Consider the following 90425-nt stretch of genomic DNA (forward strand, 5'->3'; position numbering starts at 1 on the left):
GCCGCGGCAAGATCGTGGGTGGGCTTCGCTTCGCCAACGACGTGGCGCAGTATCTCGCGCACCTCCTCTTCCATCGATCGGCCATGCTCGGCCGCACGGATACGAAGGCGTCGTTTCACGTCGTCGTCAAGGTTCCGGATGGTAATGCTTGCCATGGTATCCTCCTCAGAGGAGTGTAATCATCGCAATCAATGCGAGCAAGGCAAGACGCTGGAATGTGTGGGGCATTGATGATGTGACCGCCCTCCTTTGTGGATCTTCGCAGACCCACCTTGGCACATCGATGCCGTCGGGGGGCGGTCACATCATCAATGCCATCCGGCGGGCGTGAATTCGATGGTGTCTGGCACCGGATCGGTGAAGACGGCGGCAAGGGTCTTTCGGGGCATCATGGTAATGATTGGGATATGCTAGCGCGAAATGCAAGCATGGTCTGCGCTGTGCTCGGCAATACTCAGCTCTGAACTTGCCTGAAAGACACCGATCTGGGGCGTTGCCCTGTGTTGGTCGTCTGAGCCCGTCCGTCCCCCGGGTGGTCAAGCGGCCGGTTCCGGTGCTAGGATGTCGGCCATGAACGGAAACCGAGCGCAGGGAACCCATCCCGGCCCGCTTGCGGTCCCCGGACAGGCAGGGCGTCCGACAGCGACCGAGCCGGTCGCATGCCCCGCCGTCCTTGCCGCTCCCATGTCCGAAGGACGGGAGGAAGTCATGTTCTCCAGATTACTGGTCCCGGTGGATCTGAGCCATCTCGACAGGCTTGAAAAGGTGCTGCATGTCGCGGCCGATCTTGCGCGCCATTACCACTTGCCGGTGGTTTATGCCGGCGTGTCCGGCACCGTGCCGGACGCGGTCGCACGAAGCCCCAGGGAATTCGCCGACAAGCTGACGGGCTTTGCCAAGGCCCAGGCCGAGACACATGGCATCGAGGCGACCGCGCATGCGCTGTCCAGCCCCGATCCGCAGGCCGAACTGGACAAGCTGCTGCGCAAGGCCGTCGAGACGCTGGGCGCCGATCTGGTGGTGATGGCCTCGCATGCGCCAGGCTGGCTTGACTGGCTGCTGCCCTCGCATGGCGGCAGCCTGGCCGAGCATTCCGAAGCGTCGGTCTTCGTCGTCCGCTGACGCGCCGGACGCCAGACACAAAGAGCCCGGACAACAAGACCAGAGGGGACAGAGTTCATGAGCGACACCCGAAACGGCGGATCAGGGGACGATGCCATTCGCCCCGAGACCGAGGCCGACATGGCGCGGACATCCGCCGAGGACATCCCCGATATCGAGCCGATCCCCGAACCCGAGGGACCGACCGAGGTCATCGAGACCGATTACGAGATCGGACAGGACAACATCGAGAGAAGCTGGACGCTGAGCTTCGACATCCATCAGGTCGTGTTCACCTGGTCGGCGCTGGCGATCATGGCCTTCATCGTGCTGACGCTGGCCTTGCAGGACGAGGTGGAACCCGTCTTCACGGGCCTGCGCAACTGGCTGACCGGCAATCTGGACTGGTTCTTCCTGCTGTCGGGCAACATCTTCGTGCTTGTCTGCCTTGCGCTGATCGTCTCGCCGCTGGGCCGCATCCGGCTGGGCGGGCCAGAGGCGACGCCGGATTACGGGCTGGTCGGGTGGTTCTCGATGCTGTTCGCCGCCGGGATGGGCATCGGGCTGATGTTCTTCGGCGTGTCCGAGCCGCTGAGCCACTATTCCAGCGCCTTCGGCGGGATCAGTATCGGCGAGGACGGCCTGCGCACCGACTGGGCGCCGCTGGGCGGTGCCGAGGGCGACGTGACGGCGGCCACGCGGCTGGGTATGGCCGCCACGATCTTTCACTGGGGCCTGCACCCATGGGCGATCTATGCCGTGGTCGCGCTGGCGTTGGCCTTGTTCAGCTACAACAAGGGCCTGCCGCTGACGCTGCGCTCGGCCTTCTATCCGATCTTCGGTGAACGCGTCTGGGGCTGGCCCGGCCATGTCATCGACATCCTTGCCGTCTTTGCCACGATCTTCGGGCTGGCGACCTCGCTGGGGATCGGGGCGCAGCAGGCTTCGGCGGGGCTCGACTACCTGTTCGGGATCGGCACCAGCAATGCGGTCCTGATCTTCCTCATCATCTTCATCACCGCCATCGCCATCGCCTCGATCGTGCGGGGGCTCGACTCGGGGGTGAAGGTGCTGTCGGAAATCAACATGGGCCTTGCCGCGGCCCTGTTGCTGTTCATCATCCTGGCCGGGCCGACCATGGACATCCTGACCGGGTTCCTGGCCAATCTCGGTGCCTATGGACAGCATCTTCCGGCGCTGTCGATGCCCTTCGGGCGTGAGGACGCGAATTTCGCGCAGGGCTGGACAGCCTTCTACTGGGCGTGGTGGATCAGTTGGTCGCCCTTCGTCGGCATGTTCATCGCCCGTGTCAGCCGCGGCCGCACGGTGCGCGAATTCCTGGTCGCGGTGCTGATCGTGCCCACGCTGCTGTCGGTGCTGTGGATGACCGCTCTGGGAGGCACGGCGATTTCGCAGGTTGTCAATGACGGCGTGAGCGCCGTTCAGGATGCCGCGCTGGAGCTGAAGCTTTTCGAGATGCTGGCCCGGCTGCCGCTGACGGCGATCACTTCCTTCGTGGGGATCGTGCTGGTGCTGGTCTTCTTCATCACCTCGTCGGATTCAGGAAGCCTTGTGATCGACACCATTGCGGCGGGCGGCAAGATCAACGCGCCCGTCGTGCAGCGGGTGTTCTGGGCCATTGTCGAGGGTCTGGTGGCGATCGCGCTTCTGCTGGGCGGCGGGCTGATCGCACTTCAGGCCATGGCGGTCTCTACCGGCCTGCCCTTCATGCTGGTGCTGCTGGCGGCCTGCTACGCGATCATCCGCGGCCTGCTGAACGAGCCGCGCTGAGCCATCGTCCCGCCGCCGCCCGGTGATCGGCTGCGTAACTAACCGAGATCAGCCTCCGGCAAACCCTGCGCGGTTCATACTGGAATTCGGCGGGTAATCGCGCGGGTTCCGAAACGGGACGTGACGTTCGCGAACTCAGGCCACCATGGACGTCACCGCTTGCCATGCGTCGAAATTGCGTAACCCATTGATCGGCTCCGTCGTGAGAAAGTTGGTGATGAAGGGCACCAGCTGTTCGTCTAGTCCACCATGGGAGCGGAGCGGAGCGTCGAGGCCCGAAAGGTCGTGATCTTCCACGCGCGAGCCCAGTGCCCAGTCGGCGGCGCAGGTCACCACGAGATCGCCGATGCGATCAGGCGGCAGGTCGAAACGCGCACAGGCATCGGTGCGCGGCAGGACCGTGTCGATACCGGGGATGGATGCCAGGGTGGCGCCCGCCGTGTCCACATCGGCCCCCTCGGCAAGATAGACCGTGGCAAAGGACCCGAGCGCGCCGTGGTGAACCACATAGGGGTCGGTAATCGGCAGGATCACGCGCGCCTGCCCCGCGCCCAGAGCGGCATCCAGCAAGGGCGAAAGGTAGATAACGTTCGGGCAGCCATCCACGCGGTGCTTGGGCTTCATGCCATGGTCGGCCGTCAGCACCAGCCGTATACCCTGCGCCAGAAGCCCGGCCAATGCCGCATCGACCCCGGTCATGAATTCGTTGGCCTCGTCCGAACCTGGCGCGTGCTTGTGCTGGATGTAGTCCGAGGTGGACAGATACAGGATGTCGGGACGAATTTCGGACAGCAGTTTCACCCCCGCTTGTAAAACGAACAGCGACAGATCGCCGGAATAGACCGCCGGAACCGGACGACCCAGCCAGTTGGCCGCATCATCGATACCGTTGACGGCCATCGTCGACTGATCGGCCCGTTCGGCGGAAAAGCAGATGGCCTGCCCACCCGAACAGTCCAGACCCGCACCCAGCAAGGCGCGCAGCTTGTCCTTGGCAGTGACCACCGCGACGCGGGCACCTGCCTGCTGGAACCCGGCAAAGACGGTCGGGGCGCGCAGGTACTCCACGCCGTTCATCATCACGGCCTCGCCCGTCTCTGGGTTCAGGAAGAAGTTGCCGCAAATGCCATGCACCGAGGGCGGTACGCCGCAGGCGATCGAGAGGTTGTTGGGGTTGGTGAAGCTGGGCATTGCCGATCGCGCAAGATGCCGCGCGCCGCCGTTCGCCAGCATGTCGGCCAGCGCTGGCATCGCTCCTGCGGCAAAGGCCTCGTCGATGTAAGCGGGTTCGCAGCCGTCCAGGCAGATCACAACGGCAGGGCGGTCGGGCATCCGATAATCTCGGCCGTTGATCCGGAATTCAGTCTGCATCGGAATGTCCTGTCTGGGATGGGTCAAGGGGTGTCAGCACCAGTTCCACCGCCGTCAGCGGCCAGGTGCCAAGGTTGTATTCGATGATCCGGCCATCGGGTGCGGCATTCAGCGCCACCGTGCGCAGCACCGGCATTCGCGGGCTCAGCCGCAGGGCCGCAGCCTCGGCATCACTGGCGAAGCCGCCCGAGACACGGGTCTGCACCCGCTGGTAGCTAGCGATGCCGTGGGCCTGAAACACATCGCGGACCGAGGAACGGGCGGCATAGGCAGCTTCGAACTCTGGCAGGGTGGCAACGGGAAAGGTCTTGCGCGACAGATACACGGGCGCATCGTCCACGGCCCGCAAGCGGGTCAGCCGGACCACCGCATCGCCGGGGGCAATATGCAGCGCCTCGGCCTCCTCCGCCTCGGCCTGAGCGCGCTCCAGCGTCAGGGTCGTGGCGCCGATCTTGGCGCCAGGCAGGTTCAGGCCGTCGGCAAAGCGGTTGCCATGGTCCAGCCGATACCGCAGCGGCATCGGGCGGACAAAGATTCCCACGCCCTTGCGCGCCTGAAGGACGCCTTCCTGCTGCAACCGCGCCAGAGCGCGCCGCATCGTGACCCTGGTGACGCCAAAGATTTCCGCCATGCGGTTCTCCCCCGGCAGTCGCGCATCGCCCAGCAACCGTCCATCGACGCAAGCGGCATGCAGCCGGTCGGCAATCTGCTTCCAGATCGGGCGCAGGCTGCGCGCGTCAAAGGCCGGGGCGGCCAGCGTCAGCAGCAGGGGTTCGGTGTCAGTCACGGATCAGCATCCTTTTCCCGGCCACCCAGACCGCCTTGACGCTGCGGCTGCGGGGGCAAAGGGCAACGATATCCGCGCGCAATCCGGCGTCCAACCGCCCCCGGTCGGAAAGCCCGGCAGCAGCGGCGGCATTGGCCGAAACACAGTCCCAAGCGTTGGCAAAGGACATGCCATGCGTGTCCGCCAGAACGAATGCCGCCTGCAAGGGCGCAGGATACCAGTAGTCCGATGCCAGCACCGTCCCTAGCCCCTCGGCCATGGCCGGTGCCGCATCCACAGCGTTGTTCTGGCTGCCTCCGCGCAGCACGTTGGGGGCGCCGAACACGACGGCCTCGCCCGCCGCACGGGCCGCATCGGCCGTGTCGCGGGTCATCGGGAATTCGCTGACTGCCACGCCAAGCGCGCGATGGGCGGCCCGGTCTTCCGGCGACATCTCGTCATGCGCAAGGCAGGTCAGGCCCGCGGCCCGCGCCGCTGTCACCATCCGGGCAACGGAGGCAGGCACATCGGGCGCACGCTGCGCCACGTGGGCCAGGGCCGCGACGCAACCCTCGGGCGTCAGGCCCGAACGATCCGCCATGCGGCGGATCTTCCTCGCCTCGGGCGGCAGGCCCACGTTCACGGTCGTATGGTCGTTCAGCGACAGGATCGCGCCGGGAGAATCCGCGAACCAGGCGATCAGCTCGTCCATCTGGTCAATCGCGAAAACCTCCCAGCGGAAGTTGATGCGGGTATCGCAGGCCAGCTTTGCCCGAAGCCCTGCCAGTGAGGCAACGAATGCGCGCGCAGTTGCGATGTTGCGCAGACCCGGTTCCCACCCGACAGTGAGCCCATGAAACGCCGTGGTGATGCCGTTGGCCAGCATCTGCCGATCTGCCTCGGCCAGCGACAGGTCCAGGGGAAAGGTCACACCCGGACGCGGCATGACGATGCGTTCTATGGCGTCGCCATGAATATCGACGATTCCCGGCAGCAGCCACAGGCCCGGCAGGTCCATTCGGACCGCACCTGATGATGCCGTTTCCGAGATCCGCCCGTCCCGGATGGCCAGATCGCCGCGGCGCAAGGCGCCACCCGTCAGGATTTCGGCCCCTGTCAGCACCCAGTCCATCCGACGCCCGTCCTTTCACAACAGTGTCACGAGAATCGTCTATCCCACGATTGTGACAACGCTGTGTATACAGCAGAAGCCCCGGAGAGACAGATGTTCCGCACCCTGATCGGCGCCACCGCCCTTGCCACCGCCCTTGCCATGCCGGCGATGGCCGAAGCATTGCGCTTCGGCGTGACCGACATCGAAGGCATGGAGGCGATGCAGCAGGAATTCGGCGCCTTCGAAAAGGCGCTGGAAGCCGCCACCGGCCATGACATCGAGCTTTATGCCATGTCCTCGCGCACCTCGGCCGTCGAGGCGATCAACCAGGGCCAGGTCGACCTGATCCTGACAGGACCGGCGGAGTATGTGGTCATCAAGGAACTGGCCGATCCGGTCATCGTCGCGGGCTGGCAGCGCCCGAACTACTATGCGCAAGTTGTCGTGCTGGCCAACGGCCCGGTGAAATCGGTGCAGGACCTGCGCGGCAAGCGCGTCACCTTCGGGTCCATCGGCTCGACCTCGCAGCACCTTGGCCCGGCGCAGGTGCTGGCCGATCTCGGCCTGAAGCTGGATACGGATTACCGGGGCGAGATCATCGGCCGCAACGTGGCCGTCGAAGCGCTGATCCGTGGCGACGTGCAGGCCGTGGGCATGAGCGAAGGGCACCTGAAGTCTATCCGCGAGGCGTTCCCCGAAACCGGCTTCACCGTGATCGCCCGGGGCCGTGACCTGCCGAACGACATTCTGGTCGCGCGCAAGGATCTGGCACCCGAACTGATCGAAACGGTTCGCAAGGCCTTTGCCGAACAGGGCGATGCGCTGATGGCGGCCGTGCTGCAAGGCGACGACAACCAGAAGTACAATGGCGGCTTCTTCCTCACCGAGATCAAGGACAGCGACTACGACTATGTCCGGTCGATGTATGCCACCATCGGGGTCGATACCAAGTCCTTCGTCGGCGATTGACCATAGCGGCGGGGCCCCGTCCGGGCCCCGCCCCCAACCGGAGGCACCGTCATGCTCGACCTTTCACCTGCCCGGCCGTCCACGGCGCGCGGTGCCCTTTCGGACCCTATCGTGACGACCGGCGGCCTGCGCAAAAGCTATGACCGCAAGACCGAGATCCTGAAGGGCATCGACCTGACGATCCGGGCGGGCGAACGGGTCGCGCTGATCGGGTCCAACGGATGCGGCAAATCCACACTTCTGCGCTGCCTCATAGGTCTGCACGAGGTCTCGGCCGGCGAGGTGACCGCGCTTGGCGAAACATTCACCGGCCTGCCCGCAGGCGCGCAGAAGGCCCGGCTGCGGCGGAAAACCGGCTTCGTGTTCCAGAAGCATTGCCTGGTGCGGCGGCGGTCGGTGCTGTCCAATGTCATCCACGGCATGATGTCGGAACCCGGCAGCTGGCGAGCCTTCTCCCAGATGACTGCGCCCGAAACCTGGCGCCGCGCCGCACTGGAGGCGCTGGCCTGGGTCAACCTGGCCGACAAGGCTGCGGCGCGGGCCGATGCACTGTCGGGTGGCCAGCAGCAGCGGGTGGCGATTGCGCGGGCGCTGGTGCGACAACCCGCCCTGCTGATCGCCGACGAACCGGCGGCCAGCCTTGACCCGGTGTCAGGGCAGGATGTCATGGCACTGTTCACCCGGCTCTGTGCCGAGCATGGCATCACGCTCCTGTTCACCTCGCACGACATGTCGCATGCGCGCAGCTTTGCCGACCGGATCGTGGCGTTGAAGGCTGGCCGCGTGCTGTTCGACAAGCCAGCCGACACCACCACCGATGCCGACATCGAGGAGGTGTTCCGTGTCGAAGCCCGCTGACCCCCTGCCCTCGCGCTGGCCCCGCCTGTCGCCGCTGGCCTTTGCCCTGACCATGGCGGCGCTGGCGCTGGTAATCGCCTCGGTCGGTCAGGTGGCACCCACGCCCGGACAACTGGTCGACGGCGGGCCAAGCCTGGTGCGGCTGGTGAATCGGATGTCGCCACCCAACCTGGACCCGGCCTTCTTGACGCGTATCTTCTGGCGCATCGTCGAGACCTTCCAGATCGCCATTGCCGGGGCGGCCATCGGCATCGCCCTGTCTCTGCCGATCGCCTGGTTCGCCGCGCGCGGGGTCGGTCCCCTGGGCAACGTCGGTGCGTTCCTCTCCAAGGCCTTCATCAGCTTCCTGCGCACGGTGCCCGATCTGGTCTGGGCGCTTCTGTTCGTCGCAACTGTGGGCCTGGGCGCGGTGGCAGGCACGATGACCATCGTGGTCGATACCATCGGATTTTGCGGCCGGTTCTTTGCCGAAGCCATCGAGGATAGCGAGAAGGAACCGCAGGAGGCCATCTCGGCCATCGGCGGCAACCGGCTGTCGATCCTGTTCGGCGCGATCCTGCCTGAGGTGATGCCATCCTTCGTCAACACGTCGCTCTTTGCGCTGGAAAAGGCGGTGCGGTCGTCTGTGGTGCTCGGGCTGGTTGGTGCGGGCGGTATCGGGCAGGAACTGAAGGCCGCCTTCGATCTGTTCCAATACCGAAACGCGTCGACAATCATCCTCGTGATCTTCCTGATTGTGCTGGGCATGGAGTGGGCAACAGACCGTCTGCGCCGCAAGGTGCAGTGACGAATGTCACGAAACCAGCCGTCCGCCTTTTCCGTCGAGGCGGTGCGGGAGCAAGGTCCACGCGCGACGCCTATGGACCTAACATATCGATGGCGCCATCACCCCATTAAGGTACTGATTCTGTTGAATAAATCCGCTACGAGAGGCGAGTTGCCCCGCCTGCGGACGCGGATAGCGCTTTTTGGCTTCGGGCAATCGCCCGCCGAGCCGCACAGGGCGGCAATCTGGTCGCTCAGCTCATGTGCTGGCCTCGGGGCGGGCGCAATGGGTCCGTTGTTTCGCGAGATTTCGGAGGTTCCGGCCAGATCCAGATGCATAAGGTCGACGGCTGGGAAACCCTGTCCCAGCCCCTCGAGCCGATGTCCCTTGACCTCGCCGCCTGAGAAAACGAACCGTCACATGCCGTCAGGGAATCTCCACAGCATTCGCGACACGACCCAACGACCAGCCGTCGCCCGACTGTCCGGGGTCTACCGAAACGGCTGTCCGGGACTTAGTGAAATCGCTGTCCCGTTTTTCCGAAATCCGCAGTGAGGCTTCGCTCTCACCTCACGAGGGCCGGCTACGGCGAGGGCGCGCCTCCGGGCCTGTCTCCGACGAAGGCATCTGGCCCGCTTGCTGTGAAGCTGGGCCGCTCATCGCGGCCGGGCTGCGCGCGGCGAGCCACGCCAGAACCGGCCCCGAGACGAAAAGCGATGAGCCCGTCGCGATCACCACACCCGCGATCATCGGCCAGGCGAACCCGGCGACGGCCGGTCCACCCCAGATCGCCATCGGCAGCAGTGCCGCCAGCGTCGTTCCGGAGGTGAAGATGCAGCGCGCGAGAACCAGGTTGAGGCTGCGGTCGATCACATCCGCCAGCGGCGCGTCGCCGCCGCCGCGCAGGTGCTCGCGGATGCGGTCGTAGACCACGACCTTGTCGTTCACCGAGTAGCCGATCAGCGTCAGCAGGGCGACGATGGTGGTCAGGTTCACCTCCCACCCGGTCACGGCGATGACACCGAAGGTCTTGGTGACGTCAAGGAACAGCACCACGATGGCCCCGGCCGCGAAGTGCCACTCGAACCGGACCCAGATGTAGGCCAGCATGGCCAGCACCGCGAGCGACAAGGCGATCAGGCCCGTGGTGGCAAGCTCGCCGCTGATGGTGGGACCGACGAGGTCGATCTGGTCGAAGACCGCGCCCGAAACGGCCTGCGCGGCGGCGGCTTCCACCGCAGCAACCGTGGCCTGGCCTGCCTCGCCCTGCACGCGGATCAGCGCCTCGGTCGGGTCGCCGAAAGCCTGCAGGCTGGCATCCCCCGGCACGCCCGCCGCGAGGGCCGCGCGCAGGTCTGCCAGCGGCACCGGCGCGTCGGACCGCAGTACCATCTGAACACCGCCGGTGAAGTCGATGCCGAGATTCGGCCCCGGCCATACCAGCGCGCCCACGGCCCCCACCGACAGCGCGGCCGAGACTGCCAGCGCCAGCCGCCCCCGACGCATGAAGGAGAACGCGCCGGGCGCGGGCACCCCGCCGATCAGTGGGGCGATGGCCAGCCGCGCGGGTTTGCGGCGGCGCACCAGCGCCTCCATCATCATCCGCATAAGCACCACGGCGGTGAACATCGAGATCAGGATGCCGAGGCTCATGGTAACGGCGAAGCCCCGGATCGCACCGGCACCGAACATGAACAGCAGCACCATCGCCAGAAGCGTGGTGATGTTGGCGTCGAGGATCGTGGACCAGGCGCGCGCGTAGCCTTGCGTCAGCGCCTTGATGGCGATGGCACCCTTCGCCGTTTCCTCGCGGATCCGGCTGAAGATCAGGATGTTGCTGTCCACCGCGATCCCGAGGCACAGGATGATGCCCGCGATCCCTGGCAGCGTCAGCGTAGCGCCCAGCAGCCCGAGCGCGGTCAGCGTCAGCATGACGTTCAATCCGAGGACCGCGCTGGCCAGGAGCCCCCAGCCCCCGTAGAGCCCCACCATCATCGCCACGACCAGCGTCAGGCCCACGGCCCCGGTGACCAGCCCCGCCCTGATGGAATCCGCGCCAAGCGCCGCACCGACGCTGCGTTCCTCGATCACCTCGAGCGAGGCGGGCAGCGCGCCCGATGTCAGCAGCACCGCCAGCGTTTGCGCCTCCTCGAGCGTGAACTCACCCGTGATCTGGCCTTGCCCGCCGGGAATGGCGGTCTGGATCACCGGCGCGGTCAGCACCGAACCATCGAGGACGACGGCAAAGCGCTGACCGATATTGGCCGCGGTGATCTCGGCAAACGCAATTCCGCCCTGCCGGTCGAAGGCGAAGGTGACCATCGGACGCCCGGTTTCGGGGTCGAAGGCCGAGGCCGCCCGGTCAAGCCGGTCGCCCGACAGCGCCACGCGATCCTCGACCGGGATTGCACCGGAACCGTCCCGCATTTCCAGCATCGACACGCCGGGTCCGGGGCCAGGGGCGACCATCTGAAAGCTCATCTTCGCGGTGGAGCCCAGCAGTTCGCGCAGTTGCGCAGGGTTCTCCACGCCCGGCATCTGCACGAGGATACGGTCGTCGCCCACCCGGCTGATGACGGGTTCCGATACGCCCACCTGGTCGACCCGGTGGCGGATCACCTCGAGGCTGCTGTCGGCAGCAATGGCGGCGGCGCGGTCCAGCCCGGCTTCGGTCAACTCGAGTTGCAAGGTTCCATCGGACAGGTCCACGGTGAAGTCGGCTGGGCTGCCGTGCTGCGCAGTCACAGCGGCGACGCTCTGCAGGGCCGAAAACAGTGCCTCGTCAGCGGGGACCGACAGGGCCAGCCCTTCGGTGCGGATCGCTCCCGGGTTCAGGTTCCGGACACGCATCTCTGCGCTGAGGGTTTCACGCAGTTCTTGCAGTCGCGCCTCGGCGAGATCTTCGCGGTCCACGGCAAGCAGCAAATGCGCACCCCCCTGAAGGTCAAGACCCAGCGGGACGGTCTGGCGTGTTGCCCAGTCCGGCAGCGTGCTACGGACGGTTGAGGGGAGAAAGTTCGGGAGAGCCGTCGCCACCGCCAGAAGCAGCAGGACGGCATAGGTCGTCACGACCCATGCTGGTCGGCGCATGTTGAGTATCCATTTCTACCTGTGAGGTTCAGCCTGACGGGAACGGGTCAGGCTGCAGGCGGCCCCCGGACGGGGGGCAGGATACGGATCGCGGCGGGCACGAAGGAGGTGCGGGGCGCAGGAGCCAACGCTGCAGCCGAGGGTGGCACCGCGGGCGTGGCCACGCCGGGCAGCATCGCGTCGGGCGATGTGTCGGGGGCCGGTTGCGCGCGCAGCAGGTGCCGCTGCACCGAGATGATGCCCGGGGCCTGCGCGACCTCGCTCTGGGCCGCGGGGCCGGCAAGGGGCGCCGCCCGCTCCACCTGGGCCTGCGGCGCACCGAAAAGCACGAATGCCAGAACGAAGAGAAGCCGCGACAGGATCGCGCCAGGTCTTGCCCGATCGTCCGGCGGCGCCTGCGTCATCCCTGGGCGGCCCAGACATACGCGACATAGCCCGCCAGCATCGCCACGCCGATCCCGCGCCCGATCACCGGACGGGTCAGCAGGAGCGCGGTCAGGACCAGCGAGACGGCGATCATGATGGGCAGGTCGAAGGTCAGGAACCGCGGTGCGACCGGGATCGGGGTGATCATCGCGGTCACGCCGAGGATGGCCAGCACGTTGAAGATGTTCGAGCCAACGATGTTGCCAATGGCGATTTCGGACTGGCGGCGGAACGCAGCTATGAGCGAAGTCGCAAGCTCCGGAAGAGATGTGCCGACGGCAACGATGGTCAGGCCGATGAAGGCCTCGGAAATACCGTAAGCGCGCGCGACGCTGACCGCGCCATCAACCAGGAGCCGCGCGCCGACCATGAGAGCGACAAGGCCGCCGATCACCCACAGGGTCGACATGAGCGCCGACGTCGGAGTGGGCACGCTTGCATCCTCGGCCGACATGTCGCCAGGCTGTCGGTAAGCCCAGACAAGGTAGGCCACGAGACCGGCGAACAGCACCAAGCCGGCGGGCCGCCCCATCTGCGCCATGGCAAAGATGGGCACAAGGACCAGCGCGGCCGCCATCATCACGGCCGTATCACGCCGAAGCGTCGCCCCCATCACCTTGATCGGCCAGACCAGCGCCGACAGGCCGATGATCAGCAGGATGTTGGCGATGTTCGAGCCCACGATATTGCCGAGCGCGATGTCGGGCACGCCGCGCCAGGCGGCATCGACCGAGACGAGAAGCTCGGGCGTCGAGGTGCCGAAGCCGACCACGCTGAGGCCGATCAGCAGAGGCGGGATAGCCATGCGGCGGGCGATGCCGACGCTGCCGCGCACCAGCGCCTCGCCGCCGAGGAACAGCCCCACCAACCCGGCGATCAGATAGAGATAGTCCACGGCAACCGCCCCTCTCAGGCAGTTGATCCGCCTTCCGCGCTGAATTGCGTATCAAAGCGGTCGGCTACAAGATGCCGTTGAAATTAAAGCTGCTTGCTACGTCCTGGGCAAAGAGAATCCTCGCCAGGGCCGATGCAGTCGCGCTGCCCCGACCCGAGCTCTGCATTCTCGGCACCCAAACGGCATTGATGATGTGAGCGCACCCCGACGGCGTCGACGTGCCAAGGTGGGTCAGCGAGGATCCTGCTGCTGGGCATGTGGATCATGCCGATGCTGACCCCGCGATGGCGGCCGATTTATCGTCGCTGGCGGCATCATCATGCTGGCCACCGGGCTGCGCATCTGCGCCATCGTCCCCTTTCCGTCGCCGACATGCCGCTGTCGGTGCTGAAGCGCTGACGGCAAGTTTCCCAAGGGGCGGCCGAACCGATATCGGCACAGGGGAACCCGTTACGTCCGCGATCGTGTCCCGGCCGCGGGGGCCAGCACGCGGCACAGCGACCCGATCCTTGTATGCTGGGCGAGCACCAGATCGGTCACGAAGGCGATGAAGGCCTGTACATCGTCGGCGCCCAGCCCGTCGCGGCGGGTGGCAAGCGACAGCCGGGCCGTCACGGGACTATCGGCGATTTCGCGCACCGTGATCTCGCCGCGTTCATGTTCGTCGACAACCGCGCCGAAGGGCGTGACCGCCGTGCCAAGACCACGGCAGAGAAATGCGCGCCAGACATTGATCGAGGCAACCTCGCGCTTGTTCTCCAGCACCAGACCGGCCCGGTCCACCTCGGCGCGCAGGGCCCGCAGGCCGACGCTTTTCTCGCCATAGAAGATCAGGTCCGACGCCAGCACCTCTGACAGCCCGACCGGCCCCTCTCCGCCCGCGATCGCAGGCGAGGCGGCGAAGACGAAATCCTCTTCCAGAAGGTCGATCACCGCAATCTCGTCACAGGGCACCAGGCCATAGCCGAGGATGAAGTCGATGTCCTTTTCCGCGAGCCGTTTCACGAGATCGGTTGACCAGGCTTCGGTGATGAGCAGCATGGTCCCGTCCAGCGCGGTCGCGGCGCCCAGAACGGCCTCGACCCCCAGAAGTCGCGCGACCGCTGGCGGCACCCCCAGCCGGACCGGCCGTTTCGTCCGCCGGGCACGCGCAGCCATCAGCGCGCGGGTGTCGGCCACGAGATCAAGGATTTGCCGGGCCCGGACCAGGAATTCCTGTCCCGCCTCGGTCGGCCGGACGCCGCGGGAATGGCGTTCCAGCAGGGGCACGCCCAGGGTTTCTTCCAGCGCTTTCATCTGAAGGCTCAGCGCGGTGGGCGCCACGTTCAGGTGGCTCGCCGCAACGCTCATGCTTCCGGCGTCGGCGATCGACACGAAATAGGTGAACTGGCGAAGCGTGACGCGCATCGGCATGGGCGGCCTCGGTCGTCGCGAGAAGCTCTCGCCTTAAGTTTTTCATAAGGCAAGCCTCAGGATAATGCAATGGACAGCAAGGCGAGTACCGTCCTAGCGTTTCCCGGGAGCAGGGTGCCCGGGACCCGTCCTTCCGACCGTAACGACATGAAAGAAAGGGAAAACTCTCTCCCTTGGCGTGAGGGCGCCTTGGGGTGGCGCGGGATATGTGCCGGCTGAAACCGGCCCCTGCACAGATGCGAAGCGAAAGGATCACGCCCGGCGGACCACGCAAGTTCCGCGCGTCCGGACGGGCTGGCAAGCCAGACGAGGGAGGAACGATCATGGCGCGACAAGGCGATGGCGACGATATCGTGAAGACGGTCCAGAGTGTGGAGCCGAACGGGCTGAACCGGCGCGATTTCTTCAAGGCGGGCGCGGCGGCGGGGGTCACCGCGACCGCCTTCTCGACCGGCAGCGGGGCCGAGGCGGCGGCGGCCGCGGGCGAAACGGTTTGGGACTACGAGGCCGACGTGGTGATCGCAGGCGGCGGATGCGCCGGGCTGACCGCCGCGATCCGGGCGCGCGACCACGGCGTTTCGGTTCTGGTCGTTGACCAGAATTTCGACCTTGGCGGCCGGATGCTGCATTCGGGATCCTACCTGTCGCTCGGTGGCGGCGACGTGATCCAGAAGCGCGATGCCGCAGGCGAGGCAGATGCCGAGGGCTTCATCACCGTACCCCCGGTCGAAGACCCCGAGGAGCTAGACGATACAATCGACCTTCTGTTCACGGATGTTACCGACTGGTCGGTGGTCGACCCCAAGGCGCAGGCACCCTATCGCTACAACGAACGCGAAATGATGCGCGCCTGGGCCGAGAACTGCCCGCCGACGCGCGAATTCCTGATGCAGAACTACGTGCGGTTCACACGGATCAGCGGCACCCATGGCGGCGGCGGGCTCAGCCGGGCAAGGGCGCCCTACTGCTTCCTGATGCTGGGCGATGTCACCGATATCCGCGCCGGCACGATCACCGCCGAGGATGCCGGCCGCGCCCATCCCGAGCGCACCAGCCCCATGGCCCCGGTGCAGATGGAGGACGCCTCGACCTTCGTCGGCCCCGGTGCAGTGCGCAACGGCGTGGCGCTGGCGCGTCCGCTGGAATTCTCGGCCCGCGAGAAGGGGGTTCAGTTCATGCTGAACCGCCGCTTCGTGGACCTGATCCGCGAACACCCGTTCTCGGGCCGCGTGCTGGGCATCCGGGCGAGCTATTCGCCACGCGTTCACCCCGTGACCGGCCAGCGTCTGGAAAGCTTCTGGCAGAACGGCAATATCGACGAGCGCCGCGAAAGCATCACGATCCGCGCGCGCAAGGCGGTGATCCTGGCCTCGGGCGGGCATGCGGGCAATCCCGAGGTGCGCTCGATGTTCTACCCTGCGATGCGCGAACCGGCCTTCCCGACCTCGGGCGCGGCGCTTCAGGGCGAGGGCGGCCAGGACGCCAGCGCGCTCAAGGCCGCGCTCAGGATCGGGGCGAATCTTGCGGGGATGCAGCAGAACCTGAGCTATCCCACGACCTTCCATATCTCGCCCCGGCTGGGCACCCGCGACGCCTATACCGACATGATGCCCGGCCACCCGGCCTTTGTCTTCCGGGGAGCCGCGGGGCTTGCCGTCGGCAATGCCGGGTTCGAGGAGTTCATCGCGGTCAACCAGGTGGGCAAGCGCTTCTTCAACGAGGTGCGCCTGCCCAAGCGCCCCGGGGCCAACCGCTATCCGGGTGATGGCGGGGCGCCGGGGCGGGGGCTCGATCACAAGCCGCTCGACTGGCGCAACTGCCGCCATGAATGGGTGCGCGAGATGTACAGCTACGATCACGGGCTGGATGCTGCATTGGCCATGAACGAGGGATCGAAGCCGCCGCATTACCATTCGGGTCCGCTCTGGGCGATCATGGACGAGGACGCGATCGAGCGCACCGGCTGGGAGCTTCGGTTCCCCTATGTCAGCGAGACCAACGGCTATTTCTTCAAGGCCGACACGATCGAGGACCTGGCCCGCCGGATATTCGCGGGCCACCCCTACCAGCGGGTGCCGCTCAGCCATCTGGCCCAGACCGTCGAGACCTGGAACGGCTATGTCGCCGCCGGTGCCGATCCCGATTTCGAACGCGAGGCGGATGCGCCGATGTATGCCATCGCCCGGCCGCCCTTCTATGCGCTGTCGATCATGGTGGTCTGGCATGACAGCTATGGCGGGCTGCGCGTCAACGGCCGCAACCAGGTCATCGACATGGAGGGTCAGCCGATCCCCGGGCTCTATGCGGGCGGCGAGGCGGTCGGCGGGTTCAACAAGCATGGGCTGGGCAAGGGCCATGTCCATGGCTTCATCGCCGGAACCCACGCCGCGCAGGAGCTTGGCTGAACACCCGGTGCGCCGGGGCTGGCGGTGCCCCCGCAGGCCCCGGCTATCATCCGCGACAGACCCAAAGAGAGACGACAGATGACACAGCACACCGCGCTTTCCGGGCAGGCCCAGGGCTTGTCCGTCGAACTGACCCCCGAGACGGCCGATCCGAACGGCGAGCTGCGCCTTGTCGCCCTGGTGCCCGATTGCGGGCGTGACATACGCGGCCGGCGCGTGGCGTTCCGCGATGCCGACGGCGCCGAGATCGGTCGCGCCGTCATCTCGGTCAGCGAGCTTGGCAGCTGGCGGACCGATCCTCTGGCGATCGTCGCCCCCGCGCTGTCAGGCACCCACAGGATGAAGGCGGTATTGCTGGCGGCCGCGCCCGGTGCCGATGGCGACCCCGCCGAGGCGGCGGTTCTGGACTTCGAACTGCCGGTCGCGGCCCACCGGGTCGGCGCCGTCATCTGGGACGTGCCCGGCGCGGTCGAACAGGGCGGCGAAATCCGCGCCCGGATCGGGTTGCACTGCGCGGCGGGATGCTGCGCGGCGGGATGGCACTTTCGTGTCGACGACGCGGAGGGGTGCCTTGTCGCACAGGGCCGGACCGGCCCGACGCCCTGGCCCGGAACCGACGGGCTGTTCCATGCCGACCTGACCTTGCCCGTCCCCGATGCCGAGGGTGCGGCCCATTGGACCGTGGTCGCGACGGCCGCCGCCGGCGCGGCCCAGCCCCATGCCGAGGGGCGCGCCACGATCCGCACCCGGATCACCGCGCCAGCCGGCTGCAAGGTCCGCGTGATCGCGACCGATGCGCGGACCGGTGCCCCGCTTGCCCGCGCCAGGGTGGTCGCCCACCCGTACCGCACCCTTGCCGGTGCCGATGGACAGGCCGAACTGGCGCTGCCGCCGGGTGATTACACGCTGTTCGTCTCGGGCGGACGGCATTTCCCGTTCAAGACGCCCCTCAGCCTGCGGGCCGGGGCAGAGATCACCGTAGAGGCGGCCTTGCAGGAGGATCGCGAACTGACCCAGGCGGATATCTGGGCCTGAAGCAGAGCAACTCGCGTGACGACAAGGGGGGGGCGGCATGACCCGTTTCAAGGCTAGGACCGCGGCGATGGCCGTGGCTGCAACGCTCGGGGCCGCGACGGCTCCGGCGGCAGAAACGCCGGTCGATCCGGCACAGATCGCCCTCGGCAAGCAGGTCTTCGAGCGCAATTGCGTGCTCTGCCACCGCGAGACGGGCACCGGCCGTCCGCCCAACTTTCCGGCCCTGGCCGGGAACGACCGGCTTCAGGATCTGTTTCTCGTGGTGGCCAATGTACACGAGGGGCAGGGCTTCATGCCCCCCTTCCCGTCGCTTCGGATCGAGGACATCGCAGCCGTGGCAAACTATGTCCGCAATGCCTGGGGCAATGCCCATGGCGGGGCATCGCCGCTCGAGGTCGCGACGATCATGGACAATCTGGACGGCGGTGGGGGAACCGCCTCGATCTGGGACGCGGTCTATACCGAGGCGCAGGCCGCCCGCGGCAGGGAGGTGTTCGCAGCGCCCTGCGGGCTGTGCCATGGCAGCAGACTCGACGGTGTGCCCGACGACAACGACATGGTGCCCGGACCGCCGCTGGCGCGGCACAAGTTCCTGCGCCAATGGGACGGCCGGTCTCTGGGCGCGCTCTATTCCTATGCCAGCCTGACCATGCCGCAAAGCAATCCCGGCTCGTTGGCACGCGAGGATTACGTCGCGATCATCGCCCTGATGCTGCAATCCTCTGGCGCACCGGCCGGAAACGAGGCCCTGCCAGACGATATCCGCGACCTCGCGCGTATCGTGATCGGCCCGAAACCCTGAGCCGCGACAATGCTCGGGATGCTGCGTCACCTCCTACTGCTGATCGGTCTGCTGTCCATCGCTCCAATCCTGGCGCAGGCGGAAACCGGCGGCTTGAACTGCCGGGCCGAAGGCTATGACGTCATCCTGCACAACGCAGGGGAACGCGCGCTTCCGGCAGGAACGGCGCTGGACTGGTCGCTGCCCCTGGCGCGGATCGGGGGACGCCACGTGCTGGACCGCGACCTGCCGCCCGACCGGGTCACGGTGCTGTCGGGCGCAACCCGGGCAACCTATCTGACAAAGCCCACGCCCTGCACCGTGACGCTGCACGACTAACCTGGGCGGCTGAACTGGCCCCGTTTCGACCGGACGCTGAGGCTTAACCAAGCAGGTTTGTCTCAGCAGCCTGCCCCTGCATCTGATCTGTCCCCCATTTCTGGAGACTCGGCACCCACCAACGGGGCACGCCCTCACGCCCGTTCGCAACGTCTGCCGGCGCGCGGGAACCTTCGACTCGCTGCTGCGCGTGCTTGTCCCGGACATGGCGGCATTCGACAGCTTCCATGACGAATTGACCGCGACGGTCAGGTTGCGCAACGTGAATTCCATCCTTGCGCTTGAAGCTTGCGAACCATCACCTCCCTGCCTCTGAGCGCGCCCGTGGCTGGTTGAGGACTGGCCCGCGAAGATCTGGTGCATCGCCGCGTAGCGCCGGTCAGGCCTCGGAGGTCGGCGCAGGCAGATGGAACTGCGCTTCAAATCCGTCCACCGCGCCCGGCCTCGGCGACGCCAGCGTCAGCCTGCTTCCCGTGCGTTTCGCGATCGAGGCGACGATGTAAAGCCCGAGCCCGCTGCCGTTCGCCTGTTGCGCGCCACACTGGAAACGTTCTGTCAGGCGGGCCAGGCGATCCGGGTCCACGACCGGTCCATCGTTCGCCACGATCAAGTCGCCCCCCGGCGTCAGGAGAACCCCGACCTCTCCATGGGCTGCGCCATGTCGAAGCGCGTTCTCCACAAGGTTCCGGCAGACGATGCCCAAGGCGTCGGGGTCGATGGTCGACAGGACAGGGCTGTCGGGAAGGTCGAGCGCAAGGTCGGGCGCCTCGGGACTTCGCGCCATGTCCTCGATGACGATGCGCAGGGTCGCCCGGGTATCGTAGGCCGTTTCAGACTGAAGGCGTCCGCCCTCGGCGCGCGCCAGTTGCATGATCCGCTCGGTCCGGCGCGTCAGCCGTTTCAGCGCCTCCTCGATATCGGCCGCGCGTTGTGCGGCCGCCCTGTCCCCGGTTTCCGACCGCAGCCTCTGCGCCTGCGCGATGGCGCCTGCCAGTGGCGTCCGAAGCTCATGGGCGGCGTTCGCCGCAAAGCTGCGCTCGGCCTCGAACGCCTCGCGCAACCGGGCCAGAAGGCTGTTCAGGGTTGCAGCCAGCGGGCCGATCTCCGTCGGCAGGTCGCCCGCGGGCACCTCCGAGAGGTCGCGGGCCCCGCGCGCCTCGAGACTTGCGCGAAACCGGCGCAGGGGGTCGAGGCTGAAGCGGACGGCCAGGATGATGGCTGCCAGAGCGACGGGCAGCACGATCAGCAGCGGCAGGCCGAGTCCCATCTGGATGTCCCGCAAGACCGATGCGCGATGCGCCAGCGGTTCGGCCACGGTGATGCGGATCGTCCCCTGGAGCGCCGCGTCGTTATAAGTCCGATGGGTCGCGGTCTGTCGAAACCCCGGCCCGTCCCAGGGCGGGAACACGGCCGGATCAGCGGCATGGGATTGCAGGAGGATGCGCCCCTCGGCATCGCGGACGAGATAGGTGAAGAACTCGTCATGCTCGCGGATCGGCGCGAGGCGCTGGGTTACCCCCTGATCTTCCCGCCCGACGATGTCGGTCACCGCCAGCGGCAGGATGCGCTCTGCGGTTTCGCGAAGCGCGCTGTCGAAGACCTCGTCCATCTCGCCCCGGACGATCACCGCTGTGACCGTCGCGGCGGCGAGCCAGAGGACCGTCAGCACGAGGCCGAGCGACAGGCCGAGCCGCGCCTGAAGGCTGGCGGGCCACCTCATGGCTTGCCCAGCCGGTAGCCCATGCCACGCTCGGTCTCGATGATCGCGCTTCCAAGCTTCTTGCGCAGGCGGCTGACATGGACCTCGATGGTGTTGCTCTCGACCTCGGCATCGAAGGCGTAGAGCTTTTCTTCCAGCTGAACCTTGGACAGGAGCTGACCGGGGCGCGCGAGGAAGGCCTCGAAAAGCGCCCATTCCCGCGCCGTCAGCGGCACGGGCTTGCCCTCCCGGTGCACGCTGCGCGCGGCGAGGTCGATATCCAGCGACCCATGGGTGACGATGGGGTTCGGATTGCCGCTGTAGCGCCGGGCGACCGAGCCGATCCGGGCCGACAGTTCGGACAGGTCGAACGGCTTCACCAGGTAATCGTCCGCGCCCGCGTTCAGCCCCTCGATCCTGTCCGACACCTGGTCGAGCGCGGTCAGGATGATCACGGGCGTCACGTCGCCCCGCGCACGCATGGTCTTCAGAAAGCCGATGCCGCGGCCGTCGGGCAGCATCAGGTCCAGCAACACCAGGTCATAGGCGGCTCCCGCGATCGCATCCGCCGCCGCATCCAGCCGCGTGACCCAGTCCACCGACTGGCCGTCGCCGACGATCTGGTCCCGCACGGCGGCGCCCAGAACCGTGTCGTCCTCGATGAGCAGGATGCGCATGGCCGGTTCGTTCCTTTCCCGATGACTCTGTATAATCCGCAAGGCTGACGCAAAGCTGACACCGCCGGGAACGGCGCTTCAGGCTGCCGTCAGGTTCACCGCGCACAAGCAGCACCAAGATGGCCGCAACGAGGAGTTTGGCCCATGAGGAAGACACTGACAATTCTGGGCATTCTCGTGCTGATGCCGGCAGGGATGGCGCTGGCCGACGATGATTGCTTCGTGCCGATGGCGGATTGGCAGCCCAGGGATGCGGTTGCGCGGCTGGCCGAAGAGAACGGCTGGACGGTGCGCCGCATCAAGATCGACGACGGCTGCTACGAGATCGACGGCACCGATGCCGAGGGGCGCCGGATCGAGGTGACGGTCGATCCGGCAACGCTTGAGGTGATCGAGTTCGAATACGAGGACGACGATGATCGACGGCACCGGGATCGGGAGGGACGAAGCCGTGACTGATGTATCGGGCCGCACAAGAATGGTCTCCCTGACGCCGGGGCGCCGATCCATGCCCGACACATCTGCCACGGGTGGCGTCATGACCCTGGGCCCCTTGCTGGTCGCGCTGCCGTGTATCCTGGCGGCTGCCATGGGATTCGTCACCTACGCGCCCTATGGCGCCGAGGCGGCCATTGGCATCGCCGTCGGGGCCGCGGCCGTCGTCGCGATGGGCGAGGCCCTGATCCTCGCGGCTCGCCCGCGCCTGCTGGAACCCGTGTTCGGCGGGTTAGACCGCATGTACGGTGTTCACAAGTGGCTGGGCATATCGGCGTTGATCCTGATGATCCTGCACGACCTCGTCGAACCCGAGTTCGGCCGCCGGGTCCGCGAGACCGGGATGGGAGAGATCGCCGGCGACGCCGGAGAGCTCGTCTTCCACGCCCTGATCGCGCTGGTCGCGATCAGCTGGTTCCGGAGGCTGCCGTTCACCGGGCTGGAGATTCCCTATCAACTCTGGCGGTTCAGCCATCGCTTCATGGGCGTCCTGTTCGCCGTCGTCGTGTTCCACCAGTTTTTCATCGACGTGCCGGCCGGGGTGGACCCGTCGCTCTCGGTGCTCCTGAACGTATTTGGCCTCGCCGGGCTTTTCGCCTGGGTCCATACCCAGTTCCTCGCGCCGCGTCTGCGGCGAAGGGACTTCACGGTCAGCGCGATCGGCCGCCACGGGGACACCACAGCGGTGACGCTGCGCCCCAAGGGGCGGGCCATGCGCTGGAGGCCGGGGCAGTTCGTCTTTTTCAGCGCGCCCGAGGCGGGGCTGTCCGAGCCGCACCCCTTCACGATTTCCAACGCCCCGCACCGCGACGGCACGCTGACCCTTTCCATAAAGGGACTCGGCGGCTGGACCCGGCGTCTGCCCGGCGCGCTGCGCGAGGGAATGAGCGTGCAGGTCGAAGGCCCCTATGGACGGTTCGATTTCCGCAGGGGCGGCACGCGGCAGATTTGGCTGGCGGGCGGCATCGGCATCACGCCGTTCCTCGCCTGGGCCGAGAGCCTGGCAGAGAGCGAACGGCGCGACATCCATTTGGTCTATTGCGTCCGCACGCCTGAAGAGGCGATCGGATTGGAGACCTTGCAGGTGGCGGCGCGCAACCCTGGATTCAGCTTCGAGGTGGTCGCGACCGCAGGTGATGGACGACTGACGGCCGACCGGCTGATCGCATCGGCCCCGTTCCCGGTCGGCGAGGCCGATCTCTGGTTCTGCGGCCCGACGGGTCTGAAAGACGGAATCCTCAAGGGCCTGGCGGCTCTGGGGCAGGCGCCGCGACGGGTACGCTTCGAGCATTTCGAGTTCGCTTGAGGTGCAGCCCGTCCGGTCGACGGGCTGCAGCGCTGTGCGTGCCACGCCCCGCCATCCCGGCGGGGCGTTCTCGTTCCTGACGGCAAGCTGAAGCGGGAATCGCCGTGCCGTCAGGAAGCCCTCAGGTCGGATCTCCAGATTGTCTCCAGCAGACAAAAGGAGACCCTGCCATGAAGAAGACCCTGACACTTCTGGTCGCGTCCACGGCGCTGACCGCCGCGATCGGCGTCCCCGCCTGGAGCGCGATGCAAGCCCCGTCCGACTTCCTTCGGCCCGTCGCTGCGCTCTTCGACGACGCCCCGGAAACCATGCCGCTCGTTCTCGCAAGCGACGATGACGACGACGATGACGACCGCTGGCGGGGCGGTTCGCGTCGCGGCCACGACGACGACGATGACGATGACTGCGACGACGATGATGACGACGACGATTGTCAGGGCGGCGCCCGCAATCCCGCGCCCGCAGGCACGGTCGCCCCTCCGCAGAACGGCCTCTTCGGTAACGGCGCCCCTCCGCAGGTTCAGGTGAACTGAACCGCTCCGAAGCCCCCTCCGAACAAGGATCATCACGATGAAATCGCTTCTCGCAACTCTTGCGCTGACTACGGCGCTGACACTTCCCGGTTTCGCCATGGCCCGGCCGGTCACGCTGACCACGATTCTCAACAACTACGGCGGCGACGGGGCCTATCTCGCGCTCTACGTTACCGACACCTCGGGCGCCTATGTCGGCAGCCTGTGGATGGCCGGCGGCAAGTCCAAGTACTACGAGCATCTGAGCGACTGGTACCGCGCCACCGGCGGCGATACCACTCAGGTGAACGGCATCACCGGCGCCAGCGTCGGCGCGGGCCGCACGCTCGAGATCACGCTCGACCTCGCCGACGCGCTCTTCGACGCGGGCTACACGCTCCACATCGACGCGGCCGTCGAGGACATGCGCGACAGCCCGAACGAGGTGGCCGTCCCGCTCACGACCGATGGCGCCGGCACGCCCGTGACCGGGCGCCGCTACATCGCCAGCTTCGCCTACGACATGTGAGGGGTGAGGGCCATGATCCGTTCATTCCATCGCTGGCCGGGTCTTCTGGCCCTCGCGCTCGTCACGCTTCTCGCGCTCAGCGGCGCGGCGCTGTCGGTCTTCCCGGCGGGCGAGCGGATCGCCGCGCCGCAGGCCGAGGCCGGACTGACGGTTGCCGCGCTTGCGGAGCGCATCCAGGAGGTCCATCCCGGCGTCGAGCAGATCCGCCGGTCGCCCTCGGGCCGGATCACCGCCTACTGGTTCGATCAGGGCGCGCCCGGTGCCGCCGTGATCGAACCCGCGACCGGGCAGGACGTGGCTTCGGCCGACCCGAACCAACTCGAACGCTGGCTCACCAAACTTCATCGCTCGCTGTTCCTCGGTGACGGCGGGCGCATCGCCATGGCGGCGGGTGCGGCGGCGATGCTGGTCCTCTCGCTTTCCGGCGCGGCGCTGGTCGCGCGGCGTATGGGCGGTTGGCGGCACTGGTTCGCGCCTCTGCGGGGTTCCCTCCCGGGCAGGCTGCACGTCGAGATCGCCCGGATCGCCGTTTTCGGCCTCATTCTGTCCTCCACCACAGCCCTCTGGATGACGGCGTCCACCTTCGGCCTTCTACCCGACGGAGGCGCCATGCCAGCCGTCCCCGCCGAGGTCAGCGGTGAGACGGGGATCGCTCTGGACCACATGGCCACGCTGCGGCAGACGCCCGTCGCCGAGCTGCGCGAACTGAGCTTTCCCTATCCCGGCGACGCGACGGACGTCTTCACGCTCAAGACCGACCGTGGCACCGGCTATCTCGACCAGGGCACCGGTGCGTTGCTGGCTTGGGCCGACCTGAGGGGATGGGAGCGCGTCTCGGAGACCATCTACATGCTGCACACCGGACAGGGCGCGGCGACGCTGGGCCTCGTCCTCGGGGCGATGGCGCTCGGCCTGCCCGCGATGGGCGCGACCGGCGTCCTGGTCTGGCTTGCCGGGCGGCGGGGGCGCCCGCGCATCCGGGGCAATCAGCCCGCCGGGCGCGCCGAGACGATCCTGCTCGTCGGCAGCGAGGGCGGCAGCTCCTGGGGCTTCGCCGCCACCCTGCACGCCGCGCTAACCCAGGCCGGACAGAGTGTCCATGTCGGCCCGATGTCGGGCTTCGCGCCAGACCGTTACGCACGGGCCGAGCGCATCATCGTGCTGGCCGCGACCTATGGCGACGGGGCGGCACCGACCTCTGCCAAGGGGTTCCTCGACCGGCTGAGCGCGCTCGATGACGCGCCGGACATTCCTCTCGCAGTGCTCGGCTTTGGCGACCGCAGCTTTCCGGCCTATTGCGCCTTCGCCAAGGCCGTTGCGGCGGCGGCGCAGGCAAAGGGCTGGCCCGAACTCATGCCGCTCGACACGATCGACCGCCAGTCGCCGCAGGATTTCGCGCGCTGGGGCAGCATGCTTGGCGAGGCGCTCGGGATCCCGCTGGAATTGTCGCACCAGCCCGTCCTTCCGACAACCGAGACGCTGACCCTCGTCTCGCGCCGCGACTACGGCGCCGACGTGCAGGCCCCGACCGCGATCCTCCGCTTTGCCCTGCCGCGCGTCTCGCTCTGGCAGCGGCTCACCGGGGCGGGTTTCGCACGGTTCGACGCCGGCGACCTGATCGGCATCCTGCCCGAGGGCAGCGCCCTGCCGCGGCTCTACTCGCTCGCCTCGGGCCGCCGCGACGGGTTCGTCGAGATCGTGGTGAAGAAACACCCCGGCGGCCTCTGTTCGGGCCAGCTCACGGCGCTGGAACCGGGCGATACGGCGACCGCCTTCCTGCGCCGCAACCCCGGTTTCCGCCCCGGCCGCGGCCGGGCGCCGTTGATCCTGATCGGCGCCGGAACCGGAATCGGGCCGCTTGCCGGATTCGTGCGCGACAATGCGCGCCATCGGCCGATCCACCTTTTCTTCGGGATGCGCCACCCCGACAGCGACTTCTTCTACGGCGAGGAGATGCCCGCCTGGCAGGAAGAGCGTCGCCTGACCCGCCTCGTCACGGCCGTCTCGCGCGGGGCGCGCCCCCATTACGTGCAGGACGCGCTGCGCGGCGATGCCACCGAGGTGGCCCGGCTGATCCGCGGCGGGGCCCGCGTCATGGTCTGCGGCGGACGCGACATGGCGGCGGGCGTGGCCGATGCGCTGGCCGAGGTTCTGGCGCCGGTTGGGCTCACGCCCGCGGTCCTGAAGGCGGAGGGACGGTATGTCGAAGATATCTACTGAGTTGGTGCGACTTGCACTGAACGGCCCGACCATGGGCACGCGCTGGTCGGCGCTGTTCTTTGCGGAGCACGGTTTAGATCCGGACCCGATCCGCGCGGCGCTGCAGGATGCCGTCGACGAGGTGGACGCGCAGATGTCCACCTGGAAGCCAGACAGCGACCTGATGCGCCTCAACGCGGCCTCGGTGGGCGTCTGGGTGACGGTGCCCGCACGATTGACGGAGGTCCTGCGTCTCGGCCTGGAAATCGGGCGCGCCTCGGGCGGGGCGTTCGACATCGGCATGGGCGATGCGGTGACCGCCTGGGGCTTCGGGCAGGAGGCCGCCGCGCCTGCGGGCATCCGTGCGGCGATGACCGCCCCACGCCGGCCGGCGCATGAGGTCCTGGAGATCGGCGAGAGCGAAGTACGCAAGTCGGCGCCCATCGCCCTCGACCTGAACGGAATCGCCAAGGGCTATGGGGTCGATCGGCTGGCCGAGACGCTGCGCGACCACGGGATTGCGGCCGCCCTCGTCGGGATCGACGGCGAGATGCGCGCGACGGGCCTGCGGCCGGACGGCGAAGCCTGGACCATCGCGGTCGAGGCGCCGGACATCGCCCGTCGGACCTCCCATTCGATCCTTTCGCTCCAGGACGCCGCCGTGGCGACCTCGGGCGACTACCGCCACTGGGTCGAGGTGCAGGGACGACGCCTGTCGCATACGATGGATCCGAGGCGCGGCGCTCCGCTGATCGCATCGCCGGCCTCTGTCACCGTCGTGGCCCGCAGTTGTGCCGAGGCCGATGCCTGGGCGACGGCGCTGATGGTGCTCGGCCCGGATGCGGGCGCGGCAATCGCCAGACGACGCGGGCTCGACGCCCTTTTTCTCCTGCGCGATGATGAAGGGCACGCAAGGGGCGTGGGAGTCGGACAACTGTTTTCGGAAGAACCAGCGGCAATCGCCTCAGCCGGGGGAAGATGAGCCGCATGGAACAGACCCGTGACGATCCCTTCAAGACCGCAATCCTGCTGCCGGCCGCGACCGGTCCGATCGCCGGACTTGCATTCTGGTCCGCAGGCCAACCCGATATCGCGAACCTTGTCTGAATCGCCGGTGTCGCTCCCGCACTCGCCACGCCCTGTCCGTTGAGCCTGGCCGTGCCGGTCGCGCTGGTGGCCGGCCTCTCTCGCGCGGCGCATTAAGGCGTGCTGATCAAGGGCGCGGGACAGCTCGGGACGATGTTGCGCAGCCGCACGCTGATCCTCGACAAGACCGGCACCCTGACGGACGGCCGACCACAGATCATCTCGGTCGATAGCGCTGGCGGCATGGCCAATGCCATCCCCTGCCCGTCCGCAATCCCGGCGGCTATCTTCGCGGCATGATCGCGGCCCACCGTGAGGGCCAGCTCGATCTCGTCGGGGAGGGGTGAGCGGGCTGGCCAAGCGCCGCCGTCGGGAGAGGCGGGTCGACAGAATCCGGCCAGCCATCTCCCTGGAGCGTTGTCCCAGAAAACTTAATCGTTGGGGATTCCCATGAGGGGCAGTTCTGATTCAACCTACCCGCCGGGGAGGAGGCCGGCGATGAAGGTGAAAGCGCTGTCCCTCGATCTTCGCGTCCGTCTCCCGAAGGCGGTAGCCGAGGGCGCGAACGACTTCAGCGCCTGCGGATACGATCCAGACCGGTAGGATTTCGCTCTAGCCAGAAAGGGAGGCGCAGATGTGGACACTTCAGGACGCCAAGAACCGGTTCAGCGAGTTGGTGAATGCCGCCCTCACCGGAACGCCCCAGCAGATCACCCGGCGCGTTTTCCCGGCCTCGAGGACGAGGAACTCGGGCGCCTCGAGGCGCAGCCGCGCGATCTTTCCCTCTGATGATCACCCTCGACACCAATGTGCTTTCGGCCCTGCGGCGGCCCGATCGCACCCGGCAGGCGGTCGACTGGCTAAAGGCCCAGCCCGAGGAAGCCCTGTTCATCAGCGTCGTGACCATCGGCGAGATCGAGCGGGGCATAGCCCTGCAGCACGGGAAGAACCCGGGTTTTGCCCGCGACCTTGCCGCGTGGCTCGCCACCACGCTGGAGGTCTACGCCGATCGCCTGCTGCCCTTCAGTGCCGAGGATGCCCTGATCTGGGGACGCCTCTCCGCCGAGATCGGTTCCGCCGGCGCCGATCTGATGATTGCCGCCACCGCGCTTGCCCATGCGCCGCAGTTGCAACCGGAAACGTGGCTGATTTCCGGCCCACCGGCATCGAGGTCATCAATCCCTTCGATCCCCGATCCTGCTTTCGTCGGCGCTCATGGCGGGCGAGCGACGCTCGTTCAGGGCCGGGGCGTCGCGGGGTTTCCATCTTGGGCGATGTGATTCCGTACTGGCGGCAAAGCGCATAGACGCGGACGGGTGTGGCATGCAAGGTCGGCGAGGCGGCACGGATTTGGTCGGTTTGGCCATCATCACGGGAGACGCGTCGCGAACCGGCGGGTTTGTGCAATTGTCGCGAAGCGGGCAGGGACGTCGACTGTCGGGCAAGGTACGGCCCCCCACGGCCCGTCGGGCATCCCGCTGTCAGGTGCCCTTGCGGCCTTCCAGAGCCGCCTTGGTCACCAGTGCCACGACAGCGATCAGCGTCAGGGTCGAGGCGGCGGCGAAGGCGCCGACCGCGTTCAGATCGTTGAACAGCAGTTCCACATGCAGCGGCAGGGTGTTGGTCTGGCCGCGGATGTTGCCCGACACGACCGAGACGCCGCCGAACTCGCCCACCGCGCGGGCGGTGCAAAGGACGGCTCCGTAAAGCAGCGCCCATTTGATGTTGGGCAGCGTCACGCGGGTGAAGATCTGCCAGCCGTTGGCGCCCAGTGTGACCGCAGCCTGTTCCTGTTCGGAGCCCTGGGCCTGCATCAGCGGCAGCACCTCGCGCGCCACAAACGGTGCGGTCACGAACATCGTCACCAGCACGATGCCGGGCAGCGCGAACATCACCTGCAGGTCGTTGGCCTGTAGCCAGGGACCCAGCAACCCCTGGCGGCCATAGAGCAGCAGGTAGCAGATGCCCGCGATGATCGGTGAGATCGAGAAGGGGATCTCGATGATGGTGACGAGGATACCGCGCCCCGGAAAGCGGTGCTTGGCCACGGCCCAGGCGGCGGCGATGCCGAAGGCAACGTTCAGCGGCACGACGATCAGCGCGGTAATCGTGGTCAGCCAGATCGCATGCAGCGTCATCGGGTGCAGGATGTTCGCGGCGTAGACCTCCCAGCCGCGCGAGAAGGCGCGAGCGAAGATGAAGGCGAGGGGGGCGGCGATGAACAGCAGCGTCAGGCCCACGGCGAGGCCGATGAGGATGCTCTCGCCCCGTCGGGACTGGCCGGGCAAGGGGGACGCAGCACTCATCGGCTGGCCTCACGGTAGCGGGAGGCCCAGAACTGCAGCAGGTTCGAGACGAGCAGCAGCACCAGCGCGAAGGCAAGCAGCACCAGCGCGATGGCGGCGGCGCCGTTGTAGTCGAATTCCTCCAACCGGATGAAGGCCAGCAGCGCCGCGATCTCGGTGCGGAAGGGCAGGTTTCCGGCGATGAAGACGATGGCGCCAAACTCGCCCAGACTGCGTGCGAAAGCAGTGGTGCAGCCTGCGAGCCATGCAGGCAGGATCGCGGGGAACACCACGCGGGTGAAGATTGTCCACGGGCGCGCCCCCAGCGTGACGGCGGCCTGTTCGAGCGCGGGGTCCATATCCTCCAGCACTGGCTGGACGGTGCGGACGACGAAGGGGACCGAGGTGAAGGCCATCGCCAGCGCAATGCCCCAGATCGTGTAGACGACCGGAATGCCGGCCGGGTGCAGGATCGCGCCGAACCAGCCGTTCGCGGAAAACAGCGCCGTCAGTGACAGGCCCGCCACGGCCGTGGGCAGCGCGAAAGGCACATCCATCAGAGCGTCCAGAATGCGCTTGCCCGGAAACTCGTAGCGGACCAGCACCCAAGCCATCAGCAGGCCGTAAAGCGCGTTGAAGATCGTGGCGATGACCGCTGCGGTCAGGGTGATCTGGAACGCCGCCACCGCGCGCGCCGACGTGACGATGCGCCAGAACCGCTCCGGTCCCATCTCGGCCCCCTTCAGGATCAGCGCGATCACCGGGATCAAAACGATCAGCGTCAGATACAGCAGCGTAGTGCCAAGGCTCAATGTGAACCCCGGCAGGACGCGCTTGGCGCGGATGGGGGCGCCATGCGGCGCCCCCGGGCTGGCGTCGATTGCGGTCATCGCGTCACTGGTTCACGAAGACCTGATCGAGGATCGCGCCATCCGCCAGATGCTCTGCCCGGATCGCATCCCAACCGCCGAAGACCTCATCGACCGTGACCAGATCCACGGCGGGCAGGCTGTCCGCGAACTCGGCGGCAACGGTCTCGTCGGTCACACGATAGAAATGCTCGGCGAGGATGCGCTGCGCCTCAGGCGAATACAGCCATTCGAGATAGGCCGTCGCCACCTCGGTCGAGCCGTTCCGCTCGGCGTTCTGCGCGACCACGGCCACCGGGAAGGCCGCGAACAGGCTCTGCGAGGGCGTGACCCGCTCGAAGCCCTGCGCGGCGTATTCGGCGGCGATCCCGCCGGTCTCGGCCTCGAAGGTCACCAGCACGTCGCCGATGCCCCGCTCGGCGAAGGTCTGCGTCGCGGCGCGGCCGCCGGTATCGAACACCGGCACCGAGGCGAAGATCGCGCGAGTGAATTCCTGCGCCGCCGCGTGGTCGCCATCGGTCCGCGCCAGTTCGAAGGCATAGGCCGCCAGATAGGTGTAGCGCGCATTGCCGCTGGTCTTGGGGTTCGGGAACACCGGAGCCACGTCGTCGCGGGCCAGATCGTCCCAGTCCTGAATGCCCTTCGGGTTGCCGGAGCGCACCAGGAAGGCTGGCAGCGAGTAGTAGGGCGAGGCGCCGTTGGGCAGCAGCTCGCGCCAGTTCGCGGGTACGAGCCCGCTTTCGGCCAGCACGTCGATATCGGTTTCCTGGTTGAAGGTCACGACATCGGCGTTCAGCCCCTCGAGGATCGCGCGGGCCTGCCGCGACGAGCCGCCATGGCTCTGGTCGATGGTCACCGTCCGGCCGGTGGTTTCCTGCCAATGCGCGGCGAAGGCGGGGTTCAGCGCCTCGAACAACTCGCGCGCGATGTCGTAGCTGACATTCAGCAGGCGGTCCTGCGCGGCGGCAGGGGCAGCCAGGGACACCGCCAGGGCGGCGGCCAGCAGAGAGCGTTTCATCGGGAAGACTCCAGTTTCAGGGAAATGGGGGTGACGACTGGCAGTGCCGCGCGCCGCTCGGCGGGAAAAATCGTTCCGGCCTCGATCCTCAGCCGCACCGGGGCGCCGGGATCCAAGGCCTCGGCGTTGACGGCACGGCGCGGCAGATCGGCCTCAGCCTCAGCGCCATCGGGGGCGCGCACCACAAGTCGCAGATGCGCGCCGGTCGAGCTTCGGCTGGCGATCCTCCAGGGCGCCGCGGCGTCGGGGATTGGCGTGATGTCCTGAGGTCGCACGAACAGGTTGGCCGCGCCATCGGGCAGCGCCCGGCGCGGCAGGGCGCTCAGGTCAAGCCCCGCACCCTCGGCCCGGCCCGCATGCAGGGTCACTGGCAGCTCCACCGTGGCGCCCATGAAGCGCGCAACGAAGGGGCTTGCAGGGTGGTCGTGGATCGCGTCGGCATGGCCGATCTGCTCGATCCGCCCCGCGCCCATCACCACCACGCGGTCGGCCAGTTCAAAGGCTTCCTCCTGGTCGTGGGTCACGAAGATCGTAGTCGAACCGGTCGCGTCATGCACACCGCGCAGCCAGCGCCGCAGATCGCGCCGGATCGCAGCATCCAGCGCGCCGAAGGGTTCGTCGAGCAGCAGAACCCGGGGCTCGATCGCCAGCGCGCGCCCCAGCGCGACGCGCTGGCGCTGTCCGCCCGAAAGCTGAGTCGGATAGCGGTTGGCGAGATGGGCGATCTGAAGGAAATGCAGCAATTCGTCGACCTTGGCGGCAATTGCCGCCTTGCCCGGCCGCGCGGCGCGTGGGCGCACGCTCAGCCCGAAGCCGATATTGTCGCGCACGCGCATGTGCGGAAACAGCGCGTAATGCTGAAACACGAAGCCGATGCGCCGGTCCTGCGCGGCCAGTTGCAGCCAGTCCTCGCCCTCAACGGACAGACGCCCGGCGTCGGGCCATTCCAGCCCCGCGATGATCTTCAGAAGCGTCGTCTTGCCCGATCCCGACGGCCCCAGCAGCGCAACCAGTTCGCCCCGGTCCACGCCAAGCTCGATCCCGCGCAGGACCTCTGTCTGCCCGAACCGTTTGGTCAGCCCCGAGATGGTGATCGACATGGCTGTGCCTCTCTCAACGAATTTCCGAGTTAGTCAGGGTGATCGCGGGCGGCAAGCGGATCACGGCGGGCCTGACCCCGCCGGGCGGGACGGAAGTTCCAGCACTGCCGGACGCAGCGTGACGTTCGCCGGAACCCCTCGATCCGGGGGAAAGTCCGGTCCTGAATATCCCCTCGGAAACGAAGGAATTCCTTTTTCTCATTCCTGCAACGATATCATACGGAAAACTCTTCCGATTTGGCCAGCCCTGCGACCTGCACGCGAATATCCGGAATCGCTGTGATCTCCCAGAAGGCAGAGCGGCTGACGGGGCCGATGGCAAACACCCCTGACAGCGCCGTGCCGTCCGGGCGCAGAACCCGTGCGCGCGCGTCCACAACGATCCCCAGTCGCAGCGGGTCCAGGCTGGCCAGCCCTTCGGCGATCAGGTTGCGGATCACCGGGACCGAATGTCGGTCGGGGTCGCGCCGGACGCCGCGGCAATCGAAGACGTGATGAAACAGGCGATACTCCTCTGCGCCAGCGCCTGCTCCGGTCGGCCGCAGGCGGGCCAATACGGCATTGCGGGACGTCCGCTCGGCCCCGAGGAAGCTGGCACGCCGAAGCGACAGTCGTCCTTCGCCGATGGCCGATTTCAGCCGTTCGGCCGAGGGTGGCGGCAGGCGGTGGCGATGCACCTCCCACCACGCGCAGGCATGGCGCAGAAACCGGGCGCGCGCGGCTTCGTCCATGGACTGCCAGAGACTCTGCACATGCGGACGCAGGCCATCGACAACCGACTGCCAGTCGCCGCCTTGGGCCTGGGTCAGGGCCACACGGTACCGCAGCCAGTGCATCAGCACGCTGACCGGCTGGCCGAGCGGCAATTCGTCCGCGCCGATCGCCTCGGGCGCGGCATCGACATGGGGTTGGGGTAGCAGTCCGCGGCGCGAGATCGCTTCGATCCTGCCCCGATGGTTTGAGTCCAGAAGGGTCATCACCTGATCCACCATGGTCAGCCCGGTGCCGACGATCAGGACATCGGCATCCCGGTCCGGCAGCGGATCACTGCCCCAGGGCAGTGTCAGCGCGCCGCCCGGATCAGCGTCGGGCAGGGAATGGCCGGTGGCAAGAACGGCAAGGTCGGCCGACAGGACGCTGCCATCCGCCAAGTGCACGGACACCCCCTGCGCCTGCGGGATCACCCGGAGGGCCTCTGCCGTCAGACAGCTCAGCCGGTCGCCGCCCTGCGCTCCTGCCATCTTCTCGGTCAAGTAACGGCCATAGAACCCCCTTGAAACAAAGGAAAAGGGGCAAGCCGAAGGGTCGACCCTCGCACGCAGCCAGTCCAGGAAATCCGCCGGATCATCCGCGAAGGCCGACATGTTCGACACACGCGTGTTGAGCAGATGCGCGGGGTCATCCGTGCCGTAGGCTACTCCGCAGCCAGGGACACCGGATTTCTCGATCAGCACCACCCGCGCGCTCGGGCTGTGTCGCAGCAGGTGCAGCGCCATCAGAACGCCGCTGGCACCGCCGCCAAGGACGGCGACATTCGGGCCGCTGGGTCGCGCCCGCGAAATATCTGGGATGCTCCGTGTCAGAGCCAAGCCGCTAATCTCGCCCAGAGAACCAGTGCAGGACCGAGCCCCGGAACAATGAGACCGGCCCGGCTGTCTGTCGCGCAGCCCTCGGGGCGAGGCACCATATGCGGCTCGGCGTCCGGGCCGGCCAGGAGCCGCCAGAGATCGTGATCGAGAAAGACGGGCACGCGATCCTCCCTATCGGCGGGTTTGCACCACCCGAGGGGACGTGGCGACGGCTTTCCCGGGCAAGCAGAGCGCGACATGGCCGATCACACGCAAAGCCCGCGCTGCGGAGCCGACGCTTCGATCTGTCCGGTCGCCGGACCGAAACGACCGTCGCGTTACGCATCAGAACGCCCAACGCTGTGCAGGCACCGCTGTTCGTCGCGGCGCAGGCCGGAGAGGGGCCCCCGCGCGCCGCGCGAGCGAATCCCGCAGTTCGAGCCCCAAGGGCCACGGACCGAAGCCGCTGGCGACATTGATGTGGCCCGCATCGCCCAGATCGACGAAGGCCGCGCCCCAGTCATCGGCCAGATCGAAGGCTACGGAGAACGGCATCCACGGATCGTTGCGGCTTGCGACGACGGTGGTGGGCATCGGGAACGCAGAGCGGGGCAGATCCACGAAACCGGCGAGCCTGGTGCTGCGATGCGGGATGGCGGGCGCCACCAGCAGCGCACCGGCGATTTCCAGCTGCGGCCATTTCGCAAGCAGTCGCGCGACCACGAGGCAGCTCAGGGAATGCGCCACCACGATCGACCCGGGATTGTGCAGCACAGCGCCCGCCACCGTGGACTCCCATGCTTCGGGCGTCGCAACCGCCCAATCTTCCTGGTTTATGATCAGCGCCGTCGGATCGTTCGCCTGCCACCAGGCTTGCCAATGCGGATCAGGCGAGCCGTCAAGGCCGGGAATCAGCAGGGTACGGGGCATGTCTGGCTCTCCTCTATCTCGAATAACTCTAGCATGGTGGTCGTGAAATAGGATTCGTTATTCGCACGTCCAGGAGATCCTCGTTCTCCGCACCAGGGGAAATGTGGACGACCGGTGGGCAATGCCTGCCGTAAATCGGCGTCAGCGGACGGACCACGCATGTGGCGACCGTAGTTGAGAGTGAACCCGGTTTGCCCGCGCAGCACGGTGCGGGCAATCTGGGCGGCTGACAGGATCAGCACCGCGAACGGCCAGACATTGCGCCATGCCTGAGGATCGTCGCCTCGATGCGGCGGCGTTCCAGATGGGCAGATCCGTCATCGGGGCTCTCCTCGGGGTTTGGGGTTGATCTTGTCCTCGCGGCGCAGCCATGGCGCCGCCGTGCCTCGACCCGCGACTGGCTCGGGCGGATGCGGCCCGGTGAACGGGCACGCTTTCTTCTGGTCGAGGACCGCGACCTACCGGGGGCTGGGTTTTACCCTGTCGCCCCGACGGCTGCACACCGCCGCGAAAGGCACCATCCTGTTTCCGAAGGTTTACATGGAACTGCTGGGCACCGTGATCCCGACCGAGGGCACTGCTGCCTGCCCTGTGCGCCGGGGCCGCGCTGGATTTCCTGCCGCAATAGCGGCAAGACTGCGGTGGACTCAGGTCGGGGCAGAGGTGGGGGAAGGCGCGCGCCGCGCCTTGCGGTCCTCGATCACCATTTGCGCAAGCTTCGCGCCGATCATCATGGCCGCCGCGTTCGTGTTGCCCGACACGATCTCGGGCATGATCGAGCAATCGGCCACCCGCAACCCGTCGATGCCCCCGACCCGCAGGCGGGGATCGACGACCGCGGAGTCGTCCGGCCCCATCCTGCAGGTGCCCGCCGGATGATAGATCGTGGTCGAGTGCATCCGCACCCAGTCCAGCACCTCGTCATGGCCCTGCGGCGCGGCGGGGGGCCGGAACTCGCCCAGGATGGCCGAATTCAGCGGCTCGGTCCGTGCGATGGCGCGAGCGATGGCGACGCCGGCCATGATCGTGTCCCGGTCGGCCTGTTCGGACAGGTAGTTGGGCGCGATCGTCGGCGCGGCCATCGGATCGGGCGAGCGCAGCGTGATGCGGCCCCGGCTCTGCGGCCGCAACTGGCAGACCGACTGGGTGAACGCAGCAAAGGGGTGCACACCTTCACCGGGACTGTCCGCAGACCAGGGCTGGATGTGGAACTGGATGTCGGGACGGGTCAGGCCGGACCGGCTGCGCAGGAAGCCGAAGGCGAGGCTGGCCGCCATCGTCATCGGCCCGCGGCGGAACAGGGCATAGTCCAGCAGCGCCCTTGCCCGGCCCTTGAGGCTGCGCACCTCGTCGTTCATCGTCGGATGGCGGCACTTGAAGACAAGCCGCGCCTGAAGATGGTCCTGAAGGTTTCGCCCGACCTGGGGGGCGTGATGCGCCACGTCGATGCCGTGGCCGCGCAGATGCGCCGCATCGCCCACCCCCGACAACATAAGGATCTGTGGCGATCCGATCGCCCCGGCACACAGGATCACCTCGGCCGCGGCGCGAAGGATGCGGCGTTCGCCGTTGCGCAGACGGATTTCCACGCCCACGGCACGGCGCTTCTCGATCACCACGCGCAGCACATGCGCCCCGGTCACGACCGACAGGTTGGGCCGTCTGCGTGCCGGGTGCAGGAAGGCCGTCGCCGCCGAACAGCGCCGGCCCCGGTTTGCCGTCAACTGGAAATGGCCGACGCCTTCCTGCACCGGGCCATTGTAATCGGCGTTCAGGGGGTATCCCCTGGCCTTTGCCGCTGCGATCCACAATTCGCAGATCTCGCGCCTGAGCCGCGGAGCCGAAACCTGCAACGGGCCGGTGGCACCGCGCCCCGGCAGGGGTCCGGGCTGGAAGGTCTCCAACTGCTCGAATATCGGCCCGACATCTGCCCATGACCAGCCGGGGTTGCCGATCTCGGCCCATCGGTCGTAATCCTCGCGCTGGCCGAGTACATGGAGCAGCCCGTTCAGCGAGGACGAGCCGCCCAGCACCTTGCCGCGCGGCCATTTCAGCGAACGCCCGTTCAGCCCCGGATCGGGGTCGGTCTCAAAGCACCAGTCGAACCGGGGATCGTGCATCGTGCGAAAATAGCCGACCGGGATGTGGATCCAGGGATTGCTGTCGCGGCCGCCCGCCTCGATCAGGACGACACGAAATGCCGAATCGGCGCTGAGCCGGTTGGCGACGACACATCCTGCCGAACCGGCACCCACCACGATGACATCCGCAACCGAATCGGGAATCGGCATGTCAGACCGCGCGCCGAACTGACACGCCGTTGCCGCCGGGCGTGTCCTCGCCTGCCGCCGCGATCACTGCTTGCCGATCCAGGGCAGAAAGCGGCGCTCGATCCAGCGCAGGAAGAATTCCGAGACCGTCGCCAGCGCCGAGATCATCAGGATGCCCGCGATCACCATGTCAGTAACAAGGAACTGCGCCGCCGACTGGATCATGTAGCCAAGCCCCCGTGTCGCGGCGACCAGCTCGGCCGCCACCAACGTGGTCCAGCCCGCCCCCAGCGCGATGCGCAACCCTGTGAAGATCGATGGCAGCGCGGCGGGCAGCATCACCTCGCGCAGCAATTGGCCACGGGTCGCGCCAAAGGACCGGGCCGCCCGGATCTGGCTTTCGCCGGCCGCGCGAACGCCCGAAACGGTGGAAATGACGATCGGCGCCAACATGGCAATCGAGATCACCAGCACCTTCGACGGCTCGCCGATGCCGCACCAGATGATGATCAGCGGCAGATAGGCGAGCGGCGGCAGCGGGCGGATGAACTCGACCAGCGGATCAAGGATGCCGCGGCCGATCCGGGACGTGGCGATCAGCAGGCCCACCGGGACCCCGACCGCCAGCGTGCAGCCCAGCGCCGCGCCCACCCTCCAGAGGCTTGCGGCCATGTGCTCGACCAGCGTCGCATTTGCATATCCGATGGTTGCCGCGCGGACCAGCGCATCCCAGACCCTGGCGGGCGATGGCAGGAACACCGGCGATGTCCAGGCCAAGGCCGAGGCCAGCGCCCATAGCAGTAGCAGCCCCAGAATGGTGGCGACCCCAATGAACCGACCCCAGGACAAGCCCGGCGCGACGACGGCATCTGCGGGACGCCGCGCCTCGAGTTGAAGGGTTGTGTCGGCCATCACACGGTCTCCTCGTCATGGATTGCGGTCACCAGCCGTTCGCGCGCCGCGATGAAGGCGGGATCGGATTTCAGCACGCGCGGGTTTTCCCCCGAAAGGAAGCGGCGCCCGAAGTCAAAGGGTTCGTTCAGCACGATGCGGCCGGGAAACGGCGCCAGAACGACCACGCGGGTCGACAGGAACAGCGCCTCCTCGACACTGTGGGTGATCAGAAGCGTTCCGGCCCGGCTGTCGTTCCAGAGCTTCAGGATCAGGCCATGCATCATCTCGCGGGTCATTGCGTCGAGCGCGCCCAGCGGTTCGTCCATCAACAGGAATTCGGGCCGGGCTGCCAGGGCGCGGGCAATGCCGATGCGTTGGCGCTGGCCACCCGACAATTGCCAGATACGCCGCTGACCGTGTTCGCCAAGGCCAACCGAATCGAGCAGACGACGGGCGGTCTGCAGCCGCTCGGCAGGTGCCACGCCGGCCAGTTTCAGCGGCAGCGCCACATTCTCGACGACTGTCTGCCAAGGGTAGAGCGCGTCATCCTGGAAAACGACGGCCCGGTCGGGGCCGGGGCCGGTGACTGGGCGGCTGTTGATCAGGACGCGGCCGGAACTGGGCGGCAGGAAGCCCGCGGCCAAGTTCAGAAGCGAGGTCTTGCCCGACCCCGACCGTCCGATCACCGAGATGAAATCGCCGCGCGCGAGATCGAGCGTGACGTCCTCCAGGACCGGCTCGCCGTCCGGGTCGTAGCGCAGGCTGACATTGTGAAGGCTGAGGATCGACACGAGGCACCGGGCAGTCGCTCTGGGGTGGCAGGTCTGCGTCACCCCAGAGCGGTTTCACTTCTGCGCCGCTTCGGCAAAGGCGGGGTTCACGTAGGCGGCGTAGTCGCCCAGCGCGCTGGCCGCGCCCTGCTGCTCCAGGAAATCCGCGGTCGCCTTGATGGCCACGGCCGTAGCGCCTCCCAGGAACGCCTCGGTCGTCTGGTCCGCGAGACCGGCGAAGACATAGCCCTTCAACAGGGCCGGCACGTCCTCGGCGCGGGCGCCGGTCAGTTCGGCGATCTTCGCGGCGGCATCGGAATCGGCCGACCAGGCGTCCGGCTCGGCCAGATAGGCATCCGTCACCTGCCCGGTGACCCTGACGAAGCCGGTCACGATCTCGGGGTGTTTCTCGGCAAAGTCCTTGCGCACGATCCAGGCATCGAAAGTCGGTCCGCCCCATTCGGCGACATTGGCGCTGTCGGCCAGCACGGTGCCGCCGGTGGTCTTGATCGCGGTCAGGACCGGATCCCAGATATAGGCGCCGTCGATGTCGCCGCGCTCCCAGGCGGCGGCGATCTCCTGCGGGCGCAGGTTCAGAAGGTTCACCTCGGACGGGGCGACGCCCCAATGGTCGAGCGCGGTCAGCAGCGAGTAATGCGCGGTCGAGACGAAGGGCGTGGCGATCTTCTTGCCCTTCAGCCCCTCGGGGCCATCCACGCCCCTGACTGCCAGCGCCTCGGCCTCGGCGATGTTGCCAACGATATAGATGGTCTCGATCGGCAATTGCTGCGAGGCCGCCGCGGTCAGAGGCGACGAACCGACATAGCCGATGTCGATGGCGCCCGCAGCGATGGCCGCGATCACGTCTGCGCCACCGCCGAACAGGCTCCAGCTCACATCTGCCCCGGTTTCCCTTTCATAGTCGCCATTGGCCTGCGCCAGGCGCGAGGGTTCGACGATCTGTTGCCAGCCGATGCGCAGATTCTGGGCGGCGGCGGGGTTGGCGGCGGCGGCCAGCAGACCGGTCAGGATCAGGGACGCGGGGATATTACGCAGGGACATGCAGGGTCTTTCCGTTTTGGGGTCTGTGACAGGCAGCACGGATGTTGCCAAATCCACGATGCATCTTGCCGGGATTTCCACGCCGGGCCATTCCCTAGTTCCGGCCGCGGCAGCAAAGCCATTCTCTTCAGGGCGCCTGCGGGGAAAATCTCTTGTTGACGTTACGGCAGCATGGCGCGCTCATCCTGCGTCTTGCGGGCGCATGTCGGCGGCGTCGATTCCCGCCACGATGACGGGTTTCTTCATCGCATCGCGTCGGAACGGCTCTCCCAGTTCCTGGTTCAGAACCACCTCGATGAAGGTGGTGGTCCCCGCCTTTTGCGCGGCCAGCGCGGCGTGCAGCGCCTCGGTCAGTTCGGCCATTGTGCGCACCTCGACGCCGTTCAGGCCGCAGGCCCGCGCGATCCCGGCATAGCTGACCGCGGGGTTCAGTTCGGTACCCACGAAATTGTCGTCATACCAGAGCGTGGTGTTCCGCTTCTCGGCTCCCCACTGGAGATTGCGGAAGATCACCATGGTGATCGCGGGCCAGTCCGGCCGACCGATTGCGGTCATCTCGTTCATCGAGATCCCGAAGGCCCCGTCGCCGGCAAAGCCCACGGCCGGCAGGTCGGGCCGGCCGATCCGCGCCCCGATGATCGCCGGCAGCCCGTAGCCGCAAGGTCCGAACAGCCCCGGGGCGAGATAGCGCCGCCCTTCGTCGAACCCGGGATAGGCGTTGCCGATGGCGCAGTTGTTGCCGATGTCGGTCGAGATGATCGCCTCGCGCGGCAGCGCAGCGGTGATCGCACGCCAAGCCATACGCGGGCTGATCATGTCGGGGTCGCGGGCACGGGCACGGGCGTTCCAGTCGGTGCCCGGATCGTCGTCCTCGTGATCGAGCCGCGCCAGTTCCTGCGCCCAGGCCGACTTGCGCCGCCCGATATCGTCCAACCGCTCGGCGCGTTCCGCCTCGCCCGCCTCGGGGGCCAGCCGTTCGAGGATCGCCTCAGTCACCCGCGCGGCATCGCCCGCGATGCCCAGGGTGACGGGACGGGTCAGCCCGATCCTGTCGGGGTTCAGATCGACCTGGATCACCGCCGCGTTCCGCGGCCAATAATCGATGCCATAGCCCGGCAGGGTCGAGAACGGATTGAGCCGTGTGCCCAGCGCCAGCACCACATCGGCCCGGGCGATCAGTTCCATAGCCGCGCGCGAGCCGTTATAGCCAAGCGGCCCCACCCCCAGCGGGTGGCCCGCCGGAAAGGCATCATTGTGCTGATAGCCGCAGGCCACCGGCGCCCCCAGCCGTTCCGCCAGGCGGACCGTCGCCGGGATCGCACCGGCGAGCACCACGCCCGCCCCGTTCAGGATCACCGGGAACCGTGCCGCCGACAGCAGGTCGGCCGCCCGCGCGATCGCCGCAGCGTCGCCCGAGGGTCGGGCGATTTCGACCGGTTCGGGCAGGACGATATCGATCACCTGGGTCCAGAAGTCGCGTGGCACGTTGATCTGCGCGGGGGCGCTGGCGCGCCGGGCCTTGAGGATCACGCGGTTCAGCACTTCGGCGATGCGGGCGGGGTCGCGCACCTCTTCCTGATAGGCGACCATGTCGCGGAAGACCGCCATCTGCTCGACTTCCTGGAAACCGCCCTGCCCGATGGTACGGTTCGCCGCCTGCGGCGTGACCAGCAGGAGCGGCGTGTGGTTCCAATAGGCGGTCTTGACCGGCGTGACGAAATTCGTGATGCCGGGGCCGTTCTGGGCCACCAGCATCGCCATCCTGCCCGTGGTGCGGGTATATCCATCCGCGATGATCCCGGCATTGCCCTCGTGCGCGCAGTCCCAGAACCGGATCCCTGCCTTTGGGAACAGGTCGGAAATCGGCATCATGGCCGATCCAATGATGCCGAAGGCATGTTCGATGCCGTGGCGCTGCAGCACCTTTACAAAGGCCTCTTCGGTGGTCATTCGCATGGTGTTGTCCTTGTGTCTGCAGTGCCGAAGACGTGCGCAAGGCTGCGGTCGATCACGTCGGCGATCCGGTCGATGTCATCGGCCGTTGCGATCAGCGCCGGGGCAAGGCAGAGCGTGTTGTTGAATCCCGCAATCGCGCGGGTCGTGGCGCCCAAGATAACCCCCCGGGCCAGCGCCTCGGCCACCACCTGCTGGACGGCGGCTTCGGGGGCGGGAGTGCGGAGCCCCCGGTCGGAGACCAGTTCGATCCCGACCAGCAGCCCCTTGCCGCGCACCTCGCCGATGGCGGTGTGACGGGCCTGAAGCGCACGCAGGTTGTCAAGCAGCCGCGCCCCCATCCGTGCGGCGTTCTCCACCAGCCCTTCGTCCTCGATGATCCGCAACACCTCCAGTGCCGCGGCAGGCCCCGCGGTGCAGCCGCCGAAGGTCGAGATGTCGCGGAACTGGCCAAGCGGGTCATTCGGGTCGTCCTTGAACAGATCGAACACCGCTTCGGTCGTGACTGTGCAGGCGACGGCGGCATAGCCCGAGGCCACACCCTTGGCGAGGGTCACGAAATCGGGTTTCACGCCGTAATGCTGATAGCCGAACCATGCCCCGGTGCGCCCTAGCCCGCAGACCACCTCGTCGATGTGCAGCAGGATGTCATGGCGACGACAGATGTCCTGCACCAGCGGCCAGTAGCCCTCGGGCGGGACGATCACTCCGCCCCCGGCGGTGATCGGTTCGAGGCACAACAGCCCGATGGTATCGGGCCCCTCGCGCAGGATCACCTCTTCGATTGCGCGGGCTGCGCGCGCGCCATAATCGCCCTCCGGCCACTGGCGGCGGTATTCCAAGCAATGCGGCACCTCGACGAAGCCCGGCGTCAGCGGTCCGAACTGCGCCGCGCGCTGGGGCTGGCCGCCGGCCGACAGTGCGGCGATGGTGGTGCCGTGGTAGTCGCGCGCGCGGTAGAGGATGCGGGACTTGCGCCCGCCACGGTGACGATGCGCGATCTGGCGCACCATCTTGAAGACCTTCTCGTTCGCCTCGGAACCCGAATTGGAATAGTAGACCCGCGACAGCCCGGGCATCTTCGAGACGAGCCGCGCGGCATAGAGCGCGGCGGGAACCGTTCCGGCGGTTCCGGCGAAATAGGGCAGGCGCACCAGCTGGTCGTGGATCGCCTGGGCGATACTGGCGCGCCCGTAGCCGAGGTTGACCGTCCAGACCCCGCCCGAAGTGGCGTCGAGGAATTCACGCCCCGGCGCATCGCGCAGCCGCAGTCCCTGCCCCTCGACGAAGACCAGGGGATCGGTGGTCTCGAAGCGGCGGTGCTGGGTCAGATGGTGCCAGACATGGGCGCGGTCAGCGGTGATGGCCGGATGATCGGACAGGGTCACGGGTATTCCTGCATTGTCGGACAGAGGTGACTGTTGCGCATGCCCGGTTTGCGCCGCCGGCGGGGGCATGACCTCCCCGCCGACGAACAAGACAAGGCCTGGTCCGGGCGGATCAGGCCCTGGTGCCCCAGATGTCTTCGGCAATCGCCGCGTACCAGGCCGCCCCGAACTGCGCCTCCCGGCGGCGGAAATCGGGGCTTGCCTCGGCCGGGCTGACGCCGCCCGAGCCCTCGATGGCCACGATCTCGTCATTGGCGACCGCATAGACCCCGGCGACCGAGATGCCGTAATCTGGACCGATCAGGCTGTAGCAGGTGTTGGCCCAGGATGGGTTCGGCGCGCTTTCCCCGGCAAGCTCGGCCGCGATCGCAGCGGCGACCACCTTGCCCTGCGCGTTGGCGCAGAACCCCGACTTGGGCATCGGGGCCGCAATGGTGGCATCGCCCACGACATGGATGTCGGCCACGGTCCGGCTTTCAAAGGTCCGGGGCTTGACCGGCACCCAGCCCGCCTCGTTGGTGACGCGGGCCCGCTCTGCGATCACGCCGGCCCGCTGGGGCGGCACGACGTTCAGCACGCCCGCCTTGTGGACGTCGCCGAATTCGGTCTCGACCTCCAGCGTCCGCGGATCGACCCGCACCACGCGACCGCCGCCCGACAAGCCGACCCATTCGATCAGATCGCCATAAAGCGCCGTCCAGCCGGCCTGGAACAGGCCCTGCTTGGAGAACGCATCCTTGGCGTCGAGCACCAGGATCTTGGAGCGCGGCTTGTGCGTCTTGAGATAGTGCGCGATCATCGACACCCGTTCGTAGGGCCCAGGCGGGCAGCGGAACGGATCGGCGGGCGCCGACAGGACGAACACGCCGCCATCCTCCAGCGCCTCGAGCTGCGCCTTGAGCAGCCGGGTCTGCGGACCGGCCTTCCAGGCATGCGGCGCAAGTTCGGCGGCGGCTTCGTCATAACCCTCGAGTGCCCCGAAATTGACGTCGACGCCCGGCGCCAGCACCAGCTTGTCGTAGGACAGCACGTCGCCGCTCTCCAGGGTGACGGTATGGGCCACGCCGTCCACATCCTGCGCCCGGGCGCGGACATGGGTCACGCCCAGGCTGCCGGTCAGATCGTCATAGCCGTGACCGATCGACTCGAACTCGCGCAGGCCGCCGAGATAGAGGTTGGAAAAGGGGCAGGTGTAGAACCGGTCAACCGGCTCGACCAGGGTCACGTCGATGGCGGGGTTGCGACGCTTGAGGTAGCGCGCCGCGGTCGCGCCGCCGAAGCCGCCGCCCACGATCACCACTCGACCCGCGCTCTCCGAGGCGCGCAGGATCGAGGGCATGGAAAGCGCCGGCGTCGCCAGGGCCGCCGCGCCAAGGGATTTCAGGATGGAACGTCTGGAAACCATTATCGGGCCCTCACTTGCCGATTTCGGAGAAGTGGCGAGCCAGCGCATCGAGCTCGGCATCGCTGTAGCCCTTTGCGAGGCGGTTCATCACGGTGGTATCGGGAATGCTGTCGGCCTTGAACGCCTGAAGCAGCGCCAGTTGCGCGACATAGGGCTTGCCGGCGATGCCGGGAATGGCGCCGCGCGAATGGCCGTCGGGGCCATGGCAGTTCGCGCAGACACCGGCCAGAACCGAGATATCCTCGGCCGTCAGGTGCTGCCCGCTTGCCGTACCGGCCGCCCCGATCAGCGCGAGAGCTGCCAGGGCATTGGGGACAACGTTCTTTCGTCTCATCGTCGGTCTCCGTTGGTCTTGAAGGATGTTCGCGTCGTTCTCGATTGGCCGCCTCCGGCAGGGGGCCTTGTCCGAATGGCCGGGTTCAGAGAAACAGGGACCGGCACCTGCGGGCCGCCCCGATCCTGCTGGTCAGGATCGCCTTTGCCGAATTGCACGGCTCCCCGTCAGGGGCGGCGGCATCGGGTTGTCCGCCCAGGTATGGCGGGGAGCGTTGAGCGTCGAGGATGATCGCGACCTCGCCCGGCGCGAACCGGGCGAAGGCCGGATCCGGGACCAGAACGATGCCGGTGTCCCGCGCCAGACCCTCCGAAAGCCAGACGAGCACAATTCTGGGGCTGGCGAGGCGCAGCCGCAGACCTGCCCCGGCCCAGCGGTCAAGTTGCAGTTCCCTTGCGGCGGAATCGGGAACTGCACGGGTCGGCCAGAGCAGCAGCCTGGCAAGACGGATGCTGCAACCCACCGCATCGCCCTCACGCTGATATGAACTCCCGCACGAAGGGGGTCTTGGGGCGGGCTCGGATGTCGTCGGGGCGGCCCACCTGTTCGATGCGGCCCATCGACATGACGACGATCAGATCGGCCAGTTCCATCGCCTCTTCCTGGTCATGGGTGACGAAGACCGTGGTCAGACCGGTGGTGTCGTGGATGTCGCGCAGCCCCTGGCGGAGTTCCTTGCGCACCCGGGCGTCCAGCGCGCCGAAGGGCTCGTCCAGCAGCAGCATCCGCGGTTCGATCGCCAGCGCCCGGGCAAGCGCCACGCGCTGGCGCTGGCCGCCCGAAAGCTGGCTGGGATAGCGCGCGCCGATATCCGGCAGCTTGATCAGGTCCAGCAGTCTGGTCACGCGCCGGGCGATCTCGGGGCCGGCGGGCCGGGTCTTGCGCGGGCGGGCGCGCAGGCCGTAGGCGATGTTGTCGAACACCGTCATGTGGCGGAACAGGGCGTAGGACTGGAAGACAAAGCCCGCACGGCGTTCCTGCACCGTCAGGCCCGTGGCGTCGGCGCCGTCGAACAGCACCCGGCCGGCCGAAGGGAACTCCAACCCTCCGAGGATGCGCAGCAGCGTGGTCTTGCCCGACCCCGAGGGGCCAAGCAGCGCGACCAGCGTGCCCGAGGGGATGGACAGCGACACGGGATGCAGTGCGGCGGTGGTGCCGAACGCCTTGGAAATCTCTTCGATCTCGATGTTCATCGCGCGCTCCGTCAGTGGTGGCGGTGGGTGGCGGCGAGCTGGTCGGCATAGCGCCATTCCAGGGCCGATTTCAGGGTCAGCGTGACAAGCGCCAGCAGCGCCAGGACGCTGGCCATGGTGAAGGCCGCGACCGAGAGGTATTCGTTGTAGAACATCTCGATCATCAGCGGCATCGTGGTGGTCTGGCCCCGGATCTTGCCCGAGACCACGGCGACCGCGCCGAACTCGCCCATGGCGCGGGCGTTGCAGAGGAGCACGCCGTAAAGCAGCGCCCAGCGGATGTTGGGCAGCGTGACGGTCAGGAAGGTGCGCCAGCCCGAGGCGCCAAGGGTCAGCGCCGCTTCCTCCTCGGCCCGACCCTGTTCCAGCATGACCGGGATCAGTTCGCGGGCAACGAAGGGGAAGGTGATGAACATGGTGGCCAGCACGATGCCGGGCACGGCGAAGACGACGGGAAAGCCGTTCGCCACGAGCCAGCCGCCAAGCGCCGAATTGGCCCCGAACATCAGCACGAACAGCAGCCCCGCGACCACGGGCGAGACCGAGAAGGGCAGGTCGATCAGCGTGATGACCCAGGCCTTGCCGCGCCAGTCGAACTTGGTGATCGCCCAGGCCGCGGCAATGCCGAAGGCGGCATTGAGCGGCACGCTGATCGCGGCGACGACCAGCGTCAGCCGGATCGCCGATTGCGCGTCTGGATCGCCCAGCGAGGCCAGCGCAAAGGCCCAGCCGCGCCGCAACGCCTCGTCGAAGACCGCGATCAGGGGCGCGAACAGAAGGACGGTCAGAACCGCAAGGCAGAGGCCGGTCAACGACCATTTGACCAGTGCAGGCTCTGTCGTGGCCGGGCGCCAGCGGGTGGGGGTGATGTCGGTCATGGCAGCCTCCCTCACACCGCGCCCATGCGGCGGCGGCTCCAGATCTGGATCAGGTTGATGGCCAGCAGCAGCGCGAAGGAGATCGCCAGCATCGCGATGGCGATGGCGACCGCGCCGTCATAGTCGAATTCTTCCAGCCGGATGACGATGAGAAGCGGCGCGATCTCGGTCACGTTGGGCAGGTTGCCGGCGATGAAGATGACCGAGCCGTATTCCCCGACCGACCGTGCCAGCGCCAGCGCAAAGCCGGTCAGCGCTGCGGGCGCCAGCATCGGCAGGATGACGTGGGTGATCGTACGCAGGCGGGACGCGCCCAGCGTGGCGCTGACCTCTTCGGTCTCGCGGTCGATCTCCTCGATCACCGGCTGGACGGTGCGCACCACGAAGGGCAGCCCGACGAAGATCAGCGCGATCCAGATGCCGATCTCGGTATAGGCGATGCGCAGGCCGAAATGCTCGAGCATGAAGGCGCCGAACACGCCGCGCGGGGCATAGATCGCGGTCAGCGCGATGCCGGCAACGGCCGTGGGCAGGGCAAAGGGCAGGTCCACCGCCGCATCCACGATGCGCTTGCCGGGGAAGCGGTAGCGCACCAGCACCCAGGCCAGAGCCACGCCGAAGACAAGGTTGAACAGCGAGGCCACCAGAGCGGCGCGAAAGCTGAGCTCCAGCGCGGCCCAGACCCGGGGGCGGTTGATCACCTCCCAGATGCCCGCCGCGCCGAAATCGACGAACCCGCGCCACAGCAGTACGCCCATGGGGATCAGGACCACCACCGACAGCATGCTCAGCATGATCCCGAATGAAAGCCCCCACCCCGGCATCGGGGTGGGCGCCTTGAGGCTCAGGGTCCGGGATGTCATTTCACTGGCCCTGATAGATCTGGTCGAAGATGCCGCCATCGCCGAAATGCTCGGGCTGCGCCCTGGCCCAGCCGCCGAAATAGTCGATCGACAGACGGTTCACCTCGGGGAAGCGGGCGACATCCGCGGGATCGGCGGCCGAGACATCCCAGGCGCGGTAGAAGTTGCGCAGGGCAATGGCCTGCGCCTCGGGGCTGTAGAGCTGCTCGAGATAGGCGGTGGCCAGCGCGCGGGTCGCATCATCGGCGATGTTGCCCTCGACCAGCGCCACCGGCGGCTCGGCCAGCACCGAGACCGAGGGCACCACGATGTCGAACTGGTCCTCGCCCAGTTCCTTGAGCGCCAGATAGGCCTCGTTCTCCCAGGCCAGCAGCACATCGCCCAGGCCGCGCTGCGCGAAGGTCGTGGTCGAACCGCGCGCGGCGGTGTCCAGCACCGGCACGTTGCGGTAGAGCGCGCCCACGAACTCCTGCGGATCAAGCCCGTTCTCCTGCGCATAGCCCCAGGCCGCAAGGTAGTTCCAGCGCGCACCGCCAGAGGTCTTGGGGTTGGGCGTGATGACCTCGACCCCCGGCTTCACCAGATCGTCCCAGTCCTTGAGCCCCTTGGGATTGCCCTCGCGCACAAGAAACACGATGGTCGAGGTATAGGGCGAGGCATTGTGCGGCAGGCGCGACTGCCAGTCTTCCGGCACCTTGCCGGAATTGGCCGCGATCGCGTCGATGTCGCCCGCCAGCGCCAGTGTAACCACCTGCGCGCCCAGCCCGTCGATCACCGCGCGGGCCTGCGCACCGGACCCGCCATGCGAGGCCTGGATCGTCGGGCGCGGATTGCCCTGCGCCTGCCACCACTCGGCGAACCAGGCGTTGTACTCGCGGTAAAGCTCGCGCGTCGGATCATAGCTGACATTCAGCAGCGACTGCGCCGCGGCAGGACCGGCCGCGAGCGACAGCGCCAGCGCACCGGCGGCCAGTACGGGGCGGGCGAACCCGCGCAGGGACACGAACGAAAGGATCATCTTCTGCTCCATATGATTTTCGGGGAGGGCCGGGCGTTCAGGCGCGTGCGGTCCTGAGGATATCGACGCGCGCTTCCCACAGCGCGGGATCGCGGCCCTCAAGAAGCTCGGCCACCGCCGCCCTGGGATCGCGGGTGAAGACACGCAGCACCGAGCCGTTCAGGCGCAGCGGCGCGCCGGTCCGGCGGTCCACCAGACGGATCATGCAGGTCCGGCTCCGGTCAATGATGGCTTCCCCGTGCTGGGGACGCGGTGCGTGGGCGGTATTGTCCAGCATGTCGACCTCCTGTCCGTTTACGGTGACCGGGCTGCCCTGCGGCGGCCTTTCCGATAATATCGACAGGAGAGGTAGATAATAGCAACGGAATATTCCGGGCGATTTTAGGCCCCGGCGTGGAAGATTATTCTCCGGCCGCCTCGACGCCCGCCAACAGCCGGTCAAGCCTGTCGGTCCGCTCGACCAGATCGGCCAGCGTCAGCGACTCGACCAGCAGCAGATAGGCATAGAAGACCTGCCCGAACAGCTTGCGGATCCGGCAGCTTGCCTCGTCCGTGCAATCCTCGCAGGGCTGGTAGGCCCGGCGCGACAGGCAGGACAGGGGCGCGATCGGCCCGTCCACCTCGCGCAGCAACTCGCCGATCGAGATCTGGCGCGGCGTCCGGATCAGCACATAGCCCCCGGCGCGACCGCGCTTCGAGCCCAGATAACCGGCCTTCTTCAGGTCGAGAAGGATATGTTCGAGAAAGCGTTTGGGCGTGCCCGACCGCTGCGCGATCTGCTCGATCGTCAACGCCTCGCCTGCCCCTGCGGCCTCCTCGGCAAGCTCCATCAGCGCCTTGAGGGCATATTTGGTTCTCTGGGTGATCATCGGCCATCCATAGGGGGAAAAAGCCCGATAATCAAGGTCGGCATTTCCGGACCCGGCGCGGATGGGTTGCACACATCTGTTTCTTGTCAATGACTTGGCCATACGCGATCTTAACTATAGACATTTATGGAATTGCGCCTCAGGATCGCCATGGCAGACATGGAGGACAGGATGACGGGCCTCGACCTGATCGACCGCAAGATTCTGGCAACGCTGATGGAGGACGAGACCCTGCCCGTGGCCCAGGTCGCTGATCGCGTGGGCCTGTCGCAGACGCCCTGCTGGAAACGCATCCAGCGGCTCGAGGCGACGGGGGTGATCCTGGGCCGGGTCGCCATCGTAGACCCGGTCAAGATCGGCATCGGCCTGACCGTGCTGGTCGGAATCGAGGCCCCCGACCACGCCGCGTCCTGGCGCGACGCCTTCACCCGCCTGGTCCGCGACATGCCCGAGGTGATGGATGCCTGGCGCATGGCTGGCGACATGGATTACCTGCTGCGCGTCGCCGTTCCCGACATGGAAGCCTTCGACGCCTTCTACCGACGCCTCACCGACGCCCTGCCCATCAAGAACGTCACATCCCACTTCGCAATGGAACGCATCGCCGGGCGAACCGTCTACCCGATCGACACAAGAAACCGCTGAAAAGGCGCGCCATGGAACCTGATGCTCTGAGCGGCCGCCAGTTTGGAATCTTTATCACGATAAAACAGGTAGAGTTATTGTGTGATCAGGAGAGATTCTCATGCCAGCCGATTGCCCCGCGTCGAATCGCGCCATCTTCGTCGACAAGCGCGACGCGCTGCGCGACGAGGCCCTCGCAGCCTCCGGTTGGTGGATCCTGCCGATGTCGTTCGCTTGCCTCGCCGCCTGGATAGCTTTGGCCAAATGGGCAAACGTGATCGCCAGCGCGCAATTCGGATGACCTTGTCCATGGGGCCTTGTCCCGCCTGACCGAAGCCAAGAAGGAGTACAATCATGACCCGCACTCTGATCGTTCCCGGTGTTGATGGTTCCCCTGCTGCCCATTGGCAGTCCTGGTGGCTCGGCGTCGAGCCGTCCTCCCGCCTGGTGGATCAGGCAAACTGGTCGAAACCGCAGCCCGATGACTGGGAAACCGAGATCGCCGGCGCAATCCTTCACTACCCCGACTCGATTCTTGTCGGTCACAGCCTGGGCGCCATAACGATAGCCCGCGTGTTGACGAGGTGGCCGCATCTGAAGGTGCGGGCCGCCATGCTCGTCGCACCGGCGGAACCCCGTCGCGAGGGGCGGCTCGCCGCGTTCGCGCCAATCCCCGAGCGTCCATTGCGCGTGCCCACCCTCGTGGTGGCCAGCCGGAACGATCCCTGGATGACCTTCACCCGGGCGAGTCATCTTGCCGGCGCCTGGGGCGCGGCGCTCTACGACATGGGCTTTGCCGGACACGTGAATGTCGAAAGCGGCTTCGGCCCCTGGCCGCGCGGGTTGGAACTGCGCGATGAGTTGCTCCAGACCGCCACCTTCGCCCCGCCCGCCATCCGCCTGCCCCGCGGCCGATCGATCGGCAGGAGCGTGCGATGATCGACGCCCTGCGCCCCAGGCGGCAGAACACCGTCGGCCTGGTGACCTTCGCGGCGGTCTATGTCACGCTGCTGGTTTTCGTCATCTCGCCGCAAAGCTTCACCGGAACGCTTCCCGCGACCGAAGCGGCCGCCGAAACCGCCCTCATCCCGGCGCAGCCATAGGAGGAACGGATCCTGTCCTGCTGTTTCGATCCGGGGCTCGCCCTTCTCCCGGAGGCTTCCGGGGCCGACCTCCCTGCCCTTGCGGCAGCAATGGTCGCCTTGGTCGCCGCTGCAATCTTCCTGGTCGCCGCGATCATCGGATCCTGAAAGGCGAGCCCCGAGACGGAAAGGGGCTCGCCGGAGCAAACCAGGATGGGACCGAACCGCCGAACGTGGCGACCCGGTCGAGTTGTCATCCGCGTCTCAGGCCACGGCCCGTGGCGAGCCTTCTGACCGTCGCCACGAACATGTCGACCTCGTCGCGCGTGTTGTAGAACGCAAGCGAGGGCCGCACCGTCTCTTCGAGCCCGAAGCGGCGCAGGATCGGCTGGGCGCAGTGATGCCCCGAGCGGACGGCAATACCCTCGCGGTCGAGCGCCTGTCCCACCTCCCCGGGGCTGTAGCCCGCAAGCACGAAGGACAGCACGCTGGCCTTGTCCAGCGCCGTTCCGACCAGACGCACGCCCGGAATCTGCGACAGGCATCCCGTGGCATAGCCAAGCAGATCGTGTTCGTAGCGGTGGATATTCTCCAGCCCGATCCGCTGCACGTAGTCCAGCGCCGCCGCGAGCCCGGCCGCATCTGCGATGTTGCCGGTCCCCGCCTCGAACCGCGCGGGCGGTGGCTGGAACAGCGTGCGCTCGAAGGTGACATCGGCGATCATGTTGCCCCCGCCCTGCCAGGGCGGCAGCGTCTCGGCCAGCGCGCGGCGGATGTAGACCGCGCCGATCCCCGTGGGACCGAAGACCTTGTGGCCCGAGAACACGAAGAAATCGGCGCCGATTGCCTGCACATTGACCGGCATGTGGCTGACCGACTGCGCCCCGTCCACCAGCGCCACCGCACCCACGGAATGGGCCAGCGCCACGATCTCGTGGACCGGAACCACGGTCCCGAGCGCGTTCGAGACCTGCGTCACCGCGACGATCCGCGTGCGGTCGTTCAGCAGCCGGACATATTCGTCCAGAAGCACCTGCCCGTGATCGTCCACCGGGATCACCCGCAGCCGCGCCCCCTTTTCGGCGGCAAGCTGCTGCCAGGGGACGATGTTGGCATGGTGCTCCAGGTGCGACACGACAATCTCGTCGCCTTCGCCGATATTGGCCGCGCCCCAGGTGCGCGCGACGAGGTTGATCCCCTCGGTTGCGCCGCGCACGAACACGATCTCCTCGGACGATGCGGCGCCGAGGAAGTCGCACACCGTTTCGCGCGCGTGCTCGTAGGCATCGGTGGCGCGCGCGGCCAGCGTATGCGCGGCCCTGTGGATGTTCGAGTTCTCGTGCTCGTAGAAATGCGCGAGACGCTCGATCACGCAGGCGGGCTTTTGTGTCGTCGCGGCATTGTCGAACCAGACAAGCTGCCGACCGTTCACCCGTTCCTGAAGGATCGGGAAATCGCGCCGGACAGCATGGACGTCAAGGGCCGGATGCGGCCCCGCCCCCAGCGCGGGAGCCGACGGATGGGCCGGGGCGGCCGCGAAATAGTAGGGCGCTGCGGCAGGCGTCGCCGGGCCCTGATCGAGGAAATAGAACCCGCCCCTGCCGGCCCCGGCAAAGGGGATCGCGCCGATGTCCGGCGCGGAGGGCGCCGCCGCAGGACGAGCATGGCCCGGAACCTGCGGTGCCGCGGGGGGCGGGGTCTCGGCAGCGCCGAGCGACGGCACGGCATGTCCGGGGTCCCCGCCCCCGTGCAGCGCGGCCAGGGCGGCACGCGCCAGCGCGTCAAGCGTGCCCTCATCCGCTGCGCCCGTGGGCGACTTGCCCGCACCGCCCGGGGCCAGGCCTGCCCCGGGACGCGCCACGGCCGCGGGGCCGGTCGCGCCGGGATGCGAGGCGAGGGCCCGCCGGGCAAGCCCGGCAATGGTCTCCGCTTGCGGAACGCTTGCCGAGGGTGCGCCAGGCAGAACCGCCACCGGCTCGCCGGGCAGTGCGGTGAAGAACTCCCGCGCCAGCGCCGTCAGCGTGGCGATATCGGGCAGTCCCGCCGGAACCGTTCCGGGGGGGTTATCTGTAGGTGTCGGGGTAGTCATGATACTTGCCCACCTCGACATCCGTGAGAACCGCAAGCGCGTCCGGCGACTGCACCACCAGCGAGCAATAGAGGCTGATCAGGTAAGACGCGATCGCGTTCCGGTCGATCCCCATGAAGCGCACCGACAGTCCCGGGCTCTGCTCGCCCTCAAGCCCCGGCTGGAACAGTCCGATGACGCCCTGACGCTTTTCGCCCACGCGCAGCAGCAGGATCGAGGTCTTGCCGTCCGAAAGCGGCACCTTGTCCGAGGGGACGATCGGCAGGCCGCGCCAGGTCAGGAATTGCGCGCCGAACAGGCTGACGGTTGCGGGGGGCACGCCGCGGCGGGTGCATTCGCGGCCGAAGGCGGCGATGGCCAGCGGATGGGCAAGGAAGAAGGCCGGCTCCTTCCATACTTTTGTGATCAATTCGTCCAGATCGTCGGGCGTGGGCGCGCCGGTCAGTGTCGCGATCTCCTGCGATGGCGCGACATTGGCCAGCAGACCGTAATCGGGGTTGTTGATAAGTTCGCTTTCCTGCCGCTCCTTGACCGTCTCGATGGTCAGGCGCAGCTGTTCCTTCACCTGGTCGAAGGGGCTGGAATAGAGGTCGCTGATCCGTGTATGCACGTCAAGCACGGTGGACACCGAGTTCAGGAAATACTCGCGCGGCTGCTCGTCGTAATCGACAAAGGTCTGCGGCAGCACGGATTCGTCGCGCTGACCGCAGGCAACATGGACGTCCTGCGGGTTCCGGACCGTGTTCAGACGGTAGATGCCCGCCTCGACTGGCACCCATTGCAGCAGGTGCACCAGCCAGCGCGGGGTGATGGTGGGCAGGATCGGCGCGGTCTTGGTTGCGTTCGCTAGCTGCCGGGCGGCGTTGTCGCCAAGCGCGAGCTGTGCAGTTTCCGTCATGTCAGAGGCTCCAGTTGGGCGCGAAGGAACGGGCCGGTTCTCCGGCCCGCGGAACAGGGTCGCAGGGCGTGCAAGGGTCGATCATCGGCCTGACCCGGCCTGTGCCGGGCGCACTGCACCTTGCGCGATCGAGTGGGTATAGTGGGTTGCGGGCGGGACATCCTCGGTCAGCCAGACATTGCCGCCGATCACCGCGCCCCTGCCGATGGTGACCCGGCCCAGGATCGTCGCCCCGGCATAGATCACTACGTCGTCCTCGACGATGGGGTGGCGCGGCTGGCCCTTTATCACACGGCCGTTGCTGTCGACGGGGAAGCTCTTGGCGCCCAGGGTCACCGCCTGGAACAGCCGCACATTGTCACCGATCAGCGCGGTTTCCCCGATCACGACACCGGTGCCGTGGTCGATGAAGAAATTGCGCCCGATTGTGGCGCCCGGGTGGATGTCGATGCCGGTTTCGCGGTGGGCCGCTTCGGACACCATACGGGCCAGAAGCGGTACCCCGAGTACATAGAGACGGTGCGCGATCCGGTGGTGGATCATCGCGCGCAGCCCCGGATAGCACAACAGAACCTCGTCGACGCTCTGGGCGGCCGGGTCGGCATGATAGGCCGCCACCACGTCGCCATCAAGCAGAGAGCGGATGTCCGGCAGGGTCAGGGCAAAGTCGCGCACGATGGAATGGGCCTGCGCGACAACCTCGGCGCGCCGCAGCGCATCGACCTCTTCCAGACGCCCGCACAGTTCCAGCCTGACCTGCCCCTCGAGATCGTGCAGCACGGTGTCGAGCGTGTGGCCCACATAGAGGTCCTCGCTTTCCTGGCGAAGGTCGAGCGGCCCCAGGCGCATGGGAAACAGCGCCCCGCGCAACCCCTCCACGATGCGGTCCACGGCCTCGAGTGCAGGCATCTCGCGCCCGCCCGGCTCGAACGAGCGGTGATGGGCCTGCCGCCAGCGGCGCCGCGCCTCGGCAAGCTCCTCGAGCACGCGATCAAGGCCGAACCCCTCGTCGGCCGGACGATCAGGTGCGCCCGCCGCAATATCCAGCGTCATGCGGGGACACCCGAGGCGTCGAACACGCCTTCGAACAGCACCGAACTGAGATAGCGCTCGCCCGAGTCCGGAAGCACCACGACGATGGTCTTGCCCGCATGCTCGGGCCGTTGCGCCAACCGCAAGGCCGCCGCAACGGCCGCACCGCCGGAGATGCCCGACAGGATACCCTCGTCGCGCGCCAGCCGCAGCGCGGTGACCACCGCCTCGTCGTTCGAGACCTGCTCGACCGCATCGACCAGCGACAGGTCCAGAACATCCGGAACGAAGCCAGCCCCGATGCCCTGGATCTTGTGCGGCCCAGGCTGCACCGGCTGGCCCTCGATGGTCTGGGTGATCACCGGGCTGTCGACGGGTTCGACAGCTACCGACAGGATCTTGTGGCCCTGCGTGCCCTTGATGAAGCGCGAGATGCCCGTGATCGTGCCGCCGGTGCCCACGCCCGACACCAGGATGTCGATCTCGCCGCCGGTATCCTCCCAGATTTCGGGGCCGGTGGTGCGTTCATGTATGGCCGGGTTGGCGGGGTTCTTGAACTGTTGCAGCAGGACGTATTTCGGGTCCGACGCGGCGATCTCCTCGGCAGCGGCGATCGCGCCCTTCATGCCCTTGGCGCCCTCGGTCAGCACCAGCCTTGCGCCATAGGCGAGCAACAATTTGCGCCGCTCAAGGCTCATGGTTTCGGGCATGGTCAGGGTGATCGGGATGCCGCGGGCCGCCGCCACGAAGGCAAGCGCGATACCGGTATTGCCCGAAGTGGGCTCGATCAATTCCTTGCCGGGTCCGAGCAGGCCCTTTTCCTCGGCGTCCCAGATCATCGCGGCACCGATCCGGCATTTCACGGAATAGGCGGGATTGCGGCCTTCGATCTTGGCCAGCACGGTCGCGCCGGCGCCGCTGGCGATCGCGTTCAGACGCACAAGGGGCGTATGCCCGATCGACAACGAGTTGTCGGTATAGATTTTCGTCATTTCGATTTCCGGTCTGTGGGCATTTTCAGTCCTGAAGCCAGGGCAGGCCGCGTTGGCGCCAGCCGTTCAGTGCGCCGCGATGACCGTCCACGTCCAGGTCGCCCTCGAACCCTTCGGTGACGTTGAAGACATTGCCGAACCCGGCCCTGGAGGCCACCGCCGCGGCGTCCGCCGACCGCTTGCCGGACCGGCAGATCAGCAGCACCACCGCATCGCGTGCGGCCGTCGCCTCAAACTCCCGCAGGAACCGAGGGTTGCGGGTCAGGGTCGTGCCCGTCGCCCAGGCGACGTTCGACGATCCGGGCACATGGCCGACAAACTTGAACTCCTCGCGCGACCGGACGTCGATCAGTTGCGCCTCGCCCGCCTGGACCAGCGCCCAGGCAAGGTCCGGGGATACCTCTCCAGCATAAGGCAATCGCGCATCGCGCGCCCGGCGGCGGACCTCTTCCAACTCCGCGAGAGCGGTCAGGGACTTGGAAAGTGCATTCATGTCACACGACTCCTTGGGTCTGAACCCGTGTCCGGCAGAGCGATCACCCTCGCGATACGCAACCGCTAACACGCTGTTATCGAAGGACCACAGCTTTCCAGCTGCGAGAAGATGGAAAGAAAACCGCTTCTGCGATGCACGCAAATTCGGTAGAACGGGCTTCTCCCGCCGCGGCGGCGCGACAAGAATATTCCCCGGCAGTCCAGAGAACCCGTCCGGACCGTCTGCCGCGAATCAAGGCGGCGCGCCCACCGGATCCGCCTCAGCGCGACAGCATCTCGACGAAGGCGCGGATCCGCGTGAGCAACTGACCCGAGGGCGGCCCCACCTGGAACGATCCCTCAAGCGCGATCGTGGGAATGCCCAGCCTCTGGAAATGGGTCGACTGGATCTCCCGGTGGATGCCGGCAAACGAGCAGCCGACATAGCCATAGAACAGGATGCCGCGCGCCTGAAAGGGGGCAATGGTCTCCTCGATCCGCTTCAGATGCCGGACAGGGGTGCCGATCATCGTGCGCCCGGTGATGATGTAATCGGCATAGGCCTGCAATGGCGGAAGATCCTCGCGATAGCCGCGTGTCCACTCGTCGGGCGTGTGCCAGGCGGTCACGGCGCCGCCGGAATCGTCGATGGTCTTGTAGACGCCGAACTCCTGCCCGCGGCCGCCGGACCAGACCAGTCGTACCAGGTTCTCCGGATAGGGCCGGATGTGGTCGGGGCGTTCAAGTTCCTCGAGCAGCCCGTCCAACACCTCTTCATAGGCGTCGGGCTTGCCGAAATAGGTGCCCGTCCCGATCAGCAGGTACATCGTGGCGAGGCTGCGGATGTAAAGCGGGTTCTCGACGCGCAGATGCAGGATGCGGCGCATCTTTGCTAGGATGCGGTTGTAGCGCAGCAGTTCGACCGACAGGCGGGTCTCGTCCACGGGCCGACCGTGAAGCCAGATCGCCAGGTCGCGCAATTCGCTTTCGATGAAGTCCTGTATGATGCGCAGGCGCCCCGCCTCGTCCTCGGTATTGGGGCGGTTCGCCCCCTCGACGCGGAACACGTCCACGCCCTCGGCGCGCAACAACTCCCAGGCGATGTTCAGCGGCTCGCACATCATGTTGTAGGTGGCCAGCCGCTTCACCGTGCGGTCGGCGCGCAGAAAGAACTCACCCAGAACGGCGCCGACCATGGAACAGGACTCCTTGGGAAGCTGGAAATAGTCCTCGGCCACCGTCATCGCATCCGAGGACCCGAGCCGCCCGACCTCGTTGATCGATATCGGAACCGTGTCGCAGGCATAGTAGAGCGGCGACCAGAGCCCACCGCACATCCAGGCGGCGGGCTGGCGACCAGCGCGATGGTTTGCCTCGGCGTCCTCGATATAGGACAGCACGAGGTCGAAGAGCTTCTGCACCGCCGGGGAATAGGCGTGATCGGCCCGGGTCTCGGCCAGATAGGCCAACTGGCTTTCCAGCCCCTCGCCGGTGCGGGCCTTCTTGGCGGTGTCAAGACGCGCGAGCTCCGCAAGGTTCAGCCCGTCGTCCCGCAATGCAATGGTCTCGGATGCCATGAAAATCTCCTTTGGCACGGGGTCAGGCTTCGGCCCTCTCGGCCAGAACCTCGATGAACGCCTCGACCCTCGTCTTGATCTGGCCGATATCCCCGTGGGAATAGTCGGTTCCGAGTTCCAGCACCGGGATGCCGGCGTCCTGGAACTTCCTGATGAACAGGTTCTTGGTCAGACCATAGCAGGGGCAGAATTTGAGATAGGTGTAGAGCACCGCATCAACCTGGTATTCCTGCGCCAGCGCCAGCGAGATCTCCACCCGCCGTTCCAGCGGGAACTGCCGGGCGCAGGGCGTCTGGTCGAGATAGCCATCGGCCAACGCCGTCCAGGGGTCGCCATCCTCGCGCAGGGTGTGGCGAAAGGGGCCAAGACCGGTGCAGTGATCCTCGACCACGATGCGCGCCCCGATCTCCTGTTCGACCAGGTCAAGGATACGCCGGTCGCCATCGGCCACCACGCCGCCGCACATCATCAGCCGCAGGCTCCGCGAGCCGGTCTGCGGCGCCGCCGAAAGCCGTTCCAGAACCTCCTGGTAAAGCGGCTCCAGCTCCTCGGGCTCAAGATAGAAGAACGCGCGCGTGATCTCCAGGAATTCCCCGCCGGACAGCGCCGGGACGTCGCGCTTGCGCAATTCCGATATCTGGCGGATCAGCCCCCGCACCCGGTTGAAGAGCCGGATCTGGCCGGACAGATCCTCGTTGCGGATCACGGTTCCGGTCAGCTTTTCCAGTTCGTCGCGGAAGGCCAGGATCTCTTGCCGGAAAAAGGCGCGCGAACTGGCGCGGTCCGCATTGCGCGGGACAATGAACCCGCGGGCGGGCTTGTAGAAATTGTCGATCGCCTGCGTCGTCGCCCGCATCGAGTCACAGGTGTAGAAGGTAAAGACCTTGTCGATCGCCGCACTCACCGGATGACCGGTGGCGAAATGGCCCAGAACGCTCTTGGTGAAGTCGCAGAATACCGATTTCGTGATCTGCTCGCCGCGCGAGACCTCTTCGGTGTCGCCGCATTTGAACAGGCGCAGATGTGCCGCGCCCGAGGCGTTGAGAAGTTCGAGCGGCGTGTAGTTGCAAAGGTAGCCGACCTTCCTGACGTCGGTCCTCTCAACGAATTCCTGTTGCACCGCCTCGATCCGGGCGGAAATCGCGCCGAAATCGTAGGACCCGGGCGTATCGGCCCGGCGCAGCGTGCGTCTGGCCTCGACCAGGTGCTTCTGCGCGTAGATCGCGGCACCGAGCGCGCCGGCATAGATCATGTCAAGCCGCGTGGTCGTGATCGGAAAGCCGATCAGCGTCTCGAGCGCGAGTTTCATGCCGACATTGTTCGACACCCCGCCCGTGAAGACCAGGTCCGGCTCCAGCGGCACCTTGCTGACAAGGGTGCGCACCCGGCGGGCCGATGCGAAATGGATCCCCGCGGCGATGTCCTCGCGCGGGACGCCGCGCGCCCGCAACGAGATCACCTCGGATTCCGCAAAGACCGTGCACTGGCTCGACACGTCCGGCCGGGTCTCGGCCAGAAGCGATGCGGGCCCCATCTCGGCGATGGTGAAATCCAGAAGCCCCGCCGCCTTTTCCAGAAACCGGCCGGTGCCTGCCGCGCATTTGTCGTTCATCAGGAACTTGATGACCTTGCCGGTCGCGGGATCGACCTGGATGGCCTTGGAGTCCTGCCCGCCGATATCGATGATGGTGCGGGTTCCGGAATTCAGGACATGAGCCCCCATCGCGTGACACGAGATCTCGGTCACGATGTCGGTCTGCACGCCCGCGAACTCGACGGCGATGCGACCATAGCCGGTGGCCACCGCATGCTCTATCGCGTCGAACTCGACGCCCGAGGCGACCAGCACATCCTCGAGCAGTTCGTTCGCCGTGTCCTGCATGAAGACACCGGTGGCGACCTGCGCCGTATAAAGGCGGTCCCCATGGATCAGAACCGCCTTGCCCCCACGGGAGCCGATGTCGATGCCCAGCACCGTGGCACCAGTCAGTTCGCCGAGAAGTTCCAGGTCAATCACATCCGTCAGCTTGATGGCCTTCGCACTCACAGCGCAGATCCCTCGTAAAAGCGTTGCGCGATGACGGCGGCACCGAGCGCCCCCGCATAGGTCGTGTCGAGCTTGGTGGCCGAGATCGGCGCACCGATCACATCCTCCAGCGCGCGCTTCATGCCCTTGTTGTTCGAGACGCCCCCCGAAAAGACGATCTCCGGATCGAGCCCCACCCGGCGCACGAGGTTGCGCACCCGCCGCGCCGAAGCATAGTGGATGCCCGCAGCGATCGCCTCGCGCTGCACACCGCGAACCTTGAGCGAAATCACCTCGGATTCCGCGAAGACCACGCATTGGCTCGATATGTCCGCCGCTGCCTCGGCTTCCAGCGCCCGGTCGCCCAGTTCGTCCAGGCGGTAGTCCAGCAGTTCCGCGATCTTTTCTAGGAAACGCCCGGTCCCGGCGGCGCATTTGTCGTTCATCACGAACTCGCGCACGCGGCCATTGTCGGGATCGACGCGGATCGCCTTGGAATCCTGCCCGCCGATGTCGATGATGGTTCGGGTGCCGGCGTTCAGGAAATGCGCACCCATCGCGTGGCACGAGATCTCGGTCACCACCTCGGTCCGGATGTCGTCGTAGTCGAGCGCGATGCGCCCGTAGCCGGTGCCGACGATGAAGGCCAGATCGGAACGGTCCACCCCCGAAAGACGCAGGAGCCGTGCCAGCAGCCGGTCCGCCGTCTCCTGCGAGTCGATGCCGCTTGCGGTGATGGCGGTATGCACGGCGCGGTCGTTCACAAGAACGGCCTTCGCCTGCCGCGAACCGATGTCAATGCCGACGGCAGTGACGGATTTCAGGTCGGACAGCTTCTCGTTCGCGATCACATCGGCAGCGTTCATCCTCAGAGCCTCTCCGTTCGGGGTTTCATCTCGGGTCAATGCAGGCCGAACCGGGCCATCAGGTTCTGGCGATACTTCACAAACCGCGCCTCGTTGCGGTTGCGGGGGCGCGGCAGGTCGATGTCGACCAGCGCGACCTGCGCCCCCTTGTCGCCGGGAAGCACCAGGACCCGGTCGGCAAGATAGATCGCCTCTTCGAGATCGTGTGTGACCATGACCATGGTCACCTCCTCCTCGCGCCAGATGCGCGCAAGCTCTTCCTGCATGGTGATCTTGGTCATCGCGTCAAGCGCGCCCAGCGGCTCGTCCAGCAGCAGGATCTCGGGCTGAACGGTCAGCGCCCGGGCGATGCCGACGCGCTGTGCCATGCCGCCCGAGAGCTGTCGTGGAAAGGCATCCTCGAACTCCGCAAGGCCCACCAGACGGATGTAGCGCCGCGCCCGCTCGCAGGCCTGCGTGCGCGGCACGCCACGCACCTCCAGCCCGAAGGCCACGTTGCCCAGTACCGTAAGCCAGGGCAGCAGGCGCGGCTCCTGAAAGATCACGGCGCGGTCGGTGCCCACACCCAGGACGGGCGCGCCGTCGATCCGCACCTCGCCGCTGTCGGGCACGTCGAGCCCGGCGAGAATCCGCAACAGCGTCGTCTTTCCGCAGCCCGAGGGCCCGACGATCATCAGGCTTTCGCCGGGCGCGATATCGAGGCTAAGATTGCGCAGGACGGTGAGCCGCTGGCCCTTCAGCGCGAAGGACTTGGAGAGGTCACGGATCATGACCTCTCCGCGGCGGATGTCGTCGTTCAGGACGGTCATCCGCCCGCCCCCTCAGTTGGTCACCGGCGCGTCGCCGGTCACGAACAGGATGTTGCTCGCCTCGATCTGCCCGGGTTTCAGATTGCCCTCGCGCTCGAAGACATCGATCCAGAACTGGACGTCGCGCTCGACGGGCAGCCCGCCCTCACGCACGCCATGCCCGGCGAAGAACTGCGCCACTTCGGGGTTCTCGCCGCGCCGCTTGAAGATTTCGGCGAAGATTTCGCGGGTCTCCTCCAGATTCTCGCGGCCGTAGTCCAGCGCCCGGGCCGACGCCTCGACAAAGATACGCGCCGCCTCGGGGTTCGCCTCGATCCAGTCGCGCCGCAGCACGGCGAAACCGCCCGCGATATCGCCGATGATGTCGGTATCGTCGAAGATCGCCCGGATACCGCCATTCTGGCGCGCCGCCCCCTCGAACGTGGTTTGCCAGTAGCCGAAGGCCGCGACATCGACCTGTTTCGACCGCAGTACCTGTTCAAGCTGGGGGCCCGGCACCACGATCAGGTTGGCGGCGTTCTGCGGCAGGCCGTTCTGGTGCAGCGCCTCTCGCACGACGTAATCGAGATGCGCGCCCAGCGTGTTGACCGCGATGGTCTTGCCGACAAGATCCTCGATGCCCTGGATCGGGCTGTCCTCAAGGACGTAGAAGATCGACTGCGCATCGTCGTTGATGCCATTGGTCGGATAGGCCAGCACGAAATCGTTGCCGCCGCCGATGGCGTTCAGGATCGCCGAGGTCGCGGCCGAGCCGATCTCGACGCTGCCGCCGGCCAGCGCGAACAGCGACTCGGGGCCGCCGCTGACATAGCCGATCGATTCCAGCCGGATGCCGGTGCCCTCGAAATAGCCCAGCTCCTGAGCAAGTTCGTGTGCGGCCACGCCGCCATGGTTCTGGAAGTAGCGCAGCACGATCTCGTCGGAGAAGGCCGGGCTGGCGACACCGAAGGCCAGGGCCCCGGCTAGGAAGGTGCGGGAAAGGAAGGTCATGGTCGTCTCCTCTGGAAAACAGGGTCTGGATTGCGGGTGCCGAAAGGTTGCCGCTTAAGAGTTGGCGGGATCGGCCCAGCGGCACAGCCACCGCTGCAACGCGACGAGGATGGCGTTCGCGGCAAGGCCGAGCAGGGCCAGAAGCAGGATCGCGGCGAACATCTTCGGGATCTGGAAGTTGTACTGCGCGTTCATCACCTGGAACCCGAGCCCGCTGCGCGCCCCGATCATCTCGGATGCGATGAGCAGCAGGAGCGCCGTCGTCGCCGACAGCCTGAGCCCGACGAAGATCGGCGGGATCGAGGCGGGCAGCACCACGCGGCGGAATGTGGTCAACCGCCGGGCGCCAAAGGTCGCGGACATCTCGATCAGCTTGCGGTCCACCTCCTTCACGCCGCCGATCGTGGCCAGCAGCACCGGGAACAGCGTCGCCCAGAAGATCACGAAGACCTTCGAGGTTTCGCCAAGACCCAGAAGCAGGATGAACACCGGATAGAGCGCCAGCGCCGATGTCTGGCGGAAGAATTGCAGGATCGGGTCGAGCGCGCGCTCGACCACCGGAATCTGGCCCATGAACAGCCCCAGCGGGATGCCAAGGGCCGCGGCCGCCGCAAAGGCGATGCCCGAGCGTTGCAGGCTGATCGCCACGTCTTCGAGCAGCGACCCGCCAACCAGCCCGTCCCACAGCGCGGCCAGGATCCGGTCGATCGGCGGAAAGACCGCGGGATTGATCCAGCCCTGGACCGAACCCACCTGCCAGAGCGCGATGAAGCCGACAAGCACGCCGTAGCGCGTGACGAAATCCCCGGCCCGGCCCGCGACCGCGCGCAATGTCGGCGCGATGCGGTCCTCCCCCGTGCGGGCGGCACCGACCGGCCCGCTGTCTATTTCCTGGATCGTCATGGCACCCTCCTATTCAGCGGCCTCGCTGGCGGCGCGCGCGGCGGTCCAGCGGTTGACCGGATAGGGAAGCCCCAGATTCTCGCGCAGGGTGCGGCCCTCGTAGGCGGTGCGGAACAGGCCCCGGCGCTGCAATTCGGGGATCACCAGATCGACGAAATCATCCAACGCGGTCGGCAGCCAGGGCGGCAGGATGTTGAACCCGTCCGCGGCCCCGGTCTCGAACCATTCCTGAAGCGTGTCTGCCACCTGCACGGCCGAGCCCACGACCGTGTAATGGCCCCGCGCCGACGCGACCCAGCGATAGAGCTGGCGGATGGTGAAGTTGTTCTCGTCCGCGATCTGGCGGATCAGCACCTGCCGGCTCTTGAGCCCCTCGGTCGGCGGCGCGGGCGGCAGCGGCCCGTCCAGATCGTAGCCCGTCAGGTCCAGCGTGCCCCCCGTCAGCCCGTTCAGCAGCCCGATGCCGTCCTCTTCCAGGATCAGGTCGGTGAGACGGTCGTACTTCTCGCGTGCCTCCTCCTCGGTGCGACCGACGAAGGGCGAGATGCCGGGCATGATCAGCACATGGTCGGGGTTGCGGCCCAGACCCTCGGCGCGGGACTTGATGTCGGCATAGAACTCGCGCGCTGTCTCGATATGCTGATGTGCGGTAAAGATCACCTCGGCATGGGCGGCGGCAAAGGCGCGGCCATCGGCGGACTGTCCGGCCTGAACCACCACCGGATGGCCCTGCGGCGACCGCGGCACATTCAACGGCCCCTTGACCTTGAAATGCACGCCCTTGTGGTCAGCCTCGTGCAGCCTTTCGCGGTCGTAATACACGCCGGAGTCCTTGTCGCGCAGGAAGGCGTCGTCCTCGAAGCTGTCCCATAGCGCCTTGACCACCTCGACATGCTCATGGGCACGCCGGTAGCGTTCGGCATGCGGAGGCTGGGTGTCGCGGTTGAAATTCTGCGCCGTTGCGTCGCCCGTGGTGGTGACCACGTTCCAGCCCGCCCGCCCGCCTGAGATCAGGTCCAGCGAGGCAAACTTGCGCGCCGTGGTATAGGGTTCCTCGTAGGTGGTGGACGAGGTGGCGATGAAGCCCAGATGTTTCGTAAGCGGCGCCAGCGCCGAGAACAGCGTCACCGGCTCGAACCCCGCGACCTTGGCGTTGCCGCCCTCGCGCGCCCCGGCAAAACCCACCGCCAGCCCGTCGGCCAGGAAATAGGCGTCGAACAGGCCGCGCTCGGCGGTTTCGGCAAGCCGGCGGTGGAACTCGAAACTGGTCGCCCCGTCCGCGGGCTGGTCGGGATGGCGCCAGGCGGCAATGTGCTGGCCGCCGCCCGGCAGAAAAGCACCAAGTCTGATCTTGCGCGTCATTGCTGTCTCCTCTCTTGAAAAACGGATGTCGGGCGACCGGATCAGCCGGAAGCGACCGCGATCCGCCGGGTCTGCGTGCCGGTCTCGAGCCAGGGCGCGAACTGGCCGACCGCGCGCTCAAGCCGTGCGGTCAGAGGCAGGGAGCAGACCTCGGTCCCCTTGAACTCGGACACCTCCGCATAGACGCCGGTGGGCAGGGTCAATGCCTCGAAGAAGCCGAAAAGCGGGCGAAGCTGGTGCTCGATCACAAGGGCGTGGCGCCTGCCCCCGCCCGTGGCCAGCAGCAGCACCGGCTTGCCCGCCAGATCGTCCGGCTCCACAAGGTCGAAGAAATGCTTGAACAGGCCGGTATAGCTGCCCTTGTAGACCGGCGTTCCGATCACGAGGGCATCGGCCCCGATCAGATCGTCCAGAATGGCCGTCGCAGCCGGCGCAAGATCGTGACGATGGGCCGCCTGTCCCAGCGAGGGCTGAAGGTCGTTCAGATCGTACACCGCGGTGGTGACGGCAAAGCGCGCGCGGGTCGCATCGACCGCATGCTCGACAAGCCCGCGGGTCTTCGACTTCAACCCGAGGCTGCCCGATAACCCAACGAGTCTGCGTACCATGATATCCTCCGAAAAACACGACGCTTGTGGTCGTTTTTATCGGATTCTGACCGCGCCCGGTTTCCAAAGGTGGCGGCAGAAATGGACGATGCGCACTGCGGTCGCTCCGCCGAAAGCGGCAATTTTCCTCCTGCCGCGATTTCGAGAATGCACACGCTTGGCGCGAGTCGTCCGGGCCGGTCCCCGCGGCGCGGGGTGCGCGCTGTTCAGCCGTCCTCCGAGATGTGGCCACCGTAATACAGCGTGGCGACATGTTCCGCCTCGGCGAAGAACAGCCATCTCGCGCAGAGCGCCCCGGCCAGGTGCAGCCCGGTGGCCGCCAATACGGCGAAAGCCTCTGGCAAGAGCGCCAGCGCCACCGCCGGCGCCAGGCCCGACAGCCCCACCGCCGCCACCCGCAGCGTCGCCGAGCGCCCGCGACGGCTCGCCTCGATCAGCTCGCGGGTGATGTAGCTCGGGCCGGTGCGCGGCAATTCCAGGCTTCGGACCCGGCCCGCGCCGCCCAACCCGGTTGCATGGCCGGGCGTCAGACCGGATCGGGACAGCCGCCTGTCCCCGGCTAGGAACACCGCAGCCAGCAGGCCCGACAACCCCAGGCACAGCCCAACTGCAAGCATTGTGCTGTCGGCGAGCAGCGCGCCGCCGGTCAGCGCGAAGACAAGAAACAGCGCCGGCGTGGTCCAGTGATGCCAGCGCGGCACAGCGCGCAACTGGCCATAGATCATCGAGGTGCAGAACACCGCCACGGCACAGAGCCCCGCCCCGATCGCGCCGGCCAGCAGCAGGCCGGAATGCCCCGCCAGATCGGCAAGCGCGACAGGCACCATCACGGCAAGGGCGACCAGGCAGGCCCATGCCTCACGCGAAAGCCAGCTTGTCCGCCACTGTCGAAAGGCGAAGGGCGCACGCAACGGATGTGCCAGATGGAAGGTCGAGCAGACCAGCCCCAGAATCGCGAAGCCGAAACCCGCGGCCCAGCCCGCCGCGCCCGTTCCCAACCCGAGACCGTGCAGGGCCAGCGTCCCGAACCCGAAGCCAGAGAACACAGTGAACAGGATGACGGATGGCGCCGGTCGCATCAGTCCCTCGCCAGCAGCCGGTCGAACCAGTGCTCGATCCCGCCTTCAGGGACGAGCTTTGGCAGGGGCGCGTCGGTCGGCAGTGCGTCCCTGGGCCGGGGGGGCAGATATTTTGATGTGGGCTGGGTGCCGAACCCGGGCATCAGATCATATCCGCCGCGCTCGGCCACCAGGCGGCTGACGGCGCTGTCCGGATCGGTGATATCGCCGAAATGCCGCGCCCCGGTGGGACAGGCCCGGACACAGGCCGGGATACGCTCGTCCTCGCTGCGGGCGGGATCGTCGATTCGGTTGGCGCAGAGCGTGCATTTGCGCATCGTGCCGGCGACCGGGTCCAGTTCACGCGCCCCGTAGGGACAGGCCCATGCGCAAAGGCCGCAGCCCATGCAGCGCTCGGCGACGATCTCGACGATGCCATCGGCGCGCTGGCGGCTGGCCCCGGTGGGACAGACCGGAACGCAAGGCGGGTTTTCGCAATGCAGGCAGGTCCGCGGGAAATGGACGACCTGTGCCGGCCTTTCGGCGGGCGTCACCTCGTAGGAATGGACACGGTTGAGGAAGGCGCCAAAGGGAGCGGGTCCGTAGGCGTCTTCGTCGGCCAGAACCGTCCCGGGCCGGGCGGCGTGCCAGCCCTTGCAGGCGATGGAACAGGCGTGACAGCCGACACAGGCGTCAAGGTCTATGACCAGCGTGCGCTTCCCTGCCCCGCCGCTCATCTCGGCGCCCTCGGCCGGATGTCGAGGTCGACCCGCCCGAAGCCGGGCATGACCAGCTTGCGCTTGCCGATCCGCTCGATCCGCACGCGCAGGTCGAACCACGCCGCTTGCCCGGTAACGGGATCGGCGTTGGCCAGCCTTGGTCCCGCGTCGTCCCGGGGCAACAGGTCGTCCATCAGGTGGTTGAGCAGAAAGCCGCGTCGCGCCTCGGGCGCCCCTGGATCGAGGCCCCAGGCGCCGCTGCGCTTGCCGATGGCATTCCAGGTCCAGACGGTGTGTTCGTTCAGTGCCGCCATCGGCGCGGCGGGCACCTCGATCAGCCCCGAGGGCGAGGTCACCCGCGCCCAGTCGCCATCGCGAAAGCCCAGCCGGTCCCACAGGGCGGCGGGAATGAACAGCGCGTTCTGCCCGTGGATCTGCCGCAGCCAGGCATTCATCGACCCCCAGGAATGATACATCGCCATTGGCCTCTGGGTCAGCGCGTGCAGGGGAAATTCGGCGGCGCTCTCCTCTCCGAAGGGGGGCGACCAGTACGGCAGCGGGTCCATCGCCGCCAGAATGCGGGCGCGCAGATCGTCGGGCGGCTGGTGCGGCCCGTGGCCCGCGGCGGCAAGCTGGAAGCGGCGCATCGGCTCGGACCAGAGGGTGAACAGATAGGGCTGCGGGCTGTCATAGAACCCCATCTGCACTGCCCAGTCCTGATATGCCCGGTTCTAGGGCTTGAAGAAGGCGGCCTCGGCGGGGATTTCGGCTGTGAACACGCTGCCGTTCCCGACATAGCGCGCAAGCTGCCCGGGATTGGGCGCGCCTCGCCCGTGCTGGCTGCCATCGCCGCGCCATCCCGCAAGCGGGCCGATCCCCGGCCGCCGCTCGTGACGCACCAGATAATCGGCATAGTCGCGATAGGCCGGCGCGCCGTCGGCATCGACTAGACCCGGCAGGCCCAGCCGGTGGCCAAGCTCGATCAGCACCGACTGGAACGGACGCACATCGCGGTCGGGCTCGAGCACCGGCCAACGGATCGCATCGGCCGCGCAATCGGCCCGGCTGATCGGTCGGTCAAGCAGGCTGATGGCGTCGTGCCGCTCCAGATAGGTGGTGTCGGGCAGCACCAGATCGGCATAGGCGACCGTCTCCGAGGCATAGGCGTCCGAGACGATGACATGAGGAATGACATAGTCGCCCGAGGCATCGCGATCGGTCAGCATCCGCGCAACCTCGGCCGGGTTCATCGACGAGTTCCACGCCATGTTGGCCATGTAGAGGAACAGCGTGTCGATCCGGTAGGGCTGCCCGGCATGGGCGTTGCCGATCACCCGCTGCATCAGCCCATGGGCCGCAAAGGGCGCCTCCCAGCTGAAGGCACCGTCGATCCGTGCTGGGCTGCCGTCCGGCCTCAGCGCCAGATCCGCAGGCGCGCGGACAAAACCCAGATGCGGCCCGTCGAGCGGCTCTCCCGGCCTGGCGCGGAAATGCGGGACGGGATGGGCCGACAGCGGCCTGGGATAGGGCGGCTTGAACCGCAGGCTGCCCGGCGTCTCGATCGCGCCCAGCAGGATCTGCAACAGATGCAGCGACCGGGTGGTCTGGAAGCCGTTGGAATGGGCGGCGATCCCGCGCATCGCGTGAACCGCGACCGGACGGCCCACCATGCGCTCGTGCCGGACCCCGCGAAAATCGGTCCAGGGTCGTTCGATCACGATCGCCTCGTCAAAGGCCACCCGCGCCAGTTCGGCAGCCAGCGCCCGGATTCGGGCCGCCGGCACGCCAATCCTGTCGGCCACTGCCTCGGGGGCATGGGCCGGATCCAGGTATCGCTCTGCCAGCACGCGGAACACGGTGCGGTGAAGGGGCCAGTCTGCGCCAAGGTCGGGCTCCACCCCGTCGCCGTCGAAGGGGGCAAGCCGCCCGGTGCGCCGGTCCACAACCTGCGCCTTTCCGGCCTCGTCTCTCAGATAGAGTCCGCCCTGCGGTCCTGTGCCGTCGGCCAGCAGGCAGGGCGCATCCGTGAACCGTGCCAGATAGTCAAGGTCGATACGCCCCGACGCCAGCAACTCGTGCACCAGCGCAAGCACCAGAAGACCGTCTGTGCCCGGCGTCACCCCCAGCCAGTCGTCGGCCAGTGCATTGTATCCGGTACGGATCGGGTTGATCGCGACCACGCGGGCGCCGCGGGCCTTCATCGCGCCGAGCCCGATCTTGATCGGATTGCTGTCGTGATCTTCGGCCACACCGAACAGGAGCACCAGCCGCGCTCGGTCCCAGTCGGGCTGGCCGAACTCCCAGAACGATCCGCCGATGGTCTGGATGCCCGCCGCCGCAACGTTGACCGAACAGAAGCCGCCATGCGCCGCGAAATTCGGCGTGCCGAACATCTGCGCCCACCATCCGGTAAAGCTCTGCGACTGGTCGCGTCCGGTGAAGAAGGCCAGTTTCTCGGGCGCTTTCGCTCGGATCGGCGCCAGCCAGTCCACGGCCAGCGCCAGCGCCTCGTCCCAGGTAATCTCCTCGAACGCGCCCGCGCCGCGCGGCCCGACCCGGCGCAGCGGCGCCCTTAGCCGGGCGGGCGCGGTGACCTGCATGATGCCAGCCGCGCCCTTGGCGCAGATCACGCCGCGGTTGACCGGGTGATCGCGGTTGCCCTCGATATAGGTAACGCGGCCGGATCGCACGTGCACGTCGATGCCGCAACGGCAGGCGCACATGTAGCAGGTCGTCCTACGTATCCCGCCGTCTGCGTCACCCTCATCAGCAGCGTAAGGCATTCTTGGTTCACGAGGCGCCATTTGGAAAACACGACTTTAAAGATCGTGAAACTCATACAATATCGGATCGGGCAGCGGAATTCCAAATTGCCGCCGCTTATGGGAACAGTCTTCTACAGCGCCGGGGGGGGAAACCGGCAGAATGCGCGATTTGCCCACTCTGGGAGCCGTGTCTTCTGGCTGGCCCGGCTCTGTCCGCGCCTCTCAGCGTCCGATCCTCCGCGGAGGTGCCGGGACACCGTCCACGGTGGCAAGCCGTGTTTCATTGCCCCGCTCGAGGACGGGCCGCGTCGTGATGGTGGCGCCGATACCCTCCGGGTCGAAGGTCCGCAGGATCGCCGCAACAAGGCGCCGCGCGCCGCGCGCACCGGCATGGCCCTCGGACAAGGTTCCCAGCGCCGATGGCGGGAACACCTCGACAAAGGGCAGGCGAAGCTGCTCGGCAAGGTCGCGCTCGGCCGAGCCTCCGATCACAACATCCGCCTCGCTGGCACGGACCGCCTCGGCGATCGCGGCGGCATCCGACAGGAACCGTACCCGGTCCAGCCCGGCCGAAAGCGGACCGAAGCTCTGTTCGGGCGGATCGTCGGTGACGAGGATGGCGGCCGACGACCAGCCAAGGACGTCACCAAGGAACCGCGCGACAGGTCCGGCAACCAGGCTTCCGCCTGCCAGCGCAAACCGCCGCCGCCCGATCCCGACCAGCGACTCGAGGCTTTCGTTCAGGACGAAATCCTCCAGCCGTTGTTCGACGTCGAGAAACTTCTGCCCCGCCTCGTCGATGGGACGACCGAGCACCTCGGACAGAAGATCCAGAACCTGACGCACGGCATCCGCACCGACCGGCAGCCCCGCCGCCTGAACGACAGGAATGCCGAACCTCTCGGACAGCGTGCGCGCGGGGCCCAGCCCCCAAGGCGACAGCACAAGGCTGGCCTCGGCACTGGGCAGCGCCTGAAGGCTTTCGAAACCGCCGGACGGGCCGATCAGGGGGTTGACCTTCAGCCCCACCCCTGCGAGCAGGCGCTCGATTTCTTCCAGATTGCCCAGCCAGCCGGGATCGACCCGCGGCACGATGCCGAACAGGTTGACCAGCCCGGCCTCGGTGCCGCGGCGCCGGGGATCAAGCTTCCCGACCCAGTTGGCCAGCGCCGTCATGAAACTCTCGGCGCCGTGCCGCGCCGTGCCATGGAATCCTGCCGTTGCTATGTCGATCACAGCCTCCCCCTGTGTTGTCACTTCCTTCACCATTGCCGTCACATCGTCGCCGATCATCTCTGTCGGGCAACCCGTCAGGACGGTCAGAAGTCTGCCGGGCACGACGGCAAGCGTGTTCTTGATCTGCTCGCGCAGCCGCGAGGTGCCGCCGAAGACGACATGCCGCTCTGCCAGGTTGGTGCTGGGCAGGGGCGGCAGCGCAGCCGGAGCGGTCGTCGCCCGGCCCGGTCCGCGCAGCGACAGCCCGGCGCGCAGGGCGCAGCCGGGGGTGGAATGGACCAGCGGCACGACGCCGTCGATGGCAAGGGCGGTCAGGATGGCGCCGTGCAGCGCGCAGCCGCCAGCGGGGCCGATCAGGGCGCGCGACATCTATTTCACCTCGCGTTTGACATGCCAGTCCGGGCTGCGGCGCAGCCATCCCGGCGAATAGGGCGACTGCCGCCCGCGCGCGGCCCGCAGGGCAAGTGTGCTGCCTGCCAGCGCATCGCGAACCAGATCGTCCAGCCGCTCGACCGCTCCGGGCCCGATCAGACGCTCGGGCACAACCGCCGCGGCCGGAATCCCCAGGCGCAGGGCATGGGCCCCGGCAGCGGGATCGCCCAGCACCAGGTCGGGCGCCAGGCGGCGCAGCAGGTTCTCGTGCTCGAAGCCCTGCGCCGCACCGACATGGATCTGCGCGGCGGCCCGGCGCGCGGCCAGTCCGGCCAGCGCGCCGGCGTGACGTCGGTCGATATGGGGCACCGAGAGCAGAACCACCTCGCCGCCCAGATCCTCGACCAGTTGCGCCAACGCAAGCGCCCAGCCCGGGGCCAGCGCGATCGCGATGCGGCGGCCGGCAAGGGCCTCGGCGCCCGTCCGCGCCGGCGTCAGCGGGATCACCGGGGTTGTCCCGGCGATGTCCGCCAGGGTCTGGTAGAGCGCTGCGGTCGCGGCATGGCCCACGGGCAAGGCAACCGGAAGTTGCGGGACACCCCGCCGGTCCTCGAGCGCGGCAGCGAGCGGTTCCAGCGTGTCGGGATCGAGCACCAAGCTTGCCGCGGCCGTTGCCGCCCGGGCAAGATCGGCCACCGTGCCCGTCTCGGACAGGAGGTTCACCTTCCAGCCCTGAGCCTCTATCCCGGAAACCAGATCGTCGACTTCCGGGCTTGCGGCCGGAACCAGCAGGTTGAGCAACCCCAGATCGCCCGCGGCATCCTCCGGGTTGGCCAGATGAACAAGCGCGAGCGCCGCGGCATCCGCCCCGGTCGCAGCAATGCGCGACGTCAGCGCGTTGGTCTGCACCCAGACAACTGGCTTGCCCAGTTCCTCGCACAGGTCGCCGACGGTCGCCTGGATGTCGTCGTTATTGATCGCCACCACCGGCGTTCCCAGAACCGCGATGGCTGCGGGCCGAGCCGTTGCGTCAAGACGGCGGACTGTCTCGGCCAGCGCCTCGCCAGAGCCAAGCACCGTGTCCTGCTGATCGAGGTCGGTCACCGCCAGCCGAGCAGGACCGTGCACCGGCACGGCCGCACAGCCCCGCGGCCCATGCACGACAAGCCCCAGATCGCGGAAACGGCCGAGCAACTCCAGCGCCACGCTCAGATCGTCGGGCTCGGCCTCGGAGAAGGTCCGGATGCGCGGCGGCGGCGGTTCGTCCCGCGCATATTCGGCGGCAAGGCTCGCGACATCGCCGATGAACGCGCCCACCGCATCAAGGCGCGTCTCCCGGGGCTGGATGCGGTTGCGCCGCCGGGCCATCAGCGCTGCCCCTGCGCCGCGACCACGACCGTCTCGGCGCCGAAGATCCGATCGCCCCAGCCACGCGCCCAGTCCTTGAGGTCCGGACCGTTCAGCGGCTTTGGAAGCTGTCCTTCGTGATCCGCCACCACGCGGCGCGCCAGATGACGGTAGATTTCGGCCTGCTCGGAATAGGGCACCGCCTCGATCACCGTCTGGCCGTAAAGTTCGCTCTGGGCGACTTCGGTCGAGCGTGGCACGTAGCCCACGACCTCGGTGCCGGTGCGATCGGCGAAATCGTCGATCAGTGCGCGGGCGTGCGGCAACTGCAGGCTGTTTGCGATGATCCCGCCCAGCCGCCCCCCCCCCGAGGGCGCATATTTGTCGATCGCCTTGAACAGGTTGTTCGCCGCGAAGATCGCCATGAAATCCGACGAGGTGACGACATAGGCCGTCTCGGCGATACCCTCGCGGATCGGCACCGCGAACCCGCCGCAGACCACGTCGCCCAACACGTCGTACAGCACATAATCGGGCTCGAACTCCTCGAACACCTCAAGCCGCTCCAGAAGATCGACCGCGGCCGAGATGCCCCGCCCCGCGCAGCCCACCCCCGGGACCGGCCCGCCCGCCTCGATGCAGAGCACGCCGCCAAAGCCCAAGGCCGATATGTCCGCAAGCCGCGGGCGCGTGCGACCACGCAGCGAATCCAGAACGGTCGGCAATTCGGCGCCGCCGCGCAGGATGGTGGTGGAATCGCTCTTGGGGTCGCAACCGATCTGGATCACGCGATGCCCGGCTTCGGCCAGCGCGGCGCTGATGTTCGATGTGGTCGTCGACTTTCCGATGCCACCCTTGCCGTAGATCGCAATGTGTTTGGCCCGTGGACGGTCCTTGGCGCTCATGCTTCACCTGTCATTGATGGTGGCTTTGCGCGGCGGCCCCTTCCCCCGGGGACCGCCGCGCCCTGGCTCACTCGGCCGCGCTCAACGCCAGCTCGCCGAATACCGGCAGCGTCTCGGCCTCGATCCGCCAGATGTCGTGCTGGAGCGAGTCGACCGAGGCATTCGAGTCGTAGAGATTGGCCCAGGTGAACCCGGCCCGCTTCCAGATCACGGCAATGTGGTGGGCAAGGTCGAGATACCAGCCGGGTTCGGGCGCCCGATGGCCTTCGAGGTCGGATCCAGGGTTCGGGCACCAGACTGAGGCGGTCCCGACCGCGCCCTTGTCGGCAAGATACTGGATGCCGGTCAGAAGGCTCTTCTTGGGCTCGATCCCCGCCACGAAATTCGACCGCACATTGCCATGGCCGAACACGCCCACCGCATACTCGATGGCCCGCAGCCAGTGGTCCCAGCCGCCGGAGTCGCGCGCCTTGCCGGGGCAGATGGCATTGTAGATGCCCTTGTCCCAGAATTCGAGGTTGAGCCCGGCGGTGCGATAGCCCGCCTCGCGGAACCGATCGAGGTTGCGCAGATCGAGCGGCGCCGCGACGACGGCGGTACCGTTGAAATCCTCGACCCCCGAATGGCGCTGGATTGATTCCGCAACGTCAAGGTAATATTCCAGCTCGCGGCGCTCGGGGATCACGCCGCCGGTGATGTTGACGTGGTCGACAAGGCCCTGGCGATGGACCTCGGCATAGGTCTCGCCGATCTGCCTTGCGGTCTTCCAGAAGATTCCCGACTTCTCGCCATAGGTATCCTTGGTGAAGTTGATGTTGCAGAACAGGCAGTCCTCGCCCTTGTCCTTGTAGGAACATTCGTTGGAATAGGCGACGAAGAACTGCCGGTCAGACCCCAGCGAACCGATCGTGGCCATTGACGCCCCGTCCGAGGTCTTGAGCCCGTAATAGCCCGGGCGCTCGGGAAAATGCGCTTCGGCCAGTTCTTCGTCGCGCTTCACGACGATGGTTCGGTCCCCGTCCAACTCGATCCGGTGACGCGACTCCCGGTTCCACCGGAACGGCACGACCAGCCCGAGCGGCAGCCGGAAATAGGCCGGCATCTCGCCGTCATGCACCTCGAAATCCATCTCGAAGAGCGTGTGCACCTGCTCCTGCGTCCTGACCCCGGGCGCAAGGTATTCCAGCGCCTCGTGGGTGATGTCGACGCCATCCGTCATCAACTCCGCCTTCAGCGCCAGCTCCTTCCAGAGCCGGTCCTTCAGCCCGATCTGCGTGTCCGGCATGTCCTGTCTCCTCAAACCTTTCCGGGGCAATGCGCCGCCGACGGATCGCGCGGCCCGAATTCTGCCGACACCACAAGGCACCCCGCACCGGCCCGAGCGGGGCGGGATGTGGTCGTCGAACGACTTGCGCGGCACGGCAGCCATGAGAAGGGAAGCGCCATCTGAGAACCTCTTTCGCTTGAACCGGAGTTCCGGAATACGGGCCTGATAAACATCAGAATACCCATCGTGATTTAGAGGTTACATGTTGCGGCGCCGGGCTCCATTCCAAGTTTTCGGCGCGCACAGTGGTTTTGTGCTGATTTCCGCGCCCCCCGGAGAAGGCGAGCCCGGACTGGCCGGAACACGCATTCCGGTTCCCGGGCCGCCCGACCTCATGCGACGGTTGTCCCGCGGCGATCGGTCGGGGGCTGCGGCTCGGACGCATCGCAGCCCTTGTCAGGCGGCCGGTTGCTCCGCGGCAAGCCGACGGGCTTCCTCGCGCAAGACTGCCTTCTGGATCTTGCCCGTCGCGGTCTTGGGCAACTCGCGGAACACGATCCTGCGCGGGGCCTTGAAATGCGCCAGATGATCCCGCGCCCAGGCAATCAGTTCCCGCTCCGTCGGCGCGGGTGCCTCCGGGCGCAGTGTCACGAAGGCGGCAGGAGATTCGCCCCAGAACGGATGCGGCTCGGCCACCACCGCCGCCTCGAGCACGGCGGCATGGCGCGACAGCACCTCCTCGATCTCGAGCGAGCTTATGTTCTCCCCGCCCGAGATGATGATGTCCTTGGCGCGATCCTTGACCTCGACATAGCCGTCGGGATGCAGCACGCCCAGATCGCCGGTTCGCAACCAGCCATCCGCCAGCGCCTCGGCCGTTGCCTCCGGGTTCTTCAGATAGCCCAGCATCACCGTGTTGCCGCGAAAGGCGATCTCGCCCAGCGTGCGGCCATTGGCCGGAACGGGCAGACCGCTGCCCGGATCGAGCACCGTCACATCCTCGACCACGACCAGCGGCACCCCCTGCCGCGCGCGGACCGCCGCCAGTTCCGCCGCGGGCAGTCCGGCCCAGAACGCCTGCGGGGCGCAGACCGTCGTGGGGCCATAACTTTCGGTCATCCCGTACATGTGGATGACCTCGAAGCCGCGCGCCGCCGCAGCGCCCAGCACCGCCGAGGTGGGCGCCGCGCCACCGGTGCCGATCACGACCCTCCGGCTGTCCGGTCCCCGCTCCGGCACCCCCCCATGCACGTTCAGCATCATCGTCAGCACCACCGGCGCGGCGCAGACATGCGTGATCGCCTCTTTCTCGATCCGGTTCAGGATCGCCACCGGATCGACCCGCAGCAAGCAGACCTGCGTCGTGCCGGCAGCGGCCGACGCCCAGATTCCGCTCCAGCCATTGCAGTGAAAGGCCGGCAGCGTCCACAGATACCGGCTTTCATGCGCCAGACCCAGCACCGTCATGTTCGCCAGCGCCGCCAAATAGGCGCCGCGGTGATGCAGCACCACGCCCTTGGGGTTGCCCGTGGTGCCGCTCGTGTAGTTGACAGCGATCGGATCCCATTCGGACCCGGGCAGCCGCCAGGGCGCGGGGGCGGCCGCGGCCAGCGCCGCCTCGTAGCTGGCCGCTCCCGGCAGGGCCGCGGGCGGCGGGCCTTCGCCCGCCAGCAGCACCGTCGGTGGTCGGTCCAAGCTGGCCAGTGCCTCGGCCGCAAGCGGCGCGAGGCTCTCGTGGACCAGCAGCACCTTCGCCTCGCTATGCGCAAGGATGAAGGCCAGCCCCGGCCCGTCCAGTCGCGTGTTGAGCGGGTTCAGCACCGCCCCCGCCAGCGGCACTCCGAAATGCGCCTCCAGGATTACCGGCACGTTCGGCGCCAGCACCGCCACCACGTCGCCCGGCTCGACCGAAAGCGCGGCAAGTGCCCCCGCCAGACGTCGGCACCGATCCGCGTATTCGGCCCAGGTGAAGCGCCGCTCACCGTCGATCACCGCCACCTGACCTGGCCAGATCCGCGCCGCCCGGCGCAGGAAGGACACCGGCGATAGCGGCACATCCGTTGCCGCCGTGGGCGACAGACCTGTCCAGCGATCCTGTGCAAAGGGCATTGCCGCGCTCTCCTTACCAGGTCGGCAGGATGGTGCCGTCGAACCGCTCGGCGATGAACTCCTTCACCTCGGGCGAACGGTACAGCTCGATGAACGATTTCAGCCGCGCATCCTCGGCATTGTCGGGGCGGGTGGCCCAGACCAGGTGCCAGCGGCTGTGCTCGTCCTCCAGGATCAGGGCCTTCTTGGGGTCGAGCCCGGCCAGAACCGCATAGTTCAGCGTGATGACCGCGGCATCCACATCGGGCAGCGAGATCGGCAGTTGCGCGGCATCGAGCTCGACGAAGCGCAGCTTCTTCGGGTTCTCGGCAATGTCGATCACCGTCGCCGAAATGTCCGCCCCATCCCGCAGCCGGATCACGCCCGCCTTTTCCAGGAGGAACAGCGCCCGCGCCGCGTTGCTCGGATCGTTCGGGATCGCGATCTGGCCGCCCTCGGGCAGGTCGGCAAGCGAGGCCAGGCGCGCCGAATACACCCCGGTCGGCACCACGATCGAGGCTGGGCCCGCAACGATGTCGTAGCCGCGCGCGTTGATCTGGTTCTGCAGATAGGGGATGTGCTGGAAGTTGTTGGCGTCAAGCTCGCCGCGCGCCAGCGCGTCGTTGATCAGCGGCCAGTCGGTGAACTCGATGATCTCGGCCTCGATCCCCCTGGCGGAGGCCAGCTCGGCAGTGTAGCGCAGGATGTCGCCATAGGGTCCGGCCGAGACGCCGATCTTGAGCGGGTTTTCGGCCCAGGCGGGCGCGATTGCGCCAAGTCCCAGCGCGGCGCTCAGGCCCAGGACCGCGATCAGGTTGCGGCGAGTCGTGTTCATCTGTCTTCCTCGTTCTTCAGAGTGTTGCTTTCGCCAGCGGCGCAACCGGTGCAGCCGTTGCGGCGGCGGTCCGGGCGGGAGCCGCCAAACCGGCGCCGACAATAGGCGCGGAGGGCGTCAAGCCGAATTCCAAACACGACTGCCCTGATGGAGATTTCTGCTCCGAACAGGGGGGCGTCAGGGGAAAATCCGTTCGGCAAGCGCAAATTCTGCGACCTTTCGACCGGGCAGGGCGGTGCGGCGGGCGGGCCGGACCGTCGGCCGGCGGCACGACTCGCCGCGCGCCGAGGCCGGACCGGCGGGGGCGGCGCGGGAATGCTTTTCTCCCCGCAACGCCCTGCGGAGACTGGAACCGCCGAAATCCGCCGGTCTTTGGATTGGTCAGGAAACGGCCCGGCGACTATCAAGACGGCTCTGGGAAACTGACATGAAAACTGAAGGTTGCCGCATGTTCCGTCGATCGTCCGCCCCGCGCCCCGTTGCCGGAGACCACCCATGAGCCTGTTGCGCGTCGTCCCCGATCTGCCCGACACTCCGGCCGCCCCGGCGCCCGATGCCGCCCCCGCCGTCGCGTTCGAGCACGTCTCCAAGGCCTATCCGGCCCGCCGCGGCCATGCGCCGGTTCCCGCGCTGCGCGATGTCAGCCTGACCGTGCCGCAGGGCTCGATCACCGGGGTGATCGGACCGTCCGGCGCGGGAAAGTCCACCTTGATCCGGCTGGTCAACGGGCTGGAACATGCAAGCTCGGGCACGGTTCGGCTGTTCGGCCGCGATGTCGGCGGGTTGTCCGAATCCGGCTGGCGGCGCGAGCGGCGCTCGATCGGGATGATCTTTCAGCATTTCAACCTTCTGTCCTCGCGCACGGCGTTCCAGAACGTGGCGCTGCCCCTGGCGATTGCCGGCGAGCCGACGGACCGGATCAAGGCGCGCGTGGACAGGTTGCTCGATCTGGTCGGAATCTCCGACAAGCGCGACCGCTATCCGGCCGAACTTTCGGGCGGGCAGAAACAGCGCGTCGGCATCGCACGGGCGCTGGCGAACGATCCGCGCATCCTGCTCTGCGACGAGGCGACCTCGGCGCTCGATCCCGAAACCACGCTGTCGATCCTGCGCCTGCTGCGCCAGGTCAACGCCGAACTCGGGGTCACCATCCTGCTGATCACCCACGAGATTCCCGTCATCAAGGAAGTCTGCGACCAGGTGGCGGTGCTCGAGGCCGGGCAGATCGTCGAGACCGGGTCGGTGTTCGAGGTCTTCACCCGCCCTGCCACGGCCATTGCCGCCCGGTTCGCGGTGGCCGCCACCGGGGTGGACCTGCCGCCGGACCTGGAGGCGCGCAGGCTCGCCCCCGGGCAGACCGGCGGGCGCATCGTGGTCAGGATCACGCTGGCCGGGCAGACCGGCGTCGCGCTGGCCCGGCTGGCCGCCTTTGGCCCCGCCTGCGAGATCGTCTCGGCGCGGATCGACAGCATTGCAGGGCGGCCCTTCGGCGTGGTGCTGGCGCTGCTCGATCCCGCGACCCTGCCGCTGACCCGCCTGCGCGCCGCCCTGCCCGATCCGCGCTTCGCCATCGAGGAGGTCGCCCATGTCGCCTGAACTGATCCGCCTCATCGTCGAGGCCACCCGTGACACCCTTTACATGGTCGCCATATCCGGCCTGATCGGCGCGGCCGCCGGCATACCGCTGGGGGTGTTTCTGGCCAACTCCAAGCGGGGCGAACTGTTCGCGGCGCCCTGGCTGAACGCCGTCCTCGGCGTCATCGTCAATGCCACCCGCTCGACGCCCTTCATCATCCTGGTGGTGGCCATCGTGCCGCTGACCCGCGCGATCGCCGGCACCTCGATCGGCACCACGGCGGCCATCGTGCCGCTGTCCATTGCCGCCGCGCCCTTCATCGCCCGCATTGTCGAGGGCGCGGTGCGCGAGGTCGATCACGGCCTGATCGAGGCCGCCCGCGCGATGGGCGCCACGCCCTTGCAGATCGTGACCCGCGTGCTGGTGCCCGAGGCGCTGCCGGGCATCGTGCTCGGCCTGACCCTGGCGCTGGTCAGCCTGCTCAGCTACTCGGCCATGGTCGGTGCGGTGGGCGGCGGCGGTCTCGGCGATCTGGGGATCCGCTACGGCTATCAGCGCTTCATGCCCGAGGTGATGGCCGTGGTGGTGCTCGTGCTGGTGCTGCTTGTGCAGGCCACGCAAACCGCCGGCGAACGGCTGGCCATCCACCTCAACAAGCGCATACGCCGGCAGTGACCGGCAGTGTTTCCTCAACTCACGACGGAGAATGACATGTATCGAAACCTGCTTTCCCGCGCCCTCTTTCTGGGCGCTGCCGGAGCCGGGCTGCTCGCCCTTCCGGCGCTGGCCGAAACCCTGCGGATCGGCGTGACGCCGGGCCCGCATGCCCAGATCCTCGAGGCGGTGCGCCCGATCGCCGCCCAGAAGGGGCTCGAGATCAAGATCATCGAGTTCTCGGACTACGTGGTGCCGAACGAGGCACTGAACGCTGGCGAGATCGAGGCCAACAGCTTCCAGAACCAGCCCTATCTCGACAACCAGATCCGCGACCGGGGCTATGACATCGTGCCAGTGGCCCTTACGGTGAACTTCCCGCTCGGAATCTACTCGACGAAGCACGCCGACTGGGACAGCGTGCCCGAAGGCGCCACCATCGCGATCCAGAACGATCCCACCAATGGCGGCCGCTCGCTGCTGCTGCTGAACGACCACGGTGCGATCAAGCTGCGCGAGGGCGTCGGCTTCACTCCCACCGTGGCGGACATCGTCGAGAACCCGAAGAAGCTGAAGATCGTCGAGATCGACGCGGCGCAGACCGCACGCGCGCTGCCCGATGTGGATGCGGCGGCCGTCAACACCAACTATGCCACCGAAGCCGGCCTGACCCCCTCGGACGCGATCCTGCGTGAAGACCCCAAGGGACCCTATGTGAACCTGATCGCGGTGCGCAAGGTGGATGCCGATGCCGCCTGGGTCAAGGATCTGGTCGAGGCCTATCACTCGCCCGAAGTGCGCGAGTTCGTGAACAGCAAATTCAGCGGTTCCGTCCTGCCGGCCTGGTGAGGCAGGAACGGTCCGGGGGTCGCCGCCCTCCCCGGCGACCCCCATCCATATCTTCAGGAAACCCGATGTCCGAACTGTTTCCCATCCCGCAGACCCTTGCGGCGCGCGCGCATGTCGATCAGCCGACCTATCGCCGCCGCTATGCCGAGTCCCTGCGCACAACCGAGGATTTCTGGGAGGAGGAGGCAGCCTTTATCGACTGGATCCGCCCGTTCCGCGAGGTTTCGGACACCAGCTTCGATCCCGCCGACCTACGCATCCGCTGGTTTGCAGACGGCACGCTGAACGCCTCGGTCAACTGCATCGACCGTCACCTGCCTGCCAAGGCCGACCGGCCCGCGATCCTGTGGGAGGGCGACCGGCCGGGCGAAAGCCGCACCGTCACCTGGGCCGAACTGGCCGATCAGGTCAACCGCCTCGCCAACGTGCTGCGCGGTCTGGGGGTGGCCAAGGGGGATGTGGTCACGATCTACATGCCGGTCATCCCCGAGGCGATCGTGGCGATGATGGCCTGCGTTCGCATCGGAGCGGTTCATTCGGTGGTGTTCAGCGGCTTTTCCGCCGAGGCCCTGGCCGACCGGATCCGCGATGCCGGGGCGCGCGTGGTCATCACCGCAGACGAGGGGCTGCGCGGTGGCCGTGTCGTGCCGCTCAAGCGCAATGCCGACCGGGCCGTGGCTGCGGCGGGGGGCGTTGATCACGTGATCGTCGCGGCCCGCACCGGTGCTCGGGTGCCGCTGACCCCCGGACGGGATATCCGCTGGGGTGCCGCCCTCGCCCTGGCCGATCCCTGGTGCCCGCCCGCCGAGGTCGGCGCCGATGATCCCCTGTTCGTGCTCTACACCTCGGGCTCCACCGGGCGCCCCAAGGGGCTGGTGCACGCCACCGGCGGCTATCTGGTGCAGGTCGGCACGAGCTGGCGCACCATCTTCGACTGGCACGAGGGCGACGTGTTCTGGTGCACTGCCGATATCGGCTGGGTCACCGCCCACAGCTACAAGATCTACGGGCCGCTGCTGAACGGGGCCACCTCGGTCCTGTTCGAGGGCATTCCGACCTTTCCCGACCATGCGCGCTGGTGGTCGGTCATCGAGAAGCACCGCGTCGCGATCTTCTACACCGCGCCGACCGCGATCCGGTCGCTGATGCGCGAGGGCGAAGCGCCCGTCCTCCGCCACGACCTGTCATCCCTGCGCGTGCTGGGCTCGGTCGGCGAGCCGATCAACCCTGACGCCTGGCGGTGGCTGCATCGTGTCGTCGGTGGTGGGCGCTGCCCGATCGTCGACACCTACTGGCAGACCGAGACCGGCTCGGTGCTGCTGGTGCCGATCCCGGGGGCCGTGCCGAACAAGCCCGGCGCCGCGGGCAAGCCCTATTTCGGGATCTGCCCGGTGGTCATGGATTCCGCAGGCCGCCCGGTGGCGGGCGCGGGGCGCGGCAGCCTCTGCTTCGCCGGGTCCTGGCCCGCACAGGCCCGGACCATCCTGAACGATCACGACCGCTTCATCCGAACCTATTTCGCGCCCTTCCCCGACCATTACTTCACCGGCGACGGGGTGGAACGCGACCGCGACGGCTATTACCGCATCACCGGACGGATCGACGACGTACTGAACGTGTCGGGTCACCGCTTGGGCACGGTCGAACTGGAAAGCACTCTGGCCAGTCACCCCGCCGTTGCCGAGGCAGCCGTGGTGGGCATCCCGCACGAGATCAAGGGACAGGCGATCTTCGCCTTTGTCACGCTCAAGTCGGGACATCCGGAAAGCGGCACGCTCAGGGCCGCGCTCGTTGCGCTGATGCGCGAGCGGATCGGCCCGATCGCCACCCCCGAGGCCATCCTCTGGGCCCCTGCCCTGCCCAAGAACCGGGCGGGCAAGATCCTGCGGCGCGTGCTTGCGAGGATCGCGGCGGGGAATTACGACGATCTGGGCGACACCACGACATTGGCCGATCCAGAAGCGGTGGACGAGATCGTTCGCCGCCACCGGGCCAGCCTGGAGAACCAGAGATGAACGCAGAGGAATTGCGCGCGCTTCAGGCGCCGCTGAAGGATCGCTACAAGACCGATGCCGGCGCGGCGCAGATCACCCTCCGGGCCACGGGGGCCCTGGGCGAGGGCCTGTCCTGCCGGGTCGAGACGGGCCGCGCACTGGTCGAGGCGGGACTGCATCCGGCCACCGGCGGCAGCGGGGCGCAGGCCTGTTCGGGCGACATGCTGCTCGAGGCACTCGTGGCCTGCGCGGGCGTGACGCTGAACGCGGTGGCGACCGCAATCGGCTTCGAGCTGCGCGGCGGCACCGTCACCGCCGAGGGCGATCTGGATTTCCGCGGCACGCTAGGCGTCGACCGCGAGGCACCGGTCGGCTTTTCCGCGATCCGGCTGCGCTTCGAACTCGATACGCCCGAACCGCAGGACCGGATCGACACGCTGACGAAGCTGGCCAAACGCTATTGCGTGGTGTTCCAGACCCTGACCGTACCGCCCGCCCTGTCGCTGGACGTGGCCACCCATGACTGACCGTCCGCGTGCCCCGGAGACCCTCGCCGCGCAGGCGCTGGGGCATGTCGACGGGGCCACCGGCGCCCTGATCCCGCCGATCCATGCCTCGACCACCTATGCGCGCGACGCCGATCTGGGCTATGCCCGCGGCCGCGTCTATGCCCGCGCCGACAACCCGACCTTCGCGGCGGCAGCCGATACGCTGACCCGGCTTGAGGGGGGTGCGGCAACGCTGCTGTTTTCCTCGGGGATGGCGGCTGCGACGGCTGTTTTCCTTGCGCTCTCTCCCGGCGATCATGTGGTGGCGCCCCGGGTGATGTACTGGGCGCTGCGCGGCTGGCTTCTCGACTTCGCGACAAGCTGGGGGCTGGCGGTCGATCTGGTGGACACCTCCGAGCCGGCGGCCGTCGCCGCCGCGGTGCGGCCGGGGCAGACCCGGCTGATCTGGCTGGAAACCCCCGCCAACCCAACATGGGAGGTGGCCGACATCGCCGCCATCGCGGACATCGCGCGGACGGCCGGGGCGCGGCTGGCGGTGGATTCCACCGTGGCGACGCCGGTGCTGACCAGGCCGCTGGCGCTGGGGGCAGATATCGTGATGCACTCGGCCTCGAAATACCTCAACGGGCACAGCGACGTGATCGCGGGTACGCTGACCACGGCACAACGCGACGATTTCTGGGCCCGGATCGAGGCTGTCCTGCGCCAGAACGGCGCGATCCTCGGCCCGTTCGAGGCGTGGCTCTTGCAGCGGGGCCTGCGCACGCTGTTTGCGCGGGTGCGCTGGCAATGCGCCAGCACGGCGCTTCTGGCCTCGCGGCTGGCAGCGCATCCGAAGGTGGCCGGGGTGCTCTATCCCGGCCTTCCGGACAGTCCCGGGCACGCCGCCGCCCTGCGCCAGATGCAGGGCGGCTTTGGCGGTATGCTGTCGATCCGGGTCGCGGGCGGGCGCGAGGCCGCCATCGCCACCGCGGCGCGGGTAAGGGTCTGGACGCGGGCGACCTCGCTTGGAGGGGTGGAAAGCCTGATCGAGCACCGCGCAAGCATTGAGGGTCCAACCTCTCCGGTGCCCGACGATCTGCTGCGCCTGTCGGTCGGGCTGGAAGATGCCGAAGATCTCTGGGCCGACCTGTCCGCCGCGCTGGGGTAACCGGCGGCCGGACCCGGGACAGGCCCGGCCGCACTGTCCGGCCCCGCTCAGTCCAGCCGGTGGATCAGGGACTGGTCGAGCACGGCCATTACCTGCCTTCGCAACTCCTCGAACGCATGGGCGGCGCGGTCGCGCGGCCGATCCAGATCGACCGCGATCTCGGCCTGCACGCGGCCGGGATGGGGCCGCATGATCACGATGCGATCGGCCAGCACGATGGCCTCGTCAATGTCATGGGTCACCACGATCAGCGTGGGCCGCGGATGGGTCTGCGCCCAGACATGCAGCAGATGGTCCTGAAGGTCGATCCGGGTAAAGGCATCCAGTGCCGAGAACGGCTCGTCCAGCAAAAGCACCTCGGGCCGGGTGACAAGCGCGCGGGCGATCGAGACCCGTTGTGCCTGTCCGCCCGACAGCTCGCGCGGCCATACATCGGCCTTGTCTGCCAGCCCGACCCTTTGCAGGGCGTCCTCGATCAGCCTCCGGCGTTCGGCAAGGCGCTTGCCCCGCAGACCGAAGCCCACATTCTGGGCCACACTCAGCCAAGGCAGCAGCCGCGGCTCCTGAAAGACCACGCCGATCTTTTCGTGCGGGCCGTTCATGTCGGTTCCGTCCAGCGTCACCCGCCCCGGATCGGGACGGTCAAGCCCCGCGATCAGCCGCAGCAGCGTGGACTTCCCGCAGCCCGAACCGCCGAGAACGGCCACGATCTCGCCCAGATCCACCCGCAGCTCGATGCCGTCGAGCGCATGAACCCCGTTGGGATAGGTCTTTCCGATATTGTCGAGTGCAAGCATTCCGAAATCCCTAGCGATGGTTGGCAAAGCCGTCTTCCCAGCGCAGGAACGGCGTCGAGGCCCAGGCCAGAAGGCTGTCGGTGATCTTGCCCAGAATGGCAAAGGCGATGATGGCGGCGACGATCTGCGCGGGCTTGCCCAGTTGCTGTCCGTCGACCAGCAGATAGCCCAGCCCCTCGGACGCGCCCATGAACTCGGCGGCGACGACGAACATCCAGCCCAGCCCCAGCCCGGAGCGCAGCGACGTCACATAGGCGGGCAGAACCGCCGGCAACAGGATGCGCCAGACCATTTCCGGACCCGACAGCCGGTAGATGCGGCCGACCTCGACGATCTTGCGGTCCACCGACCGGATCGCCGCCATCAGGCCCAGATAGACCGGGAAGAAAACGCCCACAGCGATCAGCGCGATCTTCGATGCCTCGAAGATGCCGAACCACAGGATGAACAGCGGCACCCAGGCGATCGAGGGGATCGCCCTGAGCGCCTGAAGGCTGGGGTCGAGCAGGCGGCTTGCCAGCAGGGAATAGCCGGTCAGCGCCCCGGCGACCGTGCCCGCCGCCACCCCCAGCCCGAAGCCCGCCCCGACGCGGCCGAGCGTGGCCAGCGCATGGTCGGCCAGCGCGCCGGTCTGCCACAGAGCCCAAAGGGTTCCAGCGATGACCGAGGGCGGCGGGAACAGCCGGCCATTGTTCAGACCGGCCGCCACCGCGGCTTCCCAGATCAGCGCAAGGCCCAAGGGCAGCAGAAGCCCGAGCGCCAGTCCGGGGCCGGGAAAGCGCCGCGCGGCGGTGCGCGGCGCTGCAAGCGAGGTATCGGTCATCGCCACCGCCTCAATTGGTCGGCACCGGCAGGCGGTCGTCCAGCAGCACATCCACCGTCGCGGGCACGTCCACCGACACCTCGATCACGCCCGCGGCCTGCAACGCCAGCCCGGCCTGAAGGATCGCATCGCGCTGCGCCGCGCCGATGCGGGGTTGCGACAGGTCGGTGCGCTCGTCCAGCTGCCGGTCGATCACCGCCGCGGGCAGGCCGGTGACAGCGGCAAAGATGCGCTTGAGTTCATCGGGGTTCGCCACCGCCTCCTGGCGTGCGGCCTCGTAGACGTTCAGCACGCGGGCGACGATCTCGGGATAGTCGGTCAGGAACGATTCGCGCACGTTCAGGATGCCCCAGGTATTCGCCCCCGGATCGCGGTGGAACAGAACCGCGCCGTCCTCCAGCTCGGCCGAGGCCATGATCGGGTCCAGGCCGGCCCAGGCATCCACATCGCCGCGGATCAGGGCGGTCCGGCCATCCGCGTGTTGCAGCAGGACGGTCCTTACATCGTCCTGACCCAGCCCGGCCTCGGCCAGCGCGCGCACCAGGAAGACATGCGGATCGGTGCCGCGGGTGACCGCAACGGTCTTGCCCTTTAGGTCTGCGACAGAGGCGATGGCGGTATCGCTCCGGGTGACCAGCGCGGTCCATTCCGGACGGGAATAGCTGTAGATCGACTTGATCGGGTTGCCGTTGATCCGCGCCAGCAGCGCCGCCGAACCGGCGGTCGAGCCGAAATCGATCGAGCCCGCATTCAGGAATTCCAGCGCCTTGTTGGACCCGGCCGACTGGACCCAGGTGATCGCGATACCGTCCTTCTCGAATTCCCGCTCCAGAAGGCCGTTTTCGCGGATCAGAAGCGAAACCGGGTTGTAGGTCGCCCAGTCGATCCGGATTTCCTTTGGCGCATCCGCCATGGCAGGGGCGGCAGCGGCCAGCGCCAGCGCGGCGCTGGCTGCAAGGACTAGGCGGCGGGTCAGGGTCATGGAAATGTCTCTCCGGTGGGGCGCCGACAGTATCGCGGCGCGCTGTGTCAGATGGGGTCGGAAACAAGCGCCCGCGCACCCGGAGGCGCAGCGGGACAGAGTGGCTGACGCTCAGGCGGCCGAGCTCTGCTGGCCCGCGGCCTCCAGAGCCTGTTGCAGATCGGCCAGAATGTCGTCGATGTGCTCGATCCCGACCGACAGGCGCACATAGCCGGGCGTCACGCCGGTCTTGATCTGGTCCTCGGCGGTCAGCTGCGAATGGGTGGTCGAGGCTGGGTGGATCGCAAGGCTGCGCGCATCACCGATATTGGCCACATGGTAGAACAGCGTGAGGGCGTCGATGAAGCGCCGCCCGGCCTCGCGCCCGGCGGCAAGCTCGAAGCCCACCAGACCGCCCTTGCCATGCGTCAGGTATTTCTCCGACCGCTCGGCCGCGATGCCGGTCTGAAGGCCCGGATGGATGACGCGCGCCACTTCGGGGCGGCCGGACAGGAACTCGGCCACCCTTGCCGCGTTCTGGCTGTGCCGCTCGATCCGGAGCGCCAGCGTCTCGATCCCCTGCAAGGTCAGGAAGGCGTTGAAGGGTGACAGGGCCGAGCCCAGATCGCGCAAGAGCGTCGTGCGTGCCTTGATGATATAGGCCACCGGCCCCAGCGGTGCCGTCGCCTCCACCCAGACCGCGCCGTGATAGCTGGGATCGGGGGTGTTCAGCGCCGGCTGGCGGGCGGGGTGGGCCGCCCAGTCGAAATTGCCACCATCGACGATCAGCCCGCCGATCGAGGTGCCGTGCCCGCCCAGATACTTGGTCGAGGAATAGACCACCACCGCAGCGCCGTGGTCGAACGGGCGCACCAGCAAGGGCGCCGCGGTATTGTCCACGATCAGCGGGATTCCCAGCGGCCGGCCGAGCGCCGCCACTTCGGCGATGGGGAACACCTCCAGCTTGGGGTTGGGCAGCGTTTCGGCATACCAGGCGCGGGTGCGCTCGTCCGAGGCGCGCACGAAGGCCTGGGGATCGGCGGGATCGACGAAACGCACCTCGATGCCCTGATCCTTGAGCGTGTTGGCAAACAGGTTCCAGGTGCCGCCGTAAAGGTCGGTCGAGGACACGATGTTGTCCCCCGCCCGGGCGATGTTCTGGATCGAGAAGGCCGAGGCGGCCTGCCCCGAGGCCACCGCGAGCGCGGCCACGCCACCTTCGAGCGCGGCCACGCGCTGTTCCAGGACGTCGGTCGTCGGGTTGCCGATGCGGGTGTAGATGTTGCCCAGTTCCTGCAATGCGAACAGCGCCGAGGCGTGGTCGGTGTCGCGGAACTGATACGATGTCGTCTGGTAGATCGGCACCGCGACTGCCCCGGTCGTCGGGTCGGCGCGGTATCCCGCGTGAAGCGCAAGCGTCTCGCTGCGTTGACTGGCCATTGGACTCTCCGATTGATGCGAAAAGACGATCTGTCTTGTCGCGAATTAGCCAGAAATTCCGATTCCGTTGAATTCCAAAGACCTGCCCCGGGCAGGCTCCGCCTCCTGAAACGGCCCCCCGGCAGAGAAAATCCTTCTCTCGGCGGGACGGCCGGTCCGGTCCTTCTTCGGTGATGCGCAACAGCACAACGGCCCGGCGCCGGGTCTCGCGCCGCGACAGCGGTATCCGGCATCCGCGCCGGTCAGCATCGCACCGATCCGGAGCCGAACCGGCCGCCATGGCGCCTGACATGTCTGGCCTCGGGCAAGCCCGACCATTCCGACTTGCCGCGTTCCCCGGCCGCCGGGTGCGCGGCCGGGGTTCTGCCCGTTTACGGGCGTTTGTCGCCGGTGATCATGGCGCGGGCGAGGTTTTCGCGATGCACGCTGCTGGCAAGCAGGACGCCGCCCAGATGCAG

General features: G+C 67.4%; 84 protein-coding genes and 3 pseudogenes. 30 read left to right on the plus strand and 57 right to left on the minus strand.

Translation table 11 applies throughout. The features are described from left to right. Positions 1 to 155, minus strand: a 155-nt coding sequence (locus GH815_RS19520; protein WP_407072173.1) for a FitA-like ribbon-helix-helix domain-containing protein, incomplete at its 3' end; no start/stop codon positions are given. Positions 156 to 684: 529 nt separating this feature from the next. Here GH815_RS19520 and GH815_RS10040 point away from each other — a divergent pair. Together GH815_RS10040 and GH815_RS10045 are read left to right on the plus strand one after the other, a co-directional pair. Beyond that, positions 685 to 1122 (plus strand): universal stress protein, encoded by a 438-nt coding sequence (locus GH815_RS10040; protein WP_246176385.1) that lies wholly within the window; start codon positions 685 to 687, stop codon positions 1120 to 1122. 120 nt (positions 1123 to 1242) lie between these two features. Then, positions 1243 to 2892 (plus strand): BCCT family transporter, encoded by a 1650-nt coding sequence (locus GH815_RS10045; protein WP_153748722.1) that lies wholly within the window; start codon positions 1243 to 1245, stop codon positions 2890 to 2892. A 135-nt stretch (positions 2893 to 3027) separates the two neighbouring features. Here GH815_RS10045 and phnA read toward each other — a convergent pair whose 3' ends face one another. The 3 genes from phnA to GH815_RS10060 are packed head-to-tail and all read right to left on the minus strand — an operon-like array spanning position 3028 to position 6161. Beyond that, entirely contained in the window at positions 3028 to 4263 is a 1236-nt protein-coding gene (gene phnA, locus GH815_RS10050) for a phosphonoacetate hydrolase (RefSeq protein WP_153748645.1), read from the minus strand. After that, the gene (gene phnF, locus GH815_RS10055) at positions 4253 to 5050 is read right to left on the minus strand and encodes a phosphonate metabolism transcriptional regulator PhnF (protein ID WP_343030779.1); all 798 of its coding nucleotides are present in this window, start codon (positions 5048 to 5050) and stop codon (positions 4253 to 4255) included. The genes phnA and phnF overlap by 11 nt, the downstream gene beginning before the upstream one ends. After that, positions 5043 to 6161, minus strand: coding sequence for an alpha-D-ribose 1-methylphosphonate 5-triphosphate diphosphatase (locus GH815_RS10060; protein ID WP_153748646.1), 1119 nt, complete (start codon positions 6159 to 6161; stop codon positions 5043 to 5045). The genes phnF and GH815_RS10060 overlap by 8 nt, the downstream gene beginning before the upstream one ends. Positions 6162 to 6254: 93 nt before the next feature. Between GH815_RS10060 and GH815_RS10065 the strand changes: the two genes are divergently transcribed. Genes GH815_RS10065 through phnE form a run of 3 tightly spaced genes read left to right on the plus strand, consistent with a single transcriptional unit; the run spans position 6255 to position 8757 of the window. Further along, a complete protein-coding gene (locus GH815_RS10065) occupies positions 6255 to 7112 on the plus strand; it encodes a PhnD/SsuA/transferrin family substrate-binding protein (protein ID WP_153748647.1) in 858 nt (285 codons plus the stop codon). A 51-nt stretch (positions 7113 to 7163) separates the two neighbouring features. Then, on the plus strand, positions 7164 to 7970 hold the full coding sequence (locus GH815_RS10070; RefSeq protein ID WP_153748648.1) for a phosphonate ABC transporter ATP-binding protein: 807 nt from the start codon (positions 7164 to 7166) through the stop codon (positions 7968 to 7970). A gap of 52 nt (positions 7971 to 8022) precedes the next feature. Continuing rightward, the gene (phnE, locus tag GH815_RS10075) at positions 8023 to 8757 is read left to right on the plus strand and encodes a phosphonate ABC transporter, permease protein PhnE (RefSeq protein WP_246176386.1); all 735 of its coding nucleotides are present in this window, start codon (positions 8023 to 8025) and stop codon (positions 8755 to 8757) included. A 549-nt stretch (positions 8758 to 9306) separates the two neighbouring features. On the opposite strand, the gene secD is transcribed toward phnE, so the two are convergent. The 3 genes from secD to GH815_RS10095 are packed head-to-tail and all read right to left on the minus strand — an operon-like array spanning position 9307 to position 13147. Continuing rightward, entirely contained in the window at positions 9307 to 11826 is a 2520-nt protein-coding gene (gene secD / locus GH815_RS10085) for a protein translocase subunit SecD (RefSeq protein WP_153748651.1), read from the minus strand. Between the two features lie 47 nt (positions 11827 to 11873). Further along, entirely contained in the window at positions 11874 to 12230 is a 357-nt protein-coding gene (locus GH815_RS10090) for a hypothetical protein (protein ID WP_153748652.1), read from the minus strand. Next, on the minus strand, positions 12227 to 13147 hold the full coding sequence (locus GH815_RS10095) for a calcium/sodium antiporter (RefSeq protein WP_343030781.1): 921 nt from the start codon (positions 13145 to 13147) through the stop codon (positions 12227 to 12229). Before GH815_RS10095 ends, GH815_RS10090 begins: the two co-directional genes overlap by 4 nt. Before the next feature lie 264 nt (positions 13148 to 13411). On the opposite strand from GH815_RS10095, the gene GH815_RS19385 reads away from it, so the two are divergent. Further along, on the plus strand, positions 13412 to 13546 hold the full coding sequence (locus tag GH815_RS19385) for a hypothetical protein (RefSeq protein ID WP_281354786.1): 135 nt from the start codon (positions 13412 to 13414) through the stop codon (positions 13544 to 13546). Between the two features lie 51 nt (positions 13547 to 13597). On the opposite strand, the gene GH815_RS10100 is transcribed toward GH815_RS19385, so the two are convergent. Beyond that, the gene (locus tag GH815_RS10100; protein WP_153748654.1) at positions 13598 to 14560 is read right to left on the minus strand and encodes a LysR family transcriptional regulator; all 963 of its coding nucleotides are present in this window, start codon (positions 14558 to 14560) and stop codon (positions 13598 to 13600) included. A gap of 323 nt (positions 14561 to 14883) precedes the next feature. On the opposite strand from GH815_RS10100, the gene GH815_RS10105 reads away from it, so the two are divergent. From GH815_RS10105 to GH815_RS19525, 5 genes are all read left to right on the plus strand, one after another. Further along, positions 14884 to 16965 (plus strand): FAD-dependent oxidoreductase, encoded by a 2082-nt coding sequence (locus GH815_RS10105; RefSeq protein WP_170290330.1) that lies wholly within the window; start codon positions 14884 to 14886, stop codon positions 16963 to 16965. A 78-nt stretch (positions 16966 to 17043) separates the two neighbouring features. Continuing rightward, positions 17044 to 18000, plus strand: coding sequence for a carboxypeptidase-like regulatory domain-containing protein (locus GH815_RS10110; protein WP_153748656.1), 957 nt, complete (start codon positions 17044 to 17046; stop codon positions 17998 to 18000). Positions 18001 to 18037: 37 nt separating this feature from the next. Continuing rightward, positions 18038 to 18802 carry a c-type cytochrome gene (locus GH815_RS10115; protein ID WP_153748657.1) on the plus strand — a complete coding sequence of 255 codons (765 nt, stop codon included), beginning with the start codon at positions 18038 to 18040 and terminating at the stop codon, positions 18800 to 18802. Positions 18803 to 18820: 18 nt separating this feature from the next. Continuing rightward, a complete protein-coding gene (locus GH815_RS10120; RefSeq protein WP_153748658.1) occupies positions 18821 to 19120 on the plus strand; it encodes a hypothetical protein in 300 nt (99 codons plus the stop codon). Between the two features lie 100 nt (positions 19121 to 19220). Next, entirely contained in the window at positions 19221 to 19436 is a 216-nt protein-coding gene (locus GH815_RS19525; RefSeq protein ID WP_407072174.1) for an Lrp/AsnC ligand binding domain-containing protein, read from the plus strand. A 63-nt stretch (positions 19437 to 19499) separates the two neighbouring features. Here GH815_RS19525 and GH815_RS10130 read toward each other — a convergent pair whose 3' ends face one another. Then, positions 19500 to 20840, minus strand: coding sequence for an ATP-binding protein (locus GH815_RS10130; RefSeq protein WP_153748660.1), 1341 nt, complete (start codon positions 20838 to 20840; stop codon positions 19500 to 19502). Then, positions 20837 to 21496, minus strand: coding sequence for a response regulator transcription factor (locus tag GH815_RS10135; RefSeq protein WP_153748661.1), 660 nt, complete (start codon positions 21494 to 21496; stop codon positions 20837 to 20839). Before GH815_RS10135 ends, GH815_RS10130 begins: the two co-directional genes overlap by 4 nt. A 144-nt stretch (positions 21497 to 21640) precedes the next feature. Here GH815_RS10135 and GH815_RS10140 point away from each other — a divergent pair, with 144 nt between their 5' ends. The 9 genes and pseudogenes from GH815_RS10140 to GH815_RS10180 all read left to right on the plus strand — a co-directional run bounded on the left by GH815_RS10140 (position 21641) and on the right by GH815_RS10180 (position 28903). After that, complete coding sequence (locus tag GH815_RS10140; protein ID WP_153748662.1) at positions 21641 to 21955, plus strand: PepSY domain-containing protein; 315 nt, start codon at positions 21641 to 21643, stop codon at positions 21953 to 21955. After that, on the plus strand, positions 21912 to 23297 hold the full coding sequence (locus tag GH815_RS10145) for a ferredoxin reductase family protein (RefSeq protein ID WP_153748663.1): 1386 nt from the start codon (positions 21912 to 21914) through the stop codon (positions 23295 to 23297). The genes GH815_RS10140 and GH815_RS10145 overlap by 44 nt, the downstream gene beginning before the upstream one ends. A 170-nt stretch (positions 23298 to 23467) precedes the next feature. Further along, positions 23468 to 23830: a hypothetical protein gene (locus GH815_RS10150; protein ID WP_153748664.1), complete on the plus strand. Its 363-nt coding sequence runs from the start codon at positions 23468 to 23470 to the stop codon at positions 23828 to 23830. 37 nt (positions 23831 to 23867) lie between these two features. Next, the gene (locus GH815_RS10155; protein WP_153748665.1) at positions 23868 to 24338 is read left to right on the plus strand and encodes a DUF2271 domain-containing protein; all 471 of its coding nucleotides are present in this window, start codon (positions 23868 to 23870) and stop codon (positions 24336 to 24338) included. A 12-nt stretch (positions 24339 to 24350) separates the two neighbouring features. Further along, on the plus strand, positions 24351 to 26558 hold the full coding sequence (locus tag GH815_RS10160) for a PepSY domain-containing protein (RefSeq protein ID WP_153748666.1): 2208 nt from the start codon (positions 24351 to 24353) through the stop codon (positions 26556 to 26558). Next, on the plus strand, positions 26539 to 27519 hold the full coding sequence (locus GH815_RS10165) for an FAD:protein FMN transferase (protein ID WP_153748667.1): 981 nt from the start codon (positions 26539 to 26541) through the stop codon (positions 27517 to 27519). Before GH815_RS10160 ends, GH815_RS10165 begins: the two co-directional genes overlap by 20 nt. Before the next feature lie 146 nt (positions 27520 to 27665). Further along, a pseudogene (locus GH815_RS10170) lies at positions 27666 to 27872 on the plus strand (heavy metal translocating P-type ATPase); the annotation flags it as partial. A 385-nt stretch (positions 27873 to 28257) separates the two neighbouring features. Then, positions 28258 to 28332: pseudogene (locus GH815_RS19390) on the plus strand (type II toxin-antitoxin system prevent-host-death family antitoxin); the annotation flags it as partial. 79 nt (positions 28333 to 28411) lie between these two features. Further along, positions 28412 to 28903: a type II toxin-antitoxin system VapC family toxin gene (locus GH815_RS10180; RefSeq protein WP_343030785.1), complete on the plus strand. Its 492-nt coding sequence runs from the start codon at positions 28412 to 28414 to the stop codon at positions 28901 to 28903. Between the two features lie 201 nt (positions 28904 to 29104). Here the strand turns inward: GH815_RS10180 and cysW (GH815_RS10185) are convergent, their stop codons facing one another. The 21 genes from cysW (GH815_RS10185) to GH815_RS10280 form a co-directional block, all read right to left on the minus strand. Beyond that, positions 29105 to 29929, minus strand: a complete 825-nt coding sequence (cysW, locus tag GH815_RS10185) for a sulfate ABC transporter permease subunit CysW (protein ID WP_153748668.1) — start codon at positions 29927 to 29929, stop codon at positions 29105 to 29107. Then, entirely contained in the window at positions 29926 to 30798 is an 873-nt protein-coding gene (gene cysT / locus GH815_RS10190; protein ID WP_153748669.1) for a sulfate ABC transporter permease subunit CysT, read from the minus strand. Before cysT (GH815_RS10190) ends, cysW (GH815_RS10185) begins: the two co-directional genes overlap by 4 nt. Before the next feature lie 4 nt (positions 30799 to 30802). Continuing rightward, a complete protein-coding gene (locus GH815_RS10195; RefSeq protein ID WP_153748670.1) occupies positions 30803 to 31795 on the minus strand; it encodes a sulfate ABC transporter substrate-binding protein in 993 nt (330 codons plus the stop codon). Then, positions 31792 to 32895, minus strand: coding sequence for a sulfate/molybdate ABC transporter ATP-binding protein (locus tag GH815_RS10200; protein WP_153748671.1), 1104 nt, complete (start codon positions 32893 to 32895; stop codon positions 31792 to 31794). The genes GH815_RS10195 and GH815_RS10200 overlap by 4 nt, the downstream gene beginning before the upstream one ends. Before the next feature lie 215 nt (positions 32896 to 33110). After that, positions 33111 to 34484 carry an FAD/NAD(P)-binding protein gene (locus GH815_RS10205; protein WP_281354787.1) on the minus strand — a complete coding sequence of 458 codons (1374 nt, stop codon included), beginning with the start codon at positions 34482 to 34484 and terminating at the stop codon, positions 33111 to 33113. Positions 34485 to 34808: 324 nt separating this feature from the next. After that, positions 34809 to 35393: an RBBP9/YdeN family alpha/beta hydrolase gene (locus GH815_RS10210; RefSeq protein WP_153748673.1), complete on the minus strand. Its 585-nt coding sequence runs from the start codon at positions 35391 to 35393 to the stop codon at positions 34809 to 34811. 647 nt (positions 35394 to 36040) lie between these two features. Then, the gene (locus tag GH815_RS10215; protein WP_153748674.1) at positions 36041 to 37684 is read right to left on the minus strand and encodes a GMC family oxidoreductase; all 1644 of its coding nucleotides are present in this window, start codon (positions 37682 to 37684) and stop codon (positions 36041 to 36043) included. 63 nt (positions 37685 to 37747) lie between these two features. Further along, positions 37748 to 38575, minus strand: a complete 828-nt coding sequence (locus tag GH815_RS10220) for an ABC transporter permease subunit (RefSeq protein ID WP_153748675.1) — start codon at positions 38573 to 38575, stop codon at positions 37748 to 37750. Next, a complete protein-coding gene (locus GH815_RS10225; RefSeq protein ID WP_343030786.1) occupies positions 38575 to 39348 on the minus strand; it encodes a taurine ABC transporter ATP-binding protein in 774 nt (257 codons plus the stop codon). Before GH815_RS10225 ends, GH815_RS10220 begins: the two co-directional genes overlap by 1 nt. Before the next feature lie 54 nt (positions 39349 to 39402). Then, a complete protein-coding gene (gene tauA, locus GH815_RS10230) occupies positions 39403 to 40389 on the minus strand; it encodes a taurine ABC transporter substrate-binding protein (protein WP_153748676.1) in 987 nt (328 codons plus the stop codon). A 180-nt stretch (positions 40390 to 40569) separates the two neighbouring features. Further along, positions 40570 to 42345 carry a sulfoacetaldehyde acetyltransferase gene (gene xsc, locus GH815_RS10235; RefSeq protein ID WP_153748677.1) on the minus strand — a complete coding sequence of 592 codons (1776 nt, stop codon included), beginning with the start codon at positions 42343 to 42345 and terminating at the stop codon, positions 40570 to 40572. Then, a complete protein-coding gene (locus GH815_RS10240; protein WP_343030787.1) occupies positions 42336 to 43730 on the minus strand; it encodes an aminotransferase family protein in 1395 nt (464 codons plus the stop codon). The genes xsc and GH815_RS10240 overlap by 10 nt, the downstream gene beginning before the upstream one ends. Positions 43731 to 43842: 112 nt before the next feature. Beyond that, entirely contained in the window at positions 43843 to 45135 is a 1293-nt protein-coding gene (locus GH815_RS10245) for an NAD(P)/FAD-dependent oxidoreductase (RefSeq protein WP_211365064.1), read from the minus strand. 10 nt (positions 45136 to 45145) lie between these two features. Next, the gene (locus GH815_RS10250; protein ID WP_153748680.1) at positions 45146 to 45469 is read right to left on the minus strand and encodes a c-type cytochrome; all 324 of its coding nucleotides are present in this window, start codon (positions 45467 to 45469) and stop codon (positions 45146 to 45148) included. A gap of 85 nt (positions 45470 to 45554) precedes the next feature. After that, positions 45555 to 45932 (minus strand): hypothetical protein, encoded by a 378-nt coding sequence (locus GH815_RS18855; protein ID WP_170290331.1) that lies wholly within the window; start codon positions 45930 to 45932, stop codon positions 45555 to 45557. Positions 45933 to 45942: 10 nt separating this feature from the next. Further along, complete coding sequence (locus tag GH815_RS10255; RefSeq protein ID WP_170290332.1) at positions 45943 to 46662, minus strand: sulfate/molybdate ABC transporter ATP-binding protein; 720 nt, start codon at positions 46660 to 46662, stop codon at positions 45943 to 45945. 11 nt (positions 46663 to 46673) lie between these two features. Beyond that, positions 46674 to 47540 (minus strand): sulfate ABC transporter permease subunit CysW, encoded by an 867-nt coding sequence (gene cysW, locus GH815_RS10260; RefSeq protein ID WP_153748682.1) that lies wholly within the window; start codon positions 47538 to 47540, stop codon positions 46674 to 46676. An 11-nt stretch (positions 47541 to 47551) separates the two neighbouring features. Continuing rightward, on the minus strand, positions 47552 to 48403 hold the full coding sequence (gene cysT, locus GH815_RS10265) for a sulfate ABC transporter permease subunit CysT (protein WP_153748683.1): 852 nt from the start codon (positions 48401 to 48403) through the stop codon (positions 47552 to 47554). A 1-nt stretch (position 48404) separates the two neighbouring features. After that, positions 48405 to 49421, minus strand: coding sequence for a sulfate ABC transporter substrate-binding protein (locus GH815_RS10270; protein ID WP_153748684.1), 1017 nt, complete (start codon positions 49419 to 49421; stop codon positions 48405 to 48407). Positions 49422 to 49458: 37 nt separating this feature from the next. Next, the gene (locus GH815_RS10275; RefSeq protein WP_153748685.1) at positions 49459 to 49698 is read right to left on the minus strand and encodes a hypothetical protein; all 240 of its coding nucleotides are present in this window, start codon (positions 49696 to 49698) and stop codon (positions 49459 to 49461) included. 124 nt (positions 49699 to 49822) lie between these two features. Continuing rightward, entirely contained in the window at positions 49823 to 50290 is a 468-nt protein-coding gene (locus GH815_RS10280; protein WP_153748686.1) for an RrF2 family transcriptional regulator, read from the minus strand. Positions 50291 to 50461: 171 nt separating this feature from the next. On the opposite strand from GH815_RS10280, the gene GH815_RS10285 reads away from it, so the two are divergent. The 4 genes from GH815_RS10285 to GH815_RS10300 all read left to right on the plus strand — a co-directional run bounded on the left by GH815_RS10285 (position 50462) and on the right by GH815_RS10300 (position 52017). After that, positions 50462 to 50935 (plus strand): Lrp/AsnC family transcriptional regulator, encoded by a 474-nt coding sequence (locus GH815_RS10285; protein WP_153748687.1) that lies wholly within the window; start codon positions 50462 to 50464, stop codon positions 50933 to 50935. A gap of 100 nt (positions 50936 to 51035) precedes the next feature. Next, positions 51036 to 51215: a hypothetical protein gene (locus GH815_RS10290; RefSeq protein WP_153748688.1), complete on the plus strand. Its 180-nt coding sequence runs from the start codon at positions 51036 to 51038 to the stop codon at positions 51213 to 51215. 53 nt (positions 51216 to 51268) lie between these two features. Then, positions 51269 to 51853: an RBBP9/YdeN family alpha/beta hydrolase gene (locus GH815_RS10295; RefSeq protein ID WP_153748689.1), complete on the plus strand. Its 585-nt coding sequence runs from the start codon at positions 51269 to 51271 to the stop codon at positions 51851 to 51853. Beyond that, positions 51850 to 52017 (plus strand): hypothetical protein, encoded by a 168-nt coding sequence (locus GH815_RS10300; protein WP_153748690.1) that lies wholly within the window; start codon positions 51850 to 51852, stop codon positions 52015 to 52017. Before GH815_RS10295 ends, GH815_RS10300 begins: the two co-directional genes overlap by 4 nt. A 232-nt stretch (positions 52018 to 52249) precedes the next feature. On the opposite strand, the gene GH815_RS10305 is transcribed toward GH815_RS10300, so the two are convergent. The 22 genes and pseudogenes from GH815_RS10305 to GH815_RS10410 all read right to left on the minus strand — a co-directional run bounded on the left by GH815_RS10305 (position 52250) and on the right by GH815_RS10410 (position 79214). Further along, positions 52250 to 54085 (minus strand): family 2A encapsulin nanocompartment cargo protein cysteine desulfurase, encoded by a 1836-nt coding sequence (locus GH815_RS10305; RefSeq protein WP_153748691.1) that lies wholly within the window; start codon positions 54083 to 54085, stop codon positions 52250 to 52252. Further along, a complete protein-coding gene (locus GH815_RS10310) occupies positions 54060 to 54983 on the minus strand; it encodes a family 2A encapsulin nanocompartment shell protein (RefSeq protein ID WP_153748692.1) in 924 nt (307 codons plus the stop codon). Before GH815_RS10310 ends, GH815_RS10305 begins: the two co-directional genes overlap by 26 nt. Before the next feature lie 81 nt (positions 54984 to 55064). Continuing rightward, entirely contained in the window at positions 55065 to 56036 is a 972-nt protein-coding gene (gene epsC, locus GH815_RS10315; RefSeq protein ID WP_153748693.1) for a serine O-acetyltransferase EpsC, read from the minus strand. Further along, the gene (gene cysK / locus GH815_RS10320; protein WP_153748694.1) at positions 56033 to 57007 is read right to left on the minus strand and encodes a cysteine synthase A; all 975 of its coding nucleotides are present in this window, start codon (positions 57005 to 57007) and stop codon (positions 56033 to 56035) included. Before cysK ends, epsC begins: the two co-directional genes overlap by 4 nt. 25 nt (positions 57008 to 57032) lie before the next feature. Continuing rightward, positions 57033 to 57500 carry a rhodanese-like domain-containing protein gene (locus GH815_RS10325; RefSeq protein ID WP_153748695.1) on the minus strand — a complete coding sequence of 156 codons (468 nt, stop codon included), beginning with the start codon at positions 57498 to 57500 and terminating at the stop codon, positions 57033 to 57035. A gap of 262 nt (positions 57501 to 57762) precedes the next feature. Further along, positions 57763 to 59058, minus strand: coding sequence for a 2-hydroxyacyl-CoA dehydratase family protein (locus GH815_RS10330; protein ID WP_153748696.1), 1296 nt, complete (start codon positions 59056 to 59058; stop codon positions 57763 to 57765). A 22-nt stretch (positions 59059 to 59080) separates the two neighbouring features. Beyond that, positions 59081 to 61105, minus strand: coding sequence for a 2-hydroxyacyl-CoA dehydratase (locus GH815_RS10335; protein WP_211365065.1), 2025 nt, complete (start codon positions 61103 to 61105; stop codon positions 59081 to 59083). Then, positions 61102 to 61950, minus strand: coding sequence for an acyl-CoA dehydratase activase (locus GH815_RS10340; RefSeq protein ID WP_153748697.1), 849 nt, complete (start codon positions 61948 to 61950; stop codon positions 61102 to 61104). The genes GH815_RS10335 and GH815_RS10340 overlap by 4 nt, the downstream gene beginning before the upstream one ends. A gap of 35 nt (positions 61951 to 61985) precedes the next feature. Next, positions 61986 to 62759: an ABC transporter ATP-binding protein gene (locus GH815_RS10345; protein ID WP_153748698.1), complete on the minus strand. Its 774-nt coding sequence runs from the start codon at positions 62757 to 62759 to the stop codon at positions 61986 to 61988. Between the two features lie 12 nt (positions 62760 to 62771). Beyond that, positions 62772 to 63749 (minus strand): ABC transporter substrate-binding protein, encoded by a 978-nt coding sequence (locus GH815_RS10350; RefSeq protein ID WP_153748699.1) that lies wholly within the window; start codon positions 63747 to 63749, stop codon positions 62772 to 62774. Between the two features lie 54 nt (positions 63750 to 63803). Then, entirely contained in the window at positions 63804 to 64652 is an 849-nt protein-coding gene (locus GH815_RS10355; protein WP_153748700.1) for an ABC transporter permease, read from the minus strand. A 9-nt stretch (positions 64653 to 64661) separates the two neighbouring features. Beyond that, positions 64662 to 66014, minus strand: coding sequence for an LLM class flavin-dependent oxidoreductase (locus GH815_RS10360; RefSeq protein WP_153748701.1), 1353 nt, complete (start codon positions 66012 to 66014; stop codon positions 64662 to 64664). Between the two features lie 41 nt (positions 66015 to 66055). Next, the gene (gene msuE, locus GH815_RS10365) at positions 66056 to 66622 is read right to left on the minus strand and encodes an FMN reductase (protein WP_153748702.1); all 567 of its coding nucleotides are present in this window, start codon (positions 66620 to 66622) and stop codon (positions 66056 to 66058) included. A 206-nt stretch (positions 66623 to 66828) separates the two neighbouring features. Next, positions 66829 to 67701, minus strand: a complete 873-nt coding sequence (locus tag GH815_RS10370; RefSeq protein WP_153748703.1) for a dimethyl sulfoxide reductase anchor subunit family protein — start codon at positions 67699 to 67701, stop codon at positions 66829 to 66831. After that, complete coding sequence (locus GH815_RS10375; protein WP_153748704.1) at positions 67701 to 68417, minus strand: 4Fe-4S dicluster domain-containing protein; 717 nt, start codon at positions 68415 to 68417, stop codon at positions 67701 to 67703. Before GH815_RS10375 ends, GH815_RS10370 begins: the two co-directional genes overlap by 1 nt. Beyond that, positions 68414 to 71203 (minus strand): annotated as a pseudogene (locus GH815_RS10380) (molybdopterin-dependent oxidoreductase). The gene GH815_RS10375 and the pseudogene GH815_RS10380 overlap by 4 nt, the downstream one beginning before the upstream one ends. A 183-nt stretch (positions 71204 to 71386) precedes the next feature. Further along, positions 71387 to 72769, minus strand: a complete 1383-nt coding sequence (locus GH815_RS10385; RefSeq protein ID WP_153748705.1) for a nitrogenase component 1 — start codon at positions 72767 to 72769, stop codon at positions 71387 to 71389. Further along, on the minus strand, positions 72770 to 74140 hold the full coding sequence (locus GH815_RS10390) for a nitrogenase component 1 (protein WP_153748706.1): 1371 nt from the start codon (positions 74138 to 74140) through the stop codon (positions 72770 to 72772). Then, a complete protein-coding gene (locus GH815_RS10395) occupies positions 74140 to 75024 on the minus strand; it encodes a nucleotide-binding protein (RefSeq protein ID WP_153748707.1) in 885 nt (294 codons plus the stop codon). Before GH815_RS10395 ends, GH815_RS10390 begins: the two co-directional genes overlap by 1 nt. A 67-nt stretch (positions 75025 to 75091) precedes the next feature. Next, positions 75092 to 76309 carry a radical SAM protein gene (locus GH815_RS10400; RefSeq protein ID WP_153748708.1) on the minus strand — a complete coding sequence of 406 codons (1218 nt, stop codon included), beginning with the start codon at positions 76307 to 76309 and terminating at the stop codon, positions 75092 to 75094. 438 nt (positions 76310 to 76747) lie between these two features. Then, positions 76748 to 78400, minus strand: coding sequence for an AMP-binding protein (locus GH815_RS10405; protein ID WP_153748709.1), 1653 nt, complete (start codon positions 78398 to 78400; stop codon positions 76748 to 76750). Positions 78401 to 78413: 13 nt separating this feature from the next. Then, positions 78414 to 79214, minus strand: a complete 801-nt coding sequence (locus GH815_RS10410; protein WP_153748710.1) for a MetQ/NlpA family ABC transporter substrate-binding protein — start codon at positions 79212 to 79214, stop codon at positions 78414 to 78416. Between the two features lie 495 nt (positions 79215 to 79709). On the opposite strand from GH815_RS10410, the gene GH815_RS10415 reads away from it, so the two are divergent. The 6 genes from GH815_RS10415 (at position 79710) to GH815_RS10440 (ending at position 85946) form a co-directional block, all read left to right on the plus strand. Further along, the gene (locus GH815_RS10415; protein ID WP_153748711.1) at positions 79710 to 80810 is read left to right on the plus strand and encodes a methionine ABC transporter ATP-binding protein; all 1101 of its coding nucleotides are present in this window, start codon (positions 79710 to 79712) and stop codon (positions 80808 to 80810) included. Continuing rightward, positions 80800 to 81465, plus strand: coding sequence for a methionine ABC transporter permease (locus tag GH815_RS10420; RefSeq protein ID WP_153748712.1), 666 nt, complete (start codon positions 80800 to 80802; stop codon positions 81463 to 81465). The genes GH815_RS10415 and GH815_RS10420 overlap by 11 nt, the downstream gene beginning before the upstream one ends. Before the next feature lie 36 nt (positions 81466 to 81501). After that, a complete protein-coding gene (locus GH815_RS10425) occupies positions 81502 to 82293 on the plus strand; it encodes a MetQ/NlpA family ABC transporter substrate-binding protein (protein ID WP_153748713.1) in 792 nt (263 codons plus the stop codon). 65 nt (positions 82294 to 82358) lie between these two features. Further along, positions 82359 to 84308 carry an acetate--CoA ligase gene (acs, locus tag GH815_RS10430; RefSeq protein ID WP_153748714.1) on the plus strand — a complete coding sequence of 650 codons (1950 nt, stop codon included), beginning with the start codon at positions 82359 to 82361 and terminating at the stop codon, positions 84306 to 84308. Continuing rightward, entirely contained in the window at positions 84305 to 84814 is a 510-nt protein-coding gene (locus GH815_RS10435) for an OsmC family protein (RefSeq protein ID WP_153748715.1), read from the plus strand. Before acs ends, GH815_RS10435 begins: the two co-directional genes overlap by 4 nt. Further along, positions 84807 to 85946: a trans-sulfuration enzyme family protein gene (locus GH815_RS10440; RefSeq protein ID WP_153748716.1), complete on the plus strand. Its 1140-nt coding sequence runs from the start codon at positions 84807 to 84809 to the stop codon at positions 85944 to 85946. Before GH815_RS10435 ends, GH815_RS10440 begins: the two co-directional genes overlap by 8 nt. A gap of 47 nt (positions 85947 to 85993) precedes the next feature. Here the strand turns inward: GH815_RS10440 and GH815_RS10445 are convergent, their stop codons facing one another. The 4 genes from GH815_RS10445 to GH815_RS10460 all read right to left on the minus strand — a co-directional run bounded on the left by GH815_RS10445 (position 85994) and on the right by GH815_RS10460 (position 89967). Beyond that, positions 85994 to 86743, minus strand: coding sequence for an ABC transporter ATP-binding protein (locus GH815_RS10445; RefSeq protein ID WP_153748717.1), 750 nt, complete (start codon positions 86741 to 86743; stop codon positions 85994 to 85996). A gap of 10 nt (positions 86744 to 86753) precedes the next feature. Beyond that, a complete protein-coding gene (locus GH815_RS10450; protein ID WP_153748718.1) occupies positions 86754 to 87566 on the minus strand; it encodes an ABC transporter permease in 813 nt (270 codons plus the stop codon). 10 nt (positions 87567 to 87576) lie between these two features. Next, positions 87577 to 88548, minus strand: a complete 972-nt coding sequence (locus GH815_RS10455) for an aliphatic sulfonate ABC transporter substrate-binding protein (RefSeq protein ID WP_153748719.1) — start codon at positions 88546 to 88548, stop codon at positions 87577 to 87579. Between the two features lie 111 nt (positions 88549 to 88659). Then, positions 88660 to 89967, minus strand: coding sequence for an O-acetylhomoserine aminocarboxypropyltransferase/cysteine synthase family protein (locus GH815_RS10460; protein ID WP_153748720.1), 1308 nt, complete (start codon positions 89965 to 89967; stop codon positions 88660 to 88662). Positions 89968 to 90425: the final 458 nt, after the last annotated feature.

Origin of the sequence: Rhodovulum strictum, from assembly GCF_009649175.1 — a bacterium.
GTDB classification, from domain to species: domain Bacteria; phylum Pseudomonadota; class Alphaproteobacteria; order Rhodobacterales; family Rhodobacteraceae; genus Rhodovulum; species Rhodovulum strictum.

Excerpts from the sequence above, each read along its gene's own strand:
- GH815_RS10040 (WP_246176385.1), top strand. The coding sequence starts at position 685 with ATGTCCGAAGGACGGGAGGAAGTCATGTTCTCCAGATTACTGGTCCCG.
- GH815_RS10045 (WP_153748722.1), top strand. The coding sequence starts at position 1,243 with ATGGCGCGGACATCCGCCGAGGACATCCCCGATATCGAGCCGATCCCC.
- phnA (WP_153748645.1), bottom strand. The coding sequence starts at position 4,263 with ATGCAGACTGAATTCCGGATCAACGGCCGAGATTATCGGATGCCCGAC.
- GH815_RS10060 (WP_153748646.1), bottom strand. The coding sequence starts at position 6,161 with ATGGACTGGGTGCTGACAGGGGCCGAAATCCTGACGGGTGGCGCCTTG.
- GH815_RS10065 (WP_153748647.1), top strand. The coding sequence starts at position 6,255 with ATGTTCCGCACCCTGATCGGCGCCACCGCCCTTGCCACCGCCCTTGCC.
- GH815_RS10070 (WP_153748648.1), top strand. The coding sequence starts at position 7,164 with ATGCTCGACCTTTCACCTGCCCGGCCGTCCACGGCGCGCGGTGCCCTT.
- phnE (WP_246176386.1), top strand. The coding sequence starts at position 8,023 with ATGGCGGCGCTGGCGCTGGTAATCGCCTCGGTCGGTCAGGTGGCACCC.
- secD (WP_153748651.1), bottom strand. The coding sequence starts at position 11,826 with ATGCGCCGACCAGCATGGGTCGTGACGACCTATGCCGTCCTGCTGCTT.
- GH815_RS10090 (WP_153748652.1), bottom strand. The coding sequence starts at position 12,230 with ATGACGCAGGCGCCGCCGGACGATCGGGCAAGACCTGGCGCGATCCTG.
- GH815_RS19385 (WP_281354786.1), top strand. The coding sequence starts at position 13,412 with ATGCCGATGCTGACCCCGCGATGGCGGCCGATTTATCGTCGCTGGCGG.
- GH815_RS10100 (WP_153748654.1), bottom strand. The coding sequence starts at position 14,560 with ATGCCGATGCGCGTCACGCTTCGCCAGTTCACCTATTTCGTGTCGATC.
- GH815_RS10105 (WP_170290330.1), top strand. The coding sequence starts at position 14,884 with ATGGCGCGACAAGGCGATGGCGACGATATCGTGAAGACGGTCCAGAGT.
- GH815_RS10110 (WP_153748656.1), top strand. The coding sequence starts at position 17,044 with ATGACACAGCACACCGCGCTTTCCGGGCAGGCCCAGGGCTTGTCCGTC.
- GH815_RS10115 (WP_153748657.1), top strand. The coding sequence starts at position 18,038 with ATGACCCGTTTCAAGGCTAGGACCGCGGCGATGGCCGTGGCTGCAACG.
- GH815_RS10120 (WP_153748658.1), top strand. The coding sequence starts at position 18,821 with ATGCTGCGTCACCTCCTACTGCTGATCGGTCTGCTGTCCATCGCTCCA.
- GH815_RS10130 (WP_153748660.1), bottom strand. The coding sequence starts at position 20,840 with ATGAGGTGGCCCGCCAGCCTTCAGGCGCGGCTCGGCCTGTCGCTCGGC.
- GH815_RS10135 (WP_153748661.1), bottom strand. The coding sequence starts at position 21,496 with ATGCGCATCCTGCTCATCGAGGACGACACGGTTCTGGGCGCCGCCGTG.
- GH815_RS10140 (WP_153748662.1), top strand. The coding sequence starts at position 21,641 with ATGAGGAAGACACTGACAATTCTGGGCATTCTCGTGCTGATGCCGGCA.
- GH815_RS10145 (WP_153748663.1), top strand. The coding sequence starts at position 21,912 with ATGATCGACGGCACCGGGATCGGGAGGGACGAAGCCGTGACTGATGTA.
- GH815_RS10150 (WP_153748664.1), top strand. The coding sequence starts at position 23,468 with ATGAAGAAGACCCTGACACTTCTGGTCGCGTCCACGGCGCTGACCGCC.
- GH815_RS10155 (WP_153748665.1), top strand. The coding sequence starts at position 23,868 with ATGAAATCGCTTCTCGCAACTCTTGCGCTGACTACGGCGCTGACACTT.
- GH815_RS10160 (WP_153748666.1), top strand. The coding sequence starts at position 24,351 with ATGATCCGTTCATTCCATCGCTGGCCGGGTCTTCTGGCCCTCGCGCTC.
- GH815_RS10165 (WP_153748667.1), top strand. The coding sequence starts at position 26,539 with ATGTCGAAGATATCTACTGAGTTGGTGCGACTTGCACTGAACGGCCCG.
- GH815_RS10180 (WP_343030785.1), top strand. The coding sequence starts at position 28,412 with ATGATCACCCTCGACACCAATGTGCTTTCGGCCCTGCGGCGGCCCGAT.
- cysW (WP_153748668.1), bottom strand. The coding sequence starts at position 29,929 with ATGAGTGCTGCGTCCCCCTTGCCCGGCCAGTCCCGACGGGGCGAGAGC.
- cysT (WP_153748669.1), bottom strand. The coding sequence starts at position 30,798 with ATGACCGCAATCGACGCCAGCCCGGGGGCGCCGCATGGCGCCCCCATC.
- GH815_RS10195 (WP_153748670.1), bottom strand. The coding sequence starts at position 31,795 with ATGAAACGCTCTCTGCTGGCCGCCGCCCTGGCGGTGTCCCTGGCTGCC.
- GH815_RS10200 (WP_153748671.1), bottom strand. The coding sequence starts at position 32,895 with ATGTCGATCACCATCTCGGGGCTGACCAAACGGTTCGGGCAGACAGAG.
- GH815_RS10210 (WP_153748673.1), bottom strand. The coding sequence starts at position 35,393 with ATGCCCCGTACCCTGCTGATTCCCGGCCTTGACGGCTCGCCTGATCCG.
- GH815_RS10215 (WP_153748674.1), bottom strand. The coding sequence starts at position 37,684 with ATGCCGATTCCCGATTCGGTTGCGGATGTCATCGTGGTGGGTGCCGGT.
- GH815_RS10220 (WP_153748675.1), bottom strand. The coding sequence starts at position 38,575 with ATGGCCGACACAACCCTTCAACTCGAGGCGCGGCGTCCCGCAGATGCC.
- tauA (WP_153748676.1), bottom strand. The coding sequence starts at position 40,389 with ATGTCCCTGCGTAATATCCCCGCGTCCCTGATCCTGACCGGTCTGCTG.
- xsc (WP_153748677.1), bottom strand. The coding sequence starts at position 42,345 with ATGCGAATGACCACCGAAGAGGCCTTTGTAAAGGTGCTGCAGCGCCAC.
- GH815_RS10245 (WP_211365064.1), bottom strand. The coding sequence starts at position 45,135 with ATGGTTTCCAGACGTTCCATCCTGAAATCCCTTGGCGCGGCGGCCCTG.
- GH815_RS10250 (WP_153748680.1), bottom strand. The coding sequence starts at position 45,469 with ATGAGACGAAAGAACGTTGTCCCCAATGCCCTGGCAGCTCTCGCGCTG.
- GH815_RS10255 (WP_170290332.1), bottom strand. The coding sequence starts at position 46,662 with ATGAACATCGAGATCGAAGAGATTTCCAAGGCGTTCGGCACCACCGCC.
- cysW (WP_153748682.1), bottom strand. The coding sequence starts at position 47,540 with ATGACCGACATCACCCCCACCCGCTGGCGCCCGGCCACGACAGAGCCT.
- cysT (WP_153748683.1), bottom strand. The coding sequence starts at position 48,403 with ATGACATCCCGGACCCTGAGCCTCAAGGCGCCCACCCCGATGCCGGGG.
- GH815_RS10270 (WP_153748684.1), bottom strand. The coding sequence starts at position 49,421 with ATGATCCTTTCGTTCGTGTCCCTGCGCGGGTTCGCCCGCCCCGTACTG.
- GH815_RS10275 (WP_153748685.1), bottom strand. The coding sequence starts at position 49,698 with ATGCTGGACAATACCGCCCACGCACCGCGTCCCCAGCACGGGGAAGCC.
- GH815_RS10280 (WP_153748686.1), bottom strand. The coding sequence starts at position 50,290 with ATGATCACCCAGAGAACCAAATATGCCCTCAAGGCGCTGATGGAGCTT.
- GH815_RS10285 (WP_153748687.1), top strand. The coding sequence starts at position 50,462 with ATGACGGGCCTCGACCTGATCGACCGCAAGATTCTGGCAACGCTGATG.
- GH815_RS10290 (WP_153748688.1), top strand. The coding sequence starts at position 51,036 with ATGCCAGCCGATTGCCCCGCGTCGAATCGCGCCATCTTCGTCGACAAG.
- GH815_RS10295 (WP_153748689.1), top strand. The coding sequence starts at position 51,269 with ATGACCCGCACTCTGATCGTTCCCGGTGTTGATGGTTCCCCTGCTGCC.
- GH815_RS10300 (WP_153748690.1), top strand. The coding sequence starts at position 51,850 with ATGATCGACGCCCTGCGCCCCAGGCGGCAGAACACCGTCGGCCTGGTG.
- GH815_RS10305 (WP_153748691.1), bottom strand. The coding sequence starts at position 54,085 with ATGACTACCCCGACACCTACAGATAACCCCCCCGGAACGGTTCCGGCG.
- GH815_RS10310 (WP_153748692.1), bottom strand. The coding sequence starts at position 54,983 with ATGACGGAAACTGCACAGCTCGCGCTTGGCGACAACGCCGCCCGGCAG.
- epsC (WP_153748693.1), bottom strand. The coding sequence starts at position 56,036 with ATGACGCTGGATATTGCGGCGGGCGCACCTGATCGTCCGGCCGACGAG.
- cysK (WP_153748694.1), bottom strand. The coding sequence starts at position 57,007 with ATGACGAAAATCTATACCGACAACTCGTTGTCGATCGGGCATACGCCC.
- GH815_RS10325 (WP_153748695.1), bottom strand. The coding sequence starts at position 57,500 with ATGAATGCACTTTCCAAGTCCCTGACCGCTCTCGCGGAGTTGGAAGAG.
- GH815_RS10330 (WP_153748696.1), bottom strand. The coding sequence starts at position 59,058 with ATGGCATCCGAGACCATTGCATTGCGGGACGACGGGCTGAACCTTGCG.
- GH815_RS10340 (WP_153748697.1), bottom strand. The coding sequence starts at position 61,950 with ATGAACGCTGCCGATGTGATCGCGAACGAGAAGCTGTCCGACCTGAAA.
- GH815_RS10345 (WP_153748698.1), bottom strand. The coding sequence starts at position 62,759 with ATGACCGTCCTGAACGACGACATCCGCCGCGGAGAGGTCATGATCCGT.
- GH815_RS10350 (WP_153748699.1), bottom strand. The coding sequence starts at position 63,749 with ATGACCTTCCTTTCCCGCACCTTCCTAGCCGGGGCCCTGGCCTTCGGT.
- GH815_RS10355 (WP_153748700.1), bottom strand. The coding sequence starts at position 64,652 with ATGACGATCCAGGAAATAGACAGCGGGCCGGTCGGTGCCGCCCGCACG.
- GH815_RS10360 (WP_153748701.1), bottom strand. The coding sequence starts at position 66,014 with ATGACGCGCAAGATCAGACTTGGTGCTTTTCTGCCGGGCGGCGGCCAG.
- msuE (WP_153748702.1), bottom strand. The coding sequence starts at position 66,622 with ATGGTACGCAGACTCGTTGGGTTATCGGGCAGCCTCGGGTTGAAGTCG.
- GH815_RS10370 (WP_153748703.1), bottom strand. The coding sequence starts at position 67,701 with ATGCGACCGGCGCCATCCGTCATCCTGTTCACTGTGTTCTCTGGCTTC.
- GH815_RS10375 (WP_153748704.1), bottom strand. The coding sequence starts at position 68,417 with ATGAGCGGCGGGGCAGGGAAGCGCACGCTGGTCATAGACCTTGACGCC.
- GH815_RS10385 (WP_153748705.1), bottom strand. The coding sequence starts at position 72,769 with ATGTCGCGCGCCCTGATCGGCCCCGCTGGCGGCTGCGCGCTGCACGGC.
- GH815_RS10390 (WP_153748706.1), bottom strand. The coding sequence starts at position 74,140 with ATGGCCCGGCGGCGCAACCGCATCCAGCCCCGGGAGACGCGCCTTGAT.
- GH815_RS10395 (WP_153748707.1), bottom strand. The coding sequence starts at position 75,024 with ATGAGCGCCAAGGACCGTCCACGGGCCAAACACATTGCGATCTACGGC.
- GH815_RS10400 (WP_153748708.1), bottom strand. The coding sequence starts at position 76,309 with ATGCCGGACACGCAGATCGGGCTGAAGGACCGGCTCTGGAAGGAGCTG.
- GH815_RS10405 (WP_153748709.1), bottom strand. The coding sequence starts at position 78,400 with ATGCCCTTTGCACAGGATCGCTGGACAGGTCTGTCGCCCACGGCGGCA.
- GH815_RS10410 (WP_153748710.1), bottom strand. The coding sequence starts at position 79,214 with ATGAACACGACTCGCCGCAACCTGATCGCGGTCCTGGGCCTGAGCGCC.
- GH815_RS10415 (WP_153748711.1), top strand. The coding sequence starts at position 79,710 with ATGAGCCTGTTGCGCGTCGTCCCCGATCTGCCCGACACTCCGGCCGCC.
- GH815_RS10420 (WP_153748712.1), top strand. The coding sequence starts at position 80,800 with ATGTCGCCTGAACTGATCCGCCTCATCGTCGAGGCCACCCGTGACACC.
- GH815_RS10425 (WP_153748713.1), top strand. The coding sequence starts at position 81,502 with ATGTATCGAAACCTGCTTTCCCGCGCCCTCTTTCTGGGCGCTGCCGGA.
- acs (WP_153748714.1), top strand. The coding sequence starts at position 82,359 with ATGTCCGAACTGTTTCCCATCCCGCAGACCCTTGCGGCGCGCGCGCAT.
- GH815_RS10435 (WP_153748715.1), top strand. The coding sequence starts at position 84,305 with ATGAACGCAGAGGAATTGCGCGCGCTTCAGGCGCCGCTGAAGGATCGC.
- GH815_RS10440 (WP_153748716.1), top strand. The coding sequence starts at position 84,807 with ATGACTGACCGTCCGCGTGCCCCGGAGACCCTCGCCGCGCAGGCGCTG.
- GH815_RS10445 (WP_153748717.1), bottom strand. The coding sequence starts at position 86,743 with ATGCTTGCACTCGACAATATCGGAAAGACCTATCCCAACGGGGTTCAT.
- GH815_RS10450 (WP_153748718.1), bottom strand. The coding sequence starts at position 87,566 with ATGACCGATACCTCGCTTGCAGCGCCGCGCACCGCCGCGCGGCGCTTT.
- GH815_RS10455 (WP_153748719.1), bottom strand. The coding sequence starts at position 88,548 with ATGACCCTGACCCGCCGCCTAGTCCTTGCAGCCAGCGCCGCGCTGGCG.
- GH815_RS10460 (WP_153748720.1), bottom strand. The coding sequence starts at position 89,967 with ATGGCCAGTCAACGCAGCGAGACGCTTGCGCTTCACGCGGGATACCGC.